This is a genomic window from Corallococcus sp. bb12-1 (genome assembly GCF_026626765.1).
GTDB lineage: Bacteria > Myxococcota > Myxococcia > Myxococcales > Myxococcaceae > Corallococcus > Corallococcus terminator.
The window spans coordinates 287,197-402,539 of sequence record NZ_JAPNJZ010000018.1; the positions used below are offsets into that span (position 1 = coordinate 287,197).

The 115,343-nt window shown below is 70.1% G+C and carries 91 protein-coding genes (2 of these 91 only partly in view); 36 read left to right on the forward strand and 55 right to left on the reverse strand.

All coding sequences use genetic code 11. The annotated features are described in order from the left end of the window. Positions 1 to 1,100 carry the 5' portion of an NAD(P)/FAD-dependent oxidoreductase gene (locus OV208_RS21930; RefSeq protein ID WP_267575824.1) on the reverse strand. The gene continues 292 nt to the left of window position 1, outside the view, so 1,100 of the gene's 1,392 nt are visible here — the first part of the coding sequence; it begins with the start codon at positions 1,098 to 1,100; the stop codon falls past the left edge of the window. 266 nt (positions 1,101 to 1,366) lie between these two features. On the opposite strand from OV208_RS21930, the gene recA (OV208_RS21935) reads away from it, so the two are divergent. Then, on the forward strand, positions 1,367 to 2,392 hold the full coding sequence (recA, locus tag OV208_RS21935; RefSeq protein ID WP_267575825.1) for a recombinase RecA: 1,026 nt from the start codon (positions 1,367 to 1,369) through the stop codon (positions 2,390 to 2,392). On the opposite strand, the gene OV208_RS21940 is transcribed toward recA (OV208_RS21935), so the two are convergent. The 4 genes from OV208_RS21940 to pssA all read right to left on the reverse strand — a co-directional run bounded on the left by OV208_RS21940 (position 2,393) and on the right by pssA (position 6,657). Then, entirely contained in the window at positions 2,393 to 2,902 is a 510-nt protein-coding gene (locus OV208_RS21940; RefSeq protein WP_267575826.1) for a DUF1285 domain-containing protein, read from the reverse strand. A gap of 57 nt (positions 2,903 to 2,959) precedes the next feature. Beyond that, on the reverse strand, positions 2,960 to 4,465 hold the full coding sequence (locus OV208_RS21945) for a hypothetical protein (RefSeq protein ID WP_267575827.1): 1,506 nt from the start codon (positions 4,463 to 4,465) through the stop codon (positions 2,960 to 2,962). Further along, positions 4,462 to 5,727 (reverse strand): CinA family nicotinamide mononucleotide deamidase-related protein, encoded by a 1,266-nt coding sequence (locus OV208_RS21950; protein ID WP_267575828.1) that lies wholly within the window; start codon positions 5,725 to 5,727, stop codon positions 4,462 to 4,464. Before OV208_RS21950 ends, OV208_RS21945 begins: the two co-directional genes overlap by 4 nt. A 69-nt stretch (positions 5,728 to 5,796) precedes the next feature. Further along, the gene (pssA, locus tag OV208_RS21955; RefSeq protein WP_267575829.1) at positions 5,797 to 6,657 is read right to left on the reverse strand and encodes a CDP-diacylglycerol--serine O-phosphatidyltransferase; all 861 of its coding nucleotides are present in this window, start codon (positions 6,655 to 6,657) and stop codon (positions 5,797 to 5,799) included. A 115-nt stretch (positions 6,658 to 6,772) separates the two neighbouring features. On the opposite strand from pssA, the gene OV208_RS21960 reads away from it, so the two are divergent. Then, a complete protein-coding gene (locus OV208_RS21960) occupies positions 6,773 to 7,891 on the forward strand; it encodes an alpha/beta fold hydrolase (RefSeq protein ID WP_267575830.1) in 1,119 nt (372 codons plus the stop codon). Between the two features lie 9 nt (positions 7,892 to 7,900). Here OV208_RS21960 and OV208_RS21965 read toward each other — a convergent pair whose 3' ends face one another. Further along, positions 7,901 to 9,463: a hypothetical protein gene (locus OV208_RS21965; protein ID WP_267575831.1), complete on the reverse strand. Its 1,563-nt coding sequence runs from the start codon at positions 9,461 to 9,463 to the stop codon at positions 7,901 to 7,903. A gap of 324 nt (positions 9,464 to 9,787) precedes the next feature. Between OV208_RS21965 and OV208_RS21970 the strand changes: the two genes are divergently transcribed. Next, entirely contained in the window at positions 9,788 to 10,057 is a 270-nt protein-coding gene (locus OV208_RS21970) for an HU family DNA-binding protein (RefSeq protein ID WP_120535979.1), read from the forward strand. 28 nt (positions 10,058 to 10,085) lie between these two features. On the opposite strand, the gene OV208_RS21975 is transcribed toward OV208_RS21970, so the two are convergent. Both OV208_RS21975 and ltaE read right to left on the reverse strand, forming a co-directional pair. Further along, positions 10,086 to 11,111 carry a M23 family metallopeptidase gene (locus tag OV208_RS21975; RefSeq protein ID WP_267575832.1) on the reverse strand — a complete coding sequence of 342 codons (1,026 nt, stop codon included), beginning with the start codon at positions 11,109 to 11,111 and terminating at the stop codon, positions 10,086 to 10,088. Positions 11,112 to 11,335: 224 nt separating this feature from the next. Continuing rightward, positions 11,336 to 12,361 (reverse strand): low-specificity L-threonine aldolase, encoded by a 1,026-nt coding sequence (ltaE, locus tag OV208_RS21980; RefSeq protein WP_267575833.1) that lies wholly within the window; start codon positions 12,359 to 12,361, stop codon positions 11,336 to 11,338. On the opposite strand from ltaE, the gene nth reads away from it, so the two are divergent. After that, positions 12,360 to 13,106, forward strand: coding sequence for an endonuclease III (gene nth / locus OV208_RS21985; protein WP_267575834.1), 747 nt, complete (start codon positions 12,360 to 12,362; stop codon positions 13,104 to 13,106). The two genes, ltaE and nth, sit on opposite strands and share 2 nt — an antisense overlap. Here nth and def read toward each other — a convergent pair. From def to galU, 6 genes are all read right to left on the reverse strand, one after another. After that, a complete protein-coding gene (gene def, locus OV208_RS21990) occupies positions 13,103 to 13,630 on the reverse strand; it encodes a peptide deformylase (RefSeq protein WP_120543475.1) in 528 nt (175 codons plus the stop codon). The two genes, nth and def, sit on opposite strands and share 4 nt — an antisense overlap. 52 nt (positions 13,631 to 13,682) lie before the next feature. Continuing rightward, the gene (locus OV208_RS21995; RefSeq protein ID WP_267575835.1) at positions 13,683 to 19,343 is read right to left on the reverse strand and encodes a response regulator receiver protein; all 5,661 of its coding nucleotides are present in this window, start codon (positions 19,341 to 19,343) and stop codon (positions 13,683 to 13,685) included. A gap of 15 nt (positions 19,344 to 19,358) precedes the next feature. After that, a complete protein-coding gene (priA, locus tag OV208_RS22000) occupies positions 19,359 to 21,752 on the reverse strand; it encodes a replication restart helicase PriA (RefSeq protein ID WP_267575836.1) in 2,394 nt (797 codons plus the stop codon). A gap of 191 nt (positions 21,753 to 21,943) precedes the next feature. Further along, positions 21,944 to 22,552, reverse strand: a complete 609-nt coding sequence (locus OV208_RS22005; protein WP_267575837.1) for a glutathione S-transferase family protein — start codon at positions 22,550 to 22,552, stop codon at positions 21,944 to 21,946. A 103-nt stretch (positions 22,553 to 22,655) separates the two neighbouring features. After that, positions 22,656 to 23,411, reverse strand: a complete 756-nt coding sequence (locus OV208_RS22010; protein WP_267575838.1) for a hypothetical protein — start codon at positions 23,409 to 23,411, stop codon at positions 22,656 to 22,658. Next, the gene (galU, locus tag OV208_RS22015; protein ID WP_267575839.1) at positions 23,408 to 24,310 is read right to left on the reverse strand and encodes a UTP--glucose-1-phosphate uridylyltransferase GalU; all 903 of its coding nucleotides are present in this window, start codon (positions 24,308 to 24,310) and stop codon (positions 23,408 to 23,410) included. Before galU ends, OV208_RS22010 begins: the two co-directional genes overlap by 4 nt. 60 nt (positions 24,311 to 24,370) lie before the next feature. Between galU and OV208_RS22020 the strand changes: the two genes are divergently transcribed. Further along, positions 24,371 to 25,234, forward strand: a complete 864-nt coding sequence (locus OV208_RS22020; protein ID WP_267575840.1) for a hypothetical protein — start codon at positions 24,371 to 24,373, stop codon at positions 25,232 to 25,234. A 15-nt stretch (positions 25,235 to 25,249) separates the two neighbouring features. Here OV208_RS22020 and OV208_RS22025 read toward each other — a convergent pair whose 3' ends face one another. Beyond that, positions 25,250 to 32,041: a hypothetical protein gene (locus OV208_RS22025; protein ID WP_267575841.1), complete on the reverse strand. Its 6,792-nt coding sequence runs from the start codon at positions 32,039 to 32,041 to the stop codon at positions 25,250 to 25,252. A gap of 173 nt (positions 32,042 to 32,214) precedes the next feature. Beyond that, positions 32,215 to 33,153, reverse strand: a complete 939-nt coding sequence (locus OV208_RS22030) for an RluA family pseudouridine synthase (protein ID WP_267575842.1) — start codon at positions 33,151 to 33,153, stop codon at positions 32,215 to 32,217. Between the two features lie 204 nt (positions 33,154 to 33,357). Between OV208_RS22030 and OV208_RS22035 the strand changes: the two genes are divergently transcribed. Continuing rightward, a complete protein-coding gene (locus OV208_RS22035; protein ID WP_267575843.1) occupies positions 33,358 to 34,878 on the forward strand; it encodes a peptidase M3 in 1,521 nt (506 codons plus the stop codon). 36 nt (positions 34,879 to 34,914) lie between these two features. Here OV208_RS22035 and OV208_RS22040 read toward each other — a convergent pair whose 3' ends face one another. The 3 genes from OV208_RS22040 to OV208_RS22050 form a co-directional block, all read right to left on the reverse strand. After that, entirely contained in the window at positions 34,915 to 35,265 is a 351-nt protein-coding gene (locus OV208_RS22040) for a hypothetical protein (protein WP_120545770.1), read from the reverse strand. A 154-nt stretch (positions 35,266 to 35,419) separates the two neighbouring features. After that, a complete protein-coding gene (locus tag OV208_RS22045; protein WP_267575844.1) occupies positions 35,420 to 35,962 on the reverse strand; it encodes a hypothetical protein in 543 nt (180 codons plus the stop codon). 187 nt (positions 35,963 to 36,149) lie between these two features. Further along, the gene (locus OV208_RS22050; protein WP_267575845.1) at positions 36,150 to 37,193 is read right to left on the reverse strand and encodes a hypothetical protein; all 1,044 of its coding nucleotides are present in this window, start codon (positions 37,191 to 37,193) and stop codon (positions 36,150 to 36,152) included. A gap of 519 nt (positions 37,194 to 37,712) precedes the next feature. Between OV208_RS22050 and OV208_RS22055 the strand changes: the two genes are divergently transcribed. Further along, on the forward strand, positions 37,713 to 38,249 hold the full coding sequence (locus OV208_RS22055; RefSeq protein WP_267575846.1) for a DUF2058 family protein: 537 nt from the start codon (positions 37,713 to 37,715) through the stop codon (positions 38,247 to 38,249). A 76-nt stretch (positions 38,250 to 38,325) separates the two neighbouring features. Here the strand turns inward: OV208_RS22055 and OV208_RS22060 are convergent, their stop codons facing one another. Together OV208_RS22060 and OV208_RS22065 are read right to left on the reverse strand one after the other, a co-directional pair. Next, a complete protein-coding gene (locus tag OV208_RS22060; protein ID WP_267575847.1) occupies positions 38,326 to 39,507 on the reverse strand; it encodes an acyl-CoA dehydrogenase family protein in 1,182 nt (393 codons plus the stop codon). A gap of 53 nt (positions 39,508 to 39,560) precedes the next feature. Then, complete coding sequence (locus tag OV208_RS22065; RefSeq protein ID WP_267575848.1) at positions 39,561 to 40,565, reverse strand: DUF1028 domain-containing protein; 1,005 nt, start codon at positions 40,563 to 40,565, stop codon at positions 39,561 to 39,563. Positions 40,566 to 40,840: 275 nt separating this feature from the next. On the opposite strand from OV208_RS22065, the gene OV208_RS22070 reads away from it, so the two are divergent. After that, on the forward strand, positions 40,841 to 41,605 hold the full coding sequence (locus OV208_RS22070) for an SDR family NAD(P)-dependent oxidoreductase (protein WP_267575849.1): 765 nt from the start codon (positions 40,841 to 40,843) through the stop codon (positions 41,603 to 41,605). Between the two features lie 56 nt (positions 41,606 to 41,661). Here OV208_RS22070 and OV208_RS22075 read toward each other — a convergent pair whose 3' ends face one another. Together OV208_RS22075 and OV208_RS22080 are read right to left on the reverse strand one after the other, a co-directional pair. Continuing rightward, on the reverse strand, positions 41,662 to 43,491 hold the full coding sequence (locus OV208_RS22075; protein WP_267575850.1) for a methyl-accepting chemotaxis protein: 1,830 nt from the start codon (positions 43,489 to 43,491) through the stop codon (positions 41,662 to 41,664). 204 nt (positions 43,492 to 43,695) lie between these two features. Next, the gene (locus tag OV208_RS22080) at positions 43,696 to 44,439 is read right to left on the reverse strand and encodes a PP2C family protein-serine/threonine phosphatase (RefSeq protein WP_267575851.1); all 744 of its coding nucleotides are present in this window, start codon (positions 44,437 to 44,439) and stop codon (positions 43,696 to 43,698) included. A 442-nt stretch (positions 44,440 to 44,881) separates the two neighbouring features. Between OV208_RS22080 and OV208_RS22085 the strand changes: the two genes are divergently transcribed. Next, positions 44,882 to 45,937, forward strand: a complete 1,056-nt coding sequence (locus tag OV208_RS22085; RefSeq protein WP_267575852.1) for a hypothetical protein — start codon at positions 44,882 to 44,884, stop codon at positions 45,935 to 45,937. 31 nt (positions 45,938 to 45,968) lie between these two features. Here OV208_RS22085 and OV208_RS22090 read toward each other — a convergent pair whose 3' ends face one another. The 3 genes from OV208_RS22090 to OV208_RS22100 all read right to left on the reverse strand — a co-directional run bounded on the left by OV208_RS22090 (position 45,969) and on the right by OV208_RS22100 (position 49,482). Beyond that, positions 45,969 to 47,258: a hypothetical protein gene (locus tag OV208_RS22090; protein ID WP_267575853.1), complete on the reverse strand. Its 1,290-nt coding sequence runs from the start codon at positions 47,256 to 47,258 to the stop codon at positions 45,969 to 45,971. Positions 47,259 to 47,297: 39 nt separating this feature from the next. Continuing rightward, the gene (locus tag OV208_RS22095; protein WP_267575854.1) at positions 47,298 to 48,182 is read right to left on the reverse strand and encodes a hypothetical protein; all 885 of its coding nucleotides are present in this window, start codon (positions 48,180 to 48,182) and stop codon (positions 47,298 to 47,300) included. Between the two features lie 166 nt (positions 48,183 to 48,348). Next, on the reverse strand, positions 48,349 to 49,482 hold the full coding sequence (locus OV208_RS22100) for an aminotransferase class I/II-fold pyridoxal phosphate-dependent enzyme (RefSeq protein ID WP_267575855.1): 1,134 nt from the start codon (positions 49,480 to 49,482) through the stop codon (positions 48,349 to 48,351). A 175-nt stretch (positions 49,483 to 49,657) separates the two neighbouring features. On the opposite strand from OV208_RS22100, the gene OV208_RS22105 reads away from it, so the two are divergent. Together OV208_RS22105 and OV208_RS22110 are read left to right on the forward strand one after the other, a co-directional pair. Then, positions 49,658 to 50,161 (forward strand): peroxiredoxin family protein, encoded by a 504-nt coding sequence (locus OV208_RS22105; protein ID WP_267575856.1) that lies wholly within the window; start codon positions 49,658 to 49,660, stop codon positions 50,159 to 50,161. Positions 50,162 to 50,211: 50 nt separating this feature from the next. Continuing rightward, complete coding sequence (locus OV208_RS22110) at positions 50,212 to 51,252, forward strand: SDR family NAD(P)-dependent oxidoreductase (protein WP_267575857.1); 1,041 nt, start codon at positions 50,212 to 50,214, stop codon at positions 51,250 to 51,252. A gap of 25 nt (positions 51,253 to 51,277) precedes the next feature. Here the strand turns inward: OV208_RS22110 and OV208_RS22115 are convergent, their stop codons facing one another. After that, positions 51,278 to 52,387: an MJ1255/VC2487 family glycosyltransferase gene (locus OV208_RS22115; RefSeq protein WP_267575858.1), complete on the reverse strand. Its 1,110-nt coding sequence runs from the start codon at positions 52,385 to 52,387 to the stop codon at positions 51,278 to 51,280. Between the two features lie 71 nt (positions 52,388 to 52,458). Here OV208_RS22115 and OV208_RS22120 point away from each other — a divergent pair, with 71 nt between their 5' ends. Both OV208_RS22120 and OV208_RS22125 read left to right on the forward strand, forming a co-directional pair. After that, entirely contained in the window at positions 52,459 to 52,779 is a 321-nt protein-coding gene (locus OV208_RS22120; RefSeq protein WP_267575859.1) for a hypothetical protein, read from the forward strand. Between the two features lie 145 nt (positions 52,780 to 52,924). Beyond that, positions 52,925 to 53,824, forward strand: a complete 900-nt coding sequence (locus tag OV208_RS22125; RefSeq protein WP_267575860.1) for a LysR family transcriptional regulator — start codon at positions 52,925 to 52,927, stop codon at positions 53,822 to 53,824. A 34-nt stretch (positions 53,825 to 53,858) separates the two neighbouring features. On the opposite strand, the gene rsmB is transcribed toward OV208_RS22125, so the two are convergent. Genes rsmB through OV208_RS22145 form a run of 4 tightly spaced genes read right to left on the reverse strand, consistent with a single transcriptional unit; the run spans position 53,859 to position 57,746 of the window. Further along, positions 53,859 to 55,175, reverse strand: coding sequence for a 16S rRNA (cytosine(967)-C(5))-methyltransferase RsmB (gene rsmB / locus OV208_RS22130; RefSeq protein WP_267575861.1), 1,317 nt, complete (start codon positions 55,173 to 55,175; stop codon positions 53,859 to 53,861). Continuing rightward, a complete protein-coding gene (locus OV208_RS22135; protein ID WP_267575862.1) occupies positions 55,172 to 56,131 on the reverse strand; it encodes a type II 3-dehydroquinate dehydratase in 960 nt (319 codons plus the stop codon). Before OV208_RS22135 ends, rsmB begins: the two co-directional genes overlap by 4 nt. A gap of 51 nt (positions 56,132 to 56,182) precedes the next feature. Then, on the reverse strand, positions 56,183 to 57,118 hold the full coding sequence (gene fmt / locus OV208_RS22140; protein WP_267575863.1) for a methionyl-tRNA formyltransferase: 936 nt from the start codon (positions 57,116 to 57,118) through the stop codon (positions 56,183 to 56,185). Positions 57,119 to 57,155: 37 nt separating this feature from the next. Beyond that, on the reverse strand, positions 57,156 to 57,746 hold the full coding sequence (locus tag OV208_RS22145) for a signal protein (protein WP_267575864.1): 591 nt from the start codon (positions 57,744 to 57,746) through the stop codon (positions 57,156 to 57,158). Positions 57,747 to 57,855: 109 nt separating this feature from the next. Between OV208_RS22145 and OV208_RS22150 the strand changes: the two genes are divergently transcribed. Further along, a complete protein-coding gene (locus OV208_RS22150; protein WP_267575865.1) occupies positions 57,856 to 59,451 on the forward strand; it encodes a HEAT repeat domain-containing protein in 1,596 nt (531 codons plus the stop codon). On the opposite strand, the gene OV208_RS22155 is transcribed toward OV208_RS22150, so the two are convergent. Together OV208_RS22155 and rpsD are read right to left on the reverse strand one after the other, a co-directional pair. After that, on the reverse strand, positions 59,432 to 61,627 hold the full coding sequence (locus OV208_RS22155) for an FUSC family protein (protein ID WP_267575866.1): 2,196 nt from the start codon (positions 61,625 to 61,627) through the stop codon (positions 59,432 to 59,434). The genes OV208_RS22150 and OV208_RS22155 overlap by 20 nt on opposite strands. Before the next feature lie 113 nt (positions 61,628 to 61,740). Next, positions 61,741 to 62,373 (reverse strand): 30S ribosomal protein S4, encoded by a 633-nt coding sequence (rpsD, locus tag OV208_RS22160; RefSeq protein WP_267575867.1) that lies wholly within the window; start codon positions 62,371 to 62,373, stop codon positions 61,741 to 61,743. A 343-nt stretch (positions 62,374 to 62,716) separates the two neighbouring features. On the opposite strand from rpsD, the gene OV208_RS22165 reads away from it, so the two are divergent. Beyond that, the gene (locus OV208_RS22165) at positions 62,717 to 64,513 is read left to right on the forward strand and encodes a M4 family metallopeptidase (RefSeq protein ID WP_267575868.1); all 1,797 of its coding nucleotides are present in this window, start codon (positions 62,717 to 62,719) and stop codon (positions 64,511 to 64,513) included. A gap of 70 nt (positions 64,514 to 64,583) precedes the next feature. Here OV208_RS22165 and OV208_RS22170 read toward each other — a convergent pair whose 3' ends face one another. Continuing rightward, complete coding sequence (locus OV208_RS22170) at positions 64,584 to 66,938, reverse strand: arylsulfatase (RefSeq protein WP_267575869.1); 2,355 nt, start codon at positions 66,936 to 66,938, stop codon at positions 64,584 to 64,586. 202 nt (positions 66,939 to 67,140) lie between these two features. After that, complete coding sequence (locus OV208_RS22175; RefSeq protein ID WP_267575870.1) at positions 67,141 to 68,175, reverse strand: aldo/keto reductase; 1,035 nt, start codon at positions 68,173 to 68,175, stop codon at positions 67,141 to 67,143. Positions 68,176 to 68,349: 174 nt separating this feature from the next. Here OV208_RS22175 and OV208_RS22180 point away from each other — a divergent pair, with 174 nt between their 5' ends. The 4 genes from OV208_RS22180 (at position 68,350) to OV208_RS22195 (ending at position 74,104) form a co-directional block, all read left to right on the forward strand. After that, the gene (locus tag OV208_RS22180; RefSeq protein ID WP_267575871.1) at positions 68,350 to 70,143 is read left to right on the forward strand and encodes an ABC transporter ATP-binding protein; all 1,794 of its coding nucleotides are present in this window, start codon (positions 68,350 to 68,352) and stop codon (positions 70,141 to 70,143) included. Beyond that, positions 70,140 to 71,951 carry an ABC transporter ATP-binding protein gene (locus tag OV208_RS22185; RefSeq protein ID WP_267575872.1) on the forward strand — a complete coding sequence of 604 codons (1,812 nt, stop codon included), beginning with the start codon at positions 70,140 to 70,142 and terminating at the stop codon, positions 71,949 to 71,951. Before OV208_RS22180 ends, OV208_RS22185 begins: the two co-directional genes overlap by 4 nt. A 434-nt stretch (positions 71,952 to 72,385) precedes the next feature. After that, positions 72,386 to 73,174 (forward strand): SDR family NAD(P)-dependent oxidoreductase, encoded by a 789-nt coding sequence (locus tag OV208_RS22190; protein WP_267575873.1) that lies wholly within the window; start codon positions 72,386 to 72,388, stop codon positions 73,172 to 73,174. 51 nt (positions 73,175 to 73,225) lie between these two features. After that, positions 73,226 to 74,104, forward strand: coding sequence for an aldo/keto reductase (locus tag OV208_RS22195; RefSeq protein ID WP_267575874.1), 879 nt, complete (start codon positions 73,226 to 73,228; stop codon positions 74,102 to 74,104). Between the two features lie 61 nt (positions 74,105 to 74,165). Here OV208_RS22195 and OV208_RS22200 read toward each other — a convergent pair whose 3' ends face one another. The 4 genes from OV208_RS22200 to OV208_RS22215 form a co-directional block, all read right to left on the reverse strand. Then, a complete protein-coding gene (locus OV208_RS22200) occupies positions 74,166 to 74,570 on the reverse strand; it encodes a hypothetical protein (protein WP_267575875.1) in 405 nt (134 codons plus the stop codon). A 5-nt stretch (positions 74,571 to 74,575) separates the two neighbouring features. After that, on the reverse strand, positions 74,576 to 75,610 hold the full coding sequence (locus OV208_RS22205; RefSeq protein WP_267575876.1) for a GNAT family N-acetyltransferase: 1,035 nt from the start codon (positions 75,608 to 75,610) through the stop codon (positions 74,576 to 74,578). A 32-nt stretch (positions 75,611 to 75,642) separates the two neighbouring features. Then, positions 75,643 to 76,035 (reverse strand): hypothetical protein, encoded by a 393-nt coding sequence (locus OV208_RS22210; RefSeq protein ID WP_267575877.1) that lies wholly within the window; start codon positions 76,033 to 76,035, stop codon positions 75,643 to 75,645. 91 nt (positions 76,036 to 76,126) lie between these two features. Next, positions 76,127 to 76,723 carry a TetR/AcrR family transcriptional regulator gene (locus OV208_RS22215; protein ID WP_267575878.1) on the reverse strand — a complete coding sequence of 199 codons (597 nt, stop codon included), beginning with the start codon at positions 76,721 to 76,723 and terminating at the stop codon, positions 76,127 to 76,129. 106 nt (positions 76,724 to 76,829) lie between these two features. On the opposite strand from OV208_RS22215, the gene OV208_RS22220 reads away from it, so the two are divergent. Beyond that, entirely contained in the window at positions 76,830 to 78,446 is a 1,617-nt protein-coding gene (locus tag OV208_RS22220; protein WP_267575879.1) for an FAD-dependent oxidoreductase, read from the forward strand. A gap of 68 nt (positions 78,447 to 78,514) precedes the next feature. Here the strand turns inward: OV208_RS22220 and OV208_RS22225 are convergent, their stop codons facing one another. Continuing rightward, a complete protein-coding gene (locus OV208_RS22225; protein WP_267575880.1) occupies positions 78,515 to 79,915 on the reverse strand; it encodes an LETM1 domain-containing protein in 1,401 nt (466 codons plus the stop codon). A gap of 197 nt (positions 79,916 to 80,112) precedes the next feature. Then, entirely contained in the window at positions 80,113 to 80,961 is an 849-nt protein-coding gene (locus OV208_RS22230; RefSeq protein ID WP_267576447.1) for a metal-dependent hydrolase, read from the reverse strand. A gap of 190 nt (positions 80,962 to 81,151) precedes the next feature. Here OV208_RS22230 and OV208_RS22235 point away from each other — a divergent pair, with 190 nt between their 5' ends. The 4 genes from OV208_RS22235 to OV208_RS22245 all read left to right on the forward strand — a co-directional run bounded on the left by OV208_RS22235 (position 81,152) and on the right by OV208_RS22245 (position 84,999). Then, the gene (locus OV208_RS22235) at positions 81,152 to 82,996 is read left to right on the forward strand and encodes an HSP90 family protein (protein ID WP_267575881.1); all 1,845 of its coding nucleotides are present in this window, start codon (positions 81,152 to 81,154) and stop codon (positions 82,994 to 82,996) included. After that, positions 82,993 to 84,105, forward strand: a complete 1,113-nt coding sequence (locus OV208_RS22240; RefSeq protein ID WP_267576448.1) for a hypothetical protein — start codon at positions 82,993 to 82,995, stop codon at positions 84,103 to 84,105. The genes OV208_RS22235 and OV208_RS22240 overlap by 4 nt, the downstream gene beginning before the upstream one ends. Positions 84,106 to 84,179: 74 nt before the next feature. After that, positions 84,180 to 84,512, forward strand: coding sequence for a hypothetical protein (locus OV208_RS41385; protein WP_420715044.1), 333 nt, complete (start codon positions 84,180 to 84,182; stop codon positions 84,510 to 84,512). Between the two features lie 16 nt (positions 84,513 to 84,528). Beyond that, positions 84,529 to 84,999: a DUF6714 family protein gene (locus tag OV208_RS22245; RefSeq protein ID WP_267575882.1), complete on the forward strand. Its 471-nt coding sequence runs from the start codon at positions 84,529 to 84,531 to the stop codon at positions 84,997 to 84,999. Between the two features lie 2 nt (positions 85,000 to 85,001). On the opposite strand, the gene OV208_RS22250 is transcribed toward OV208_RS22245, so the two are convergent. The 10 genes from OV208_RS22250 to OV208_RS22295 form a co-directional block, all read right to left on the reverse strand. Continuing rightward, the gene (locus tag OV208_RS22250; protein ID WP_267575883.1) at positions 85,002 to 85,475 is read right to left on the reverse strand and encodes a hypothetical protein; all 474 of its coding nucleotides are present in this window, start codon (positions 85,473 to 85,475) and stop codon (positions 85,002 to 85,004) included. 32 nt (positions 85,476 to 85,507) lie between these two features. Beyond that, positions 85,508 to 87,850: a Tex family protein gene (locus tag OV208_RS22255; protein WP_267575884.1), complete on the reverse strand. Its 2,343-nt coding sequence runs from the start codon at positions 87,848 to 87,850 to the stop codon at positions 85,508 to 85,510. 51 nt (positions 87,851 to 87,901) lie between these two features. Further along, positions 87,902 to 89,974: a glycosyl hydrolase family 28-related protein gene (locus OV208_RS22260; protein WP_267575885.1), complete on the reverse strand. Its 2,073-nt coding sequence runs from the start codon at positions 89,972 to 89,974 to the stop codon at positions 87,902 to 87,904. 158 nt (positions 89,975 to 90,132) lie between these two features. Next, positions 90,133 to 92,793, reverse strand: coding sequence for a carboxypeptidase-like regulatory domain-containing protein (locus tag OV208_RS22265; protein ID WP_267575886.1), 2,661 nt, complete (start codon positions 92,791 to 92,793; stop codon positions 90,133 to 90,135). 98 nt (positions 92,794 to 92,891) lie between these two features. Next, entirely contained in the window at positions 92,892 to 93,128 is a 237-nt protein-coding gene (locus OV208_RS22270) for a hypothetical protein (RefSeq protein WP_267575887.1), read from the reverse strand. 85 nt (positions 93,129 to 93,213) lie between these two features. Further along, on the reverse strand, positions 93,214 to 94,281 hold the full coding sequence (locus tag OV208_RS22275) for a hypothetical protein (RefSeq protein ID WP_267575888.1): 1,068 nt from the start codon (positions 94,279 to 94,281) through the stop codon (positions 93,214 to 93,216). Continuing rightward, positions 94,278 to 94,961 carry a DUF5819 family protein gene (locus tag OV208_RS22280; protein ID WP_267575889.1) on the reverse strand — a complete coding sequence of 228 codons (684 nt, stop codon included), beginning with the start codon at positions 94,959 to 94,961 and terminating at the stop codon, positions 94,278 to 94,280. The genes OV208_RS22275 and OV208_RS22280 overlap by 4 nt, the downstream gene beginning before the upstream one ends. A 248-nt stretch (positions 94,962 to 95,209) precedes the next feature. After that, a complete protein-coding gene (locus OV208_RS22285; protein WP_267575890.1) occupies positions 95,210 to 97,351 on the reverse strand; it encodes an alkaline phosphatase D family protein in 2,142 nt (713 codons plus the stop codon). 268 nt (positions 97,352 to 97,619) lie between these two features. Next, positions 97,620 to 98,705, reverse strand: a complete 1,086-nt coding sequence (gene recA, locus OV208_RS22290; RefSeq protein ID WP_120543144.1) for a recombinase RecA — start codon at positions 98,703 to 98,705, stop codon at positions 97,620 to 97,622. A gap of 112 nt (positions 98,706 to 98,817) precedes the next feature. Continuing rightward, a complete protein-coding gene (locus OV208_RS22295) occupies positions 98,818 to 99,435 on the reverse strand; it encodes a hypothetical protein (RefSeq protein WP_267575891.1) in 618 nt (205 codons plus the stop codon). Positions 99,436 to 99,666: 231 nt separating this feature from the next. Between OV208_RS22295 and OV208_RS22300 the strand changes: the two genes are divergently transcribed. Genes OV208_RS22300 through OV208_RS22315 form a run of 4 tightly spaced genes read left to right on the forward strand, consistent with a single transcriptional unit; the run spans position 99,667 to position 101,520 of the window. Then, positions 99,667 to 100,269 carry an RNA polymerase sigma factor gene (locus tag OV208_RS22300; RefSeq protein ID WP_267575892.1) on the forward strand — a complete coding sequence of 201 codons (603 nt, stop codon included), beginning with the start codon at positions 99,667 to 99,669 and terminating at the stop codon, positions 100,267 to 100,269. Then, on the forward strand, positions 100,266 to 100,745 hold the full coding sequence (locus tag OV208_RS22305; RefSeq protein WP_267575893.1) for an anti-sigma factor family protein: 480 nt from the start codon (positions 100,266 to 100,268) through the stop codon (positions 100,743 to 100,745). The genes OV208_RS22300 and OV208_RS22305 overlap by 4 nt, the downstream gene beginning before the upstream one ends. Next, on the forward strand, positions 100,745 to 101,248 hold the full coding sequence (locus tag OV208_RS22310) for a DUF3106 domain-containing protein (RefSeq protein ID WP_267575894.1): 504 nt from the start codon (positions 100,745 to 100,747) through the stop codon (positions 101,246 to 101,248). The genes OV208_RS22305 and OV208_RS22310 overlap by 1 nt, the downstream gene beginning before the upstream one ends. Next, positions 101,245 to 101,520 (forward strand): hypothetical protein, encoded by a 276-nt coding sequence (locus OV208_RS22315; RefSeq protein ID WP_267575895.1) that lies wholly within the window; start codon positions 101,245 to 101,247, stop codon positions 101,518 to 101,520. The genes OV208_RS22310 and OV208_RS22315 overlap by 4 nt, the downstream gene beginning before the upstream one ends. A gap of 95 nt (positions 101,521 to 101,615) precedes the next feature. Here OV208_RS22315 and glmS read toward each other — a convergent pair whose 3' ends face one another. Both glmS and glmU read right to left on the reverse strand, forming a co-directional pair. After that, complete coding sequence (gene glmS / locus OV208_RS22320; RefSeq protein WP_267575896.1) at positions 101,616 to 103,451, reverse strand: glutamine--fructose-6-phosphate transaminase (isomerizing); 1,836 nt, start codon at positions 103,449 to 103,451, stop codon at positions 101,616 to 101,618. A 103-nt stretch (positions 103,452 to 103,554) separates the two neighbouring features. Then, positions 103,555 to 104,955 (reverse strand): bifunctional UDP-N-acetylglucosamine diphosphorylase/glucosamine-1-phosphate N-acetyltransferase GlmU, encoded by a 1,401-nt coding sequence (gene glmU, locus OV208_RS22325; protein WP_267575897.1) that lies wholly within the window; start codon positions 104,953 to 104,955, stop codon positions 103,555 to 103,557. A 415-nt stretch (positions 104,956 to 105,370) separates the two neighbouring features. Here glmU and ggt point away from each other — a divergent pair, with 415 nt between their 5' ends. After that, on the forward strand, positions 105,371 to 107,101 hold the full coding sequence (ggt, locus tag OV208_RS22330) for a gamma-glutamyltransferase (protein WP_420715045.1): 1,731 nt from the start codon (positions 105,371 to 105,373) through the stop codon (positions 107,099 to 107,101). 20 nt (positions 107,102 to 107,121) lie between these two features. After that, positions 107,122 to 107,904, forward strand: a complete 783-nt coding sequence (locus OV208_RS22335; RefSeq protein ID WP_267575899.1) for a TatD family hydrolase — start codon at positions 107,122 to 107,124, stop codon at positions 107,902 to 107,904. Between the two features lie 158 nt (positions 107,905 to 108,062). On the opposite strand, the gene OV208_RS22340 is transcribed toward OV208_RS22335, so the two are convergent. Beyond that, positions 108,063 to 108,332 (reverse strand): hypothetical protein, encoded by a 270-nt coding sequence (locus OV208_RS22340; protein WP_267575900.1) that lies wholly within the window; start codon positions 108,330 to 108,332, stop codon positions 108,063 to 108,065. Between the two features lie 324 nt (positions 108,333 to 108,656). Here OV208_RS22340 and OV208_RS22345 point away from each other — a divergent pair, with 324 nt between their 5' ends. The 5 genes from OV208_RS22345 (at position 108,657) to OV208_RS22365 (ending at position 112,947) form a co-directional block, all read left to right on the forward strand. Beyond that, positions 108,657 to 108,911, forward strand: coding sequence for a hypothetical protein (locus tag OV208_RS22345; RefSeq protein ID WP_267575901.1), 255 nt, complete (start codon positions 108,657 to 108,659; stop codon positions 108,909 to 108,911). Then, the gene (locus OV208_RS22350; protein WP_267575902.1) at positions 108,908 to 109,882 is read left to right on the forward strand and encodes an amidohydrolase family protein; all 975 of its coding nucleotides are present in this window, start codon (positions 108,908 to 108,910) and stop codon (positions 109,880 to 109,882) included. Before OV208_RS22345 ends, OV208_RS22350 begins: the two co-directional genes overlap by 4 nt. A gap of 102 nt (positions 109,883 to 109,984) precedes the next feature. After that, a complete protein-coding gene (locus OV208_RS22355) occupies positions 109,985 to 110,362 on the forward strand; it encodes a response regulator (protein WP_120535258.1) in 378 nt (125 codons plus the stop codon). An 84-nt stretch (positions 110,363 to 110,446) separates the two neighbouring features. Next, positions 110,447 to 111,292 (forward strand): ABC transporter ATP-binding protein, encoded by an 846-nt coding sequence (locus tag OV208_RS22360; protein WP_267575903.1) that lies wholly within the window; start codon positions 110,447 to 110,449, stop codon positions 111,290 to 111,292. Next, positions 111,289 to 112,947 (forward strand): hypothetical protein, encoded by a 1,659-nt coding sequence (locus OV208_RS22365; protein ID WP_267575904.1) that lies wholly within the window; start codon positions 111,289 to 111,291, stop codon positions 112,945 to 112,947. Before OV208_RS22360 ends, OV208_RS22365 begins: the two co-directional genes overlap by 4 nt. A 44-nt stretch (positions 112,948 to 112,991) precedes the next feature. Here the strand turns inward: OV208_RS22365 and OV208_RS22370 are convergent, their stop codons facing one another. Beyond that, positions 112,992 to 114,467, reverse strand: coding sequence for a vWA domain-containing protein (locus OV208_RS22370; RefSeq protein WP_267575905.1), 1,476 nt, complete (start codon positions 114,465 to 114,467; stop codon positions 112,992 to 112,994). 187 nt (positions 114,468 to 114,654) lie between these two features. On the opposite strand from OV208_RS22370, the gene OV208_RS22375 reads away from it, so the two are divergent. After that, positions 114,655 to 115,343, forward strand: partial view of a histone deacetylase gene (locus OV208_RS22375; RefSeq protein WP_267575906.1) — the 5' portion only. The gene runs 151 nt beyond the window's last position; the window shows 689 of its 840 coding nt (coding positions 1–689); the start codon lies at positions 114,655 to 114,657; the stop codon falls past the right edge of the window.

Below are 115,343 nucleotides of genomic sequence, written 5' to 3' on the forward strand. Positions count from 1 at the left end.
CCCACGGCATGGCCCCTGCCGATGACGGCGTAGCTGCCGCGGTCCCAATAGTGGAAGGGCTGCATCGGCTGGCCTGCGAGCTGCCGGCGGAGGTTGAGCACAGCGTGCTTGCCCTCCTGCATCGCTGCGGGCGCCAGGCCCGGGACGGTGCTTCCGTCGTCCTGTTTGACGAGCGCCAGGTCCCCCACGACGAAGATGTCCGGGTGGCCGGGCACGGTCAGCTCGGGCGTCACCGGGACGCGCCCTGCCCGGTCCAGTTCCACGCCGAGCGAACGGGCCACCGGAGAGGCCTCCACGCCCGCAGCCCAGAGCACCGTGCGGGCCGACAGATGCTCGGGCCCCATGTCCACGCCCGTGGCGTCGATGTTCGTCACCCGGGTGCCTGTGCGGATCTCCACGCCAAGCTTCTCCAGCACCCGGCGGGCGTCGCCCGAGAGGTTCTCCGAATAGGTGGGAAGCACCCGGTCCATCCCCTCGATGAGGATGACGCGCGCATCCCGGGAATCGATGTTCTGGAAGTCGCCCGACAAGGAATTGCGGCTGATCTCCGCCAGGGCTCCCGCCAGTTCCACGCCCGTGGGGCCTGCTCCGATGATGGCAAAGGTCAGCAGCGCCCGGCGGCGCTCGGGATCCGGCTCGCGCTCGGCCTGCTCGAAGGCGAGCAGCACGCGGCGGCGAATCTCCAGGGCGTCCTCGATCGTCTTCAAGCCCATCGAGTGCCGCGACCACGCGTCGTTGCCGAAGTACGAATGCGTCGCCCCGGTGGCGACGATGAGGAAGTCATACGCCAGCTCGCCATCCGCCAGGAGGACCCGCTTGTTCGCGGTGTCCACCCCGGTCACCTCCGCGAGCAGTACCTGGACCTGGTTTCGTCCGAGCATCGCCCGCAGCGGCGCGGCGATGTCGCTCGGGCTGAGCGTGGCCGTGGCCACCTGGTAGAGCAGCGGCTGGAAGAGGTGGTGGTTGTGACGATCCACCATCGTGACGCGCACCCCTGCCTTTCGCAGGTACCGGGCCGCGTAGAGGCCGCCGAAGCCGCCTCCCAGGATGACCACATGGGGAAGGTTCTCACGGGTCGTTTTCACAATGGGAAACGTCATGCCGCCGCCCCTGGGATTCAACGAAAGCCACGGTGTCTGACATAGATGGACTGTCACGAGCCCCCCGTGCCTGCTTATGCGGACACCCGCGTCCGGAAGCCTTCTCAACGGCCAGGAGACAGCCGTGCCGCTCCGCCGCTTGGGACGACTTTCACCAACCTGGACGCTCCTGGGCAGCCATCGCCTGGGAGGCGACGCGGCATGTCCGTTGCTGTCCCACCCGCCCGAGGCATCCAGCCCACGGGGCGGCGAGGGAGTCGGACGAGATGAGCAAGCTGACGGAGAAGTTGAAGGCAGTGGCGGCGGCGGTGGCATCCATCGAGAAGCAGTTCGGCCGGGGCGCGGTGATGACGCTCGGCGCGGATGCTCCGGAGCAGAAGGTCGCGGTGATTCCCACGGGCTCGGTGGGACTGGACCGGGCGCTCGGTGTGGGCGGCTATCCGCGAGGCCGCGTGGTGGAGGTGTTCGGCAATGAGTCCTCCGGGAAGACGACGCTGACCCTGCATGCCATCGCACAGGTGCAGGCCGTGGGCGGAGTGGCGGCCTTCATCGACGCGGAGCACGCGCTGGACCTGTCCTACGCGCGCAAGCTGGGGGTGCGCACGGCGGAGTTGCTGGTGGCCCAACCCGATACCGGGGAGCAGGCGCTGGAAATCACCGAGCAGCTCGTACGCTCGGGGGCCGTGGACCTCATCGTGGTGGACTCGGTGGCGGCGCTGGTGCCTCGCGCGGAAATCGAAGGGGAGATGGGCGACGCGCACATGGGCGTCCAGGCGCGGTTGATGAGTCAGGCCTTACGCAAGCTCACCGGCGCGGTGAGCCGCTCTGGCACGTGCATCATCTTCATCAACCAGATCCGCATGAAGATTGGCGTGATGTTCGGCAACCCGGAGACGACGACGGGCGGCAACGCGCTGAAGTTCTATTCGTCCGTGCGGATGGAGATCCGCCGCACGGGCAACCTCAAGGAGGGCGATGCGGTGGTGGGCTCACGGGCCCGCGTGAAGGTGGTGAAGAACAAGATGGCACCTCCGTTCCAGGAGGCGGAGTTCGACGTGCTCTATGGCACGGGCATCCATCGCACCGCCGAGGTGCTGGACCTGGCCGTGAGCGCAGGCCTCGTGGAGAAGTCCGGCAGCCACTTCAGCCTGCGTGGCGAGCGCATCGGCCAGGGGCGCGAGCGGGCCTCCGAATGGCTGCGCGAACATCCGGAGGTCCTGGAGTCCCTGGCTCGCGAGCTGGCGGGCTCTGCCGCGCCTCCTGTGACGCAGGCATCTGTCGAGGCGGCCTAACTAGGAAGCCGGTTGGAACGCATCCAGCGAGAGAGGGACCTCCAGTTGCCGCTGACCCGCCCGCAGCATCAGGTGCCCTTCCGGGCCTTCTTCAAGCAGCTCGCCGAACTGGTACTGCGCATCGCGCGAGAAGCGCGCCTTCGCCCTGCCCTGCTTCACACGACAGGTCAGGACACCCTCGGGCGAAAGCTGGAGCGAGGTCGGGTCCAGGGCCTCCGCCGTCCGGTCGCTCAAGCGGAGGGACACGCGCTCGTCGGGCGTGATGTCCACGGTGCGAACCTCGTAGGCCGCGTCCTCCACCTGGACGTAGCACCAGTCCGGGGCGATGCGGAGCTGGTAGCGCCCGTCATCATCCAGCACCAGGGAGGCGTTGAAGAGTTCGACGATCTTCGGGTGCTCGATGGGTTCGTCGTCGTGCCACCAGCGCAACGTGGCATCCAGGCGGATGCCGCTGTCCTCACGGGTGTGCCAACGCTTGCCAGGAGGGGGCTGACCGGAGGGAGGTTGCATGTCTCCTCTTATCTGCGCGCGGAGCCCGGCGAAGGCAAGCCACCGGGCCCCGAACACCTACCAGTTCCGGACGTACTCCGTGTAGCCACGGAAGGCGACGGCGCCCCAGAAGTTCACCAACACGCCAAGCGCCAGCACGGCCAGCACCGCGCGGTTGCGCAGGGACCAGCCTCCCACGGCGAAGAGCAACAACAGGTACGGGGTGTAGTCCAGGCTGAACCGGAAGCCGAACTGCATGTAACCGGTGTTCTGGTAGAAGAGGCCGGGCAGCGCGCACACCGCCACGGTCAGCCACAAGGGCCAGTGCAGCCGGGGACGCGTGCGGGGCACCAGCAGGAACACCAGCAGGGGCAGCGTGAGCAGCAGCGACAGCCCATGCGGGTCGTACGACAACCGGGGTGGAGACAGCGACACCTGGGGCAGCTTGAAGAAGGCGGCCTGGAGGTTGCGCGACAGGTATTCGATGTTGAAGAGCCCGAAGCGGTCGATGTCTACGTTCACCCGGTTGTTGAACAGGTACGAGTGGCCGAACTCGCCCAACTTGCCGAAGCGGTAGACGTTGTACGCGGCGGCGAGCACGGCCAGGGGCGCGGCCCCCAGACCGAAGAACACGAGCTTGCGGAGCGCGGGCTTCCACGTGGTGGGCAGCGCCTTGAGTTGGGCCAGCCGGTCCGGTCCCGGGCAGAGCGCCTCCAGGACGAAGAAGAGGCCCGCGAAGAAGAGCGGCGTGCGGGTGAGCACCGCCATGGAGAAGAAGAGGCCGGCGAGCAGGGGGCGTCGGGCCCGCACCGCATTGCGTACGTACAGGCACGTGAGCGCCACGCCCATCACCTGCGCGCTGAACCAGACCTCGCCCCGGATGGCGCAGTAGAAGAACAGCGTGCCGAAGGCGAGCACGAGCGACAGCAGCACATTGTCATCGCGGTTGCGCTCCGTCTCCCCTTCCTGCGCGAGGAAGCGCAGCAGCGAATAGAAGAGGGCCACCGCGAGCGCCCCCACGAAGACACCGAAGGACGTGTCGTTGAACTGGTAGCCGTGCAGCGCGACGAAGGGGAGCATCACCACCGCGGGGAACGACGGGAAGCTGACGAACCAGCGATCGTCCCGGAGCGGGCGGCCCTCGCACCGCACCTTCTGCCCATCCACCAGCCGCACGCAGGCCCAGTCCTCCAGGTTGGGCAACACCTGCGGATCCACGTCCAGCCGCCCGTCCAGCCAGGACTGGGCCTGGTAGATGAAGTGCGGCGCGGCGCTCTGCCGGAGGAAGCGTTGCGAGCTGAAGCTGGACAGCACCGCGAACGCCACCAGGAACAGCACCACCTCCACCCGGTAGGCCGACAGCCACAGGCGCACCGCGCTCCGCACCGGATGCCCCCCCTTCGCGGCCGGGGCCGGGGTGGCGTCAGCGGTCCGCTCTGGCGTGACCGGGGAGGGCTGCTCGGGAGGAGCGGAGGCCACGGGAGACTCCAGGTCCAACGCGGATCCAGCGGGAGGGGTCTGGGGGGCCGGAGACGGCGCCTCCGGAGCGGAAGGACGGGGACGCTTTGATTTGGAACGACTCATGGCGACACGGGGGAGGCGAGCAGGTGCAACCTCAACATTTCCAGCAAGTGGGATGCGGCGAACAGACGCACCCGGTCCCGGTCACCCGCGAGCGACACGCGCTCGCAGCGGGACTCGAAGCCGGGCCCGGCCAGTGCGCAGTAGACGGTGCCCACCGGATCCTCGGGCGTCCCGCCTCCAGGACCGGCGTAGCCCGTCACCGACAGGCCGAAGGTCGCGCCGCAGGCGGTGCGAACCCCCTCGGCCATCGCGAGGGCCGTCTGCCGGGACACCGCGCTGTGCTGTCGCAGGACTTCGGGTGGAACGCCCACCCAGGCGGACTTCATCTTCTCCGTGTAGACGACCGCGCCCCCCACGAACACCTGGCTGGCGCCCGGAACGGCCGTGAGGTCCTGCGCGATGAGGCCGCCCGTGCAGCTCTCCGCCACCGCCAGCGTGTGGCCCGCGCGCGAAAGCAGTTCCAGGAGGACCGGGGCGTACTCGCTGGTGTCCGCGCCGTACACGTGCGTGCCCAGCACCACGCGACATGCGGCTTCCGCGGCGGCGAGCGCGGCGTCCGCCTCCGCCTGGGTGGGCGCTTCGGCCATCAGCTTCAGGTGGTTCTCGGGCGCGTGCGTGCGGAAGCCGAACACCACCCGGGGATGGCTCGGGGCCAGGGGCATCACCTGCTGGTTCAACACCGATTCGGGCAGGCGCACCGTGCGCAGCAGGCGGAAGGCCCGGAAGGTGCGGTGGGCTTCGGTGGCGAGCTGGCTCCGGACGCGCGGCAGCACCTCTCCGTCCACCAGCGCTCGGTATTCACGCGGGACGCCCGGCAGGAAGAACAGCTGCGCGCGGCCGAGCTTCTGGATGACCAGCGGCGCCGAGCCCTGGGGGTTTCGCACCGGTTCGGCGCCCGCGGGGATCCGCGCCATGCGCAGGGCTCCCGGGTTGATGGCCATGCCTCGCGCGGCGTACCGCTCCTGAAGCCAGCCCAGCACCCTCGCGTCTTCTTCCAGGGGCACGCCGGCCGCCGCGGCGGCGCACTCCAGCGTGAAGTCGTCCGCCGTGGGACCCAGCCCCCCGGAGACGATGACCACGTCCGCGCGTGCCGAGGCCTCCAGCAGCGCGCCCGTGATGTCCGGGCGCACGTCACCGACCACCGTCACCCGTTCGACCTTCACGCCCAGGTCGAAGAGGCGGCCTTCCAGATAGGTGCTGTTGGTGTCCGTGATGAGGCCGGTGACGAGCTCGTCACCGGTGCACAGCAGCTCGACGCGCATGGGCCGGGCATCCTAGCGGTCCGGGGCCGGGAGGGCACGGTCCACGTCCGCCTTCCCCTGCTCGGACGCTCAGAGGAACGCGGGGCCGTCGTCGGTGGCGTTCGGCTCGGAGTCCTCGTCGTCGTCCTCGTCGAGCCCGGTCGCCACGGCCACCGCCGCGACGGAACCCGCGCCGACCTTGCGCGACGCCAGCCGGCTGCGCACCGAGACCGCGGACTCCACCAGCCCCATCACCAGGTACGCGAAGAAGTACGTCACCAGCACCCAGGCCGGATGGAACTGACGGGCAATGAACCCACCCGTGAGCGCCAGCACCAGGAAGACGAGCCCCGTCTTCAGACCGGGCCGCGCGTCCTTGAACGTGCGGTAGCGCACCGTGGACACCATCAGCAGCGACAAGGCGCCCACCGCCACCGCCACCGGCATGCGGGCCCCGTCACCGAGCGCCTCGCCCTCCGAGGCCACGTGGTGGGAGATGATGAGGGAGACGAGCACGCCCGCGGCCAGCGGGATGGGCAGGCCCACGAAGAAGCCTCCACCACCGCCGTGCGGGTTGCGCATGGCGAGCACGTTGAAGCGCGCCAGCCGCATGGCGCCGCACGCCATGAACGCGAAGGAGATGAACAGGCCCCAGAAGCCCATGGGCGCCAACGCCCACTTGTAGACGAGCAGCGCCGGCGCGACCCCGAAGGACATGACGTCCGCCAGGCTGTCGAGCTGCATGCCGAAGTCGCTCTGCGTCTTCGTCAGCCGGGCCACCCGTCCGTCGAACCCGTCGAAGAACATGGCGAAGAGGATGGCCAGGGCCGCCTGGTACAGCTGCACCGGCTCCGCTTCCCCCGAACACAGGGTGATGGCGTAAAAGCCACAGAAGATGGAGGTGACGGTGAAGAGGTTCGGGAGCACGAACATCAGTTTCCGTAGCTTCATCGTTCCCTCGACTTCCCCTGGTGGTCGGCTGCCCATGCGGCAGAAACGGCGAGGGAACGGACCTTAGCAGGGTTTTATTCGCGCCGGAGTCGGTCCCCGGTCGCATGGAGGAGAAATGCCGTACGGGCAGTGGGCCCTGTGGGCGTTGGAGGCAGCGGTCGTCCTGCTGCTCGTGAACATCCTGTGGGTCCTGTTGGTCCGGCGCTGGTACCGCCTGCGAGGCCCCCTGCCAGAGATGCTGCGGGTGCGCTGCGCCGACGGATGGGAGCTGGCCGTGCACGCCCGGCGGGCGCCCGTCCGCCGCTTCGCCGAGCCGGTGCTGCTGTGCCACGGGCTGGCGGCCAACCGCTACACCTTCGACTTCGAGCCCCCCTACTCCGTGGCCCACTACCTCACCGAAGCCGGCTTCGACTGCTTCAGCGTGGAGTGGCGCGGCACCGGGCACTCGCGCCGTCCGCCCCGGGGCCGGCGGCCCACGGACTTCACCATCGACGACCACATCACCCAGGACGGGCCCGCCCTCCTGGAGCTGGCGCTGAAGGAGACGGACGCGAAGCAGGCCTTCTGGCTCGGCCATTCGCTGGGCGGACTGGTGGGCTACGGCGTGGCCCAGGGCGCCGAGGGGAAGAAGATCGCGGGCCTGCTGGAGCTGGGGGCGCCGGTGCATCTCAAGTCAGCGCCCTTCCTGCGCGCGCTCATCTCGCTCGGCGTGCGCGCTGCGTGGCCGGGGAGCATCCGGCAGGCGTGGATGAGCGCCAGCGTCGCGCCCTTCCTGGGCTACCTCGCCCTGCCCCTGTCGGACATCGTGGTGAACCCCCGGCACATCTCGCCGCGCGTCCTGCGGCAGTTGTCCGTCAACATGATGGCGGCGATGAGCCGCAAGGTGCTGCTCCAGTTCCAGGACTGGATTGCCCACGACGTGTTCCGCTCCTACGACCGCAAGACGGACTGGCGCGCGGGCATCGCGAAGCTCCAGCAGCCCGTGCTCGTGATGGGAGGCAGCGCGGACCGGCTGGCCACCACAGCCAACGTGGAGGCGCAGTACGCCCTGCTCACGTCGCCCGACCGCACCCTGCACGTCTTCGGGCGGGACCGCGGCGACAAGATGGACTACGGCCACGGCGACCTCATCTTCGGCACCGGCGCGCCAACGGAGGTCTATCCCGTCATCCGCGAGTGGCTGGAGAAGCGCGCCACGCCCCTGTCCCCCGAACCCGCGCCACCCCAGGGGTGAGGCAGGGACTCAGGGAGGCCGGGTTCCCGCTTCCACCTGGACACAGGACGCGTCCAGGCCGCGCGTGGAGCTTGCGTCAATCCGCGTGAGCCGGACGCGCGTCTGGCCCTCGCAGTCGGCGGACACCAGCGGGCTCCGGGCGTCCTTCACGGTGAGGCCTTCCACCCGAAGCTGTCCCTCTTCGATTGCCAGCAGCACGGACTCTCCGGCGCCGTGGGATTCGATGTCCCGGGCCTCCACGGTGGCCTTCGCGTCCACCGACAATGCCGCGAGTCCGCACGACAGGAGCCGAGCGCCGCGAAGCGACACCCGGGCCCGCTGCGCCGCCAGTACGCAGGTGCCCTTCGCGCCCTGGACGGTGACGGCTTCCACGTCCGCCTCCACCTGGCGCAGGTGGAGCCCGTCCCCCGCGATGCCGTCCGCCGTGCTCACACCGAGGATGCGTCCGTCGCGCAGGCGCAAGCGCCCCTGCACCGCCACCACGCCGTACTCCCGCGAGCCCTCCAGCCGGAAGCGCCGGACCTCCAGGTCCGAGTTCGTGAACTGCAGTGCGCCGTAGGTGCCCGCGTCCTTCACGACCACGTCCTCCAGCAGGCCGGTCGTCGTCGTGAGCCCCAGGCCGGCTCGCGTGGCGTGCTCCGAGGTGAAACCCCGCACCGACACCCGGGCCCCGTTCGTCGTCAGGCCGTACTCGTGTCCCTGGACCCGCACGTCCACCAGCTTCAGCGTGCCGTCCACCGACAGGAACGCCGGCCCCGCGCCTTCCGACACCCCTGCCCGCTCCACCTCCGCCACGCCGCCTTCCTGGCTCAGCGCCATCCGGGGTCCCTGGAAGCACACGCCCTCCAACCGGACCGTGGCCCCACCCCGAAGTCGCACCCCCCGGTCGTAGGGCCCCATGAACACGCTGTCCCGGAGGACCAGGGTGGGCGCGGGGATATCCCCGCTCCGGGCCTCCACGAGCACGCCCACCGCGACCGGGGGAATGGGCGGGGTGGCGGGCTGAACGGAGGGACCCGGACGTGGGTGTTGGACCGACATGGCGGAGGGGCCCAGGGGGGAGCACGCGGTGCCCTCCTGTTCCCGGGTGGCCCCCTCGGCTTCGAACCGCAGGCCCCGTCCTTCGAGGCGCCCGGCGCGCACCCGGACCGCACCCTGCGACTGTCCCCGGAACACGACGTTCACGCCGCTCACCGCTCCCGCGACCTCCAGGCCCCAGCCGCCCCCTTCCACCGCCAGGGACTCCAGGGAGGCCTCGGCTCCGGTCTCCACCACGCCCGGACCCGGGTGCGGCGGGGCCGTCAGCACCGTGGAGGGACCCTCGCCCACGAGCCGGGTGCCCCCCGGGAGCCGGAAGGGGCCTTCGTGGCGGCCGGCGGCCAGGTGCACGTGGAGGGGGCCGGGACGGGTCAGGGCCTCGGCGAGGGAGCGCAGGGGGCGCTCCCGGGTGCCGTCGCCTCCCGCCGCCACGGACGCGTCCACCCAGAGCTCGCCCGGGGCCATCGGCTTCAGCGCCGGCTTCGAGCAGGCACACACCAGGACCAGGAACCAGGGCAGGAGTCGGGATGGCACGCGGGCAGGCACTCTAGCCCCTCGACGGCGCCCTGCTGGAACTGGATCAGGACCCGTTGCCAAGTGATCGATTTTCCAAAGACTTTCATCCGCAATCGATCATCACGCGATCATTCCCCCTTTCTGACGAAGAGGGGGTGTGAGGATGTATCAAAAGATGCGATCCTCCCTCTCTCTACCGGGTGTGTTTTCCGAAGCCCAGTTTTCATCCGGAGGCCGGATTTCCGGCCTCGGAGCGGGTGGCGCATTGACAGTCGAAACCTCGATTTGTTACCTCCGCCATCCGCTCGTTCAACGCCAGACAACGCAAGAGGGAGGGGTGTCATGACCAAGGCAGAGCTCGTGGAGGTGGTGGCTGCGCAGTCGAGGCTCACGAAGAAGTCCGCCGCCCAGATCCTCGACATCGTCTTCAACAACATCGGCAAGGCGGTGAAGAAGGACACGCGCTTCAGCTACCCGGGGTTCGGCACCTGGTCGCTGCGCTCGCGCAAGGCGCGGAAGATCCGCAACCCGCAGACCAACGAGATGATGAAGCTCAAGGCGTCGAAGACGGTCGGCTTCCGGCCCGCCAAGGAGCTGAAGAACTCGCTGTAGTCGGGCAGCAAAAGCAGGACCGTCCCCCTCAGGGGCGCGAACCCGTCGCACTCGGGTGACGCCCCTGGGACGTGAGGGCGGGAGCTTCCGGCAGTTGCCGGGCCACGGGCCGCTCCTCCTGGGGAGCTTCCGGGGAGCTTTCGGGCGTGACGAGCGCCTCCAGCGGGTCCAGGGAGCTGCCGTCGTGCCAGAGCTCGAAGTGGACGTGGACACCGGTCGCCAGGCCCGTGTCCCCCGCGAGCCCGACCGCATCCCCGCTCGCCAGCACCTCACCGGTCGTCACCAGCACCTGGGACAGGTGGCTGTAGCGGGTGACCCACTGGCCGTCGTGCTGCACCTCCACCTGCTGGCCATGGTCGCCGTTCCAGCCGGCCCGGAGGACGACGCCCCTTTGCGCGACGCTGACGACCTGGCCCCGGCGGGCCGCGAGGTCCACGCCCAGGTGGCGGCGGAGCTGGCCGGTGATGGGGTGCCAGCGCTCGCCGTAGAGGCTGGTGATGGTGACCGGCTCCACGGGCCAGGCGAGGCGCGGGGGGCCGGAGGGTTCGGGCGGGTGCTCCCAGCGGCGCAGCGTGGACGCGCGCACGATGAGGCGGCCCACGCGCAGCACCACGGCTTCCGCGAGCGGACCGGGCATGTCGCCGTAGAGGCGCGCGTCCTGCTCCAGTTCGGCCTCCATGACGCCCCGGGCGCGCGTCAGGTCGCGGCTGTCCGTGTGCTCCACGGGGCGGGACAGGAAGGCGTCCAGGGCCGCGTTCATCTCCGCCCAGTTCCGCGCCTGTTCTGAGGGCATCACGGCGCCGCGCTGGACCTTCTCGCGGTAGGCGCGGGCCTTGTCCGTGAAGGACGTGAGCGCGGCGTCGAGTTCGGCGGAACGTTCGGGGGCCAGCGGGCCCCGGGCGTGTTCCGGCTCGTGCGGGAGGAAGGGCGAGGATTCGCTGAAGGAGGCACCGTTGCCCGAGGTCGCGTACAGCTCCTCAAAGCTCATCTTCTCCGCTCGCGGCGTCGCGCAAGCAGAGAGGGCCAGCAGGGCGAGGACGGCGGGTCGGCGCACGGCTCGGCGAGCCTACCATGCACCGGCCACGGCACCTGTTTCAGGCAGGCGGATCATCCGCGTGGGTGGGGACCGGTGCGTGCGGTCCGCACCCGGTACGGGGCGGTCGAGGTCCACCCGGGGACTGACGGGAGAGGACCTCACGGGTCGCGTGGCCCCGCGAGGGGGTCCTGAAGTCCCAGGCGAGTGTCCGCTGGCGCGCTTCAAGCTCCCCTGCCCCGCTGTCAGCTGGCGAAGGCGTTCCGGATTCGCGCCAGGGCGTCGTCGATGTCCGCCGTGGACACGTCCAGGTGGCACACGAGGCGGATGGAGTGGGGGCCCGTGGGGTTGGCCAGGACGCCCTGCTTCAGGAGCAGCGCGGACGCCTCCGCCGCGGGCCTCACGAGGTCCGCGAACACCATGTTCGTCTCCACCCTCGACAGGTCCACTGTCACTCCCGGGACCTGGGAGAGCCCCTGCGCCAGCCGACGCGCATTGGCGTGGTCCTCGGCCAGTCGCTCCACGTGGTGCTCCAGCGCGTACAGCGCCGCCGCCGCGAGGATGCCTGCCTGCCGCATGCCTCCGCCCAGCCGCTTGCGCAGCCGCCGCGCCTCGCGGATGACGTCCGCCCTTCCCGCCAGCGCCGAGCCCACCGGCGCCCCCAGCCCCTTCGAGAAACACACCGACGTGGAGTCCGTCAGCGACGCCCACGCGGACGCGGGCTTCCCCGCCGCCACCTCCGCGTTGAACAGCCGCGCTCCGTCCAGGTGCACCGCGAGCCCCGCCTTGCGCCCCGCCTCCACCACCGCCCGGAAGCGCTCCACCGGCCACACCGTGCCGCCGCCCCGGTTGTGCGTGTTCTCCAGCGACAAGAGGCGCGTGCGCGGGTTGTGGATGTTGTCCTCGCGCACCGCCGCCGTCACCGTCTGTGGCGTCAGCAGGCCCCGCTCTCCCGGCAGCGCCGCCGGCTGCACGCCCCAGAGCGCCGGCACTGCGCCGCCCTCGTAGTGCAGGATGTGGCTGCCCTCTTCCGTGAGCACCTCGTCGCCCGTGCGGCAGTGCGCGCCGATGGCGATCTGATTCGCCTGCGTGCCCGTGGGGACGAAGACGGCGGCCTCCAACCCGAGCCGCTCGGCCACCCGCTCCTCCAGCCGGCGCACCGTGGGGTCCTCGCCGTATACGTCGTCCCCCACCTCCGCGTCGGCGATGAGGCGCCGCATGGCGGGCGTGGGCTTCGTCACGGTGTCGGAGCGGAAGTCGATGGGCTTCATGGTTCTCCTCGCTTCAAGAAAAGGGGGGCCGTCCTGCGCGCTTGGGCCGGGCCTTCCCCTGACATACAACGCCCGCGTGGCCCGGCGAGAGACAGTGGCGGAGAAGCGGCAGCGCGCGGTGGCGATCCTGGACGGTCTGGAGGCGGCCATGCCGGACGCCCGCATCGAGCTGGACTACCGCACCCCGCTGGAATTGCTGGTCGCCGTCATCCTGTCCGCCCAGTGCACCGACAAGCGCGTCAACCTGGTGACCCCTGCCCTGTTCGCCCGCTTCCCCGACGCGGCCGCGTACGCTGGCGTGGAGGCCACCGACGTGGAGCCCTTCATCCGCACCTGCGGGCTCTACCGCGCGAAGGCCAGGAACATCGTCGCCACGGCGCGCACGCTCGTCGCCGAGCACTCAGGACAGGTGCCCCTGGTGCGCGACACGTTGGCGCAATTGCCGGGCGTGGGCCTCAAGACCGCGGGCGTGGTGTGCATCCACCTGGGCGGCGACGCGGCCTTCCCCGTGGACACGCACGTGAAGCGGCTGGCGTACCGGATGGGCCTCACGACCCACGAGGATCCCGACAAAGTTGAGAAGGACCTGCAAGCACTGCTGCCCCGGGAGCGGTGGACCCTGGGGCATCAGCTGCTCGTGTGGCATGGGCGGCGCACGTGCTTCGCGCGCTCGCCGGATTGCGGCTCCTGCACGGTGGCGGCGCGCTGCCCGAAGAAGGGCGTGGCCGCCTCCGCGAAGGCCTAAGCGGACGCCGGGGCGCCCTGGTCGCGCGACGCCTTGTGCTTCAGCATCCGCTTGCGGATGAGCCCGCGCTTGAGCGAGGAGACGTGGTCCACGAAGACGGTGCCGTCCAGGTGGTCCGCCTCGTGCTGCACGGCGATGGCCAGCAGACCGTCACAGCGCAGCGTCTGCTCCTGGCCGTCCTCGTCCAGGTAGCGCACCGTGGCGACGGCGGCGCGGTCCACGTCCTCGGCCTCGCCGGGGATGGACAGGCAGCCTTCCGTGTAGGTCGTCTCCCCTTCGAGCGAGACGAACTCCGGGTTGATCATCGCCAGGGGCTTCATGTCCGGCTGCTGCGGCCGGGTGTCCAGGACGATGATGCGCTGGAGCACGCCCACCTGCGGGGCGGCGAGGCCCACGCCTTCGGCGGCGTACATCGTCTCGAACATGTCCTTCACCAACGCGCGGACCTTGTCGTCCACCTTCACCACGGGCCGGGCCTTCTGCTTCAGGATGGGGTCGGGCCAGATGAGAATCTCGCGAACCATGGGGGACTCTTAACCCCACCGGACCGCGCCGGGCAACCGTCCCCAGGGGGCGTCAGTCGAGCAGATTACGTGCGTACTCGCCCCGCAGCCGGTCATCCCCGAGCGCCCGGGCGGCCTCCGTCAGCACCGCGCGAATCTGCTGGGCGCGGTGTTGGAGCGCGGGGTCCGGGTGGCCCGCGAAACGCAGGGGGTGGAACTCGGCCGCCAGGAGGGCATACGCCCGCTTGACCTCCTCGCTGCCGGCCGAACGCGCGAGCCCCAGCACCGTGAAGTAGTCCGCCTCCTGGATCTCCTCGAACTTGGCCTCCAGGCGGTGCACATCCAGCTCCGGGGGCAGGTCCCCCATGGCGTCGTCCGTCGGAGGGTGCAGCACGATGAGGCCCAGCGTCCTGGCCACGGCGAGCGTCTTGAGCGCCCCGTCCTGGGGCAGCCCCGCGCTCAGGAGCAGCATCTCCAGCGTGCGCTCTCCGTCCACGCCCTGGAGGAGCTGGAGTTCGCGCCCGGAGAGCCCGAAGTCCGCCGGGGCCATGTGCGCATCGCCCCGCGACACGTGGGCGCGCAGCGAGCCCGCCGCGTCCAGCAGCGACTCCGCGGTGAGGGTGTTGCGCAGGCCTTCGACCAGCAGGTGCAGCGGTGGGCGGGTGGCGGCGGCGAGCGCGACCTCGTGGGGCGCGGGCTCCTGCACCAGCCGGTACAACGTGGAGGGTTCCGCGAGCGCGTCCAGGAAGACCTGTTCGGTGTAGCGCTGCACCAGCGGGACGGATTCGGCTTCGCGCACGTAGCCGCGACCGCGCAGGGCCTCCAGGAGCGTGCCCGTGGTGGCGCTGCGCACCAACCGCAGCTCGGCTTCCTGGCGCGCGTCGATGAGCCCATCCGCGCGGGCCCGGTCGATGAGGGATTCGCCCTGCGCCGAGGACGCGGCGCCCACCAGCGTGCCGTCGCGCAGCCACAGCACGCGAAGGGCGTTCATCACCTTGAGTTCCAGGCGCACTTCCATGCGCGCGTCGCACAGGCGCAGCACGAGGCGCGCGAGCCCCTCCTGCGTGAGGCTGCCACTGCGCGCCACCGCCATCTCCGGGCGGCCCGGCGATTCAAGCGGGATGAGCGCGGCACGGGCCTGCGCCACGGCGTCCTCCGCGTCCCGCTGCGCGCGGGCCTCCAACTGTTCGCGCTCGCGGTCGGTCTGGAGGCGCTGTTCGACGGCGTCCGCTTCCAGCTTCACGCGGGCTTCGCGCTCGCGGGTGAGCTCCTCGCGGAGTTGTTCGAGCTGGGCCTTGAGGGTGTCGCGGGCCTGGGTGAGCGCGGCGGACTCCGACTGGAGGCGGGCTTCCGCTTCGGCGCGCGTCTGGGTTTCGGTGGCGAGGCGGGATTCCGCGACGGTGCGGGCCTGGGACTCGCTCTCGATGCGCGTCTCGATGTCCTTGCGCGTCCGGGCCTCGGATTCGAGGCGGACCTCCAACACGGTGCGGTGACGGCCTTCGGCCGTGGCCTTCGCGGTGGCTTCGGTGGCCTTCTGTTCGGCCTGGAGGGCCCGGGCCTCCATGTCCTTCAGGGCCTGTTCGGCCTGGGCCACGCGGGCCTGCGCTTCAGCCTGGGCCCGCGCGAGTTCCTCCGCGCGGCTGGTCGCATCGGTCTGGGCGTGGGTGGACTGCTCGGCGCGGGACTCCGCCTGGACCAGTGACTGCGTGAGCTGATCCGCTCGGGCCTGCGCTTCGGCCTGGGCCTTCGTGAGCTGCTCGATGCGGGCCTCGGCTTCGGACCTTGCACTCGTGAGCTGCTCGATGCGGGTCTCGGCTTCGGTCCCTGCCTTCGTCAGTTGCTCGATGCGGGTCTCGGCTTCGGCCCTTGCCTGCTGATGCTGAGCGGATTGGGATTCCGCCTGGGCCTTCGCCCGCGCGAGTTGTTCGGCGCCGGCTTGCTCGACTTCGAGGGCCCGCGCTTCGGCGCGCTTCACGGTCTCCGACAGCTCGTTCACTCGCGCTTCGGACTGGAGCAGTGCTTCGGCGGAACGCTCCGCCTTCGCTTCGGCCTGTTTCAGGGCGCGCGTCTGTTGCTCCGCGCGGGCTTCCGCCTGGACCAGGGCCTCGGCGGGTTGGGCGGCCTTCGCCTCGGCCCGCTGTCGCGCCTGCTTGAGCTGCTCCATCCGGGCGTTGGCCTGGCCCAGGGTCTCCGCGAACTGCGCTTCGGTCCGCTTGTGGAGCTCCTCGGACTGTTCCGCCCGGGCGTGGGCCTGGGTCAGCGCTTCCTCGGCCTGCGCGGCCCGCGCTTCCGCGTCCGCCAGGGCCTCTCCCGACTTCGCGACGGTGGCTTCGAGTTGCTGCCGGGCCGCTTCGGCCAGTTCCGCCCGGGCTTCGGCACTGGCTCGGGACTCCTCGGCCTGCGTGGCCCGGCCTTCCGCCTGCGCCAGCGCCTGGGCGGACTGCCGGGTCTTCGCTTCGCCCTGCAACAGCACCTGCGCCAGTTGCTGGGCCCGCGCTTCCAACTGCGCCTGCGTCTGGGCGGACTGCTTCGCTTTCGCTTCGGCCTGCGCCAGGGCCTGCTCGGCCTGCTGGATGCGGCCTTCCGCCTGGGCCAGCGCCTGGGCGGTCTGCTTCGCCTTCGCTTCGGACTGGGACAGTGACTGGCCCAGTTGGTGCGCTCGCACCTCCACCAGCGACAGCGCCTGCACGGAGTGCTTCACCTTCGCTTCAGCGGCGACCCTCGCCTTCGCTTCCGTGTCGGCCCGGGCTTCGGCCTCGGAACGCCGGGCCTCCAGGTCCGCTCGGAGCGCGGCGTCCTTGCCGTCACGGGTCTCAATTTCGTGACGGGCGTCGGCTTCGGTCTCCGCTCGCCGACGGGCTTCCTCGCGGGCCGTGGCTTCGGCCTCCGCCCGGGCTTCCGCGACGAGGCGCGCTTCGGCCTCGGCTTCGGCACGGGCTTCCGCGGCGATTCGCGCTTCGGTCTCGGCTTCCGCTCGGGCTTCCGCGTCGGTGCGGGCCGCCTGTTCCAGTTCGGCGTGGGCTTCGGCCTCCGCGCGGGCCTGGGTCTCCTGGAGTGCGAGGCGTTCGGCCTCCTCGCGCGCCTGGACCTCCGTGGCGATGCGCTTCTCGAGCTCGGCGAGTTCGAGCCGCGCCATCTCCGCGAGCGCCTCGGCTTCGCGGCGGGCACGCTCTTCCGCATCCGCTCGCGATTCGGCGTCCACCCGACCACCGGCTTCGGACGCGAGCCGGGCTTCCACCTCCGCCAGGGCCTGCGTCGCGGACACCGCTCGGACTTCTGAATCCGCGTGGGCCGCCGAGGCCTGCTTCAGCAGGGACTCAGCGCGAGCACGGGCGTGGACCTCCGCTTCGGCGCGCACCTCCACGGAGCTGCGGGCCTCGACCTCCGCGTCCGCTTCGAGCCGGGCGTCCTCGCGCGCCCGCGCTTCGCTCTCGACGCGCTCCTCCAACTCGATGCGAAGCGTCTGCTCCGCTTCGGCCAGGGACTCCGCGTCCGCCGCACGGGCCTCCGCCTCCTGGATGAGGGCGTACGCCTGCGCGAGTTCTTCGCGCAGCGATTCGAGTTCGACTTCCAACTCCGAGTCCGACTGGGACTCATCCTTCGAACCGGCAGCCTGCTTCGCGCTGGCTTGCGATTTCGAATCAGGCTCGGCCCCAGCGCCCTGATTCAGCGCGGCCTGCGACTTCGAGCCCGCATCGCCCTGCTTCGACCCGGACGCATCCTTCGGACCCGCATCCGCATCGGAGTCCGGATTCAGCCGGGACTGCGACTTCGAATCGGACTCCGCGGCCTTCGCTGCGGGAACGACAGGCTCCTGGCTCGCAGGACGCGCCCTGTTCGACCAGAGGAGCCCTCCCTGCTTCGGGGTCGATGAAACCGGGACCGTGCGACTCGCATCCCATCCACCCGCACGGGACGCGGTGCCGCTCTCCGGCGCCGCAACGTCCGACACCGCTTCGGAGGTCGCCTTGCCCGACTTCGTTTCGCCGCCCGGGCGCGCGACGTCACCACTCGCCGCTTCGCGCGTCCCTGCCTTGTCATCCGAAGGTGACTTCGCGGCGTCCCGCGACTCCGGCTCCGACCACGAGAGGGGCCTGGCACCCTCCCCGGTCTTCGCGTCCTCATCCACCGTCTCTGAATCGAACCAGTCCGCGCCCACCGGATTCACCGGCGCGGCGGTCGCCCGGGACTCCTCCGCGACTTCGTCGTCGGCCTCCCCACCCGCCCCCTGCTCCCGAGCCTCCGCGGACGCCTTGAGTTCCGCCTCCAGCACGTCCCAGTTCGACAGGCCCGCGGCGGCCAGCTCCTCCTCCGTCGGATCCGCTGCCGCATCGTCGCCGTCAGCCTCCCCGCTCGGATCCGCTGCCGCGTCGTCGTCGCCCGACGCATTGGATGCCCCGGCCGCGGCGGCCCGTTCTTCCTTCGCCACGTCGTCCGCGACACCGCCGAAGTCCGTCTCGTCGAACGCATCCGCCGAAGAAGACCCACCGGCCGAAGCCGTGCGGCGCGCTTCCAGTTCGGGATCCGGTGCCAGCTCCGTCCAGGCCAGCGGCGCCGCGCCCTCTCGCGCGGAGCGCTTCCCCTCCGTCGCCGCATCCGGGGCGTCGTCCGAATCGACGTTGAAGAAGTCCTCGTCCCCCAGCCTTGGCGCGGGCTTCACCGGCCGCAGCCCCGGCGGAGTGAGATGCTCCTCACGGAACGCGAGCTTCCCCGCCGGAAGCCCTTCCTCCGACTCCTGCTCCCGGGACAAGCGCTCCGCGTCCGCCCGCAGCTCCGCGTCGAAATCCTCCGTGACCGCCAGCGGATCCGCCTCCACCGACTTCACGTCCGCGCGCGGCACCACCTCGTTCGGGAACGGGAAGCGCAGCGTTGAACGCTCCTGCAGGGTCCGTCCTTCGGGCGCCGGAGGAAACGCCGCCGTCGCATCCGCTCGCGGGGCATCCCATGCCTGTCCGGAGTCCGCGTCCGACTCACCCTCGCCCTCGCCCCACGCCTCCCCGGTGTCCGCCCCCGACGACCCGTCCTCCCAGGCCGACGACGCGCCAGACGACGACGTCCCCACCGAGAGCGCCGAGTCGATGGACGCCATCGCCTCCGCTTCCACCTCCAGGTGCGCCTGCTCCAGCGCGGCGTTCATCGCCAGGTGCGTGCTGTGCTCGCGCTGCTTGTGGACGACGTGCGCGCTGCGCTCCTCGCGCGTCATCGCCGCCACTTCCCAGTCCGTCTGGTTCAGCGGCGCCAGGTCCCCGAACAGCGCGTTGGCCAGCGCCGGGTCTCCGCCCACCGCGTGCGCCGTCGTCGCATGCCACTTCTCGTCCGAACCGGGCCCGCTTCCGCGCGCGGGCTCCGCCAGCGTCCGGTTCTCCACCACGCGCCAGCCATCCGCCTCCGCCGGAGCGCGGATCAACGTGTCCACCAACGTCACGAAGCTGGGGCCGTCCAGGGGCAGCGGCGCCACCGGAGCGCTGAAGCCTTCGATGGCTTCACTCAAGAGCAGCACCCGCGCCTTGTGGCCCTCCGGATGTTGGACCAGTTCCTCCAGCACCACGCGCCCGCGCCCGCTCTCCACTCCGGGGGCGAGCACGATGAGTTCCGGCAGGTGGTGCCCGAAGGCGATGAGCGCGTCCGCGGCGGAAGTGGCGAGGATGACCTCGTGGCCTTCGCGGGACAGCAATCGCCGTACGGCGGCGATGGTGGCGATGTCGTCGTGTACGAGGAGGACCGAGGCGCCCATGGGGGGGCGGACACTCTACATCATGGCCCCGGGATCCACGTCGATGACGACCCTCACGCCAGACGGCACATCCGCCAGGGCCGCTTCCAACCGGGCGAGCAATGGGGCAAGCGCCGCATGCGTCGGCGCCTTCAGGAGGAGCTGCCAGCGCGTCTTGCCCCGGATTCGGGCGATGGGCGCCAGGGCCGGCCCCAGCAGGCGCACCCCCGCCGAGGCCGGCGGCATGTGCCGACCCACCAGGTTTCCCAGGAAGCGGGCCACGCCCGCCGTCTGCTCGGGGTGCTCCCCTTCCAGCCGGACGGCCGCCATGCGCGCGAAGGGCGGGTAGGCCAGCGCCTTGCGCCACTCCAGCTCCTGCTTCGCGAACCCGTCGAAGTCGTGCGCCAGCATCCGCTTCACCGGCTCCGCGTCCGGGTTGTAGGTCTGCACCAACACCCTGCCCGGGTCCTTGCCGCGCCCCGCCCGCCCCGCCACCTGGGTCAACAGGTGGAAGGTGCGCTCGGAGGCGCGGAAGTCGGGAATCGCCAGCGACGTGTCCGCCATCACCACGCACACCAGCGTCACGCCCGGGAAGTCGTGCCCCTTGGCCACCATCTGCGTGCCCACCAGCACGTCGATTTCCCGCCGGGCGAACGACGCCAACAGCTCCGTCAGCCGCTCCGCGCTCGTGGCCGAGTCCCGGTCCAACCGCGCCACGCGCGCACCCGGGAGTCTTTCGGAGACCTCCGCTTCCACGCGCTCGGTGCCAATGCCCAGCTTGAGCAGCGGGCCCGTGCACTCCCGGCAACTGTTGGGCACCGGGAACGCCACGCCGCAGTAGTGGCACACCACCCGGTTCTGGGACTGGTGGTGCGTCATGCACACGTCGCAGTCGTGGCACTTGAGTGACAGGCCGCACACCTCGCACAAAAGGATGGTGCTGTGGCCCCGGCGGTTGAGGAACAGGATGACCTGTTGCCCCTTGGCCACCGTCTCCTCCATCGCCTGGAGCATCTGCGGGCTCAGGATGGGCGCCTCTTCCGTCACCTGCCCCTCGCGCGGACGCTCCACGCGCAGGTCCACCAGGCTGATGGTGGGCATGGGCCGGTCATCCACGCGGCTCTTCAGCTCCAGCAACTTGTAGCGACCCGCGCGCGCGTTCTGGAGCGTCTCCAGCGCGGGCGTGGCCGAACCCAGCACCACCACCGCGCCGGCCTGCTTGCCGCGCACCACCGCGAGGTCGCGCGCCTGATAGCGCAGCTTCTCGTCCTGCTTGAAGGACGGGTCGTGCTCCTCGTCCACGACGATGAGCCCCAGGTCCTCCACCGGCGCGAACACCGCCGAGCGAACACCGACAGCGATCTTCACCGTGCCCTTGCGCAGGGCCTGCCAGTGGAACAGCCGCTCCCGGTCCTTCAACCCCGAGTGCAGCACCGCCACGTCCCCACCGAAGCGGCTGCGGAAGCGCCCCACGAGCTGCGGCGTCAACGCAATCTCCGGCACCAGCACGAGGCTGCCCTTGCCCTGCGACAGCGCGTGCTCCACCGCGCGCAGGTACACCTCCGTCTTGCCGCTGCCGGTGACGCCGTGCAGGAGGTACGGCTGGAAGCCCCCGGTGTCCACCGCGCCCTGGAGCTCGCGCACCGCCACGTCCTGCTCCGGGGTGAGCCGGTCCGGACGGCCCTGGACAAGGCCCTCGCGCACGCCGGGCTCCAGCACCACCTCCACCAGCCTCACCATCCCGCGCGCCGCCAGCTTCTTGAGCGTCTCGCGCGCACCGGGGATGGCGTGCGCCACCTCCTCCAGTTGCGCGCGTCCGCCCACCGCCAGCAGGTACTGGAGCGCGGCGGCCTGCGCGGGGGCCCGGTTGAGCTGCGGCGGGACCTCCGTGACGACCGCCTCCGCGAAGTGCTGCACGTCCGCCTTCGCCGCCTTCTCATCCACCGCGGTGGAGAGGCCCGGCGGCAGCGCGCCCCGGATGACCTCGCCCAGCGGGTGGCGGTAGTGCTCGGCCGCGAAGCGCAGGAGCGCGATGAGGTCCTTGGGCAGGGACGGCGAATCCTCCAGCACGCGCTGGATGGGCTTGAGCCGGACGCCGCCCTCCACGGGCGCGTTCGCGGGCCCCAGGTAGAAGCCCAGCGCCATGCCGCGTCCGAAGGGCACGAGCACGCGCTGACCCGGGGCCAGGTTGCCGGCGAGCGCTTCGGGGACCAGGTAGGTGAACTCCCCGCGCACGGGGCGGCCGACGGCGACGGACGCAAGGAGGGCGGGGGTGGCGCTCACGACGGGGCGCACTGTAGCGGCGCGCTCCCCCAACGACAGTTCCCTTCCCACATCCGTACGGCGCGTCCGCAGCGGGATGGAACCGCGAGAGGAAACCTCCCCGTCCGTCCCCGGAACACCGCCCAGCGCGAAGTTCTCCTGTTCCATGTGCCGCCCTCTTGCCGCCCGACTCCCCCACCCCGCCCGTCCTGCACCCGGGATCCACTGTGCCCGGGGCGTCTGACATGCCCCTTGATTTCGTCCGGAAAGCGAAGGGCCCCTTCCACACCCCGGAGGCGTGCGGAAGAGGCCCTGTCACTGCTTTCAAACGACGCGGAGGAAGGGGACGTGCGTGCGGACTAGCGGCCGGTGGCCTTCTTGAATGACGGGCGGCTGCTCACGCGCTCCCACCAGGCCATCACGTTCTTGTACTCGCCGAGGACCGCCTGCTCGCCCACGGCGATGACGTAGTCCACGTACGGGGCCCAGGTGACCTCCGCGAGCGTGAAGTCGTTGCCCGCGAGGAAGGGCTGCTTCGCCAGCACCGCGTTGATGACCTCCAGGGGCTTCTTCATGCCCTCGCGGCCCTTGGCGATGTTGGCCTCGTCGTTGGTGCCCCGGAAGCGCTCCATCACGACCTTCATCGCCGCGGGGGAGAAGTAGGAGCTCTCCACGCTCATGTACTGCTCCATGAGCGCGTAGGCCTTGGCATCCGTCGGGGTCAGCGACGTGCCCGGCAGGGTGCGGTCCAGGTAGCGGATGATGGCGCGCGACTCGTACATCTGGAAGCCGTCGTCCGTCTCCAGCACGGGCACCACACCAAAGGGCTGACGCGCGATGTGCTCGGGCGTCTTCTGCTCGCCCTTCGTCAGCTCGATGTTGGTGAACTCGACCTCGCGGTTCTTCTCCGCCAGGACCATCATGACCTTGCGGCTACACGTGCTCATCAGGTTGCCGTAGACCTTCATGTGAATCGCCTCCGCGCCAGGAGCCGGGTTCATCCCGGCCTTGGAATGGGCGGGACTCTCACCGCGAGCCCCGCCCACCGCAAGCGATTCAGAAGGTGACGCGCTACGGCGTGAAGAGCTTGTCCGACACCGCGGAGCGGTTGTCCGCCTTGAGCGCCGTGAAGCGCACCACGCGCTGGCCGGCGCGCCAGACCTCCACCGTGCGCGGCATCCAGTCCCCCGTGGCCGGCGCCGTGTAGTCCACGAAGCGCACGTCCCATGCGGTGCCGGCGGTGTCGGTGTAGCGCACGCGCGCGGCCCGGAAGGCGTCCTTGTAGACCCAGAACTGGGGCTTGCCCTCGGCGGGGTCTCCCAGCACGTACGCCACATCCCCGCCGAAGCGCGCCAGCGAGGTGCGCTTCGTGTCGATGCCCAGCCCCTGGAGGTACGCCTCCAGGGCCAGCTTGGTGTCCTGCACGCTGCCCGCGTCCTGCGCGAGGATGGCGCACACCTGCGCGACGAGCACGGAGACGGCGGGCAGTTCCTTGCCCTCCACGCGCTTCCTGCCGGAGACCTGCACCGTCGCGGCCTTGTTGCTGCTTTCGGGTGAGCTGACGTCGAAGCGGCAGCGGCCCGGAATCTTCACCGACAGCACGCCGTCGCCCTGGAGATCCGGGCGTTCGGTGGGGACGTTGAGGACGGCGCCCGCCTCCGGCACCGCGGTGGAGGAGAAGATGACGGAGCCTTCCACGCGGAAGGCGGACAGCCGCTTCTCCTCACGCGCATTGGCCATGCGCCGGAGGATGGAGCCGCCGGGCAGCACATAGGCACCGGCGGTGAGGGAGGCGAGGACCACGGACACTGCGATGAAACGCTTCACGGCTTCTCCGTCTTGACGACCTCGCGCATGTACTCCAGGAGTCCTCCGCGCAGGTCGGGGCGCTTGAGCGCATAGGCGATGTTCGCCTTCAGGTAACCCACCTTGTCGCCGGCGTCGTAGCGCTGCCCCTGGAACTTGTAGCCCAGCAGACCTTCGGTCTTCTGGAGGGTGGCCAGGCCGTCCGTGAGCTGGATCTCCCCGCCCACGCCGGTGGTCTGCTTCTCCAGGATGGGGAAGATGGACGGCGGCAGCACGTAGCGGCCAATCACGGCCAGGTTCGACGGCGCGGTGCCCTTCTTGGGCTTCTCCACCACGTGGTCGATTTGAATGACGCCGTTGCCCAGGTCCTTGCCCGCGGCGATGCCGTACATGTGCGTCTCGCTGTCGGGCACCTCCATGAGCGCGATGACGGCCTTCTGGTGCTGCTGGTAGACGCGCGCGAGCTGCCCGATGCCGGGCTCCTCCGCGTCGATGATGTCGTCGCCCAGCAGGACGCCGAAGGGCTCGTTGCCGATGACGCTCTTGGCGCACAGCACCGCGTGGCCCAGGCCCAGCGGCTCCTTCTGGCGGACGCTGATGATGCGCACAAGGTTCGCGATGGCGCGCAGCTTGTCGGCCTCCGCCGTCTTGCCGCGCGCGCGCATGGTGGTTTCCAGCTCGAAGCCGATGTCGAAGTGATCCTCGATGGAGGACTTGCCCCGGCCGTTGATGACGACGACATCCTCGATGCCGGCGGCGACAGCCTCCTCCACGATGTACTGGAGGGTGGGCGTGTCGACGATGGGCAACATCTCCTTGGGCACGGCTTTCGTCGCCGGCAGGAAACGGGTGCCCAGGCCAGCGGCGGGGATGACGCACTTGCGGATGAGCTTCGCTGCCTTCGTGTCGGAAGAGGACATGGGGCGGGGAATCTATTGGTGGCCCAGAACCCCAGCAAGCCGGATAGATTCCCGGGCGCCATGCCGCTCCGTGCCATCGTTGTCGCCCTGTCGTTGACGCTGTCCGTGATTCCCGCCGTCGTCCGGGCCGCTGAACCGGCGGAGGAGCTGCGCAACCTGGCCAACGCCCGGGCCCTGGGCATGGGCAGCGCCTTCCGGGCCACGGGGCTGGGTGCGGATGCACTCCAGGGCAATCCAGCGGCGATGGCGCTGTACCCGGCCTACCGCATCGAGGGGACGGGGGCGTACGACCCGCGCAACAAGCAGGGTTTCCTGGGCATCAGCATGGCGGACTCCAGCAGTGGCCGGCTGGCGCTGGGGGTGGACTACCACTGGCTGAGCCTGGGGCGCGGGGGCAGCCGCACGTCGGCGAACCTGAGCACGCTGGGCGGCGCGATTCCCCTCAGCCAGTCGCTGCTCATCGGCATGTCGGGGCGCTACCTGCGGCTCAATGGTCAGTCGCGCTTCGCGAACTCCATCACGCTGGACGCGGGCCTGTTGGTGCGGCTGGGCGAACAGGTGACGGTGGGCGTGTCGGGGCACAACCTCATCGACACGGAGAACGTGGAGCTGACGCGCTACTACTCCGCGCACCTGGCCTACGTAGGGCAGGCGCTGGTGCTGGCGGCGGACATCCGCGGCGACTTCGAGACGCGCGACTCCACGGTGCTCACGTACAACGGCGGCGCGGAGTACATCCTGAACCAGGTGCTGCCGGTGCGCGTGGGCTACACGTACGACGGCTTCCAGAAGATTTCGCGGCTGACCGCGGGCCTGGGCTTCCTGTCGCCCGGTGGCGGTGGCGTGGACGTCGCGTACCAGCACGACCTGGGCGGTGTGAACGGGCGCCTGGTGGTGATGACCCTGCGGGTCTCGGTGAACTGAGGGCGAAGCGCTGCTTCAGCGGCCGGCGCGGCCCGCGTCATTCGGGTCGCGCAGGGCGAGGTAGCGCTCGGAGGCGGCGAAGCGGACCAGTTCCTCCAGCTCCGAATCGTGGGGCCGGCGGGCGCGCAGCGCGGTGAGCGCGGGTCCGGGGCCACCGCAGGCGACGAGGCCCGCGCGGTTGGCGGAGTCCCGGGCGGCGGCGGACAGCAGGCTCGCGTCGAAGTCGCGGGTGCCGGGCTCCATCAGGGCGGAGGCGCGCTCCAGGGCCTTGGGGGACAGGGCTTCGCGCACCACGCGGGCATCGTCGCCGGCGCCCTTGGGGTCCTTGAGGACGGAGGACAGCAGCGCGAGCGCGCGCAGCAGGTGGTCCTTGCGCAGGGCGCGCAGGGCGAGCAGGTCCGGCGACATGGAGAACAGGGCGCGTCCGGCGTGGAAGCGCAGCTCCGCGACGGACGGGGGCTGCTGGACGAGCTGCCGGCCCACGACGAGGCGCGGGACGGTGATGTGCACCGGGGTGATGTTCGACGTGTCGTCGTCGCCCGCGATGAGCTCCGGCAGGGGCACGCCGAGCAGCCGCGCGACGGTGTGCAGCGCGTCCAGGACGGCGGGGGCTCCGGGACCGGCGTTGGCGCGCAGGGGCTCCGATGCGCTGGCGATGCGCGTCGGGGACGGGAACAGGCGGCACAGCGCGATGCCCACGCAGGCGAGCAGCTCACCGGCCGGGGTGCGCAGGCCCGGGTGGCGCAGGCCGGCGCGCTCCTGGCTGGAGAGCGGTCCGCGCTGGACGCGGGGGGCGGAGATGTCGCGGCCTTCGAGCGCATCCGCGAGTTCGCGCATCAGCGCGGCGCGGGTGACGTCCTTGCGCTGGTCGAAGTGTTCGACGAGGCCCCGGTACGGCTTCGGGTCGAGCGGACGCTCGCGCACGAGCTTGAAGACGAGCGGTTCGGCGGAGGTGGATTCGGTGGGAGGCGCTGGCTCCGGGACGAGCGGCGTTTCGCGGGTCTCCGCGCCGCCGACGCCCGGACGTGACGGGCCCGTGGCGCGCACGGGGGCCGGGCCGGACATGGTGCCTTCGGGACGGCCGGCGCGGTGGATGCGGCGCACCGGGTCCATGCGGCCGGGAGGGGCTTCCCACGCGATGACGCTCGTGGCCTCCACGGGCCCGCCACCCAGTTCCTCCGAGTCCTCGTCCTCGTCGGGAATCTGGTCGAGCGAGGGCCCATCAAAGACACCGCGCGGGCGCACAGGGGGCGGCGGTGGAGCGGGACGGGAGGGAGCGGCCGGCGCACGGGGCGAGGAGGGCGGCTCCACGCCGCTGCCGGACAGCGGGGCCCGGGCAGCCGCGGCGGGGGGCTCCACGCCACTGGCGGACAGAGGGGCCCGGGGGGCGTGACCGGCCCGGGGGGCGCGCTCCGGACGGCCGGAGGAGACGGCTTCGCGGACCTGGGTGCCACCGGCTTCGGGGCTCGGGGGCCGGGTGGAGCGGGCGCTGGTCGCGCCTTCGGGGGCCGCGCTCCGGGCGTTCGCTTCGGCGTTGGCGCTCCGGCTGGCCACGGGCGGCGGGGCGGCGGGAGCAAGGTCCTCCTCTACTTCGTCATCCCAGGGATGTGAGGGAGGCGCGGCAGGCGGTTGGCGAGTGCTGTCGGCTCGGGAGGATGCGCGGGCCTTGGGCGTCGCGGGGAACGGGTCTCGTGAGGCGGGGGCGGACGCGGCGGCCTTGCGCGAGACAGCGGAAGGCGTGGGAGCTGCACCCAGGGCCTGCGGGGGCACGGGCTCGGAATCGAGCGAGAGGGGGGCACCGAAGGCCGTCGTCCGCTCCTTGGGTGGGGACGCGGGAGCGCGCGGATTGGGACCGGTCGCGGGACCCGGAGCTTCATCGTCCCTCATCGACGCGGAGCCGCGGACGGGCAGGCCCGTGTCGGAAGCTTGCCCCGAGGTCTTCGCGCTTCCGCGCGCGGACTTCGAGGAGGGGGATGAAGTGCTCGGTCCCGGTGCGGCCTCCGCGAGCGAGGGTGGGCCTTCCGACGAGGCCTTGCCCGCGCCGGACCTGCGCGCCGCCGTGGCTGACTCCACCGGTACGTGGCTTCCCGACGGGGCCTTCACGCCTCCGGCCTTGCGCGCTCCTGGAGAAGCTTCAACCGGTGCGTGGCTTGCTGACGGAGCCTTCACCGCCTCGGGCTTGCGCGCGCCTGCCGCAGCTTCAACCGGTGCGGGACTTCCCGACGGAGCCTTCACCGCGCCAGCCTTGCGCCCCTTTGTCCCTGCATCCGCGACCGGCGCGTGGCTTCCCGACGGAGCTTCCTCCTCCACGACCGGTGTTCCGCGTCCCGACTTCGGGGAGGGTGAGTTCGCGCCAGCCGACGCGGACTTCCGGGCGGCACCGTCCTTCGCCTGGACCGGGCGCTTCTCGGCGGCAGGCGGGGACGCCTCGGCGGCGCCCAGCGACCCGATGTCGGTGTTGGACGTCACCTCGTCGGACAGGTCCTTGCCCTTGACGGGGACGCGTCCCGTGGGAACCGGAGGAGCCACGAGCACCGAGGGCGGCGGTACACCGGGAACTGGCGCGGGACGCGGGGGTTCCGGCGGAGGCGGACGGACACGCGCATCGCGGGACTTGCGCAGGCTTTCGGCGCGGCGTGCGTAGGTGCGGGCCCGCTCGGTGTTGTGCAGCACTTCGCGGCAGAAGAGCGCGAGCCGCTCCCACATGCGCTGGCGCTCTTCGTCGTCCTCTGTCGCGGTGGCCGCGTTCTCCAGCGCCCAGGCGGCCTCGCCCATCTGCTCGCGTTCGGTGCAGCGGTCCGCGAGCAACAGCCACGCGTCCTTGTGTCCTGGCTCGAAGCGCACCGCCTGGCGGAGTTCGGCCAGCGCCGCGCCCGCGTCACCCATGGCCTCCAGCGTGGCCACGCGCTCCAGGTGCGCCTTGCGAGCAGCGGACCCCCGAGGTTCGCGCGCGAGCTGCGCGTGCAGCAACTGACTGAGCGCGGGCAGATCCCCCAGCCGACGCGCGAGCGCTAGCAGTTGCTCCCGGGGTTGTTCGCTGTCCGGGCTCTCCACGAGCACTTCGGCCCAGGCCCACTGCGCGATGCGCAGATCTCCCAGCGACTCCTCCGCCGTCTGCGCGAGCACCCTCAGCGCATCCAGGCGATCCGGAGCACGGCGGGGCGCGGCGGCACATGCGGCGCGCAGGCGCTCGGTATGGGCGGGGCGCTCTTCGTCGGAGACGCAGCGCACGAGCCCGGCGAGCACCGGCAGCAGGCCCGGCACGAGCGCCTCCGCCGCCTCCAGATCCTCGCGCGCCTTCGCGGGAGCGCCCATGTTCAACTGCCGCTCGCCTCGCGTCAGCAGGGCGATGGCGCGGGCCCGGGACGTCCGCGCCCGCTTGATCGCGTCATCGAGTGCACGGCGCACGAGCGACGCATCCTCGCGCAGGGACAACAGCCGAACCTGTTCACGCAGGGCGGTGCGCTCACCGGTCAGCTCGACGATCTCCCGGTACATGCGCGCGGCGCCCGCGGAGTCCTGGAGTTCGTTCTCCATCACCTCCGCGAGCCGCGTCAGGGCTTCGGCGCGCGCGGGGGCGTCCTTCGCGCGGTCGGCACGCTTGAGGTAGAGCTGGGCCAGTTCACGCCATGCACGGCGCGCGATGAGCTGGGATTCCTCCCGTTGCGAGCGAGCCAGCTCCGCGCCCTCTTCCGACGAGGACACGGCGGAAGAGCCGCCCGGATCCACGTCGGCGCCACTCCCAGCGGACTTCACGGGAGGAAGGCGGCCGGCGTCGCGCGTAGACGCTGGCGTCGGCGCCGCATCTCCTGGAGGAGGAATCACTTCCGAGGTCGATTCCTCCTCGTCGAAAGCGGGATTCGAAGCGGCGGGCACCAGCACGGTGGTCCGCCGAGGTGCGGAAGCTGACGGCTGTGCACGGGATTTCTCGTCGCGCGCCTGGGGCGACGGGGCCGCGTCCTTCTCCGCATCAGCCTTCGCGGGAGGAATGACCTCCGAGGTCGACTCCTCCTCGTCGAACGCCATCGCCGGAGCGCCGGGCACCAGTACCGCGCTGAGCGGACGCGGCTTCGACTTGTCCGCATCCACCGCCTTCGAGGGCTCACCGGTCACGACCGGTTCGGGCGGACGCGGAGGGATCATCTCCGACGTCGACTCGTCCTCATCGAAGGCGTGCGAGGGAGCGCCCTGAACCAGCACGGAGTCGATCACCCGCGCAGGCTTGCGTCCCGCGGAAGCATCCTTGGCAGGAACCTCCGCATCCGACTGCGGAGTGCTTGTGTGCACCGGGCGCGATGGCGCCATCGCGTGCTCCTCCGCTCCCTGAAGCGACACACCCGGAGCCAACGCCACCTGGCCATCGGGAGCCTGCGTGGCCGCGAAGGACGATGCACTCGGCGGCGCGGGCTTTTCAGCGGGGGCTTGCGCCACATCGACCCGCGATGACACGCCCGACGCCTCGGCCTTTTCGCCTGGCGCCTGGGCTGTCACCTCGACAGTCGATGCCGCTGTGGGCTTCTCATCCTGCGCCTGCGTCACATCGATGGGCGAAGGCGCGCTCGATGTCGCCGCTTCCGCAGTGAGTGGATGCACCCTGTCGACTGGCGATGCCACGCCCGGGCCTGCGGACTTGTCACCGGACGCCGAAGCCACGTCCAGCGGTGGCGACTCGCCCGCTGCTTCCGCGGACTTCTCTCCTGGCGATTGCGCCACGTTCCGTGGAGACGACTCAACCGATGCTGCGGAGGACTTCTCGGCAGACGACTGCGCCACCTCCAGCGAGGACGACTCGCTCGATGCGACCGCAGACTCCTCGCCGCGCGATGGAGTCATCTCCACCAGGGACGACTCGCTCGATGCGGCTACGGACTGCGGCTCGCCGGACGCCTGCGGCACCTCAACAGGTGACGACACGCCCAGTGCCGCAGCGAGTTCTTCATCGGACGTCTGCCGCGCATCCTCCGATGACGACGCGCCCGACGCGGCAGCGGAGCTTTCATCGGACGCCTGCTTCACCTCCAGCGGCGGCGACATGTCCGGCGCTACCGCAGTCTTCTTGTCGGACGCTTGCGCCACGTCCATCGACGGCAAATCGCTCAATGAGGCCGCAGCCTTCGTATCGGGCGCCTGCGGTATCTCCACCGGGGACGACACGCCCAGTGCCGCAGCAAGTTCCTCATCGGACGCCGGCTGCGCATCCACCGATGACGATGCGTCCAGCACCACAACGGCCTTCTCATCGGTCGCCTGCGGCGCATCCACCGATGACGACGCGCCCAGAGACACAGCGGCCTTCGCATCAGACGCCTGCGGTATCTCCACCGGGGACGACAGTGAAGACGCGCCTGGTGCAACAGCGGCCTTCGCATCGGACGCCTGCGGCGCATCTACAGGTGAGGACACGCCCAGCGCCGCAGCAAGCGCCTCATCCGACGCGTGCACCGGCTCTACCGGCGACGACACGCTCAGCGACACCGACTTCTCTCCGGACGCCTGGGAGACAGGCTCCACCGGGAGCTTTGCATCGAACTGGGAAGACGGCGCCTGCTCCAGTGTCGACGTCCCTGTGTCAGCCGCAATCGGCATAGAGCCAACCGCGGGTGGTGCTGGCGACTCCGACAACAGAGCCGTGTCTGCATCAAGGGAACGAAGAGCGCCCGGCGTCAGCGCATCTCCAGTTCCCGCCTTCGCATCAACAACCGCTGGCGGCACGTCATGGGAATCCTTTGACGCCACCGACTGGACCGTTGCCGGAACACCCGAAGCAGGCTGGTCGGTCGCGGGCGCTCCAGCCACCGACGCACCGACCACCACCGGAGACGCCAGCTCCCGCTCCGCCTTGGCTTCGCTCACGCGTCGGTCGGTGTCCGCCATCACGAACGGCAGATCCGTCGAACGGAACGACATCGCTGCGTCCTCGCGTTCGAACTCCTGCGGATCCGAGGCCGCACCCCCAAGCCTCTCGACCACGGAGGCAAACGGTCCTCCAACCGGAGCCGTGGACGCCGCGCGCGCCTTCTCGGAATCGCTCCCAGCGACAGGCTGCCCCCCGGTCGAAGACACCGCCGTCGACTTCGAGCGCGCCCTCTCCGCATCGCCTCCAGCAACAGGCTGGCTCCCGGCCGAGGACACCGCCGTCGGCGGCATCCGAGCCCCTTGCGGAGGCGTCACCACGCGCGCCTTGCCCGGCCCCTCATCCTCCCAGGGGAAGTCCGGCCCTCGCACCGTCACCCGTCCCAGCCCCGCCCATTCGCCCAGAGGGACCTGCACCGTGTCCGCTCGCGCGGCCCTCGCCGACGCGCCCTGCGCTTCGACGGGCACCGTTGGCATTTCCACCACGGTGTTCCCACGCTCTGGATCCGACAGGGCCAGGGCGGACACCTCCACGGTCTTCGTCCGGGACTCTTCGTCCTCCTCCGCCGTCGGCTGTGACGTCGCGCCCTTCGCCTTCGCCTGCCGTTCGCGCAGCACGTCCAGCACGTACCGGGCCCGTGCGTCGTCAGGCGCATCCATCAGCAGCCCGTTGAGCACGGCTGCGGCGCGCGCCTCCTGGCCCGTACGACGCAGCACCCTCGACAGTTGCCGGCGGACCTCGCGGCGCACCGCGCCCCGCTCGGTCACCATCGCCGCGTCCAGCAGGGTGATGACGGCGCGCTCCGTGCCCGCCTTCAGCGCGCACCGCACCAACGCGGCCGCCAGTCTGGGCGTCATCGGCAGCGAGCGGCTGGCAGCAACCAGCCCGGAGTACGCCCGGGCAGCCTGTCCCTCACGAAGCAGGCGGGCGGCGTCCCGGCAGACCGCGTCCACCGCGCCGTGCACGTCCTCTGCGCGCTGAGCCGATCCCGGTCCGCGAAGAGAAGGCTCCGGCGCTCCAGGACCCTTGCCGTTTGTCCCGCCACCCATGAGGTCCCCAGTCTACACACGATGCGCGACGCGGTGGGGCCCTGTCCGCCCTGCGCCGGGCAATCCGGGACTCAGAGTCAAACCGTGTCGCCGTCCCGGAAGGGACCCTCGGGAATCGGGACCCCCGCCGAGACGAAGAAGGCCCGCAGGTCCTCCGGGACCACCGCCTCCACCCGCAGTGGCTGGCCCGTGCGCGGATGCCCCAGCTCCAACGCCTGCGCATGCAACAGGCACCGTGGCGCCACGAGCCCCCCCGCACTCCCCGCCCCGCCATAGCGCGCATCCCCGAGGATGGGCGTGCCCAGCGCCGTCAGGTGCGCCCGGAGCTGGTGCGTGCGGCCCGTCCGGGGCAGCAGCTCCACCAGGCAGAACGCCTCGCTCGCGAACAGCCTGCGGTAGTCCGTCCACGCGGGCACCCCATTGGCCGCGCGGGTCGCCCGCCAGCGCCCGGGACGCGACGGGTCCTTCGACAGGGGCAGGTCCACCGTGCCGCCCTCCGGAAGCCCCGGCCCGGTCGCCGCGAGGTAGCGCTTGCGCGCGGTGCCCTCCCGGAACGCCTCCGCCAGCGCGGACGTCGCCTGCGCGGACTTGCCAAACACCGTCACCCCGGACGTCTCCCGGTCCAGCCGGTGCACCAGCCCCGCCGGCCATCCCAGGTACGCGCCCACCACATCCACGAGGCTCGCGCCCACGCGCCCCTCGGTGGGCTGCGCGTTCAGACCCGCGGGCTTGTCCACCGCGAGCACGTCCTCATCCTCGAACAGCACGCGCAGGGGCGCTGGCGGCCCCGAGGCCTCCAGCGGACTCTGGCCCGCCTCCTCCAGCACCACCGTCACCACCTGGGCCGCCTGGAGCCTCGCGGCCCCGTCCCGGGCCCGGCGACCCGCCACGTACACCGCGCCCACCTCCACCAGCCGCCGAGCGTCCGCCACCGGCAGCCCCAGCTCCGCCGCCACCGCGTCCGCCAGCGCACGGCCCACGTGCGCCCCTTCGCTCCGGAACGTCCGACGCTTCATCTCAAGCCCCTTCCCGCCACCAGCACACGGCCCACGGGCGCACCCTCGCTCCGGAACGTCCGGCGCTTCATCGCGTCCCCTTCCCTGCCACCACGGGCGTGAGGAGGGCATGCGGGCAGGCAGCGGGCGCGGAGGACATGGACGGGCACTCTATGCGCGCGGTCCCTGCCGTGACGCAGGCTTCCTGTTACCTTCCGCGCCGCCATGGACCGTCCCCTGCATACCGTCCGGTCGCGGCTCGAGGATTTCCTCGCCGAGCTGGCCACCCTCCAATATCGCTACGGCGCCGGGCTCGCCCCGGACCTCCCCGTCGCGCGCCTCCACGCCTCGTTCCCGGAGCTGTCCTCGCCGGAGACCTTCGTCGCCGCCAACGAGGCGCTCGCCAAGGCCCGCCTCCGGGACGACGCCCTGGCCGTGCGCCGCATCACGCTGGTGCGGGAGCTCATCGCCACCCAGGTGGAGGAGTCCCTCGCCGCCCGGGCCGGGGATGCCGTCATCGCGGCGGAAGCGACTTCGCACATCCCCGCCGACGACCAGACGCTGTCGCTGTCCCAGGCCCTGGCCCAGATTCCCCGCGAACAGCACCGCGCCCGCCGAGCCCTCCTGGAGAGCGGCGCCGGCAACTTCCTGTGGGAGCACCGAGGCGCCTATGGCGACCGGCGCGACGCCGCCCTCCAGGCCGCGGAGCTGCTGGGCTTCCCGAACTACCCCGCCCTGCGCCAGGACGTCACCGGCATCGACGCCGGCAAGCTCGCCGAGGCCGCCGAGGAGACCCTCCGGCGCACCGAGGACGCCTACCGCGACGTGCTGGGCTACGTGCTGCGCAAGCTGGAGCCGAACCTCCTGGCCCTGCCCGGCGGCGAGGCCCGACGCCACGACGTGCAGGCCGCCCTGCGCGCCCCGTGGATGGACGCGCACTTCCACCGCGAGGACACCGTCCCCGCCGTGATGCGCTGGCTGTCCGACTGGGGCCTGCGCCCCGACGCCGGCGGGCGCATCCGCCTGGACGACGAAGCCCGCCCGGGCAAGGCCTCCCGCCCCTTCGTCGCCGCCGTGCGAGTGCCCGACGAAATCCGGCTCGTCCTCCAACCCCGGGGCGGCATGGACGCGCTGGGCGACCTGCTCCACGAACTGGGCCACGCCTGGCACCTGGCCCACGTGGACGAGGACGCGCCCACGGAGCTGCGCCGCCTGGGCGACGCCTCCGTCACGGAGGCCTACGCGGCCACCTTCGAACGGCTGCTGCTGTCCCCGCCCTGGCTCAAGCGCTACCTGCACCTGCCGTCCGGGACCGTGAAGGACGTCATCCGGCTGGCCGCCTTCCAGGCCCTGGCCGTGCTGCGCCGCCACTGCGCGAAGCTGTCCTACGAGCTGTCCCTGTCCACCCGGGGAGCCTCCGCCGACCGCGCGGACGAATACGCCGACGGTCAGCGCCGCGCCCTCTTCGCGCAGCCGCACCCGGGCTTCTTCCTGCACGACGTGGATTCGCAGCTCTACGTCACCCGCTACCTGCGGGCCTGGGCCCTGGAGACCCGGCTCACCGCGCACCTGCTGGAGCGGTTCAACGAGGACTTCTGGCGCAACCCCGCGGCCTTCGCCTGGCTCAAGGCGCAGTTCGCGCGGGGCGGCGCCGTGGACGCGGAGGGACTGGCCACGGAGGTATCGGGCACGCCGTTGGCGTTGCCCGAGGCGGGAGCGCGCCTCGTGGCCATCCTCAACCAGTAGGGGCGTCACGCCCCCTGTCGCACTACAGCCGCGCGCCTACTTCTTCTTGGTGCGCAGCGCGCGGACGATCTTGTCCTTCGTCGCGTTGGCCGGAGCCTCACGCGTGAGGACCGCGGCGGGCGCCTTGGCGGCGGTGGCCGCCGTGCGCGTCTGTCCGGTGCGCGCGCGCATCGCCTTCATGAGCTGCATCTCGATGACGAGCAGCTCGTCGGCCAACTCCGCGTTGGCACCCGCGGCACGAGGCAACGGCGCGCTCGGGCTGGCAGCACCCGCGCCATGCCGCATGCGCAGGGCCTTCTCCTCCTCGGCCGTCAGCGTGGTGGACTTCTCCAGCGCCGCCTTGACCTCTTTCGCGGTCAACGTGCTACTTCCGACCTTGCGCTCCATCTCCGCTCCCTTCGTTGTGCACGCCTGAACACCCGAGCATGTCAGATGCGTCTGGGCCGCAACCGACGAGGATTGTAGGGGACGCAAGTGGCCCGTCAAAATTTCTTCCAACAGGTCGCCGCCAATCTGTAGCGACCCACCCCACCTGCTACAGCTACAGGCGCATCCCCATCCCCAGGAACAGGGACGTCAGGGTCTGCCGGTCGCCGGAGAAGGGGTCGCCGTCCGCCGCGAAGTTCTGGTAGCGCGCCTCGGCGGAGAGGAAGAGCTCGTGCCCCAGCTCCAGCCCCACCCCGCCGGAGAACTCCAGCCCCACCTGGAGCACCCGGCTGCCCAGCGCGTCCGGGGCCACCGGCTGGGGCCGCGTATGGGCCATGAGCAGGCTGGCCCCCAGGCCCAGGAAGGGCCGCACCCGGGTGTCCCCCAGCGGCACGAAGCGCACCGACATGGGCGTCACCTCCGTCAGCAGCCGGCTGGACGCCAGGTGCCCGCCCACCTCCAGCACCGCCCCCGCCTTGCGGTACGCCCAGCCCAGGCCCGCGCTGTAGCCCATGGTGCGTCCCACCTCCTCGCCCTTGAGCACGTAGGCGCCCAGCGGCGCCACGGTGATGCCCAGGCTGCGGGGCGGTTCGGCGAAGGCCGGGGCCGCGAACAGCACGGCCGCGCAGCACGCCAGGAGGGGGGCGGAGCGGAACATGGCCCACCCCCAGAGCAAGGCCAGGGCCAGGGGCAACCCCAGCGGCATCAGGCACTTGCGGGAAGGGCTGCTCCCCGGGGACGGCCCGCCAGGACATGGCCGTCACAGCCGGGATGGCGCGATGCGTCCAGGCCGGAAACCGTGGGGCTTCCAACGGCCTGGGGCACCGGGGCGCTTCAGGGGAACTTCAGTTGCCTTCGCCCTCGTCCTCGGGCTCGGGGGCGGCCGCGGGGGTAGAGCCAGGGGTGGCGGGCGAATCGCCGGCCTTGCCGCGCGGGATGCCGAAGTGGTCCAGCGCGTCCGCGATGCCCTGGGGCTTGTCCGCGTCCGGCAGGAAGTCCTGGGGCGGCGCGAGCTTCGGGTCCTTGCCAATCTCCGTCAGGCTGGACTCCAGCGTCATGCGCAGCTCGGCCGCCTCCGGGGTCTTCTCCTGGGGCACGCCGATGCGGCCGTCCAGCCGGGCCTTGAGGACCACGGACGTGTCCGCGTCCACCAGCACCTCGCCCTCCAGCGAGCGCGGCATGCGGTGGGTGAAGAAGCTGGCGCGGCGCTTCGTGGTCTCATCCGCGTTCTTCGGCACGAAGGCGGCGGGCATCTTCCGCGGGGCGACGCCTTCCAGCTCAGGCCCCAGGGACACGGCGTACTTCCACGCGGTGCGGCCCTCGTGGGTGACGGTGCCGGCGGGGGTCAGCTTGATGCGGCCCTGGAAGAGGCTGTCGAAGTCGCGGATGGCGCCGGTGAGCTCCGTGCGGGTGCGCTCGGCCATGCCCCGGTCGCGCAGGCGCTGGCGGTAGGGGCCATAGCGGTTGCGGGCGAACACCTGGCCCTGCACGCGCATGACCTCCAGGCCCTGGTCGCGGGAGTTCTCCAGGATGCCGTGGAAGTCGCCGTTGACGCCCCCGGGGCCGGCGCGGAAGGAGCGCGTCTCCGTGAGCTTCACGGGGGTGTTGCCGTTGGGGCCGGCCCACTCGTAGCCCAGGGAGGACTGGAAGTAGTGCGGGCCCAGTCGCTCGGTGACCTCCGCGGCGTCCATGCCCAGGATGCGGCGCGACACCTGGGGGTTGTCCGCGACGTCCTCCGGCGGCAGCTTCTGCTTCGCGGAGGCGACGACCTTCGGCGGGTCCTCCGGAGAGAAGATGCGGGCCTTGGCCGCCTTGTCCACGGGGTCCGAGCAGCCGGTGGCGGCCAGGACCAGGGCGAGGGCGGCGGCGCACTTCGTCAGACTTCTCACGGAACCTCCACAACAGGACGGCGGGGGCGGCAAGTTACGTGGGCCCCACAAGAGCGGCAAGCGGTGGCTTGCGTGCAGCCGTGCAAGGGATAGAACGCCCAACCCATGCAGAACCTGCGAGACAAGTTGTTGAAAGCGGGCCTCGTCTCCGAGGAGCAGGCCAAGAAGACCGAGTCTTCTCCGCCTCCGCGACGCCCGGCCTCTTCCCCCGAAGACAGTCAGGGGAGCGCTTCACGCGCGCCCGCTCACCGGGGACGTGATGAGAATCGGACATCGGGAGGCCCGCCGCGTCGAGACGAGCGCGGAGGCCCGCCGCGCCGTGAGGGCGGTGGAGGCGCCGGAGGCCCGCCGCGCCGTGAGGGCGGGGGCGCCGGAGGTCCGCCGCGCCGTGAGGGCGGTGGAGGTGCTGGAGGCCCGCCGCGCCGTGAAGGCGGAGGCTTCCGGGGACCGCAGGGCGGGTTCGCCGCGTCCAGCCGTCCGGGCGCGACCACCGACAAGCCCATCCCCAAGCTGCCGCCCATGCCGGGCTCCAAGGCCTACCAGCGCGCCGAGTCCAAGAAGCAGGTGGAGCTGGACCGGGCCCTGCGCGAGCTGGTCCTGGGCTCCCAGGTGCCTCAGGAGCCGGGCGAGACGACGTTCTACTTCATGACGCGCAAGGGGAAGCTGCGCCGCATGGAGCTGTCCCCCGTCCAGGCCAAGCAGTTGGAGGACGGCGAGCTGGGCGTGGTGGAGCGTCCGGAGCCGGCGCAGATCGAACACTCGCTCGTGCCGGCCGTCGCGGCCGAGCAGATGTTCCAGCTGTCCGCCAAGGCCGTGCGCTTCTTCAACCGCAAGGAGAGCCCCGTCGGCTTCATGGACGACGAGCAGCTCAAGGCGCAGCAGGCCGCCGAGGCCGCTGGCACCGCGCCGGAGATCGCCGACGAGCCGGAGGCCGCCGAGGCCACCGACGCGTCCGACGACGCCGAGGCGGCTTCCGAGTCCGACGCCGCGGCTTCCGAGCCCGAAGCCGCGCCTTCCGAGCCGGAGTCCGGCACCGAAGGCGGCACGCAGTCCTGATTCCCTTCCCGTGCCCTCCCCTCCTCCCACCCGGGAGCGAGGGGAGCGGCGCGGCCCTTCCACCGCCGACCTTCGCTCAGCCGAACGCGTCGATGCCGGTGATGGCCTTGCCCAGCACCAGCGTGTGCACCTCGTGGGTGCCCTCGTAGGTGAAGACACTCTCCAGATTCAGCATGTGGCGCACCGGCGGGTAGTCGTCCGTGATGCCGTTGGCGCCGTAGATGCTCCGGGCCACGCGGGCGATCTCCAGCGCGCTCTTCACGTTGTTGCGCTTGGCCAGGCTCACCATCACGGGGTTGCTCTTGCCTTCGTCCTTGAGGCGCGCGAGCCGCAGGCTCAACAGCTGCGCCTTCACGATCTCCTGGAGCATGTCCGCCAGCTTCTCCTGCGTGAGCTGGTAGCCGGCGATGGACTTGCCGTCGAACTGCGCGCGGGACAGCGCGTACTCACGCGCTCCCTCGAAGCAGGCGATGGCCGCGCCCGTCACCGCGAACGCAATGCCGGCCCGCGCGTTGTTGAGACACGACAGCGGCCCCTTGAGGCCCACGACGCCGGGCAGCACGTTGCGCTCGGGCACGCGCACGTCCTGGAACGACAGCTCGCTGGTGAGGGACGCGCGCAGGGAGAACTTGCCGGGAATCTCCCGGGCGCTGAAGCCCGGCATGCCCTTCTCCACCAGGAAGCCGCGCACGGACTCCGCGCCGCCGTCCTCCGTCTTCGCCCACACCACCGCGACGTCCGCGATGCTGCCATTCGTAATCCACGCCTTGGTGCCGTTGAGCACCCAGTGGTCGCCGTCCTTCCGGGCACGGGCGCGCATGCCGCCGGGGTTGGAGCCGAAGTCGGGCTCCGTGAGGCCGAAGCAGCCGATGAGCGTCCCCCTTGCCATGCCCGGCAGGAAGCGCGCCTTCTGCTCCTCGCTGCCGAAGGTGTGGATGGGGAACATGCACAGCGAGCCCTGCACGGACGCGAAGCTGCGCAGGCCGGAGTCCCCCCGCTCCAGCTCCTGGAGGATGAGCCCGTAGCTGACGGTGCTCATCCCCGCGCAGCCGTACCCCTGGAGGTTCGCGCCAAGCACGCCCAGCTCCGCGAGCCCCGGGACGAGGTGCGCGGGGAAGGTGCCGTCCCGGAAGTGCCGCCCGATGATGGGCAGCACCTCCGAGTCCACGAAGCGGGCCACGGAGTCGCGGGCGGCCTTCTCCTCGGCGGACAGCAGGTCGTCGATGCGGAACAGGTCGGTGATGTCGGCGCGGGGCATGCCGGGGTGCTTAACGTCGCACTCCCGGAGCCGTCAAACCCGCGCTCGGTGCGTCACTCCCCTCCGGGGATGAGCGCCTTCGGGTCCGCGTCCCGCAGGAAGTTGACCAGCGGACCATCGATCTTCCGCTGGCCGTCCACCACCACCGTGGGCTTGAGGAAGAAGAGGTTGCTCCAGCAGAAGTCAGACAGCGCCTGCTCGGCGGCGTCGTTCCAGGTCCCGTCCACGACACCGGTGTAGTGCCCGGTCTTGCTCAGCGCGGTCTTCACGGTCTTCGCGATCGCCGCGTTGAGCACGACGAGGTCCGACGCGTACGGCGCGGCGATGCCCGCCTGGTAGCGGTTCATCTCCACGTCCAGGTCCTTCAGCGCGGTCCTGCTGTTGTGCACGACGGCGTCCGCCAGCACCTTCGTGTAGAAGGTCGATTCGTTCTCCGAGGTCCAGACGCGGACGACACCGGAGCGCTCGCCGTTGACGTCCCGCCCCACGCGGGCCCCCGCCCAGAGCGACGCGAGCAGCCGCTGCGGCAGGCTTCCCTTGGCGTTCTGGAAGCCCATGGCCATCGCGGTGCAGACGAGCGGGGTGGTCTGATTGTTGGCCTGCACCACGAAGCTGGCGCCCTTCACGGCGCAGCGCTGCGGGGCGTTCTCCGCGCCGGTCCGCTGGCCCACCGTGATGGTGCCGTTGGGGTTGAGCTTCACCGCGGCGAGCTGGCGGTAGTCCGCGTACGGATCCACGGTGAACACGTAGTCGACGGCCGTCTGGGCCGTGTCGCCCGCGTCCGTGCGGGCGATGACCGCCTCGGCGTCATCCACCGAGGGGTAGAACATGGTGGCCACCGCCACGTCCGGGCGGCCGTAGGGCACCAGGCCGCTGATGCCCGCGGGGAAGGAGATGCTGGCCACGCCGCACGACTTCTCCACGGCGTCGCACGCGACGATGGCGCGCGTGCCCAGGACTCGCGGGTTGACGGTGGCACCAGCGGGCGGCGCCGCGAAGGACTGGGTGGACGCCAGCAGGGATGCGACAACCAACAGGCCGCGCTCAAGGGAGTTCATGCTCATGGTGCCTCGGGGCAAGGCGCTCCCGTCGTCATGCGCCAGGCGCATGGAAGCGGGAGCCCTTTCGTCAGGGGAGAGTGACTGAGGAAACCGCCAGGGCCCGCGACTCCTGGCCCGGCGGTGCTGCGCCATGAAACGCGCGGAATTTCCGCGCATATCGCGGGCAGAAAAAGAATCCGGGCGGAGGCAAGAACGCAGGGAAGGGAGCGGTGTCCCCGGCCAGCGCGAACACGCGTCAACGCGAGGCGGGCGCGGGGCTATGCTTCCGGCCCATGGCAAGCGAGACGACGAAGACGGTGGTGGTGACGGGCGCCAGCCGGGGCATTGGCCGCGCGGTGTCCCTGGCGTTCGCGCGCGAGGGCTATGACGTGTGGGCGCTGGCGCGGTCCGCGGAGTCGCTGGAGGCCCTGCGCAAGGAAGGCGGCGAGCGCATCCGCACGCACGCGGTGGACGTGGGGGACGAGTCCGCGCTGCTCGCCGCGTGCAAGGTCATCCTGGCGGGCGGGGCGCCCCGGGTGCTGGTGAACAACGCGGGCATCACGGTGTCCGCGCCGCTGACGAAGACGAGCACGGCGGACCTGGCGAAGGTGATGGCGGTGAACGTGACGGCGCCGTTCATCCTGTGCCGTGAGCTGATGCCGGCGATGGTGGCGGCGGGTGGCGGGCGGGTCATCAACATCGGGTCCATCACCTCCACGCGCGGGGCGAAGTACACGTCCGCGTACTGCGCCTCCAAGCACGCGCTGCTGGGCCTGACGCGCGCGCTGGCGGTGGAGTACGCGCGCAAGAACGTCACGGTGAACAACGTGAACCCGGGCTGGGTGGAGACGGACATGTTCGCGGGCGCCACCGCCGCCGTCTCCAAGACGACGGGCCGCACGCAGGAGCAGGCGCGCGAGGCCCTGGCGTCGATGAACGCGATGGGCCGCATCATCCAGCCGGAGGAGGTCGCGGCGGTGTGCCTCTTCCTCGCGTCGGAGGCGGCGGGCGCCATCACCGGCGCGGCCTACGCCATCGACGGCGGCGAGGCGGGGTAGCGGGCCTCACGGACGCGGAGGGCGGTGCTTCCAGCCCTCCGCGTGACGACGGGCCGTCACAGCCGGTACTGGCTCACGATGGTGCTCACGTCGTGGGACGCGATGGTGAGGCGCGCGGCGGCGACGGCGCTCGTGGCCACGCGCTCCACCGTCTCATCCGCCAACCGGGTCAGGTCGCTCAGCGCGGCGAACAGCTCCGCGATGCCCGCGTCCTGCTGGCTGACCATGTCCGCGATGCTCTTCACCGACTCACTGTTGTTCTGGATGACCGTGGCCAGCGCGCGCAGGCTCTCACCCGCCGCCCTCGCCTGGTCCAGGCCGCCCTCCACCTCGCGCGAGCCGCCTTCGCTCGTCTTCACCGCTTCGGAGATGGCCCGGCCGATGTCGCCGAGGATGGACTGCACGCGCGAGGTCGCCGTCGCGGACTGGTCCGCCAGCGAACGCATCTGCCGCGCCACCACCGCGAACGCCCGCCCCGACTCGCCGCTGCGCGCCGCCTCGATGGCCGCGTTGAGCGCCAGCACGTTGGACTGGTCCGCCAGGTCCTTCACCGTGCCGGTGATGTCACCCACCTGCCGCGTGCGCTGCCGCAGCTCCGACACCGTGCTGGAGATGCGCTCCACCTGCGAACGGATGTGGGTCAGGCCCCCGACGCTGCCCGCCACCGCGGACTCGCCCGCCTGCCCCACCGCGCCCGCCTTCTCCGCCTCGCGCAGCACGCCCGTCGCCCGCTGCGCCGCCGCCCGGGAGCTCTCCTGGAGCTGCCGCGCGGCGATCTGCGTCTGGTGCAGCGCCGCCGCCTGCCGCGTCACCGCCAGATTCTGATCCGACGCGGACGTGGCCAGCTCCAGCGCCGTCGCCTCCAGCTCCTGCGCCGACCCCTTGAGCGCCACCAGCACCGCGCGCAGCCGCGCCATCATGTCCCCGAAGGACGTGGCCAGCTGTCCAATCTCATCCTTCGAATGGACCTCCAGCGTGCCGCTGAAGTCCCCTTCCGCCACCACCCGCGCCGCCGCCGCCGTCAGCGCGTTCAGGGGCGCCATCATCCGCCGCACCAGCAGGAAGACGCCCGCGCCCGCCAAGAGCGCCACCAGCAGCCCGATGCCCAACACGCCCACCAGCGTGGAGCGCATCCGCGCCCACTCCGCCGACGCGCCGCGCGCGAGCACCAGCTCCACCCCGTCCCCCACGTCCACCCGCGACAGGTGCAGCGCCGCGTCGCCCACGTCCACCGCGCCGCCGTTCGCCACGCCCGAGGCCGCCGCCGACAACAGCGCGGGCACCGTCACGGTGCGCACCGACTGCGCCACCACCCGCGCCCCCACGTGCAGCAGCGACTCCAACTGCTCACTGCCCGCGCCCAGGCGCCCCAGGTCGTCCGCGCCCAGCTCCGCCCCCACCACGAGATAGCCCACCGTGGCGCCGTTGGACTGGACCGGCTGCGCCGCCGCCAACAGGGGCGCGCCCGTCGCCGGCGACAACACGTGCCCCTGCTGCCGCACCACCTTCTCCAGCCCCGGAAGACTCCCCTCCCGCGTGGACGCAATCAGCGTTCCATCCGGACGCACGAGCGCCAGCAGGTCCACGCCCAGGAGCGCGCGCTGATCCGCCAACAGCCCCGCCTGCGCACCCCCGGCGGCCCCGCGCTGCAGCTCGCTGGCGAACACCGGGCCCGTCACCGCCACGCGGGACAGCTCCGTGAGGACCCGCACCTCCTGGTCCTTCAGCGCCTGCCAGCGGGTCGCATCCCGCCCCAGCGCGGAGACCATCTCGGCCTCCACCCGCGAGCGCAGCGACAGGCCCATCAGCGACACGGTGCCAAGGGTGAGGGCGATAACCACGGCGGTGAGCGCCGCGGTCAAGCGCGCGGCAAGGCTAAGCGTCATACGCAACGGGCACTCGGTCGAGGGAGAGGGGGGGCGATGCGGGGGGCCCCAGAATATCCCGGAAATGGCGAAGGATTGAAGTCCCTGTGTCTGGCGACTCCCCTCCGTCGAGCTGGACCCTCCTCGACGGGTCGGAAGGACCCGCCGACCCGGAGGGTCCACTTCCCTGACTTCCCTGGCCTCAGCCGTCCTGACGCAGGCGGATCAGGCCGCGGCGACGCGCAGCACGACGGCGGTGATGTTGTCGCGGCCCCCGGCCTCGTAGGCGGCGGAGACGAGCGCATCACACGCGGCCTGGGCGGAGGTGGCCTGCAACAGCTCCGTCATGGCCTCCGGACCCAGCGGCTCATACAGGCCGTCCGAGCACAGCAGGAACACATCCCCGGGCTGCGCCTCCAGCCGCCGCACGGTGGGCTCCGCGTTCTCGGTGCCCAGCGCGCGCGTGATGAGGTGGCGCAGGTTGGCCGGGTTGCCCGGCGGTTCGCGGCCGGCGGCCCGCAGCTCCTCGATGAGCGAGTGGTCACGCGTGAGCGACTCCAGGTGTCCGTCGCGCAGGCGGTACAGGCGGCTGTCGCCCACGTGGGCCACCGCCGCGTCCCGCTCCCCCACCGCGAGTGCCACCACCGTGGAGGCCATCTCCTTGAGCTTGCCCACGCGGCGCACACGCAGGGTGCGCTGGGCCAGCGCGGTGCAGGCGGCCAGGTAGTTCTCCTCCCGGCTCCTGGCGGGATCCACCGCGTCCGGCCACGTGCCGTCCCGGTCCCGATCCAACCGGTCGCTGAAGCCCGCGAAGGTGTCCACCACGCACTGACTGGCCACCTCGCCGCCCTCCTGCCCCCCCAACCCGTCCGCCACCACGAACAACCCACGCTCGGGCAGGACGCAGTACGCATCTTCGTTGTGCGGTCGGCGCCCGATATGGGTCTGCCCCGCGCTCTCGAATCTCATGACTGCCGCCTCCTGGCTGGGCTCCCGTACAGCAAGCGGGAGGCCAACGGCCATGTCTCTTCGCGCCCGGGATGCCCGCGCCGGGTTTTCTCCTGAGAAAGACGCTCGGAGGCCCGTTCCCTGTGCTCCATGGCACTTCCTTGTCCGACGACCGACGTTGCGCCCGTCCTGCCCCCGCCCGTCCATGCTGAACGGATATCCAGTCCTGGACGAAGGGTGGGGACCACGGAAATCGACGACCTGACGGCGAACGGGATGATGTCGCACCTGACTTACGTCACGGGAGGCAGCAGAAGATATCGGGCATCGTCGGTGGATTGTTGTTCGCGATGCACGCATGCCCTCCTGAAGCCGATTCCGTGGGCCCCCCTAGCAACTCCCCCCGGGCCCGGCGGACAATCCAGAAGCTGCCCGACGTGCGGGCCATCACCCGAGGAGAACCATGACCTCCATCCGCCGCGTGGGTTCTGGCATCTCGACATCGCGGGCCTACTCCATCTCCTCGCAGTTGGAGGTCACCGCCCCGGTGCGCAAGGAGCCCCTGGCGCCGGTGGATCCGGTGCGGCGGGGCTTCTCCGACGACAGCGACTTCCAGGCCGACGCCGAGGGCGACCTGAACGGCGCGCTGTTCGCGGACCTCGGGCCCGACGAAGCCGCCCCGAACGCGGCGCGTGGACGCGCGGGCCAGGAGGCCCCGGAGCCCCGGGCCGCCCTGATGGAGAACTCGCAGCTGCGCGCCTTCGCGGGCGTGAGCGAGTTCGAAGCGACCGCCCCCTCGTACGCGCAGCGGTTGGGCACGCCCATGTCGACGCCGCTCATGCAGGCGCGGCTGGCCAACCCCCAGCGGCGCACCGAGGAGGTGGAGACAGACCCCTCCATGGACCCGTCCGACATCCTGTCGCCTGACGCGGCGGCCTGGGAGCTCCAGAACCTGGACACCATGCCCCGCACCGTCTCCGCGCAGGAGGCCGAGGACCTGCTGTTCCTCCTGGAGTCGGGAGACCTGTCCGGCCTGAGCGACGAGGAGCTGCGCGCCCTGGGCGAGGAAGCCGGCGCCGAAGACGCCGACCTGGAGTTGGACTCCTCCGGAGCCACGGAAGGTCAGGACGACTTCATGGCCACGATGGACGACAGCGTGCCGGACCTCGAGTACGCCGAAGGGTCGATGAACGTCCCGCCGCCGGATGACTTCCTGGCGGACGTGAACGACTTCACGCTGGAGGCCCCCGAAGCCCACGGAGCGGCCCCGGCGGAAGTTCCCGTGGAGACCCGGGCCGAAGCCCCGCCGGCCTTCACGCACGAGGACAGCGTCGTGGTGGCGCCGGAGCTGACCCAGGCCGCCGTGACGGACGCCCCCGCGAACGCCGAATCCCCGGTGGACGCCGCCGTGCTCGCCAGCGCGGGGACGGACATCGAGGACGTGCAGGACGCCGACTTCGTGGAAGCGGAAGCGGAGGCCCACACCGCGCCTCCGGCGTTCCACCCGCCCGAGTCCTGAGGCGGGGCCGCCGTCCCTCGCGCCCTGTCGCTCAGGGCGCGGGCGTGTCCGCGAGCGCGGCATCCAGTTGCTTCTGCGCCTCCACCACGTCCTTCTGGAGTTCGTTCGTGTAGCGCTCGCGCTCCGGACTCCTCCACTCGGCGGAGGAGAACTGGTGGAGCGTGTACTCGCGCGTGGTGTGCACCGGACCGCGCAGCGTGACCATCAGCTCGCGGTCCGGGTCGCCCATCTCCTTGAGCAGGAAACCCTCCACGTCGCGCAGGGTCAGCGGGAACGTGGGGGACTCGTCGCGGATGAGCTTGCCGAAGACGTTGAGCCGCACCTCCTGCACGCCCTCGGGCAGCTCCTCGTTGAAGGACACCGCGGAGAACGGCACGCCCCCTTCGTCATCCAGGCGCGCGGACACCACGTACCGGCCCGCCTTGCGCACCTGGACCGTCAGGTACAAATCCAATGAACCCGCCTCCAGCACCTCGCGCACCCGGCGGGTGAACGTGGCCGGCGGCGCGGGCGTGTAGAGCACGTCGAAGAACGTCGCGTCCTCCTGCGAGCCGGAGCGCACGCGCACGTCCACGCGCAGCGTGCCGGAGAACATCGCGAAGCCCTGCCTCGACGGCTGGAAGCGGCCGGTGAGCACCCCATCCCCGGCCACCGCGTCACCGTCCTGGCCCCGGTCACCGAAGGCGAGCGGCACGCCGGCCGCGCCTCCCGCGCCCGCCATGTGCTCCGCCTCGTGCGCCACCGCGGACACCACCTCGCACGGGCGCGGCTCCCGGCGCGAGTCCTCGCACGCCACGGTGAAGAACACGGACTCCTCACCGACGACGAACACCTTGTCCTGCTTGAGCCGCAGCTGCACGTCGGAGGTGCCGTCCTGCGCGGCCTTCGGGCTCAACGGCCGCGTGCGCTCCGGCTCCGCCAGCTCCATTTGATCCGGATGCTCGCGGCTGGGTCGGGACTCGGGCGGATAGCGCGTGGCCGCCACGTAGGACTCCAGCGAAGCGCGCGCGCGCTCCAGGCGCTTCTGCCACAGCTCGCGCCGGGCCTCGCGCTCGCGGGCCTCCGGGCTGAGCAGCGACGGCGCCGCTGCTTCGACAGCCCCGGGCGGACCCGCGCGCCCCGCCGGGGCCCGGGCCAGCGCTCCGGGCTCGGGCTCTGGAAGGGGGGAGGCCTCCGGCAGGCCTTCCTGCGCTTCGGCCCCCTCGCTTGCCTGCCACCAGAACAACACCCCGACCCCGAGCACCAATGGCACGAGGGCAAGGAACCACCGGCCGCGTCGCAGCCAGGAAGAAGATGAGGCGGGGCCGTCGTCGGGGGTCATGTGGGGACTTCGCCGGAGGGGGCGGGGGAAGCCGTCAGTCTAGTACGCGTACTTGACGACGTCCTCGCGCACCTTGGAGACGATGCCGCCCCAGTTGCCGTTGGCGTGGTGGTTGAACGACTCGCCGTCATCGCGCAGGGACACGGAGTGGAAGCCCCACTTCGCGCGGCCGTCGCTGCACGCCCCCGTGCCCGTGTTGAGCGTGCCGCCGCAGAACCAGTCGCCCGGGTTGCAGTAGGAGCCGTTCCCACTGCCGGACACACCGCCGGTGGAGTGGTAGGCCACGGCCTCGTCGTCCTGGCCCGGGAGGATGCCGGAGTACAGCGTGCCCTTGGAACCGGCGAACATGTAGAACCACACGTTGCGCGTGGTGTTGTGGTTGAACATGGCGCGCGCCGTCGTGGTGACCAGGTCGCTCACCAGCGGGTCGCTCACCGCCCAGTCGCCGTGGTCCGCCAGCTCACTGCCGCCGCCCGCGCCGGACGCGATGTCCACCCACTTGATGTTCCAGCCCGTCTGCGTGGAACCGTCCGTGTTGCCACACTCGCCGTTGGCGTTGGGCGCCGCGTTCTTCTTGCTGCGCGCGCTGCCGCCGTACAGCGACAGGGCGTAGCCAATCTGCAGGTCACCCGCGCTGTGCGCGGCGACGTAGCACCAGTTCGTGCCCGTGCAGAAGCAGTCCAGCGCGTTGCGGATCCGGTAGTTCTCCGTGCCGATGCGCTGCGTGCCGTTCCAGTTGACCGCCTTCTTGTTCACCCCCGCCGCCGTGCCCGCCGGGCCCCAGTAGCTGAAGTCCGCGTAGTTGCCCGCCTTGGTGCTGTTGCCGTTCTTGCCGTGGATCCACAGCGTGTAGTTGGTCGCGGCGGCTTCGGTGCTCACCAGCAGCGTCGCGGCGGCCACGGCCGCGCCAATCAGCGTCTTCATCGGGGTGTGTCTCCTGGGGACTCTCTCAGAGGGATGAGAGGGCTTGCCGCACGGCCGCAAGCCGGGCGAGGGGACAACCACTCTAGGGGTTGTTTTCAATGAAGGCGATAAGCCGAAAGCCCAGGTGATACGGAAAAAAGCTAACGCATTGCGCCGGCCGGAAATGTCACACCGGGGTATCAAGGACCCCGCTGTTCACGAAGCGCTCCAGTCGCATCAATGCTTCCGGCAGGTTGGCTCGACCCAGGCCCAGACGGAAGTGATTGCCTTCAAAGGCATACACGTTTCCGGGTAACAACAGCACGCCCTCGCGGGCGATGAGCGCTTCGGTGAAACGACCCACCGGGATGTTTCGCGTCAAACGGGGGAAGGCCACGCTGCCGGCGCGCGGACGCACCCAGTGGAAGGTGTCCGGGTGGCGGGCGAAGAAGGCATCCAGCAACGCGAGGTTCCGGGTGAGCAGGCTCCGGCTGCGCGCGAGCACCTGCTCCCGGGCCTTGAGGGCGATGAGGGACAGCACCTCTCCAGGCGCGCTGTTGCAGAGCGAGGTGTAGTCCTTGAAGGCCCGGCACCGCGCCAGCAGCTCCGCGTCCCGGCACGCGAGCCAGCCCACGCGCAGCCCCGCCAGGCCGAAGGCCTTGGACATCACGCCCAGGCTCACGCCCTTCGGGAAGCATGACGCCGCGGGCGGCAGCGTGTCCGCCGGGTCGTACTCCAGCAGCCGGTACACCTCGTCGGAGAAGAGGTGGATGCCGCGCGCTTCGCACAGCTCGCACAGGGCCTGGAAGGTGGCGCGGTCCGGCAGCGAGCCCGTGGGGTTGTGGGGGAAGTTCACGACCACCATGCGCGTATCGGGGCGCAGCGCGGCCTTCAGCGCGTCCAGGTCCAGCGCCCAGCCGTCGGCCTCGCGCAGGGGCAGCAGCGTCACCTCCGCGCCGGTGGCGCGCGCCACCTCGTAGAGGGACTGGTAGCCCGGCCACGTGACGACGGCGTGCGTGCCCGGGCCCAGGTGGACGTTCATCGTCACGAACAGGGCCTCCTGCGCGCCCGCGAAGGTGAGGATGTCGTCGGGCCCAAGGCCCGGGTACATCCCGGAGATGGCCTCGCGCAGCACGGGCAGGCCGGGCGTCTCGGTGTAGCCGAGCGTCAGGTCCTCCCAGCGCATCCGGTCCTCCGGGGACGCGAGCGCCAGCAGGTCCGCCATGCGCCAGCCCTCCACGTCGGAGGCGCACAGCAGGTAGGGCGCGGAGAACTCCCAGCGCGCGAAGTACCGCTCCAGTTCGAAGTCGGGGATGTGCATGACGTCCTCGCGTAGCGCTCGCCTGCCCGCCCGGTGGTGGAGCGGGCCCGTGGGCCTTGCCGGACAGGCGGGCGGACGGGCGTGCCGCCGGGAGCAGCCGGCGGCCCATGCATAGCTTGAGTCGCGACCCGTTGAAGCGCTTTCCCACCCCGCGGTGAGTCCCAAGGGAGTTCGCATGGCCTCGACGAAGATCCCCCTCACGCTCCTGGACCCGGATGGCGGCTGGGTGAATGCCCCCGTCCACGTGTCGGAGCTCGATGGGCTGCCTGTCCTCCTGCACTTCTGGACCCTGGACTGCGAGGACTGCTCCGCGCAGTTCGAGGCCGTGAACCACTGGGTGGTGGAATACGGGCCGCGCGGGCTGAAGGTGATTGGCGTGGACGTCACCCACTCCGAGACGGAGCTGCGCGACACCAACAAGGTGGAGGGCTTCGCGCGCGAGCACGGCCTGCGCTACCCCATCGCGATGGACGACGGCTCCATGGCGAAGTCATACGGCGTGGACAAGCACCCGGCCTTCCTCCTGTTCGGCCCGGATGGACGGCTGAAGAACCGCATTGGCGGCAAGGACGCCGTGCGCCGCGTCCGCGCGCTGCTCAAGAACCTGCCCGAGGGAGAGCACGAGCTGACGGGCCAGGTGTCCGACGCCGAAGAGGCCCAGGTACCGGCCAGTCCCTAGCGGGCACCCGCGCGCATCGCCTTCCTCCCCTTCCCTTCTGGAGTCGCACCATGGCTGAACGACGTCACCGCGAGCGAAAGGGCCTCTCCCTCGGAGCACTGGCCGCCGGAGTCGGCGCGGCCGTGGGCCTGGGCCAGATGCTCCGTCCGCGCTACAGCTTCAAGGACCGCACGGTGATCATCACCGGAGGCTCGCGGGGCCTGGGGCTGGTGATGGCGCGCCTGCTGCTGAAGGAGGGCGCGCGCGTGGCCATCTGCGGCCGGGACAACGAAACGCTCCAGCGGGCCCGCGCGGAGCTGGAGCGCGAGGGCGGCGACGTGCTGGCCATCCGGTGCGACGTGCGCGTCCAGGTGCAGGTGGACGCGATGGTGGGCGCGGTCCACGAGCGCTGGGGCGCGGTGGACGTGCTCATCAACAACGCGGGCATCATCATGGTGGGCCCGCTGGAGTCCATGGCCCTGGAGGACTTCGAGGAGGCCATCGCCGTCCACCTGTGGGGGCCCCTGTACACGACGCTCGCGGTGACGCCGGACATGAAGCGGCGCGGCGAGGGCCGCATCGTCAACATCTCCTCCATCGGCGGGAAGGTCAGCGTGCCGCACCTGGTGCCGTACTCCGCGAGCAAGTTCGCGCTGGTGGGACTGTCGGACGGCCTGCGCACGGAGCTGGCCCAGGACGGCATCAAGGTGACGACGGCGTGCCCCGGCCTGATGCGCACGGGCAGCCCGCGCAACGCATCCTTCAAGGGCGACCACGAGAAGGAGTACGCGTGGTTCCACATCAGTGATTCGACGATGGGCGTGTCGATGGGCGCCGAGCGCGCTGCGCGCAAGATTCTTGAAGCCTGCCGCCGCGGGGACGCGGAGGCCCTGGTGGGCATGCCGGCGAAGCTCGCCGCGGCGGGCCGCGCCCTGGCCCCCAACCTCACCGCGCGCGTGCTGGACGCCGTCAACCGCCTGCTGCCCCAGGACAGCAACCCGGACCGCTACCGGGGCAGCGACAGCGAGACGCCCATCACCCGCTCCTGGCTCACGGAGATGAGCCGCCGCGCGGCGGAGCGCAACAACGAGAACGAGGCGTCCCTGCACTGAAGGCCGGGACACCCCGGGCGAAGGCTCAGGCCTTGCCGTCCATCTCCGCCAGCTCCATGCGCCAGTGGCCCCGGTGCTCGTACGCCTGGGCCAACTGGTCGTTGAGCGCGGCGAGCATCTTCACGTTGCCGTCCTGCTCGTAGCCCTTGAGGGACTCCTCGCAGGCGGGCACGCGGGTGAGGAACGTCTTCAGCGCGTCCAGGCTCAATTCCTTCACATACATCCCGTACCCCAGCTTCTCCAGGTACAGGGCATTGAGCACCTGTTCGAACTGGCCTCCCACCGGGATGCTCAACAGAGGCTTGTGCAGGTAGACGGCTTCGCTCATCAGCGTGTAGCCGCCGCCCGCGACCACCGCGCGCGCCGTGCGCAGGTCGTCGATGAAGCCCGCCTCACTGAAGGGCCGGTACGTGAGGTTTCCGTCCACCAGGTCCTCCTTCAGGTCGCGGCGCAGGCCGTACACGCGGCACGGGACGCCGGACTGCTTGAGGATTTCGGGCAGGTGCGTGTTCGTCGTCGCCGTCTGGTACACGAGCAGGTGTTCGCCCCGCTCCGACTTCGCCGAAAGGATTTCCGGCCGGAGGATGGACGGCGCCAGCGTGGTGCGGCGCTTGCGCAGGGGCGGGTAGAAGAACGTCGTCGCCAGGTAGTGGAAGGCGCCGGGCAGCTTCGCCTTCACGATGGCGCGCGTGGCCTCGAAGCTCTCCTCATGGCCCGCGAGCAGCGACGGCTCATGCTGGCAGCGGTTGATGACCTGCATGTTGTCCACGCTGATGACGGGCAGCCGGTGGTTCTTCGCGAACAGGTAGCTGAACGTCTCGAAGTCGCTCACCACCACGTCCGGCTTGAAGCCCTCCACCAGGTCGAAGTACTGGCGCACGTTCTGCGGCCAGCCCTTCACGGCGCCCTGCAGGTTCTGCAGCACCGTCTGCCACTTCTTCACCGAGTTCCCCTCGTAGGCGATGGTCAGGCCCCAGATGCCGTGCACGTTCTGGAAGCGCTGGGACAGGTAGCTCTGCGCCCGCCCCGACACCACGATGTGGACCTCGTGTTCCTTCGTCAGCGCTTCGAGCAGCACGCGCGAGCGCGTCGCATGGCCCATCCCTTCGCCGACGACCCCGTACAGGATTCGCATGGTCCGGAAGCATACGCGCCAGCGGCCTTCATCGCCCCGTCCCACCCGCGTCGGTGCTAGGCCTCGCGTCCATGACCGCCCTGCCCTCCTCCCGGGGTACCGCCCTCCTGCGCGCCGCGTCGCTCGGGTTGGTCGCCGGCCTGCTCCTGGGCGGGCTGCTCCTGCTCGCCCGGGGCGCGAAGGGCGTCTTCTTCCCGGCGGACTGCACGGGCCTGACCGACCCCGAGTGCCAGTTCACCCGGGAGACCGACCGCGACCTGGGCCGCGTGCAGACGCTCTCCGGCGGCGCGCTCGTCGCGCTGGGCGCCGCGCTCTTCGCCCTCACCCGCCCCCGACCTCCCGCTTCGGGCGGTGACGCGCCACCTCCGGGGTCCGATGACACCAGCGCTTGAGACGTTGAGAGCCTTCATCGGGAAGGCTTTGCCGCGACGCACAAGCAGGCAGGCACCTTTCGCCTTCAGATCATTTTCGCTCAGTGGGTAGACCTACTAATTACTACTGGCCCGACCATTAGGTTTGGGGGTAGGAGACCGCCTTATGCAGCTCGAATCGTTGAAGATGTTCTGTGACGTGGTCGAGACGGGCTCGTTCTCGCGCGCGGCGCAGCTCAATCACGTGACGCAGTCAGCGGTGAGCCAGCAGATTCGCGCGCTGGAGAACCGGTACGAACAGAAGCTGCTCTCGCGCAGTGCGCGTCAGGTGACGCCCACGCCGGCGGGCGAGCGCCTGTTCCGGGGCTGCAAGGAGATCCTCGCGCGCTTCGCGGAGGTGGAGCAGGAGATCCGCGAGCAGGCCACGGAGGTCGCGGGCGCCACCACGGTGTCCACCATCTACTCGGTGGGCCTGCACGAATTGAACGTGGTGCAGAAGCAGCTGTTGAAGACGCACCCCAAGGTCAACATGCGCCTGAACTACCGGCGCAATGATCAGGTCTACGACGACGTGATTCTGGGCGCGGCGGAGATTGGCATCGTGGCCTATCCGCAGCCGCGCGCGGGCGTGGACATCCTGCCGTTCCGCGACGACAAGCTGGCGGTGGTGTGCGCGCCCAACCACACGTTCGCCACGAAGACGAAGGTGAGCGTCACGGCGCTGTCGGGCGTGCCCTTCATCGCCTTCGACCGTGAAGCGCCCACGCGCAAGGCGTTGGATCGCCTGTTCCGCGAGAAGAACATCGACATCAATCCGGTGATGGAGATGGACAACGTGGAGACCATCAAGCGCGCGGTGGAGATGGGCCTGGGTGTGGCCATCCTCCCGCTCGCCACGGCCCACGCGGAGATCAAGGCGGGCACGCTGGTCGCGAAGCCCTTCGCCGAGGGGCCGGTGTCGCGCCCCATCGGCCTGCTCATCCGCAAGGGCAAGTACCTGGACCGCGCGTCCGCCGCCGTGCTGGAGGCCTTCAAGCAGGCCTCCCTGCTCCCGCAGGACGACTGACTTTACGCTTCGAAGGCCCTCGCCCGGCGGGCGCTCAGTACATCTTGCGCAGCCGGGCGGCGAAGAAGCCGTCGTAGCCCTCGGGGCCCGGCAGCGTGCGCAACCACGCCTGGGCCAGGGGCAGCTTGAGACCGGGCAGCACGGGCGGCTCCGCCGTCCACTCCGGGTGGCTGCGCAGGAACATGTCCACCTGGTCCTGCCCCTCCTGCGGCTCGGGCGTGCACACCGCGTACACCAGCAGGCCCCCGGGCGGCACCGCTTCCTGGCAGTTCTCCAGGATGCGCCGCTGGAGCGTGGCCAGCCGGGGCACGTCCTCCTCCTTGCGGCGGTAGCGCAACTCCGGGTGCCGGCGCAGCGTGCCCAGGCCCGAACAGGGCGCGTCCACCACCACCGCGTGGAATTCGCCCCAGGCCTCCGGGAACGGCTCCGCGGCGTCGTGCGCGAAGGCCTTCAGCCGGCCGGACAGCCCCAGCCGCTGGGCCTCCGCGTCGATCTTGCGCAGCTTGTTCGCGTGCAGGTCCACCGCCACCACGTCGTGCGTCTCCGCCTGGTGACAGGCCTTGCCGCCCGGCGCGGCGCACGCATCCAGCACCCGCGCGGACTCCGGAATCTGGCCGTAGACGCCCACGAGCTGCGCGGCTTCGTCCTGCACCTGCCACAGCCCTTCCGAATAGCCGTACAGGTCCTCCACCTTCCCCACGGGCGGCAGGGTGATGCCCACAGGCGAGAACTCCGTGGGGCGCGCGTCCACGCCCACTTCCTTGAGCTGGGCGAGCAGCGCGTCGCGCGTCACCTTGGACGTGTTGGCGCGCACCACCACCGCGGGCGGCAGGTTGTTGGCCACCAGCATCGCTTCGGCGCGCTCGCGGCCGAACTGGCGGATCCACCGCTCCACCAGCCAGCGCGGATGGCTTTCGCGCACGGACAGGTACTCCACCGCGTCCTTCTGGGACGGCAGCGGCGCGGAGGGCAGCTCCGACAGCTTGCGCAGGATGGCGTTGGTGAAGCCCGCCGCGCGCGCGAGGCCCACGTCCTTGAGGGCCTGCACGGTCTCCGCCACGGCGGCCCGCGCGGGCACGCGAGTGTGGAAGAGCTGGTAGGCGCCGACGCGCAGCGCGGCCAGCACCTTGTCCTCCAGCGCGTCCAGCTTGCGGTCCGCGAAGCGGGTGATGGCGTAGTCCAGCGCCATCTGCCGGCGGGTGGCGCCGTAGGTCAGCTCCGTGACGAGCGACGCGTCGCGGGGGTCCTTGGGCGGGTGTTCCGACAGCGCCGTGTCCAGCACGACGTTGAGGTAGGCGTCCGTGGCGCGCACGCGCGCGAGGATGTTGATGGCGAGGGTACGGGCGTTCATCCTTCTTCCAGCCGGGTCATCAAATCCACCAGTTGCTCGTCCGACATCCGCGTCGCGGGCAGATGGGACAGGGTGAGGCTCTGGAGACTGTCCTCCAGGAGGTCGCGGTGGCCACTCTCCGCGGGTTCGCCACGCTGGACCTGCTGATACTTCGCGCGTGCCCAGGTGGCCAGCTCCGCATCGCTGAGTCTTCCGGCCAGCCGGTCCGCGATCTTCTGGCGCACCAGCGCCCGGGTGAGCAGGTCCGACGCGGGCGTGGCCCCCGCCTTCGCCGCGCGGCCCAGCGTCTTGCCCGCCTTGCCTTCCGTCTTCGCATCCGAGGACGTCGTGGACTTGCGGCCCAGCGTCTTCAGGTGCCCCCCCGCCTCCACCGTGCGCGCCAGCGAGCGCGTGGGCGAGGCCAGCGGCGTGGGGTCCGACGCGCCGCCCTTGAGCGGGTGCACCCGGCCCACCAGCTTGGGCGTCGGGCGGGCCGTGCCCTCCGTCGGCGCGCCCTTGCCCTTGCGCCGGCCCAGCGTCTTCACGGGGCCCGGGATGGCGGGGTTGAAGATGCCGCTCGCGAAGGTCTCCAGCGCCTGGAGGTAGGGGTCGAAGCCGTGCAGTCCCAGCACCTGCATCGCGCACGCCTCCGCGACGATGGACTCGCGCGCGGGCGGCTTGAGCAGCACTTCGATGGCGGGCAGGCCCACCGCCTCCAGCGCTTCCTTCAGCGCGTAGGACGTGAAGTAGCCCGCCGGGTTGATGACGATGCCCTCCACGTGCTTGCGCTCGGCGTGCAGCGTGTCGATGAGGACGCCCTCATGGTTGGACTGGACGATTTTCAGCTCCAGGCCCAACGCCTTCGCCTTCTCGCGCAGGGCCGCGTCGAGGTCCGACAGGCGGCCCCCCGCGATGTCCTCGAGCTCGCCCAGGAGGTTGAGGTTCGGTCCGTGCAACACCAGCAGCTTCATGCCCATCGATGGAGACTCCCTAGGCTTCGATGATTCCATGGGGCGCTCGGGGCGCGCTCATGACGAAAACGGCTGACTGCCCGGCTGCAGTTTGTGGCCGGAGAGGAAATCCGACGCGCGCATCACGCGCTTGCCCTCTGGCTGGACATCCAGGAAGACGAGCGAGCCCTCGCCACACGCCACCTCGATGCCCTCCGGCCCCGCGGACAACACCGTGCCGGGCTCGCCTTTTCCCGACGCGGGCCGCATGTGGTGCACCTTGAAGACCTTGCCTGACAGCAGCGTGTACGCGCCGGGCCACGGCGTGAAGGCCCGCAGGCGCCGATCCAACTCCACCGCGGACTTCGTGAAGTCCAGCTTCGCGTTCTCCTTGTCGATGATGGGCGCCAGCACCATGCCCTCGGACGGCTGGGGCGTGGGGGTCAGCTCCCCGCTCAGGTAACGTGGAAGGGATTCGCGGAGCAGCTCTCCGCCCAGCGCGGCCAGCTTCGGGTACAGCGTGGCGCTCGTGTCGTCCGGGGCGATGGGCAGCCGCTTCGTCGCCAGCATGGGGCCCGTGTCCAGGCCTTCGTCCATCACCATCAGCGTCACGCCCGTCTCCGTGTCGCCGTGCGCGATGGCCCACTGGATGGGCGCGGCGCCCCGGAAGCGCGGCAAGAGCGACCCATGCACGTTGACGCAGCCCTTCACCGGCAGGGCCAGCAGGTCCTTGGGCAGTATCTTCCCGTAGGCCGTCACCACGCAGACGTCGGGCGCGTACTGGCGCAATTCGTCCACGAAGGGCGGCGTGCGCAGCTTCTGCGGCTGGAGCACCGGGAGGCCTTTCTCCAGCGCGCGCTCCTTCACGGGCGACGCGATGGGGGCGCCGCTGCGGCCCTTGGGCTTGTCCGGCTGGGTGACGACGGCCACGACGTCGCCCACGTCGAAGCAGGCCTCCAGCGAGGCCACGGCGAACTCGGGCGTGCCCATGAAGACGATGCGGGGTCGGCTCATTGTGAGGGGAGTCCCTTGGGAAGAGGGGGAGTGGTTTTCAGGCCACGGACTTGAAGGTGGCGGGCGGCGCGGACGTGTCCACCGCCTGCCGCTTGCGGGCGCGCAGGGACTCCAGCGTGGCCAGGGCCTCGCGGGCCTCGGGCGTGGCGCCCAGGTCCTTGAGCACCGACAGCGCCTGCTCCAGCGCCAGGGCCTCGTCGGCCTCGCGCTGACGGATGCGGTCCACCGCCTCGCTGAAGCGCCCGAAGAAGGCTCGCAGTTCATCCTTGCGCCGCAGGGGGCGCAGGCGCGGATAGCGGCCGGCCGCGAGCGCCGCGACGTAGAGGCTCATCACGTGAACGGGTCCCGCCACACGGTGCGTGAAGAGCAGGCCGAACAGGCCCAGCGCGATGCCCATGCCCACGGTGCCCACGCCGGTGAGCCACCAGAGCGTCTCCTCGCCTGACAGCCCGCCTTCGGCGGACATCCGCAGCACCTGGTTCGCGAGCACGCCGAACAGCAGCATGCTCCCCGCCCCCATCCCCGTGAGCAGCAGGATGTATTTGAGCTGGAACTCCCGGTCGAGCAGGTACGTCCGACGGAGGATGTTCGGACGCGACGCGTTACGACTGTCTTCAGCAAGGGCCATGTCGTTGACCAGCGTACCCCAGGAGTCGTTGGAGGTTTGCGTCCTTCGACACGTCGGGTCTACACCCGACGGCAGCGCAGACTTTTGGACGCAAAGGAGCCCCATGCCCATGTCCCGCTCAGTCGTCGCCCTGTCCCTCATGGTGTCCTGCCTCACCTTTGGAGGCTGCACGAAGCAGGACCCGAAGACGCCGGAGTACTGGCAGTCGAGTCTGGAGGGGGCGAAACGCCCGGATGACCGCGTGCGAGTCATTGAGTCGATGCGCACGTCGGGCAACGTGAACGAAGCGTTCCTGCCCTTCCTCCACGCGCGCCTGGCGTCCGAGCGCAAGCCGGAGGTGAAGGCGGCGGTGGCGCGGACGCTGGGCGACCTGCACCACGCCTCCTCGCTGGAGCCGCTGACGGCGGCCATTGATCCATCCGCCAGCGATTCGTCCGAGCAGCAGGTGAACAAGGCGATCGTCGGCGCGCTGGGCAAGATTGGAGATGCGCGCGCGGTGCCGTCGCTGGTGCCGCTGCTGCGCAACAAGGACAACTACACGCGCATCGAGGCCGTGCAGGTGCTGGGCGCGCTGAAGGCGAAGCCGGCGGTGGATTCGCTCATCGCGATGGCGACGGACGAGGCCGCGGAGCCCTTCCTCAACAAGAAGGCCATCGAGGCGCTGGGCCAGATTGGCGACCCACGCGCCATCCCCGCGCTGCTGCGCACGCTGACGAAGGAGCGCCGGGGCGTGTCCTTCTACGTGGAGAGCAGCTTCGCGCTGTACCAGATGGGCGCGCCCGCGGCGGATGCGCTCCTGCCAGCGCTGGAGGGCAAGGACCCGGAGCTGCTCACGTGGGCGAAGGCCCAGGGCGTCAACCCGGCCAGCTACCCGATGAAGGTCGCGCAGGTGCTGGGGGACCTGAGGGAGAAGCGCGCGGTGGCGCCGCTGGTGAAGCAGTTGTCGTTCTCGCATTCGGATCCGCAGATCCAGGCGCTGGTGCGGATGCAGGCGGCGGATTCGCTCGGGCGGATGAGGGCGCCGGAGGCGGTGAAGCCGCTCTCGGCGCTCGTGTCGGAGCCGGACCCCACGGTGCGGGATGTCTATGTGCGAGCGCTCTCGCTGGTGGGCAGCCGCGACGCGCTCCCCGCGCTGGAGAAGGCGGCGGGCAGCCCGGACTGGTACGCGCGGGAGGTGGCCTTGAAGGGCATCGCGCTGCTGGGGGATGCGCGTGAGCAGCCGATGCTCGCGAAGCTGGCCGCGGCGGAGCCCGCGCGGACGGCGGCCGACTGCCAGGTGACGGGAGAGGAAGGCTGCGAGGACGCGGCGGCGCTGGGCAAGAAGCGCGCGGACCTGATCCTGGGCCATGGCGCGGTGCTGGAAGCGGCGCAGGCCTGTACCGGCAACGCGGGCTGCTGGTCGCAGCGGCTGCCCAAGGCGGACGCGGTGCTGCTGGAGCGCGCGGCGCTGGAGCTGGGACGTTCAGGCGCGGCGGACCAGGGCCCGACGCTGGCCACGCGGCTCACCGAGAAGAACACCGAGGCGCGCGCCACGGTCATCCAGGCGGTGGACTGGCTGACGGATGAGCCCGCCGCGGCGAAGAAGCTGCGCGAGGCGTCGCTGCCCGCGATGCGCAAGCAGTTGGAGGATGAGAAGGGCAACACGAACTTCGTGCGCGTCAACGAGGACCTGCGCCGGCTGTTGATCAAGCTGGAACGGGCCTGACGTCGGCCTCCGCCGCACGCAGGGCCGGTGGCATGCGCTCCACCGCGTGGTGGAGCACGCCCAATTGGCGCACCAGCCGCGACACCTGCGTGCGCTCCAGCGCGTCCACGCCTTCCACCGGAGGCGCCTCACGCTTGAGCCCACCCGGCACGCGGCGCGCCACCAGCGCCGAGGACAGTTCCTCCAGCGCGTCCGACGCGTAGCGCACCACCGGCCCCAGGTCTGACTCCGCATGCCAGGCCCGGCTCGCGGCCAGCGCCGTCACCGCCGCCGTGAAGCGCCGCGCGAAGGTGATGAGCGCCATGCCCGGCTCCAGCTCCTTCGCCGGGCCCTTCCACTCGCTGAGCAGCCGCTGGAAGGACGCCTCCGCCGACAACAGCGCCACGCCCACCTTGCGCCGCGCCTCGCGCAGGGCCGGCTCCGTGGGCACCGGCGTCCGCGCCACCTCCCGCAGGTAGTCCCGGTCCGCCCGAAGCACGGAGGCCACCTCCTCCGGGAAGCGCGCGTGTTCGGGACTCGGCCACAACAACCGCATGCCCGCCAGCGCCAGCGCTCCGCCCAGCAGCGTGTTGAAGATGCGCACGCCCGCGAGCTGCCAGTCCCCCGTCTGGATTTCCGCGAGCAGCACCAGCGCGGGCGCCAGCAGCACCTGGAAGACGGTGAAGTTCAACGGCCGCACGCTCACCGACACGCAGATGAGCACCACGATGGCCGCGAGCATCAGCCACCGCGCGGGCAGCATGTGCACGAGCCCCATCGCCAGCACGCTGCCCACCAGCGTGCCCGCCACGCGTTGCAGCCCCTTCTCCATCGTGAGGCCCGCGTACGGTTGCAGCACGACGATGACGGTGATGGTCACCCAGTACCAGTGGTCGAGCCCCAGCCCCTCCGCCACCGCCGTCGCCACCGTGGCGGTGAGGCCCAGTCGCAGCGCATGCCGGAAGACCACGGACTTCGGCGTCAGGTGGTCGCCCAGCACCGCCCACCAGGAGCGCTCCTGGCCCGGCTCCGCGGCGAAGGGCTTCGTGTCGCGCTCGGGCAGGGGCCTGCCGCGCTCCAGCCGGGAGGCCACGTCCAACGCCACCGCACTGTGCTCGCGCAGCCGCCCCAGCAGCCCCGCGACGTGCGCGTACTGAGAACGCGCTGGCTCCGGCGGACTGCCCGCCTGGACCACCCGGGTCACCCCTTCCGCGTCCCAGGCGGCCGGCACCGGCACCGTGCCCCGCACCAGCGCACCCACCACGCCCCGCAGGTCCACCGCCAGCGACCGCAGCGCGCGCTGCGCCTCCAGGCGGGCTTCGCGGCAGGCCCCGTCGCGCGGCGCCTCGTCCAGCGACTCCGACATCGCGGTGAGCAGCAGCGACAGCGCGTCCGCATCCTCCAGCAACACCAGCAGGTGCTCGCCGCGTCCGCTCTCCTCCTGCCGCCCCTGCCGCGTGGCCCCCAGCGTGGCGCGCGCCGTCTCCAGCGACTGCCGCATGCGAGCCGCCCGCTGCACGGACTCCCACGTCCCCACCCGGGACGGCCCCTCCAGTGGCCAGTCCGCCACCGCCTCCGCGCCGCTCGCCAGTTCCTCGTAGCAGGTGGCGATGGCGAGCCGCGCCGGGCGGTAGGGCCTCAGCGGCCACAACACCAGCGACAGGAACATGGACCACAGGCCGCCCGCCACGAAGAACGCCGCCTGCATCAGCACGGCTTCCGGGCCGCGCGCGGGCAGGGCCAGCGACACCACGAACAGGTTCGCCAGCAGCATGCCCAGGATGCCCGGCGTGTCCCCGAAGCTGCGCGCGAAGCCGCACGCCGTCACCCACAGGAACGTCAGCGCCACGTCCACCCACAAGGGACTCGGTAGCGCGATGATGAAGCCCACCAGCGCGCCCAGCACCGTCATCGCACCCATCGCCCGGGCCCGGGTGCGGTACGGCCCGCCCTTGTCCACCAGCGCCACGAACAGGCCCGCCATGCCCGCCCACGACGCCTGCGGCATCTGCAAGAGGACGGAGACCAGCAGCGGGACACCCAACGCCAGCCCCGTGCGCAAACCCGCCGCCACCGCGGGCCGGCCCGGCTGGAAACGGAAGAGGCCGGCGACGTGGCGCGGCAGGTGCCCCCGGGCTGAACGCCCACGAGGCGCCACCCACCCTTGCTGCGCCGGCTCGCCCTCCTCCCCGCGCATCCTCGCCGCTCCTCCCCTGGTCAGAGTCCTTGGGGAAGATGGGATGCGCGGGCACTTCGGGCCGCCCCCGCCTGCCCGCATGCTTCACGGGCGAGCGGGGGCCAGCCGGTGCTTCAGCTGCGCTGCGCGTAGTACTCGACGATGAACGGCTCGTTCACGTCCACGGGGATCTCCTCGCGCTCCGGCAGACGCACGAACTTCATGCCTTCGCCCGCGCCCAGCACCTGCACGTAGGCGGGCACCTGCCGGGACTTCATCCGGCCAAAGGCGTCCTGCACCGCCGTCAGCTTCAGGTGCGCGGGATGGAAGCGCACCTCGTTGCCCGGCTTGAGGCGGATGCTGGGGATGTCCGCGTTGCGGCCGTCCACCTGGAAGTAGCCGTGGCGCACGAACTGCCGCGCCTGACGGATGCTCGTCGCCAGGCCCGCGCGCAGCACCAGCGCGTCCAGCCGGCTCTCCAGCAGCTGCATCAGCACCTTGCCGGTGTTGCCCGGCGACCGGCGCGCTTCCAGGAAGGCGCTGCGGCACTGCTTCTCCAGCAGGCCGTAGTACAGCTTCAGCTTCTGCTTCTCCCGCAGCCGCTGCGCGAAGTCGCTCACCGACGTGCGCGCCGTCGCGCCGTGTTGACCGGGCGGATACGGCCGCCGCAACACGGGGTCCTTGTCGGGGTCCTTCGCGCTGATGCGCGAAAGGGGAATGCCCAACCGCCGACACATCTTCCCTCGCGGTCCCAGTTCACGTGCCACGGCGTGTCCTCCGTCCTACCTGTTGGCTCGAGCCAAGTTGAAGTTGATAATCACTATCAATTTCAATACCCGCAAAGGAAGCGGGCGGTCAAGCTTCCAGCCACTGGGGGTGGGTGGACGGCGGGCCTGGAAGCGCTTGAAAATGAACCGAAATACATCCCCGCAAGGTCGCCTCCCTACCGGTCGGAAGGTTCATTTGCGCGAAATGTAGGACGAATACTTCATCAATAAAATCATGGCCTTGAGCCACAAAACCCCCTGTCAGGATTCAGCCCACACGCAACCTTCTGGCGCCTGACACGAGAATCAATTTGTAAGTCTCCTTCCCCCCGAGAAAACCACCATGGCTCTTCGCACCGACCTCTCGAAGCCCGCCGTCATCCCGGCCACCCGCACCGACACCAAGGCGACGAACACCGTCGCGAAGCCCGCGGGCCCGGTGGGCATGAGCTCCCAGTCCAGCTTCAGCACCGGCGCGCCCAGCAAGGCGAAGGCGACGGTCGCGCTGAACGGCGTGGGCACGAAGGTGACGCCGGGTCCGGTGGACCTGAGCAGCCCCCAGGCGCAGCAGGCCGTGCAGCAGACCGTGTCGTACGTGAACCAGAAGAACCCGCAGCTGTCCGGCGTCACGGGCGGCGCGGCGTTCTCCCCCCGTTCGGTGGAGCGCGACCAGCTGGGCATGACGCACGTTCGCCTGGACCGCATGCACGAGGGCGTGAAGGTCTCCGGTGAGCAGGTCATCGGCCACCTGGACGCGAAGGGCCAGTTCGACAGCCTCACGGGCGACGTGTCCGACATCCCGGTGGGCCTGGGCAAGGCGCCCACGAAGCTGACCGCGAAGGACGCGCTGGCCACGGCGCAGAAGGACTTCAACGGCGGCACGACGCGCGCGCCCACCGTGGAGCGTGAAATCGTGAAGGGCAAGGACGGCCAGTACCGCGCGGCCTTCCACGTGACGCTGACGGACACGTCGGTGGGCAACGGCAAGGAGCCCCGCTCGATGAACTACTTCATCGACGCGAACACCGGCGAGTCCATCAAGCAGTTCAACACCATCAGCCACTACGACCGCCCGGGTGCCAACCGCCCGGCGGGCGGCGCGACGACGCCGTCGAAGACGCCCACCACGCCCGCGCCCACCACGGGTGAGAAGCCCCGCGCCACGGGCGTCGCGGACGACACGACGATGTACAGCGGCAAGGTGGACCTCTCCACGACGAAGAACGCGGACGGCACGTACTCGCTGGAGGACAAGACGCGCGGCAAGGGCATCGTGACGTACGACGCGAAGAACCAGGAGACCGCGTCGGGCACCACGGCCTTCAAGGACGCCAACGACGTCTGGGGTGAGAAGGGCGACCCCGCCCGCGCCGCCACCGCGGTGGACGCGCACTACGGCGCGGAGATGACGTACGACTTCTACAAGGAGATCCTCGGCCGCGACTCCATCGACGGCAAGGGTGAGAAGCTCGTCTCCTACGTGCACACCGACGTGAACCTGGTGAACGCGTTCTGGGACGGCGAGAAGATGAGCTACGGCGACGGCGACGGGAAGGACTCCGGCCCGCTCACCACGCTGGACATCGCCGGCCACGAAATCAGCCACGGCCTCACCGAGCGCACCGCGGGCCTGGAGTACGAGGGCGAGTCCGGTGGCCTCAACGAATCCTTCAGCGACATCATGGGGACGGGCGTGGAGTGGTTCGCCAGCCAGAAGAACGGCGCGGTGAAGTTCGACTGGGCCGTGGGCGAGGACGCGTGGACGCCCAAGAACGGCGACAACACGGATGCCCTCCGCTACATGAACGACCCGACGGCGGACGGGTACTCCATCGACAACTACAAGAACTTCCCGAAGATGACGGAAGTGCACGGCTCCAGCGGCATCGCCAACAACGCCTTCTACCTGCTCACCGAGGGCGGCAAGAACAAGACGTCCGGCCTGGAAGTGAAGGACGGCATCGGCATGGAGAAGAGCCTCAAGATTTTCGGCCGCGCCCTCACCACGTACATGACGCCGCAGACGAACTTCACCCAGGCCCGCGCGGCCACGGTGAAGGCCGCCACGGACCTGTACGGCAAGGACTCCGTCGAAGTGAAGAAGGTCCAGGACGCCTGGACCGCCGTCGGCGTGAAGTAGTCACTCCCGCTTCGAGGCCCGGACGGGCTTCCCCCTCCCGTCCGGGCCTGTCGTTGCCTGCTTCAACGCCTCACTGCTTCGCCAGCGCCGCTTTCTGTTCCGACTTCGCGTCGCGGATGTGCCTGCCGGAGACGTCCACCGTCACCTGGAAGAGCGTGCCGGTGAATTCGAAGGGCGCGGCGTAGAGCTTGCTCACGGCTGAGCTCTCATCCCGGCCACACGTCAGCCCCTCCCCCAGGCTGAGGATGAGCGGCATGGTCGCGGTAATGTCGCTCTGGGCCACCAGGTCCTCGTTGATGTAGAGCCGGCCCCGTCCGGGCGCGCCCCGCCCCGCCTTCAGGTCGGGCTTGCCGGTGGGCTCGAAGGAGAACTTCAACTCCGAGCGCCCCTGCGGCACCTCCACCGCGGACTCGATGTGGAACTCCTGTTCGCCGACGAAGTTGTAGACGTAGTGCAGCTTCCCGTCCTGGACGAAGAAGGTGTAGCCGCCGGTGAGGCCGCCATGGCACAGCAGCACCCCTTCCGCCTCGCCGCTCAGGTCCACCTCGGCGGTGATGGTATGGGGGCGGTTGAGCACGTGGACGGCCGCGTTCTCTGGCGTGGGTGAGGTGCGCGGGCGGTACACGTAGCGCTTGCGGTCCTGGGTGATCTGCGGTCGCTCCTGCGCGAACACGGCGCGCGTTGGCGACGCGAGTGGCAGCACCTGGTAGCGCCCCGCCTCGGTGTACCAGAGGGCGATCATCTCGATGAGCTTGCCCCGGTGCTCCTCCGCCACGTTCTTCGTCTCGGAGGCGTCCTCGGAGACGCGGTACAGCTCCCAGCCCTGCGCATCCAGCTCGCGCAGCCGGTCCTCGGTCAGCGTCGATTCGCCGAAGCCCTCCCCCGCCTCCGTGAAGGACGGCCCGGGGAACGGGCACACCGCGCGCCAGCCGTCGTGGTAGAGCGCGCGGTTGCTGAACATCTCGAAGTACTGGGTGTGGTGCCTGCTCTCCGCGTTCGCGTCGTTGAACGTGTGCTTGAAGCTGACGCCTTCGATGGGGGATTGGGTGACGCCCCGGATCTCCGCCAGCGGCTCCAGCCCCAGGCAGTCCAGCACCGTGGGCACCATGTCGATGGCGTGCGCGTACTGCGAGCGCACCTCGCCCTTCGCCTGGATGCCCTTGGGCCAGTGGACGAGGAACGGGTCGGTGGTGCCGCCCCGGTACACCTCCCGCTTCCAGCGGCGGAACGGCGTGTCCCCCGCCCAGGCCCAGCCCCACGGGTAGTGGTTGAAGTACTTCGGCCCACCCAGCTCGTCGATGGCCGCCATGTTCTGCGCCATCGACTCCGGCGTGTTGTTGAAGAACTTCAGCTCGTTGACCGAGCCGTGCGGCCCGCCCTCGGCGCTGGCGCCATTGTCGGACAGCACCATGATGAGCGTGTTGTCCAACTGTCCCGTGTCCTCCAGGAACTTCAGCAGCCTGCCGATGTGGTGGTCCGTGTGCTCCAGGTAGCCCGCGAACACCTCCATCATGCGGGCGTAGAGGCGCTTCTCCTCCGGGGGCAGCGCTTCCCAGTCCTGCACGTCGGGGTCATGGCGGGACAACTGCGTGCCTTTGGGCAGCACCCCCAGCTTCAACTGCTTCTGGAACACCTTCTGCCGGTACGCGTCCCAGCCGTCGTCGAACTGCCCTTTGTAGCGGTCCGCCCACTCCTTCGGCACGTGATGGGGGGCGTGCATGGCGCCCGTGGCGAAGTAGAGGAAGAAGGGCTTGTCGGGCGCGACCTGCTTGGTGTCCGCGATGCAATCGATGGCCTTGTCCACGAGGTCCGGCGTGAGGTGGTAGCCCTCCTCCGGCGTCGCGGGCGCGCGGATGGCGTGGTTGTCGTGGACGAGGTCCGGGTAGTACTGATTCGTGTCCCCACCCAGGAAGCCGTAGAAGCGCTCGAAGCCGCGACCCAACGGCCAGCGCGAGTACGGCCCGGCGGCGCTCGTCTGCTCCGCGGGGGCCAGGTGCCACTTGCCAATGGCATACGTGTTGTAGCCGGCCTCCATGAGCATCTCGGAGAGGAGGCCGTTCTCGAAGGGGATGGTGCCGTTGTAGCCGGGGTAGCCGAGCGACGTCTCGGTGATGGTGGCCATCCCGTTGGAGTGGTGGTTGCGGCCGGTGAGGATGCACGAACGAGTGGGCGAACACAGCGCGGTGGTGTGCATGCTGTTGTAGAGCAGCCCGCCTTTCGCCAGTCGGTCCAGGTTCGGCGTGCGGATGGGCGAGCCGTAGCAGCCCAGGTGCCCGAAGCCCGTGTCATCCAGGATGATGAACAGGACGTTGGGGGCGCCGGGCTTCGAGCGCAACGGCGAGGGCCATGCGGGAGAAGACTGCTCCCAGGTGCGGCCGATGACGCCGGGAAAGGGTCTGCCGGGTTTGTATTCCTTGAGGGACATGAGCGGGCGCGCCTCCACGCGAAGCGAAGCCCCGCCTGGCGGCCCGGGACTTACGGGCACGCCGACGGTGACCTCGTGAACGTGAAGTGCTCAGTCCCGGGGGAGAAGGGACCTGCCCTCCAGTCGGAGCCGCGCGGCCCCGGCCCCGTCCGCTTCCTTCCGTCACGACGGGCGCAGGATGCCCATCGTGGCGGGGACCGGCTCAGGTCACCGGGAAGGGATTGCGCTCGCTGAATTGACGCTGGTGGAAGTACGGGTACGGCCAGGGCGTGGAGCTGGCGGCATCCAGCGTGGCCACCTGCGCGGGCGTGAGGTTCCAGCCGATGGCGCCCAGGTTCTGCCGGAGCTGCTCCTCCGTGCGCGCGCCGATGATGACGTTGGCCACGGTGGGCCGCTGGAGCACCCAGTTGAGCGCCACCTGCGGCACCGTCTTGCCCGTCTCCTTCGCGACGACGTCGAGCGCGTCCACGACCTTGAACAGGTACTCCTCCGGCACCTGCGGGCCGCCGCTCGCGGTGGCGGGGTTGTTCAGGCGGCTGGTCTCCGGACGCGGCTGGCCCCGGCGCAGCTTGCCCGTCAGCCGGCCCCAGCCCAGCGGGCTCCACACCACCGCGCCCACCTTCTGGTCCTGCGCGAGCGGCATCAACTCCCACTCGTAGTCGCGGCCGACGAGCGAGTAGTACGCTTGGTGCGCCACGTAGCGGGCCAGGTTGTAGCGCTCCGACACCGCGAGCGACTTCATCAGATGCCAGCCGGAGAAGTTGGAGCAGCCGATGTAGCGGATCTTCCCCGCGCGCACGAGGTCATCCAGCGTGTTGAGCACCTCCTCCACCGGCGTCATCGCGTCGAAGGCGTGGAGCTGGAACAGGTCGATGTAGTCCGTCTTCAGCCGGCGCAGGGCGGCCTCCACCGCGCGGGTGATGTGGAAGCGCGAGGAGCCCACGTCGTTGGGGCCGGTGCCCGCGCGGAACGTCGCCTTGGTGGAGATGATGGCCTGGTCGCGCCGCCCCTCCAGCGCCTTGCCGAGAATCTCTTCCGCGAGCCCGGCGGAGTAGCCGTCCGCGGAGTCGAACATGTTCACGCCCGCCTCCAGCGCGATGTCCACCAGCCGCGTGGCCTCCTTCACATCGCTGGAGCCGAAGCCCTTGAAGAACTCGCCCGAGCCACCGAACGTGCCCGTGCCCAGGCTGAGGACGGGGACCTTGAAACCAGAACCACCCAGCTGCCGATGCTCCATGACGTTCACCTCGCAACGAACCGGAATCCCGCGGCCGACGTAACGGGACATGGCGCGGCGCGCAACCCTGTTCGCCCGCCTTCATGTCCCGTGCGTCGTGCTTGAAGCAACCCGGGCGCGCGCCCATCATGCGCGCGCCTCCGCGCTCCAAGCGAAGGGGCAGGGATCCGCCACGTGAGCACGTCCGCACCCGCCTCCGGCCGCCCCGCCGGAGGCTTCGCCGCCATCCTCCGGGCCCTGCGCTACCTGCGCCGCTACCGCCTGGAGTCCCTGGGGGCCCTGCTGTCGCTGCTGCTGGTGTCGGTGGCGAACCTGGGCGCCCCGCAGATGATCCGCATCGCCATCGACCAGGGGCTCGCGCGCGGGGAGCGGCGGCCGGTGTGGCTGGCGGTGGGGGGACTGGTCGCCATCGCGCTGGGGCGGGGCCTGTTCAACTTCCTCCAGGGATATCTGGCCGAGCGTGCTTCACAGGGCGTGGCGTTCGACCTGCGCGACGCGCTCTTCGCGCGCATCCAGCGGCTCTCCTTCAGCTACTACGACCAGGCGCAGACGGGGCAGTTGCTCACGCGGCTCACCAGCGACGTGGAGGCGGTGCGCACCTTCGTGGGCAGCGGCGTGGTGCAGTTCGCGGCGTCGGCGGCGATGCTCGTGGGCTGCGCGGGACTGCTCCTGTGGTTGGATCCGGTGCTGGCGCTGGCGGCGCTCGGGTCCGTGGCGCCCATCCTCTTCGTGCTGCGCTCGTTCGTGACGAAGATGCGGCCCCTGTTCGGCCAACTCCAGGCGCTGCTGGGCACGCTCAACACCACGCTCCAGGAGGACCTGCGCGGGCTGCGCGTGGTGCGGGCCTTCTCCGCCGAGGCGCGGGAGATGGCGCGCTACGAGGAGACGAACGCGAAGCTCCAGGCCCAGAACCTCAAGCTGGTGGATGCACTGGCCAACAACTTCCCCTTCGTCACCTTCTTCTCCAACCTGGGGACGCTGATGGTGGTGGGCGTGGGTGGCTGGCGCATCTTCCACCAGCGGCTCACGCTGGGAGAGCTGGTGGCCTTCAACAGCTACCTGGCCTTCCTGTTGATGCCCCTGATGACGCTGGGCTTTCTCGCGTCCAGCCTGTCGCGGGCCAGCGCCTCCGCGCTGCGCGTCTTCGAACTGCTCGACACGGCGGTGGAGGTGACGGACCGTCCAGGCGCGGTGCCGCTGCCGCCGCTCCAGGGCCGCATCGAATTGCGCGACGTGCGCTTCCGCTATGCGGGCAGCGAGCGGGAGATCCTCCGCGGGCTGAGCGTGACGCTGGAGCCCGGACAGTTCGTGGCGGTGCTGGGGACGACGGGCTCCGGCAAGAGCACGCTCATCAACCTGCTGCCCCGCTTCTACGACGTCACCGGGGGCGCGGTGCTGCTGGACGGGCACGACGTGCGGGACGTGACGCTCGCGAGCCTGCGCTCGCAGATCGGCGTCGTGTTGCAGGACGCGCTGCTGTTCTCCGGCACGGTGCGCGACAACATCGCCTACGGCCACCTGGACGCGACCCGGGAGCAGGTGGAGGCAGCGGCGGAAGCGGCGCAGGCGGCGGAGTTCATCCGCGCGCTGCCCCAGGGCTACGACACGGTGGTGGGCGAGCGGGGCGTGGGGCTTTCCGGTGGGCAGCGGCAGCGGCTGGCCATCGCGCGGGCGCTGCTCACCGACCCGCGCCTGCTCATCCTGGACGACAGCACGTCGGCGGTGGACGCGCAGACGGAAGAGGCCATCCAGGGCGCGCTGGACGCGCTGATGCGGGACAGGCGCAGGACGGCGGTGGTCATCGCCCAGCGCATCAGCACCGTGCGGGACGCGGACGTCATCCTCGTGCTGGACGAGGGGCGCATCGTCGCGAAGGGACGGCATGACGAGTTGAGGGCCTCGAGCGAGCTGTACAACGACATCCTCGGGTCGCAGCTCCAGCCGGTGCGCCAGGAAGGTGCGGCATGAGGCGGCCGGGTGGCATCGAGTCGCTGGCGGAGCTGGAGTCCGACCGGGCCCAGCGGCGCGGGAAGGTGTTGCGTCGGCTGATGGGCGAGCTGCGTCCGCATGGGCGCGTGATGGGCGTGGCGCTCGTCTTCATCCTGGTGGGCGCCCTGTGTCAGGCGGCGGGGCCGTATCTGGTGAGCCGGGCCATAGACCACGACATCGGCTCGGGGGACGGACGCGGGCTGCTCCAGACGCTGGCGGTGCTGTTCGTCGTCTACGCGGTGGGCGCGCTGGCGCAGCGGGCGCAGACGTGGCGGGTGGGCCACACCGGGCAGAAGGTGCTGGCGGAGCTGAGGCGGCGCCTCTTCGAGCGGCTCCAGCAGCTTCCGCTCGCGTGGTTCGACCGCCGACCACTGGGCGACCTGATGAGCCGGCTCTTGAGCGACGTGGACACGCTCAATCAGCTCTTCGCGCAGGGGCTGACGCAGTTGTTGGGGTCGGTGCTGGGGCTCGTCGGCGTGCTCATCGCGATGCTGGCGCTCAATGCCCGGCTGGCGCTGGCGTGCTTCTCCCTCATCCCCGTCATCATGCTCACCACGTGGTTCTTCGCGTCGCGGGCGCGCAGTGCCTACCGCAAGACGCGCCAGACGGTGGGCGACGTGACGGCCAACCTCCAGGAGGAGATTGGCGGCGTGCGGCAGGCGCAGGCGTTCAACCGCACGGAGAAGAACATCGAGCGCTTCCGCGACCGCAACGCGGCCAACCGCGACGCGAACGTGGCGGCGGTGGGCATCACGTCCGCGTTCTCGCCGGCCATTGATTTGCTGTCCACGCTGTCCATCGCGCTGGTCATCGGCTACGGCGGCGTGCTGGTGCTGGGCGGACGGCTCACCGTGGGAGGCATGGCCGCGTTCCTCATCTACGTGGCGCAGTTCTTCCGGCCGGTGCAGCTGGCCGCGTCGGTGGCCACGCTGATGCAGTCCGCGCTGGCGGGGGCGGAGCGCATCTACGGCATCCTCGATGAAACGCCGGAGCCGCCGGACGCACCGACGGCGGTGGAGCTGGGGCCGCTGAAGGGCCAGGTGGTGTTCGACCGGGTGTCCTTCGGCTACGACGCGGAGCGGCCGGTGCTGCACGGCGTGTCCTTCCACCTGGAGCCCGGCCAGACGCTGGCGCTGGTGGGACGCACGGGCGCGGGCAAGACGACGGTGGCCAGCCTGGTGCCGCGCTTCTACGACGTGACAGAGGGGTCGGTGCGCATCGACGGGGAGGACGTGCGGCAGGTGACGCGCGCGAGCTTGCGCCAGCAGATGGCGATGGTGCTCCAGGAGCCGTTCCTCTTCAGCGGCAAGGTGGCGGACAACATCGCCTACGGGAAGCCCGGCGCCACCCGCGAGGACGTGGAGGCCGCGGCGAAGGCGGTGCATGCGCACGACTTCATCACCCGGCTGCCGCAGGGCTACGACAGCGTGCTGGGGGAAGGCGGCGCGACGCTCAGCCAGGGACAGCGGCAACTGCTCGCGTTCGCGCGAGCGGTCATCGCCGATCCCCGGGTGCTCATCCTCGACGAGGCGACGGCGAACATCGACACGCGCACCGAGGCGCTCATCCAGCTCGCGCTGGGGCGGCTCTTGTCGGGCAGGACAAGCATCGTCATCGCGCACCGGCTCAACACCATCCGGAACGCGGACCTCATCCTCGTGATGGATCAGGGGGCTGTCGTCGAGCGAGGCACCCACGATGAGCTGCTCGCCAAGGGGGGCCTGTACGCGGACCTCTACCACCAGCAGTTCCGCGACAGGCCCGGGGCGACCCAGGCGTTGGGCTGAAGCCGCGTCCAGAGAGCCCGTGTCCCACACAACGGGCGCGCGGAGGGGCACGCCGGTTTGTCCGCGAAAACCGGTGAGGGCTCAGGCTGGAAGCCCCCTCCGCGGACGAAGCGTCCCAACCTGTCCGACAGTCGGACAGGTTGCCCAAGGAGGAGCCCGGCACGTCCTCCGGCGCTCTTCTCACCGGGCTCACCGATGAGGCGCGCCGACGTGCTGCACCGCCCTTCGTCGGTTCCGCCACGTGGTGAAGCCGACCCATGTGCTCCGTGGAGGCACGAGCGGGTTGCGCGCACGCCCTGCCCCCGTTACCCAGCGGGCAAGGGTGCGGCCCTGGCGGTCTCGCCATGGCCCGTACGCTTCGCGGGGGCGGTCGCCGTCTCCAGCATTCATCTCGGCGGGGCACGGCCCCGCATCCATCTTCCCAGGGAGCAGGCATGGCAGGCAGTCGAGGGACCGCGTTGGTGACGGGCACGTCCGCGGGAATTGGAGAGGTGTACGCGCGGCGGCTGGCGGCGCTCGGGCATGACCTGGTCCTCATCGCCCGTCGGGAAGAGCGGCTTCATGCGCTCGCGGAGAAACTGGCGGCGGCGCACGGCATCCGAGCGGAAGTCATGCGAGCGGACCTCACGACGGACGTGGACATCCACCGGGTGGCCGAGCGCGCGGCCGGGGAAGACATCACCCTGGTCATCAACAACGCGGGCGTGGGTGGCTACGGCCCCTTCGCGCAAATGGATCCCGCGGTGCTGGAGGGCCTCACGCACCTGCACATCCTGGCGCCCATGCTGGCCACCCGGGCAGCGCTGCCGGGCATGCTGGCGCGCGGCAGGGGCGCGGTCATCAACGTCGCATCCCTGCTCGCCTTCTCCGGCGCCCTGCCCCCGGTTCCCCTGCCCCACCGGGCCACGTACGCGGGCGCGAAGGCGTTCCTCGTCCACTTCACCCGCACGCTCGCGGGCGAGCTGCGCGACACGCCAGTGCGCGCACAGGTCGTCTGCCCGGGCATGACCTCCACCGAGTTCAACGGCGGCTATGTCGGAGCGATGCCCCCGGAGGACGTCGTCACCGCGTCGCTCATCGCGCTGGAGCGCAACGAGACGGTCTGCGTGCCCGGGCTGGAGGCCGAGGAAGCCCTCGCGGCCCTGGCGCAGGCCGAAGCGGGAATGTTCCGAGGCAACAAGAGCACCCTCGCCCGGCGCTACCAGACGAACACCCCGTCCTGACGCGCCCCATCTTCAGTTCACGAGCAGCTTCCATTTCCAGGAGGAAGAACCATGAGCGGCACTTCAACGCGTCCCGTGGAGAAGAGCGGCACCTTCAAGCTGGGCGGAGACCTGCCCATCCACCGTCTGGGCTACGGCGCCATGCAGCTCACCGGCCCCGGCATCTGGGGCCCGCCCAAGGACCGGGCGGAGGCGGTGCGCGTGCTGCGGCGCGCGCTGGAATTGGGCGTGGACTTCATCGACACGGCGGACTCCTACGGGCCCTACGTCAGCGAGGAGATCATCGCGGAGGCCCTGCACCCCTACGCGAAGGGCGTGGTGGTGGCGACCAAGGCGGGCCTGGTGCGCACGGGCCCCAATGAGTGGCACCCGGTGGGCGCGCCCAAGTACCTGCGCCAGGAGTTGGAGCTGTCGCTGCGCCGGCTGAAGCTGGAGCGCATCGACCTGTACCAGTTGCACCGCATCGACCCGAAGGTGCCGGTGGAGGAGTCGCTGGGCGAGCTGAAGGCGCTCCAGCAGGAAGGGAAGATCCGCCACATCGGCCTGTCGGAGGTGTCGGTGGAGGAGATCCAGCGGGCGCGCAAGGTCGTGGACATCGTGTCGGTGCAGAACCGCTACAACCTGACCGACCGCGTGCACGAGAAGGTGCTGGACTACTGCGAGAAGGAGAAGCTGGGCTTCATCCCCTGGTTCCCCCTGGCGACAGGTGGGCTGGCGAAGCCGGGCGGGACGCTCGACTCGGTGGCGAAGAAGCACAACGCGACGCCGTCGCAGATTGCCCTCGCGTGGCTGCTGGAGCGCTCGCCCGTGATGCTGCCCATCCCGGGCACGTCCTCCGTGAAGCACCTGGAGGAGAACGTCCAGGGCGCGGAGCTGAAGCTCGGCAAGGAAGAGCTGGCCGCGGTGGACGCGCAGGCGTCGGGCCGCTGAGCCACGTCATTGGCACCCCACCAGCACACAGCTCGGTGGGGCGCTCGCGGGAGACCGGGGCTCAGGTGACGAGCGCCCTCCGGCCTCGAATCTTCGAGAAGGCATCCGCGCTCAGATAGGAATAGCTCTGGGGAGCGCGCAGCTCAGGCTCGATGTCTCCCAGGGGGAAGGGCTTCTGGAAGACATGGACCTTCCCCACGCGGATCGCGACCCCCTCGTCGGACTGCGAGAAGTATCGGTCGTAGTCCTCTTTCAAGATGGCCCCCTCCCGTGAGTAGCGGCGCCAGAGCTGCGCGGGAGGGGCCTCGTCGATGCCGAGAATCTCGAAGAATCCGACGACCTGCTTCACCGGGCTCGAGGAGTAGACCACGACGTGCGAGACCTCCCGGCGGAAGGCCCGCTTGCGGAACTCGACGCGTTTGAGCCCATCCAGGATGGGCGTCGCGTAGCGGGGCTGGATAGGCAACAGGACTACAGCCCGAGTCGCTGTCGGAGCCATTCACGACCTCCCTGCTGCACCGTGGTGATGGACTGCGGAGGGCCGTTGAGCACTCCGTTGCGACACAGGTCATTCAGGAGAAGGGGCTCCTTCAGGATGACCGCTTGTCGGAAGTGGATGGCGAGCACCTCTCCATTCGAGCACAGCGCTTCGATCTCGCGAAGGGGGAACACGGTCCTCTTCCCCACGGAAGCGGCGATCTGATTGGCATCGGAAGAAGCGAGCGTCTGCTCCGCGACGCCCACGACCGTCACGGCCTTCCTGGAGTGGCTCAAGTAGAAGAGCAGCGGAGCCCCAGGCTCGATCTGCCGGATCTGCGCCCGGCACAGGTACACCTTCCGCAGCCCATTGCCGAAGGAGTGGACTCCTGGGTCGAGCGACAGTTGGGGGTCCGCATCCGGGAAGAGCAGGTGATGGAACCGGGGCTCGATGGGAATGATGAAGGCCGAAGTGTCGAACCGCATCGCGGGAGGGCCGTAGCGCACATGGAACTCAAGCGGGCCCAGGCCTTCGGCGCTCCCCGAGGTCCTCACTGGCTTCACGAGAATGAGTTCACTGTTTTCCTGCTTCCCCTCCACCCGGAAGCCAAAGTCCTCCAACATGGCGATGAGCGGCCCCTGGCGTTCGTAGGCCGTCACATAGACGAATGCATGTCCGTTCTTCGCGACGTGCTCGAAGACGCTCTTGAGAAGAAGCTCTCCCAGCCGACGGCCTTGATGCAGGGGCGAGACCTTGAAGGTGCAGAGCTTCAGCGTTCGCCCCTTGAACCCCAGAACGCTCTCTTCGTCCTTGATCAAGCAGAGTGCGGCCAGGTGCCGCCCCTCCCCTCGCACCACCCAACAGCGGCGGTGTTCCTGCTGACATTTGCGGAACCATGCTTCGAAGGGAGGGTAGTCCCCTCTCAGGCTCTCGAAGAAAGGATCCTCCGCCTCGACCGCATGCACGAACGTGAACTCGACCGCGGGCGGAGGCTGCGCGAACGTGTCGCGCAAGCCCTGCACCAGCACCAGGGCCTCACTTACCGTCGCGACGCGTTCCTTCAGTCCGACGCGCTTCGCAGCCCGGTGAAGGCGAAGATCCTCGGTGACGAGGATCCCCCCCCGTTGGACCGTACGGCCGCGAGCAGATGCTGTTCCACCCAATCGCGAGAATGGGCCTCCGGATTTCCCAGGCTCTCGACCCAGGCTTCAGGAATGGGCGGCGGAGCCGGAAGCGGTAGGTATTTCTTGAGCAGCAACTCACGAAGTTGGCGTCGTGCCTCATCGCGGTCCCGTTCAATGTCCACCGGCATGAACGGATGGATGAAGAGCTGGTAACCCGCCTCTTCGAGGGTCCGCACCAGGGTGGTCGCGGGCTTCGTCAGCGCCTCGATCTGCGCGGGTGACGTGGGCTCCAGCGGAATGAGTACATTCGTGTCGATCAAGATCTTCATGGCATCCCCCCTCATTTGTCATGAGTCGCCAAGCCTACCCAATCGGCTGACATCCGCACCTGCCCGGCGTCGGGCCGCTGAGCCACACGCGTCACTTCCGCTTCACGTAGCGCAGGAGGAGCGTCACCAGCTCCTCCTGGAGCAGCCCCTGGGACAAGGCCTCGGGGCGCTCCACCACCGCGCGGTGGATGGCCGCATGGGCCACGGTGTCGATGAGCCAGTGGGCCAATTCCGGGTCCGGGACGTCGGTCGCGTACTCGCGGAACGCCTCCATCAGCGGCGCATCCTCTGGCCCCATGGTCCGGGCTCGTCGCGCGGGCAGCTCCTCCGTCAGCGCATGGTGCAGCTTCGGGTTCACCGCGTGGGCGGCGAAGCCCATGCACACCAGCGTGCGGATGAGGTCCTCCAGGCCCTGGAACTTCCGCGTCGCCAGCACCTCGCGCACCGCCTTGCGCTGCTCCTTCACGTGCCGGCGCGACACCTCCGCCACCAGCGCCTCCTTGCCGGGAAAGAACTGGTACAGCGAGGCCACGTTGACGCCCGCGCGCTCCGCGATGCGGTTGGTCGTCAGCTTCGCGTACCCGTCACGCACCAGAATGTCAGCAGTCGCCTGCACCAGCGCGTCCACCGTCGCGCGCGAGCGCTCCTGCAAGGGCGTCTTCCGAGGGGAAAGCTTCGCGCGCGGCATGCCGGACTCCTGGGACGGGAACGCAAGCTGACAACATAAGCTCTTCCTTACATTCTCCTCTCCATCGCGTCCGGGGCGCCAGCGCCCTTGGCGACAGGAGATGGCCATGCCTCACGCAAACCCCCAGGTGCTGATTGTCGGCGCCGGCCCAACGGGCCTCACGCTCGCCTGTGACCTTGCCCGTCGTGGCGGCGCCCTCCGCATCATTGACGCCGCTCCCGGCCCCTTCGTGGGCTCACGGGGCAAGGGGCTCCAGCCGCGCACGCTGGAGGTGCTGGACGACCTGGGCGTGCTGGAGGCCGTGCTCGCGGCCGGCTGTGCCTATCCCCGCCTGCGCCTCCACTGGCGGCGCTTCGTCGTGGGCCGCTGGACGATGATCCCCCGTCATCCGGTGACGCCTGACGTGCCCCATCCCGACCCGTGGCTCGTGCCGCAGGCCCGCACCGAAGGCATCCTGCGCGAGCGGCTGGGCGTGCTCGGCCATGAGGTGGAGTTCGGCACCGCGCTCACCGACTTCACCCAGGACGACTCCGGCATCAGCGCCACGCTCACCCACGACGGCGCTTCGAAGGTCGTGCGCGTGGAGTACCTGGTGGGCGCGGATGGCGGCCACAGCCGCGTGCGCAAGACCCTGGGCGTGGGCTTCCACGGAGAGACACACGAAGCCGAGCGCATGGTCGTGGGCGACGTGCGCGTTGATGGACTGGGCCGCGACCACTGGCACGTGTGGCCCTTCGCTACGGGCGGCATGGTGGCGCTGTGTCCCCTGCCCGGCACGGACCGCTTCCAGCTCACCCTCCAGGTGAAGCCCGGCGGCACCGTGCCGGAGCTGACCGAAGCCGCGCTGAACCAGCGCCTCCAGGAAGCGGCCCGCCCCGGCGAAGGACTCCGCCTGCACGACGCGAGCTGGCTGTCCGTATACCGCCCCAACGTGCGCATGGTGGACCGCTACCGCGTGGGCCGCGTCCTGCTCGCGGGCGACGCCGCGCACGTGCACCCGCCCGCCGGGGGCCAGGGTCTCAACACCGGGGTGCAGGACGCCTACAACCTGGGCTGGAAGCTGGGGCACGTCCTCGCCGGTGCGTCCCCAGCGCTGCTCGACACCTACGAGGCGGAGCGGCTGCCCATCGCCGCGCACGTGCTCGGCCTGTCCTCGAAGCTCTACCAGGGCCTGCGCCAGAACAGCCTGCGCTCACAGCAGCGGGGCGCGGAGACCCGACAACTGGGATTGCACTATCGCGGCGGTCCGCTCGCGCCCCAGACGGACGGCGACACGTCCCGCCTGCGCGCGGGGGACCGGGCCCCGGATGCACCGTGCGTGGATGCGACGGGCAATCCCTCTCACCTGTTCGACGCCTTTCGTGGGCCTCACTGGACGCTGCTCGCCTTCGGACCGGAGCACGCGGATGCGCCCGCGTGGGCTCGGGCGCGCTTCGGAGACACCGTGCGCGCCTTCCACGTCCGCGCGAAGGGAACCTCCAGCGACGCCGACGCCCTGCTTGACGCCAGCGGCCACGCGCACCGGGCCTACGACGTGGGCTCGGACGCGCTCGTGCTGGTGCGCCCGGACGGGTACGTGGGACATGTCTCCCGCCCGGGTGCACGCGCGGCGCTGGAGCAATTCCTGGCCCCCTTCATCCACCGCACGCGCTCATTGGAGGCTGACCCAGCCTTGCACTCCCCACCGCCGACAAGCTGTACGCCCATGCTGCGAGTCCCTTGATGTGTGGGTGCCCTGCTCCTTCGGCGCCAGCTCCAGCACGGTCGACTCCGAAAGCCACGAAGGGCGGACTACCCCACCTCGCGCTCCACGCTGTCCTCCGCGTCCAGGTCCAGGTCCATGACGGCGGGCCCGTCCTGGAAGGAGCTGGGCAGCAGGCTGAAGGGCAGCACCTTCGCCAGGGCCGCCAGCAGCAGGATGCCCCCGGGCGCGGCGAAGATGGCGAGCGCGGGGATGGCCTTGGCCACGTCGATGAGCTGGGCGCGCATGCGCTGGCGCTCGTCGGCGGTGAGCTTCTGGCGCCGCGCCGCCTTGGTGAGCAGCACCGCCAGGTCGCCCGTCTCGCGCGCCTCCTGCATGAGCCGGTGGAAGTTCTTCTCCAGCGTCTCCTGCATGCCGGTGATGAGGTCCTCACCCATGGCGCCCGCCGCGTCCGACACGGTGAAGACATCCACCAGCGAGCGGTGCCGCGCGTAGAACTCCGCCATCTCCAATTCCAGACGTCGCAGCTCCGCCTGCGGCACATGCAGCGCGCCCGCCAGCGTGTCGATGAAGGCCCGCTCCCGCCGCGTCCGACGGCCGTCCACCAGCGCCGCCAGCAGCGTCTGCTCCAGGAGCAGGTGGCGCATGTCCACGCTGCGCACCTGGCGCACCACGTCCCGCACGTCGCGCTTGCGCTCGAAGGACTGGCGCACCGCGGCCTTCACCTCGCCCTCCAGCGCGTGCGGCAGGCGCAGGCCCTCCACCTGTCGGAGGATGGCGCGGCGCGCGGGCAGTCCTGGCTCCCGGTCCACGCACGAAAGCGCGGTGAGCACATCCACCAGCAGCGCCTTCTGCCGCGCCGCGAAGTCCAGCCGCCGCTCCGCCACCACCCGCGACAGCCGTCCGCGCGAGAACAGGTCGATGGCCTGCCGGCAGAACAACTGCGCGTCCGCGTACTGCGCGCCGTTGTGCAGCACCAGTCCGTACACCGGGTCCCCGGCCAGCGACGGCGCCCGCTTGTCGAGCGCGTCCTCCACCCGCCCCACCATCCGCCGGGGCACCGGCAGCCCGGCCGCCAGCCGCGCGTCCAGGGCCAGCGCCAGCTCCAGTTCGCCCGCGAGCACCGCGAAGAGCACCAGCAGCTGCTCCACCCGAGGGCCCTCCGGCGCGTCCATCACCCGCGCCAGGTCCAACGCCAGACGCGCCAGCGTGCGCACCACCGCGTGGAACAGCTCGTCCTCCACCGCGCGCGCCGGGACGTCAAAGGGCTCCCCGCCATCCACCGGCGAGGGCAGCGGCACGGGCGTGCCGTAGACCAGCCCCGAGGCCCGCAGCGTGCGACGCAGGAAGGCACGTCCCCGGGCAGGGCCAGAGGCCAGCCGGGACTCGGCGGGGGACGCGTCCGAAAAGGGGGCTCGCGCATGCGCGGCGACTACGTCCGCCAGGAGCGTGGCCAGCCAGGTCCCCCTTCCGAAAACCAGCACCGCCACCGGAACACCCCACGAGACGCACGGCCGGACCCCTCCGGTGCGCGATGAAGCGGGAAATAACCCAGTCGCATTCGGGATGCCACCCGGCCCCGGTCGGCGGTGCACGTCGTCCAGCGGAAGCTGTGAATGGTGGAAAAAGCACGCGCCCGGCCACCGGTGTGGGTGGGCGGGCGCGGGGGAATTCCTTCAGAGGCGGACTACAGCGCGGTGGCCTTGCCGGGCTCCAGGGGGAGCACCTTGGTGGTGCCCCGGGCCTTCTTCACGGCGGCGGTGAGCGCGTCCGGGGTGCCGGTGAGGGCGGGGAAGGTGCCGTAGTGCATGGGCACCACGGTCTTCACCTTGAGCAGCTTCGCGGCAACAGCCGCCTGGGCGGGGTCCATGGTGAAGTGACCACCAATGGGGAGCAGGGCCACGGTGGGCTTGAACTGCTCGGCGATGAGGGCCATGGACTGGAAGGCCCCGGTGTCACCCGCGTGGTACAGCGTAGGGCCGTTGGCGATTTCGATGACGAAGCCCAGGGGCGCGCCCGCGTACTGCGCCGGGGCCTTGGGGTCCGCCTGGTAGCTGCTGGAGTGCACCGCCTCCACGAAGTGGATGGTGGCGTCCTTCACCTGGAAGGTGCCGCCGGCGTTGCCGCCCATGAACTGCGCGTCCGGCAGGGCCATCAGCGTCACCAGTTCGAAGGAGCCGAACACCTTGGCCTGGGTCTTCTGGGCCAGGGCCTTGGCCTCGCCCACGTGGTCGAAGTGACCGTGGGAGACGAGGATGGCGTCCACCGCCTCCGGCCACGTCGCGCCCTGGGGCGCCTTGGGGTTGGTGAACCACGGGTCGATGGCGATGACCGCGCCGCCCGGCGTCTTCACCACGAACGCGGCGTGACCCCACCACGTCACCTCCGTCTTGCCCGCGGTCGCCGTGGCAGCGGCCTTGCCCGCCTTGGGGGCTGCCTTGGGGGCCGCCGGGGTCGTCGGCGTGCCCTGCGCGAACGCCGCGCCCGTGACACCCAGCACCGCGCCCACCACCACTGCCATCAGCTTGGTCCGCATCGTTGTCTGCTCCAGGAGGGAGGAAAGGGACGACATGTCGCCGTGCCGCCTTGAAGGCGCCGCACGGCCGGGGCGCCACATAGCACCCTCCAGGGAAGCAGGAAGGGGCTGGGATGTCCGGCCGCCCAGAATGCGCGCCGGGGGATTGCGGCCCCCGTGGCGGGAGCAGCGCGCTACGCTCGATTCCAGCGTGGACCATCGATTCCAAGTCAGCCTCCGCGGGGTCATCGACCTCCTGTCCCACCATCTGTACAGCTCGCCCGGGGTGTACGTGCGGGAGCTGCTCCAGAACGCCACGGACGCGCTGCGCGCCCGGCAGCAGTTGGAGCCCGGGGCCTCCGGTTCCGTGGGGCTGGAGCTGCGGGAGAAACAGGACGGCGGGCCGCCCACCCTGCTCTTCACCGATGAAGGCGTGGGGCTGACGGAGGAGGAGATCCACCGCTTCCTCGCGACCATCGGCGAGTCCTCCAAGCGCGAGGTGCTGGAGGCGCGCCGCAACGACTTCATCGGCCAGTTCGGCATCGGCCTGCTGTCGTGCTTCATGGTGTGCGACGAACTGCTGGTGGTGACGCGCTCGGCGAGGGGCGACGGCCGCACGCTGGAGTGGCGGGGCCGGCACGACGGCACCTATGACGTGCGCGTCTCCGAACACCCGCTGGACGCGCCCGGCACGCACGTCTACCTGGTCGCTCGCGAGGACATGGCGGAGTGGTTCACGCCGGAGCGGGTGCGGCAGCTCGCCCGCCACTACGGGGGCCTGTTGCCGTTTCCCGTGCGGCTCACCGTGAACGGCGCGACGGAGCAGCTCAACCCGGACGGTCCGCCCTGGCGCCGCCTGTACGAGACGGCGGGAGAGAAGCGGCGGGCGCTGCTCGCCTACGGGCGAGAGGTGTTCGGCACGGACTTCCTGGATGTGATTCCGCTGCGTTCGGCGGCGGGGGACGTGGACGGGGTGGCGTTCGTGCTGCCGGCGTCGCCGCACTTCAACGCCAAACAGAAGCACCGCGTGTACCTGAAGCACATGCTCCTGTCGGAGAGCGCGGAGAACCTGCTGCCGGAGTGGGCCTTCTTCGTGAAGTGCGTGGTGAACGGGAACGGCCTCAGGCCCACCGCGAGCCGCGAGTCCTTCTACGAGGACACGGTGCTGGCGCAGGCGCGCGAGGCACTGGGACAGTCGCTGCGCCAGTACCTGATGGACCTGGCGCGCGAGGAGCCCCGGGCGTTGCAGCGGCTGATTGCCCTGCACGGGTTGTCGGTGAAGGGGCTGGCGCTGGATGACGACGACTTCTACCGGCTGGTCATCGACTGGCTGCCCTTCGAGACGTCGCTGGGGATGATGACGTTGGCGGACTACCGGCGTTCGTGGCCGGTGGTGCGCTACACGCCGACGATGGATGGATTCCGGCAGGTGGCGCGGGTGGCGGCGGCACAGGGCCTGTGCGTGCTGAACGCGGCGTACACGCATGACACGGCGTTGCTGGAGAAGCTGCCGCACGTGGTGTCGGACGCGCAGGTGTCGGCCTTCTCGTCCGCGGACCTGCCGCAGACGTTCGAGGAGCTGACGCTGGACGAGCGCGAGGCCCTCTATCCGTTGCTGCGATTGGCCGAAGGGGTGCTGGCGCCGTTCCGCTGCGGGGTGGAGGTGAAGAAGTTCTTCCCGGCGGAGGTGCCCACGCTCTACAGCTCGGACGCGGAAGGGGCGTTCCGGCGGGACGCGGCGCGGGCGAAGGAGGAGTCGGACGACCTTTACGCGGGCGTGCTCGACGGGGTGATGGCGGGCGCGGGGGGCGGCGAGCAGGCGCAGTTGTGCCTCAACCTGCACAACCCGGTGGTGCGCAGGCTGGCGGCGGTGGAGAGCCGGGAGTTGCTGAAGCTGTCGGTGGAGATGCTCTACGTGCAGGCGCTGCTGTTGGGTCAGCACCCGCTGAACGCCCAGGAGATGGCGTTGTTGAACCACGGGCTCCTGGGGCTCATCGCGGCGCGGCTGGATGAAGGCGGGGGCTCATCGGGGCCGGGCTCGCGAGGGATGCACTGATGGGGGACTGGCGCCAGCAGGTGGAGGCGTTGCGCGAGCAAGCGGAAGGACTGCCCGAGGGTGACTCCAAGGTGCGCACGCTGGAGGAAGCGGTGCGGCTGGCGGACACGCACGGGGATGTGCCCCTGGGGTATGCGCTGCGTGATGCGCTCATCGACGCGGCGACCTTCGGAGGGTTCCCGGACAAGGCGCTGGTGGCGTTCGCATGGTGCCGGGGGCAGCAGAAGAAGGACCCGCAGCGGTTCGACCCGGAGGACATGCTCTGGAAGCAGAAGTGGGTGGTGGGCCGGCTGGACGAGTTCCCGCACATCAGCCGCAAGCAGATTTCGGACGCGCTGGATGACGTGGAGCAGAGCTTCGCGAAGCTGGACGCGGGGCAAAGGGCGGCGCTGAAGCTGCGCTACCAGATGGCGCGGGACATGGGCGACACGGCCGAGGCCGAGCGCCTGTGGGAAGCGTGGCTGGTGGCGCCCCGGGACCACCTGACGGACTGCCGTGTCTGTGAATTGGACGACGAGTTGGACCACCACGTGGACCGGGGTGAGTGGGAGCAGGCGGTCAAGAAGGCCAAGCCCATCCTGGACGGGCGTCAGTCCTGCGCGGAGATCCCGCACCTGACGCTGGGCACGCTGCTGTATCCGTTCTTCAAGTTGGAGCGGATGGAGGAAGCACGGGCCTGCCACGTGCGCGGTTACGCGATGGTGGCGAAGAACCGCGAGTTCCTGGCCACGGTGGGCGAACACCTGGAGTTCCTGGCGCTGACGGGCAACCTGTCACGCGGGCTGACGATGCTGGAGAAGCACCTGGGCTGGGCGCTGGAGCACTCCAGCCACCGCGACCGGTTCACCTTCTACGCGGCGGGGTCGTTCCTGCTGGGACAGGTGACGGCGGACGGTCGGGAAGAAGTGAGCCTGCGTCTGCCCAAGGCGTTCCCGCTGCACGCGGTGGACGGGGGCTATGCGACGCGGGCGCTGCGGGACTGGATGGAGACGCAGGCGCGAGACATCGCGGCACGGTTCGATGCGCGCAATGGGACGGCGCGGTTCACGGAGTTGCTGGCGCGCAATGAAGTGCTGGCGAAGGAAGCGCGGTTGTTTCCGTTGGATTGAGCTGAGTCCAGTAATGCGGAGGTGAGGACGCCGTGAAAGTGCCTTCCAGGCTGTTCCTTGCGACCTTGTGGCTCATGCTCTTCACGTCCTCCAGTCAGGCTGGAGAGGAGACCCTTCCACCTCCAGGTGACTGCACCAAGGACGTCTATCGGACCTTGAATCAAGCCACGGGTTTGGCTTGCAAGACTGAAGGAATGAGCTGCAATGAGGTCATGAATTGTCAGGAACTGACGGTCCGCTGGAACAGGTTCGCGAACTGCATCCAGGCTCGCAAGGTGCTGATGGACCGTTGTTTCCGTGGAGGCGACCTGGCACACAAGAGCGTCCTTGCGACCTATGAAAAGGGACAGGCCCGGTGCACGGAACTCATCGGCATCCGCTGTCGCCCCACCGAGCAATGCCGTTGAGAAGGCAGGCGGACCCATGAGCGAGCAAGAGACACCGCTCCGGCAGCAGATCGAGAATGCCTTTTCGAGTGTGCCCCGCCCCGATGACAACCACATCGCCTATGCGTCGGATGCATGGGAGACAACGGAACTCATCAGGGATTTCCGAGGCCTGCATTGGAAGGATGTTCCGGTGGAACAGATCCGCCAGCATGCGGCGCATCTGTCGCTGTTCAGTCCAGAAGCACTGCCCTATTACCTCCCGGCCTATCTCCTGGCCGCACTCACCGACCTCGACGTCCGCGACTTCCTTCTGTCCCAGTTGAGCATTCCGGCGGAATCACACCTGGACTTGCGGACCCACTTCCAGAATCGGTTTGGCACGCTTTCCCCCGAGCAGAGGAATGCGGTTCAAACCTTCTTGCGGAGGATGCGAGACGAAGCGTCAGGTCCGATTGAACAGCGGCATTGGGCCCAGGCTCTGGCCAACTATTGGGACATCTTCTGAGATCAGGGTGATTTGGGCCCTGCGCCAAAGGTCTCCTCACGCTTGAGCCCCTGTGCCCTGATGGCCTTGAGATAGGCCATGGACCTCATCTCCGGGCACCGCAGGACGGCCTCCTGGAACACCTGCGGCGGCGCGTATTCGTGGGCATCGATGTAGTGAGCGATCATCGTCGGGGCGACGAAGACGCGTTCCAGGGCTGGGACGAAGACGTTCGCCGCTCCAATGGAGACCGTCAGGCCCTGATACGTGACGGGCCCGGGCCCTCCCGTGAACCGACAAAGCGGGCACGGATGACGCCCCGCGAGGACGGCCGGCTGCCAGGGCTGCATGCACAGCCTGATGAGAGCCGCGAAGAAGTCCTCTCCGACAGCCCCCTTCGTGAAGACATGCTCGCTTTCGAGCCATCCGACCGCGAGCAGCGACGCCTCCCAGCGGCCAAAGTACGAGCACGGAGCGAGATCCTGGAAGTACGCCATGTCGAGCCCCACTCCGGCGGAACGGTGCTCCGTCAGCGCTTCAGCTTCGAGAACGGGTTGTTGAACGGCTCCGGCTTCTTCTGCGCCGGAGCCTGGTTCCCCTGTGCCGGAGGCCGCGGCCCACCGCCCTGCGGCCGTGAAGGCCCACCGCTCGGGCGCTCCGTCATCCGCCCCTGCCCCGTGGCCCCGCCCACCGCGGGCTTCCCGGACGCCTGCGGCGCCCCGCCCTCCTGCAACGCCTTCACGGACAACGCCAGACGCTTGCGCGCCAGGTCCACGGTCAGCACCTTCACCGTCAGCCGGTCGCCCACCTTCGCCGCCTCCGACGCGTCCTTGATGAAGCGCGTGGACAGCTGCGACACATGCACCAGTCCGTCCTGATGCACGCCCACGTCCACGAACGCGCCAAACGCCGTCACGTTCGTCACCGTGCCCTGCAACACCATCCCCTCCTTCACGTCCTCCAGCGAGCGCAGGTCATCCCGCGTCGCATGCGCCGTGAAGTCACCGCGCGGGTCGCGGCTCGGCTTCTCCAGCTCCGCCAGGATGTCCTTCAGCGTCAGCTCTCCCAGCTCCGGCCCCAGGTAGCGCTTCGCTTCAATCTTGCGCACCAGCGTCGCGTTGCCCACCAGCGAGGCCACGTCCACGCCCAGGTCCTTCGCCATCCGCTCCACCACGGAGTAGCGCTCCGGGTGCACCGCGCTCGAATCCAGCGGCTCCGGCCCGCGCACGCGCAGGAAGCCCGCCGCCTGCTCGAACGTCTTCGGTCCCAGGCCACTCACCTTCAGCAGCTCCCGCCGCGTGGTGAAGCGCCCCTTCGCCGACCGGTGCGCCACCAGCTTCTTCGCCAGCGACGGCCCCACGCCGGACACGTGCTCCAACAACTGCGGTGACGCGGTGTTCACATCCACGCCCACCGCGTTCACGCACGAGTCCACCACCTCGCCCAGCTTCTTCTTGAGCAGGCCCTGGTCCACGTCGTGCTGGTACTGCCCCACGCCAATGCTCTTCGGGTCGATCTTCACCAGCTCCGCCAGCGGATCCTGCAACCGCCGGCCAATCGACACCGCCCCGCGCAGCGTCACGTCCAGCTCCGGGAACTCCTCTCGCGCCACCTCCGACGCGGAGTAGATGGACGCGCCCTGCTCGCTCACCGACACCACCGGAATCTGGAGGCCCAGCGCCTTGAGCGTATCCCGCGTGAAGATTTCGGCCTCCCGGCTGCCCGTGCCGTTGCCCACGGCGATGAGTTCCGGCTTGTGCTTGCGCACCACCGCCTCCAACAACTTCGCCGCCCGCGCCCGCTCGTCCGCGCTGCGCTCCGAGTACAGCGTCGTCGTCTCCACCACCGTCCCCGTCACGTCCATCATCGCCAGCTTGATGCCCGTGCGAAGTCCCGGGTCCAACGCCAGCACCGCACGAGCCCCAGCAGGAGCCGTCAGCAGCAGGTGCCGCAGGTTCTCACCGAAGACACCGATGGCGCCCTTGTCCGCGCGCTCCTTCAACTCCGTGCGCAGCTCCGACTCCAGCGACGGCCCCATCAGCCGCTCCCACCCGTCCTCCACCGCCGCGCGCAGCTCCCCCGCGAACAGCGACTGCGGCCGGGTCACCACGCGCCCGGAGAAGAGCCCCTTCACCTCGTCGTCCGGCAGGCCGAGCTTCACCTTCAGCACGCCCTCCTCCTCCCCGCGCAACAACGCCAGCACGCGGTGGGACGGGGCCTGGGACAGTGGCTCCTCGTGGCCGTAGTAGTTCTCGAACTTGGTCGTCTCGCCCTTCTTCGCCGGCACCACGTCCGAGCGCAGCGAGCCCCGCCGGGTGCACAGGTCACGAGCCTCGCGGCGCAGCTTCGCGTCCTCCGCCACCCGCTCGGCGCAGATGTCGCGCGCGCCCGCCAGCGCGGCGGCCACGTCCGCGACGCCCTTCTCCGTGTCCACGTAGGGCTTCACGCGCGCGTCCACGTTCTCCCCGCGCTGCCCCTCCTGCTTCCACACGAGGTCCGCCAGCGGCTCCAGCCCCTTCTCCCGGGCGATGGCCGCGCGGGTGCGGCGCTTGGGCTTGTAGGGCAGGTACAGGTCCTCCAGCTCCGCGCGCGTGCGCGCCGCCTGGAGCGCCTTCGACAGCTCCGGCGTCAGCTTCCCCTGCTCCTCGATGCTGCGCAGGATGGTGTCGCGCCGCCCATCCAGCTCCGCGCGCTCCGAGGAGCGGTCGAGGATGGCCTGGATTTGAACCTCATCCAGGCCCCCCGTGACCTCCTTGCGGTAGCGCGCGATGAAGGGGACCGTGCCCCCCTCCTCGTGCAACGCGAGGGTCCGGTCCACCTGCTCCGGCTTGATGCCCAGTTCCTGGGCCAACGCGGCGGCATAGACGTGCATGGGCCCGTCTATACCCCGGTCCGCCCGCGCCTCCCAGTGGCGCGCCGCGCTCTACCGCCGGACGAGTCGGATGGCGTCCAATGCGACGTTGTAACCCGTACTCGCCGCGTTCTTCCCCACCACCGTGAAGGTGAACAGCTTGGGCTCCAGGTCGGTGAACGTCACCGTCCCCAGCTCCACCTCCGCGTACGCCGTGCCGCTGGAGTACTCGTCCCGCGTCCCGCCCACCGCCACGCCCCCCACGTCCAGTTGGTACTGCCCGCGCCCGTTGTTGCGCTTGGTGAGCACCCGCACCGCGAACGTCCCCACCGTGCGCGGCATGAGCGTGTACGTCACCTTCGCGCCCACGCCGTTCGTGTTGTGGTAGCGGATGCCACCCATCTCCGCGCCCGTCTCCACGTTCGTGGATGACGTGTCCGGAGTGCTCGTCGGCTTCAGGTTCTCCGCCTGGTACACCAGCGCCCGAGCGTCGTGCTCCACCGCGCGCCCCAGGCGCTTCTGCGTCTGGTCCACGTAGAGCGACTGCGGCACCAGTTCATTCCCGGACGTCGCCACCTCCGCCAGGTCCGCGGGCGCCGTCTTCGTCGTCACCGCTACATCCACGGTCGTCGCGCTGCCGCGCATGCCAATCACGTAGCCCTGCCCGTACTGATGCGAGCGCACAATGCTGGAGCCCCCGTAGGCCGGAGGCTTCGCCCCATTGGTGTTCCAGAACACGCTCTGGGTCGTGGTGACGCCGTGGCTGACGGTGCCGTAGGGCGTCCGGTCCGCGGCCTCGAAGCGCTCCAGGTAGAGCGTCGTGTTGTCCACCAGGTTCGCCGCGCTCAGGTGCATGTGGAAGTCAGACACCTTGTCCCCGTTGGACGCGCGGTTGTTGAACAGCACGTTGCCGGTGGTGTGCATGGAGCGGAAGTCGAAGTTGTGCCGCCCGCCGTACGCCACGCTGTCCTTGAAGAGGCTGTCACTGCTCCGAATCGAGTACAGGTACCCGTTTCCGCCACCGCCCATGTACTGGGGCTTCTCCATCTGGCTCGAATCCACGGTGATGTTGCGCGAGTAATCCAGGTCGATGCCGTTGGACAGCAGGTGCACGTCCCGCGTGTTGGACGGCGGCCGGTAGGAACTGACGCCGCGGATCCACCCGTCCATCACGTGGTTCATCCGCACCACCACCGCGTCGTGCATCGCGTATGCGCCCGTGCCCGGCACGCTGTAGTCCTCCTCGCCCGTGCCCGGCGTGGGGTTCTCCCGCATGCCGATGGACAGGTGTTCGATGCCCACCTCCGTCAGGTGCGCGGCAATGCCATACACGCGCGCCGCGTCGCGCATCAGCAGGCCCTGGCGCAACGGGATGTCCAGCGTCAGCGTCCGCGTGGCCGCGTCCACCGCCACCACCCGCCGGTAGAAGGACGGCCCCGGCAGCGACGTCCACGTGGTGCCCATGTTGAGCTCCGCGCTGCGCTCCGCCGTCAGGTCCGCCCGCACCACCACCCACGTGCCCACGGGATAGTTGGCCACGCTCGCCACCTGGATGCGCGTCGCCAGATTGGCCGCGTCCTGCGTGAGCGCCACCGACGCCGTCGCCGCGGACGTCCAGGACACCGACGACTCGCGCGGGCCCACCATGATGACCTTCTTGAGGCGCATGTCCGTCGCCGCGTTGTAGAGGAACGTCGCCGTCGCGCCCTGCCCGCGCAGCACCACGTTGCTCTTGCCGATGTACAGCGCGTACGCCTTGCCCGCCGGAGGCGCCACCTGGTACGTGCCCCGGGGCAGGTACACCACCCCGCCGCCCGCCACCGCCCCCGCGTCGTTGAGCGCCTGTTGCAACACCGCCGTCACGTCCGACGCGCCCGTGTTGTCCGCGAAGTACGGCGCCTGCGTCACGTCCAGCACCCGGTCCATCCGCACCGGAGGCTCCGCCTGTCGCTGCCGGTAGCCCGCGTAGGAGAAGTCATGCAGGAACTGCGACGCGTTGCCCGGCCGCGTGTACCCCGGCTGCCACGTCTCCGGATACAGCACGCTGCGCCACGGCGCCGCCTCCGCTCCTCCCGGCGTCCCCACCGCCAGCATCCACCCCAGCCCCGCCCCCAGAAGCCCCTGCAATCCCTTGCGTGCGCCCACGATGCGTTCCTTCCCGGCCCTGTTCCATCCCAGGGAGTCGTTTCCACGCAAAACAGCACAAAGCTGTAAAAACGAAAAGCCCAACTGAAACACAAAGGGGCCGCGCGGGGAGTGTCCCCACGCGGCCCCGGACAGGCCTCGGGTGTTTCACGCGCGCGTCAGAGCAGCGGCAGCGCCATCACCAGTTCCTGCTGCACGGGCTGCTGCGCGACGTTGACGGGGCGGCAATCCGAGCGGGGCGCCGACGTCCCCCCATCCGTCTGGGTGGGCAGCGCCATCGCGGACACGCAGAGCTGGTATTCGCCCGGGTTCACGCCTTCGAAGCGCGCGGGCTGCGCCATGGACAGGGCCTGGACCTGCGCGGGCTGGCTTGCGCCCTGGAGCTTCTCGATGAGGAGCACGCGGGCCTCCTGGGCGCGCGTACCCTCCGCGGCCTGGGCGCGCACCAGCACCGTCACGCCGCCCTCGGGAATCGTCAGGTCCACGCGCGCCGTCTGCTTCGCCTGGATGTTCGCCGTCGTGCGCTGCACCTGCTGGCCGCCACCCGACTCCGTCACCGCCAGCACCGAGTACGTCGCTGGCGCCAGGTTGTCGAAGTGGAAGGTGCCATCCGTGCCCGTCGTCCCGCTGACGCCGCCCGCGGGGGCCGCCGGGTTGGTGACGATGACGAGCGCGCCGCTCACCGGCTGGTTGCCCTTGAGCACCGTGCCGTCCAACTGCCCCGTCGCGGACAGCCGCAGGTCCATCTTCTGATCCGCCACGCCAGCCAGGAGCTGCGTGAACTCCGACCGCCCCTCCTGGAAGTGCTCCGCCGACAACTGGAGCGGTGAGATGGGGAGCCCCTCGAACACGTAGCCGCCATCCGGCCCCGTCCGCGCCTGCTGGAGTCCGTACTCCAGCGCCGCCGCCGAGCCCACCACCACCCCCACGCCCTTCACAGGCTGCGACACGGTGACCGTCGCGTCGGCCACCGGCGCGCCCGATGCGTTCACGACGCGGCCCTGGAGCTGCCTTCCTCGCTGCACGACCACATCCCCCAGCGACGTCTCCTGCCCTTCCTGGATGCGGACACCCGGCACCGTCTTGTTCATGAAGCCCTTGCCGGTGATGTACAGCGTGTGTTCGCCCGCCGGGACGCCTCGCAGGTGGAAGCGCCCGTCCCCGCCACCGTTGGGCGCCGCGCCCGCGCCGCGCACCACCACGGAGAAGTCCGTGGGCGGCACCTGGTCCTCCCGGACGACCCGACCCGTGAGCGTGCCTCCCAGGCTCATCTTCAACACCGGCTCCATGCCGCCCGTCTCCGCCTGCACCGGCGGCGTCAGCCATGGCAATCGCTGCTGGAGCGTGGTGCCCGGCGGCGCGGCGCGAAGCAGGTAGGTGCCGGGCAAGAGGCCCCGGAACTCGAAGCGTCCGCCTGGATCCGCAGTGGTGATGAGCTGCCCGCGCAGCGTCTGCTCCGACCGGCCGCGCATCCGAGCCCCCGTCAGCTCCGCCGACACCACGGCCTCGCCCACCGGCTGACCGATGGAGGACTCCACGCGCCCCCGCAGCACCTCCGCCGCGGACAGCACCAGCACCACGGGCGCCTCACGCACCGCCTCCTGGGACAGGTCCACGAACTGCGTGCCGGACGTGGCGCGCTCGTGCTTCGCCACCACCGCCACGCGGCGCTGCGGCAGGCCCTCCATCTCGAACGCGCCGCGCGCATCCGCCGTGGTCTGCCGGGCCAGCGTCCGCCGCGCGCCCTCATCCAGCGCCACCCGCACCACCGCGTAGGGCACCGGCGCCCCGCGCGCATCCTCCACACGGCCACCGAAGCGCGCCGCGTCCGGCACGGTGATGGTGATGCCAGACTGCTCACTCATGCCATCCAGGCGCACGGTCGCGGACGTGCCCGGCGCGACGCGCGGCCCGGAGGCCGTGAACTGGTAGGGCCCCGCGCCCAGGTGCTCGAAGCGCCACGCGCCCCGGGCATCCGTCTCCACGCCATCCCCGCGTGCGTCCGTCAGCGACAGCAGCGTGTTCGTCGTCTCCGGCACCGGCATCACGACGACGCCCGACACCGGCTTGCCCCTCGCATCCACCACCGTGCCGGAGGCCGCCGCGCCACCCCGCAGCGTCACCGTCACCTTCTGGGCCACTTCCACCGCGTCCACCACCTGCGTGACCTGCCACGACGGCGCGAAGCCCCGGGCGGACACCTTGAGGACGTGGCGTCCCACCGGCAGGCCCTGCAACAACGCGCGGCCCTGCGCATCCGTGGTGCCCAGGACGGTCTGCTGCGAGCGCAGCTCCACGGCCGCGCCCGGCACGCCCCGGGCCTCCGCGCCCTCCACCACCGTCACCTCCAGCGACGCCGCGGGCCGCAGGTGCAGCACCAGGGGCTGCGTCTCGTCGTTCAGCCACAGGCCCACCGGGCCCGCCAGCAGCGAGCCGTGCCGGGCGACGACCTGATACGCGCGGGGCGACAGGCCCGTGATGTCGAACGTGCCGTCCTTCCCGGTGCGCACCGAGTGCGGCGGGCTCGTGTCCAGCACCACCGTGGCCCCCTCCACCGGGAGCTCCTCCGGGTCCAACACCAGGCCCTGCACGTGGAAGCCGCCCGGACGGTCCTCGTCCGGCACCAGGGGCAGCGCCGACAACTCAGTGAGGCCCGCGCCCCGAGCGGAGACATTCGAGGAACGGACCGCGAGCGGCGTGGCCGAGGCTTCCTCACGCGCGGCGACGACCGTCGGGCCCGCGTTCGGCTCGCGCAGCGCGAACCAGAGGAGGAGGCCCGACACCAGCGCTCCCAGCACCCACGGAACCCAACGCCTCATGGCCCTGTCCTCAAGGAAATGGAAAAGGAGGGGCCGCGGTCAAAGGCACCGCGGCCCCGGTTGTCACATGACGACCCAGCAGACGAACGTCGCCGCGACTAGCGGTCGAACGTCGCGTCGCTCAGCACGGGGCCCGCGCTCGCCGAAGCGTTCGCGGCCGCGCCGTAGATCTCCACCCAGTAGAACTCGTCGTCGCCGATGACGATGATGATGACGTCCGTGGCGTTGGTCGTCGGGCCGTTGTAGTCCGTGCCCTTGGCGGCGGAGGCCGGCACGGAGTACGAGGAGGCAGCCAGACCCGCGACGAGACCGAACAGCGCAAGCAGCTTCTTCATGGGGGCAATCCTAGCGTTGGGGGTTTGAACAGCCCTGACGCTCGGCTCCGGGGCCCCAGAGCTTCACGCCAGTATCCACCCTGCCCTATGCGACGGGAGGGTGAGATCCTGTGGACGGCTCCGCCAGGGCTTCGACAGCCACCGGGGCGGAGGGGGACGACGAACGGGGAAGGAAACGCTGGCGCAGACGCGTCAGGAAACGGCCGATGGCGCGGTACTCGTCATCGCCCATCAGCGCCAGGTCCACGGACGTCATGAACAGCGAGAAGGTGACCAGCCCGAGCACCAGCGCGATGCCCACGTGGAACGTGAAGCCCATCACCACCGCCAGCCGGCGGCTGTAGGGATTGAGGAAGAGCAGGAACGGGAACGCGACCTGGAAGGCCACCGTGCAGTACGACAACGCCGTCACCACGAAGGCGTCGCGGTAGATCCACTCCGTCACGCCCGGAATCACGAACTGCCCGCTGCGAAACGCGTAGTACAGGGCCGTGCCGTCCTGCCACACGCCGCCCTGCACCTTGTAGAGCCCCGCAAGCCCATACACGAGGCTGATCTGCACCGCGAACGCCACCATCGCGGTGTTGTGGAACATCGCGCCCACCTTCGCCCAAGGCCCCGGCTCCACGCCCTCCGGCGCGGCAGGCCCCTTCGCGCGCCGCTCCGCGTCCAGGGAGAAGTGCGCGCTGACGTCCGCGAAGCACGCGTACACCAGGATGAGGTGGATGATGTTGTCCCCGCCGTCCCAGATGCCCGGGAAGCGCTGGTGCAGCGACCACAGGAACACCCACTGGAAGGGCGTCAGCCAGCGCGCCCGCCAACCCACCATCCACAGCACCGCCACCAGGATGCCCAGGTGGTAGCAGACCTCGAAGAAGAGCGGTGACGCGCTCCAGGCGTAGACGGAGAAGTTGCGCGTGTGCGCCATCTCCGCGACGAACGTCTCATATGGCCACAGCCCGGACGGCCCGAACAGGTAGCGCCGCTGGGAGTAGTTGATGAGGTACTCGATGAGCACCGCCGCGCCCGCGACCAGGCGGAAGAGGCTCGCGCCCATCAGGTAGCGCGGCTGGGATTGCCAGGCGGTGAAGGCCGCCCAGGCGCCCGCCAGGGTGGACGGAGGCCCCGACGAAGCAGCAGTAGCGTCGCTCATCGCGCCTCCACGGCTTCAACGGGCTGCCAGGACAACTCCATCCACGTGGTGTCACCCGGCGCGTCGGCGTTCATGCGCTGGGAGAAGGGAGGCGCCTTGATGGTCGCCAACCGCACCCGCACCTCCCGGGTGCGCAGTTGGGGATACAACGACAGGCACGCCGAGGACGCCACGCGCCCCAACAGCCGCCGCCCCTGCTGCTTGCGCTGCTGGCGCTTGCCCTCCGCCGCCGCCACCGCCTGACGGTAGGCGTCCGTGTCCTCGGGCTTCTCCAACAGCCGGGTGGTGATTTCGTCGTCGCTCGCCGTGAGCTGGCTCAACCCCGCCACCTGCGCGCGCTCCAGCCGGTCCGCGGGCGTCAGGCGATAGCGCTGTTTCAAATCCAGCAGCGGCGATGTGAGGTTCACCCAGGGCTCCTCTCTTGAAACACCCGCCGCGTCCTCGCCCCGGCACGCCACGAACACATGCCGCGTCTTGGCTTCCACGTTGGGCGCGAACAGCGTCCAGCGCTGATGGAAGAAAGGCTGCATGTAGCGGTCCACCACGCCAAGGACAGACACCTTCACCGGGTTGATGGGCGTCAGGAACGCCAGCGTGAAGGCGAAGTGGATTCCCAGACCGAACAACAGCACTGCGGGCAGCACCTTCTGGAGTGCCTGACCTAATTGCTGGAATTTCATGATTGCCCGGAGACCACGGGAGGTCTTACAGAACGAATCAAGCGGGAGCGTCGTGAATCTCAGTAACACGCACTAAAACTTTGCGTCAATATGGCCGCCCCATTTCACCTTGATTGAAACGGATTGCCCCCCGCTGGCGTCTGGCTGGACCCGCTTGTGACATCAAGGGTTACAAAAGCAGCGGGGCCGCGTGGGGGAGTGTCCCCACGCGGCCCCGAAAGGCCCTACGGTGCTTCAGCCGGCCCGTCTCAGGCGGGCTGGATGTCGTTGTTCTTCACGCGGAAGGTGTGTGAGGCGAACTTCGCCTCCAGCTCGCTGCCGTCGCGCTTGGAGTAGTCCTTGGCCACTTCCGTCGCGGGGATGAGGTGGAAGGTGGCGAGCGTCTCATCCGCCTTCACCTCCACCACCACGAAGCCGTGCGAGTCCGCGTCCGCGAAGCGCAGGCCGGCATTGGAGTCCTTGAGCGTCTTCTCCATGTTGGTGACGGCGTACCCGTACACGGGCGCGCCCGGGGCGTAGCCCGCGCCCAGCAGGGCCAGGCCCGCCAGCTCCTTGATGGAGCCGGAGGTGATGCCCGGCGCCGTCAGCGTGGGCACGCCCTCCTCCACCGACGCGAACGACGCGTGGATGTCGCCGGAGAGGAACAGCGCGTTGGTCACGCCCTGGGCCTTGAGCGTGTTGAGCATGACCTTCTTCTTCGTGGGGAAGCCGTCCCACTGGTCCACGCTGAAGTAGAAGCGCTGGCGCAGCGTCGGGTCGTAGATGTCCGACTTGGCGCGCAAGTCCCAGATGAGCGCCGACAGCGACGTGGAGCTCACCACCATCTTCCAGGTGTTGGTCGCCTTGGAGAGCGTCTCGTTGAACCACGCCTGCTGGTCCGGCCCGAACACGTCCTCGCTCGCGCCCGCGGACAACTGGTACTTCACCGCCGCGAACAGGTCGAAGGTGTCCTTCACCACCACGTAGCGCGAGCCCTGGATGTTGAAGAGCGCGCTCTTGCCCATGTGCGCGTACGCCAGGCCCCGGGGCTTGTCCGCCGCGGCGATTTGCAGCGCGGCGAAGCCCGCCGCCTTGAACACCTGGTTCACGTAGAAGAGCGCCACCGGGCCCTTCACCCAGAGGCCCGCCTTCTGCGCGGCCTCCGCGTCCGTCAGGCCCGCCGCCTTCGCCTGGCTCAGGTACGCGCCCTGGAGCACCTGCTTGTGCTGCGCATAGGCCGCGTCGTCGATGTTCACGTACGCGAACGTGTCCGCCTGGAAGACCTGCTTCACCGCGTCCGGCTGGCCCGCCAGCGCCGCGCCCAGGAGCGTCGCGTCCAGCGCCACCGCGCCGGGGTACGCGTCCTCCGGGATGAGGTGGTCCGGACGGTAGCTGCGGTAGTCCGTCACCAGCAGCTTCAGGTGCCGGCCGTATTCGAAGTCACGGTAGATGCGCGTGTTGGGGAAGCGCGGCTCGTTGTCCACGTTGACGGCGCCCTCGGCCGTCTGCGCGGTGTCCAGCGGGATGAACTCCAGGAACGCCTGCTCGGCGTTGTGCTTGCGGTCCAGCTGCGTCTCGTCCCGCTTGCCGTCCTCGTACGTCGCCACGTCCCTCCAGCAGTCGTCGGAGAACTCGTGGTCGTCCCAGGTGATGATGAACGGGTAGCGCTCGTGCACCGCCTGCAGCTGCCGGTCCGTGCGCACCGTCTTGTACAGGTCCCGGTAGTTGGACAGCGAGTTGGCCGCCAGGAACGCGGTGACGCCCGTGCCCTGCGCCAGCGCGGCCTGGGGCTCGCTGAAGCGCACGGTGCGGCCGCCGCCAGAGGACTGGAAGGACGTGTCGCCCGTGGTCTCGTAGACGTAGTCCCCGAGGAACACGATGAAGTCCAGGTCCTGATCCAACTGCAACAGTCGCTGCCACGCGTTGTAGTAGCGGCCAATGAAGTCCTGGCAGCTGGCGAAGGCGAACTTCACCGGCACGTCGTCACCCGCCGCGGGCGCGGTGCGCGTGCGCCCGACGCGCGTGGTGTTCTTCTGGCCGTCCTGCTCGTAGGAGAAGCGGTAGTAGTACGTCGTGCGCGACGACAGGCCCGTCACCTTCACCTTCACCGCGTGGTCGTGCGCCGCCAGCGCCGTCAGGTCCTTCTTGTCCAGCACCAGCGAGGAGAAGTCCTCCGTCGTGGAGACCTCCAGCCGCAGGGTCAGGTCCTGAGCGGCGCGCGCGGTGTCCTCCACGCGCACCCACAACACCACGCTGTCCGGACGCGGATCTCCCGACGCCAGCGATTGCGGGAAGTAGGGCGAGCCATCCGACGTGGCCGTCGTCTCATCGTCGGAGCATCCAAAGGTCGTCGTCGCCGCGACGGCAACCACGGCTTGCAGGAACGTGCGGCGTTTGAAGGGGTTGAACAAGGCGGTGGACTCCAGCGGGAATCGGGTGAAGGGGTGTTTCCCGGCCGACGAAGTCTAGAGGCGCTTCCCCCTCCACACGAAACATCCCCGCGACACACCCGCATGACCTTCCGCGTCACGCGGCCGTCACCCGCCTGCCCGTCCCCCCACACTCCCTGAAAGGGAAAGGGGCCGACCGCCATCGCTGGCGGTCGACCCCTTCCTTCCCTTCAGGCCCGCGCGCGCCGCTCCCCCCGGAGGAACGCGCACGGACTGTCTTTGGACGCGGCTACTTCACGGCCTTCACGCGGGGACGCTTCTCCCCTTCCGCGGGCTCCGCGGGGGCTTCCGCCGCGGGGGCGCCAGCGGCCGCCTTGCCGATGCCGTACTTCTCCAGCACCAGGGCTTCAATCTCCTTCTGGGTTTCCGGGTGCTCGCGCAGGTACTCCTTCGCGTTCTCCCGGCCCTGGCCGATGCGCTCTCCCTTGAAGGAGAACCAACTGCCGCTCTTCTCCACGATGTTGTCGTTGGAGGCGAGGTCGATGAGGTCGCCCTCACGGGAGATGCCCGTGCCGTACATGATGTCGAACTCGACTTCCTTGAACGGGGGCGCGACCTTGTTCTTCACGACCTTCACGCGGGTGCGGCTGCCCACCACGTTGTCGCCGTTCTTGATGGCGCCCACGCGGCGGATGTCCATGCGCTGCGACGCGTAGAACTTCAGCGCGTTGCCGCCCGTCGTCGTCTCCGGGTTGCCGAACATCACGCCAATCTTCATGCGGATCTGGTTGATGAAGATGACGCACGTCTGGCTCTTGGAGATGGTGCCCGTGAGCTTGCGCAGCGCCTGGCTCATGAGGCGCGCCTGCACGCCCATGTGCGCATCTCCCATCTCACCCTCGAGCTCCGCCTTGGGAACGAGCGCGGCCACCGAGTCCACCACCAGCACGTCGATGGCGCCCGAGCGCACCAGCATCTCCGCGATCTCCAGGCCCTGCTCGCCGGTGTCCGGCTGGGACAGGAGCAGGTCGTCGGTGCGCACGCCCAGCTTGCGCGCGTAGCCCACGTCCATCGCGTGCTCCGCGTCGATGTAGCCGCACACGCCGCCGCGCTTCTGCGCCTCCGCGACGATGTGGAGCGACAGCGTCGTCTTGCCGGAGGACTCCGGCCCGAAGATTTCGATGATGCGCCCGCGCGGCACGCCGCCCACGCCCAGCGCGATGTCGAGCGAGATGGACCCCGTCGAAATGGCCTGGATGTCCTTCATCATCGGCTCGTCGTTGCCGAGCCGCATGATGGAACCCTTGCCGAACTGACGCTCCACCGCCGCCAGCGCCAGCTCGATCGCCTTTTCCTTCTCCTGATTCACGGCCATTTCTCGTCGCTCCTTGGAAGAGTGGGCCACCCCGGCCCACCTGAACGCGCTTTTAGTACGCGATGGGTAGACCCTAGTCCACCCCTCTGACATCCGTTTTGGGTTCTGCCGGTCAGCTCTTGCGCAGGGCGGCCAGGAAGGCGGCCACCAGACCGCCCAGCCCCGCCACCCAACCGGCCGGGACGTCCGGCACCAGCAACATCCACAACCCCACCCCAGACACGACCGTCAGCAGCGCCAGGGCCCCGCGATACAGGGGAGAACCCACCGTGGCAACCGTCAGCAGCGTCAGGGACAGGAGGCTCAGGAGCCCCTGGAGGATGAGCAGCCCGCCAGGCTCGACCAGCCCCGTCACGGTGAGCAGCACCTGGGCCGCCAGCGCCCCCAGGCCCACCGCGAGCGCCGGGAACGGCCCGCCCCGGGGCGGCGACAGTTGGGTCCCCAGCACAGGGGTGGCCTTCAGGTGGTCCAGGTCCTCCGGGCGCACCTCCAGGGCGTAGGGGAAGCCCAGCGCCAGCAGCGACTCCACCGTCGCGGCGCGGCAGGTGCGCCCGTCCGCGTCCACCAGCCCCTCCAGATTGCCGCCCTCCAGCAGCCGGTGGAAGGCATCCGCCTCCGCCCGTCCCGCCCCCTCCGCGACCACGTCCGCCAGCAATCCGTTGAAATCCGATGCCAGCCGCAGCCGCTCCTCCCCCGAGGCCCGCCGGGCCTGCTGCGCCAGGAGGAGCATGGGCAGCGGAGAGTCCGAGGGCGGGGTGGGCGAGCCGGACTGCGCCGGGGGCTCCCAGGCCGCCAGGTCCGACGGAGCTCCGTCCTCGCCCTCGAAAGGGGCGTCGGATGTGCGCGGACGTGGGCGGGAAGCATCGGTCACGGTGGCGAAACTGTAACCGGGGCGCCCCTCGGGGTTCAAAGTGGGAGGTGCCCGCAACTTCCTCCGGGCAACGGGGTTGATGCCTCACGGATGGATTCGGACCCGGACACGCAGGCGATGCTGAAGGTGGCGGCGGGCGACAAACAGGCCTTCGCCTGGCTCTTCGACCGACACCACGCGAGCGTGGCGCGCTTCGCGTTCCGCTTCGTGGGGGACCCGGCGAGAGCGGAGGAGCTCACGCAGGACATCTTCGTGAAGCTCTACCGCCACGCGCGCTCCTACAAGCCGACGGCGAAGTTCAAGACGTTCCTCTTCCGGGTGGCCACCAACCACTGCCTCAACGAGATGCGGCGCGGGGAGTACCGGGTGGCGCGCCTTGCGTCGGAGGCCCCGGACGCGGAAGACGCGGGAGCGGTGGAGATGCCAGGGCCCGAAGGAGACCGGCCCGACCAGGCGTTGAGCGGCCGGGAGTTGGAAGCGGCGGTGGGCGTGGCCCTGGGTGATTTGAGCGACCGCGAGCGCGCGGCCTTCACCATGTGCCGCTTCGAGGGCATGGCGTACCGGGACATCGCTGAAGCGCTGGAGGCGAGCGAGGCCGCCGTGAAGAGTCTCATCCACCGCGCCACCCTGGCGGTGGCGCGCAGGATTGAAGCGTTGCAGGCGGGCACCGTGCCCGCGAGGAGTCGGGCATGAGCTGCACCCATGAAGAAGACCTGACGGCCTATATCGACGGGGAGCTGCCGCCCCCGCACCGCGCCCGGATGGAGGCCCACCTGGGCACCTGCGCGGAGTGCCAGCAGACGGAGCGGCTCCTGCGCGTCACCGTGGCGAGGATGGCGGAGCTGCCCGCCTTCACGCCGTCCCCCTCCTCGCGCCGCGAGGTGCTGGCGCGGCTGGACGCGCTGCCGCCCACGTGGCGGGAGCGGATGGCGTCGCTGTTGCGGCCGGGCGTGCTGGTGCCTTCCGCGGGCGTGGCCGCGACCGCGGTGCTGGCGCTGCTCGTCGCGGGACGCGCCAGCGTGGACGGCGCGGCGCTGGAAGAGCTGGACGCGGGCGCGCTGGAAGTGGCGACGAACCTGGAGCTGGTCGAGGACTACGAAGTGCTGGGACTCGACAGCTCCGACGACCTGGAGGTCGTCGAGAACCTCCACGAACTGGGGATGCCGTGATGCTGGGAAGAACGACCCTGACGGCCCTCGCCGTGGGACTGACGCTGGCCCTCCTGCCGGTCGCGTCCGCCCGCGCGGCGAACGCCCCCACGCCCACCGCGGCCGAGCGCTTCGAGAAGCTCCCTCCGGAGCAGAAGGAGGCGCTGCGCGCGAAGCTGCGCGAGTTCAAGGCGATGCCGCCCCAGGAGCAGGCGCGCGTGCGCGAGAACCTCCAGCGCTGGCGGCAGCTTCCTCCCGAGGAGCGGGAGCGGCTGCGCACCAACCTGCGCGACTTCCAGCGCTTGTCGCCCCAGGAGCGCAAGGCCGTGCGCGAGCAGGTGCGCGACCTCAAGGGCCTGTCCACGGAGCGCCGCGCGGAGCTGCGCCAGCGGATGCGCGCCTACCTGAAGGAACACCCCGAGCGCCGCGAGCAGATGATGGAGAACATGCGCCGCTGGCGGCAGATGTCCGCCGAGCAGCGTCAGGAGGCACGCGAGCGGCTGCGCGAAAGGCGGCGCAAGTGAGCCCCGCCCCGTCATGGCTGCTGCTGTTCACGCTCGCGTTCGCCCTGCCCGCCGCGGCCCAGCAGGCCCCTTCGCCGGGTGAAGCACCGGAGCGCCCCGCCCCCATCGCGCCGGTGCATCCGGAGGCGCGCCCCGTCCCCACCGACGTCCGCCGCCAGGAGTCCGCGCTCACCGACGAGGACCGCGAGGTGGTGGAGAACCTGGAGCTGCTCGAATCGCTGGACGCGGCGGCGGACCTGGAAGTGCTGCTGGAGCTGTCGGAAGACCCCTGAAGCCGCGCACCCCACCGTGAAGCAAACGAAGAAGCCCGGGCCCCTGTGGAAGGGAACCCGGGCTCTTTCGCGTCAGGCGTTGAAGCGCCGTGTCGCTATTCGACCGTCACGCTCTTGGCCAGGTTGCGGGGCTGGTCCACGTCGTTCCCGCGCATCTCCGCCACGTGGTAGGCGAGCAGCTGCAGCGGGATGGTGGCCACCACCGGAGCGAGCAGCGCGGAGGCGGCGGGGATGCGGATGACGTGGTCGGCCAGGGTGTCCGCCTGCGTGTCGTCCTCGTCGATGACGGCGATGACCTTGCCGCCGCGAGCGCGGACCTCCTCGATGTTGCCGATGATCTTCTCGTACGCGACGTGCGGATGCTTCGGCGCGATGACCACGACGGGCATCTTCTCGTCGATGAGCGCGATGGGGCCGTGCTTCATCTCACCGCCCGCGTAGCCCTCCGCGTGGATGTAGGAGATCTCCTTCAGCTTGAGCGCGCCCTCCAGCGCCACCGGGTGCATGGGGCCGCGGCCGAGGAACAGGAAGTCCTGCGCGTTCATGAACTCACGCGCGACGCGCTTCACCTGCGGCTCGCACTTGAGCACGTCCTCGATCATCTTCGGCACCTGCGCCAGCTGCGTCAGGTGCTCCTGCGCGCCTTCCACCGACAGCGTGCCACGCATGCGGCCCAGCTTCACCGCCAGCAGGTACAGCGTCACCAGCTGCGTGGTGAACGCCTTCGTGGACGCGACGCCGATCTCCGGACCCGCGTTGGTGAGGATGTGCAGGTCCGACTCGCGCGTCATCGCGCTGCCAATGACGTTGCAGATGGCCAGCGTGTGGGCGCCCAGCCGCTTGGCCTCCTTGAAGGCCCCCAGCGTGTCCGCCGTCTCACCCGACTGGCTGATGGCGACGACCAGGTGCGACTTCTCCACGATGGGGTCGCGGTAGCGGAACTCGCTGGCGAGCTCCACTTCCACCGGCAGCCGCGCCAGCGATTCAATCATGTGCTTGCCGGCCACGCCGGAGTGCCACGACGTGCCGCACGCCAGGATGGTGACCTTGGTGAAGGACTTCACCTGTTCAAGGCTGAGATTCCACGTGTCGAAGTGGACGTCGCCTTCGGACAGGAGCATCCGGCCGCGCAGCGTGTCCGCGATGGCGCGGGGCTGCTCGTGGATCTCCTTGTGCATGAAGTGCTTGTAGCCGCCCTTCTCCGCCATCATCGGCGTCCAGTCGATGCGGCGCGTGGGGCGGTTCACCAGCTGGCCCGCGCGGTTGAAGATGTCCACCTTCGCGGCGGTGATGACCGCCAGGTCACCCTCCTCCATGTAGACGAAGTCGCGCGTGTGCTCGAGCAGCGCGGGCACGTCGCTGGCCACGAAGTTCTGGCCCTCGCCCAGGCCCAGCACCATGGGCGACGCGTCCTTGGTGCACACGATGCGGCCCGGATCCTTGGAGCACACCACGACGAGGCCGTAGGTGCCCCTCACCTGCTTGATGGCCGCGCGCACCGCGTCCGGCAGGTCCACGCCGCGCTCGACCTCCTCGGCGATGAGGTGCGCGAACACTTCCGAGTCCGTCTCCGACGCGAAGACGTGGCCGCGCGCGCGCAGCTCCACCTTCAGCGCCAGGTGGTTCTCGATGATGCCGTTGTGCACCACCGCCACGTTCTTGTACGTGTGCGGGTGGGCGTTCTCGTCGGAGGGACGGCCGTGGGTCGCCCAACGCGTGTGGCCGATGCCCGTCGTGCCCTTGGGCAGATCCTGCACCACCCGGTTCTCCAGGTTGCGCAGCTTGCCCGTGGCGCGCACCACGTTGAGCTGGTTGCCACTCACCACCGCGACGCCCGCGGAGTCATAGCCCCGGTACTCGAGCTTCTTCAGACCCGACACCAGGATGGGAGCAGATTCCTTGTCACCGACGTAGCCAACAATCCCGCACATGTTCCTGCCTCTTTCTCGACCCGCGCCCGCCAGAGCAAACCACGGGAAACCTTGTCACGCCCAACCACGCCCCACCGTCCGACCACCAGGCAGGCGTCAGGAATCAGCCTGCCTTCACCTTCGTCTGCCGCGCCTTCTTGGCCGCCACCCAACCCTCCTTCACCACCTGCGGCGCACGGGACACAGCGAGGCTCCCCGGAGGCACATTTTTCGTCACCGTGGTGCCCGCGCCGACATACCCGCCATCTCCCACCTTCACCGGCGCCACCAGCTGCGAGTCGGAGCCGATGAAGACCCCGTCGCCCAGCTCCGTCAGGTGCTTGTTCACCCCGTCATAGTTACAGGTGATGGTGCCCGCGCCGATGTTGCAGCCCGCGCCGATGTTGGCGTCGCCCAGGTAAGTCAGGTGGTTGGCCTTGCTGCCCTTGCCAATGCGGGCCTTCTTCGTCTCCACGAAGTTCCCCAGATGCACGTCCTCTGCCAACTCGGTTCCGGGACGCAGCCGGGAGAACGGGCCGATGATGCACCGGTCGCCCACCCGCGCCTCCTCCAGCACCGAGTAGGGCTTGATGTGCGTGCCGTCCGCCACGTGGGAGGCCGTCAGCACGCTGCCCTGGCCGATGGTGACATTCTTTCCGACGACGGTGCCGGCCGCGAGCGTGACGCTCGGCCCAATCTCCGTGTCGGTGCCAATGGTGATGCCCTCTTCGATGTACGCCGTGGCGGGGTCCTGGATGGACACGCCCGCGCGCATGTGGGCTTCGTTGATGCGCTGCTGGAGCACGCGGGCCCGCGCCGCCAGCTCCACCTTGTCGTTCACGCCCGCGGTCTCCGTGGCGTCCGCGTCCACCGCGCCCACGGGGCCTTGGCGAGCGGCCATCTCCACGAGGTCGGTGAGGTAGTACTCGCCCTGCGCGTTGACGGGTTTGATCTCCGCGAGCGCCTTCCACAGGAAGGACGCCTCCACGGAGTAGATGCCCGCGTTGCATTCCTTCACCGCACGCTGCTCCGGGGTGCAGTCCTTGTGCTCCACGATGCGGGACACCTTGCCGCCCTCGCGGATGACGCGGCCGTAGCCCGTGGGGTCCTCCAGGGTGGTGGACACCATGGCCAGCGCGCCGCCCGCGGCGTCATGCGCGGCCAGGAGCGCCTGGAGCGTCTCCTTGCGCAAGAGCGGCACGTCTCCGTAGAGGATGAGCACGCGGCCCTCGTGGCCCGCGAGCGCGTCCTGGGCGGCCTTCACCGCGTCCGCCGTGCCGCGCTGCTCCTTCTGGAGCGCGAAGCGCAGGGGCGCGTCCGGGAAGTGCGCACGGATGGACTTCTCCACCTCGGCGGCCTGATGGCCCACCACCGGCACCACGGACGTGGCGCCCAGTTCCAGGGCCCGCTTCAAGGGATAGGCGCAGATGGGACGACCGAGGATGGGGTGAAGGACCTTCGCCTTCTCCGACTTCATCCGCGTGCCCTTCCCCGCGCACAGGACCACCGCTGCCAAAGCTGTCATATGCGGCGGAGAATTAGGGACCGCCGATCAACTCGTCAACCGCGAGCGGGCGTCAAAGCGGGCCGGGGACCTTCAGAAGAAGTCCGGACGCTGACTGCCACACACAACGTATTGCGCTGGATCGTGATGCCGTAGCGCGGCTTCAGGAACGTCGTCAGCCGCACCGGAACGGAGGCCGGCACCGGAGCCGGACCCTCACTGGGGTTTGGAGGACTCATGGACGCCACCAGTCGCTACACATGGCCTCAGAGTGCCTTGTCTGCTTTCACAATCCAAGGAAAAAAATGTTGTCCTGCTGAAATCCTGGTCCCAACGCGATGCATGGTGCATTAGGGAACGGCCGGTAATCACAAGGAAAGGCGTCCAGGTGGGAAATACACACATTGGATCCGTCGGGCATGGACTTGCCCGCTCGGTGGGACTCGCGGTGTTACTCGCGGCGGCGACGGCCTTCGCGGCGCGGCCCTACCGGGGAGGTGCGGTGGCCACCGCGTACCCCCCCGCGAGCGAGGCCGCGCTGAAGATGCTGGAGAAGGGCGGCAACGCGGTGGATGCGGCCGTGGCGGCGGCGTTCGTGGCGGCCGTGGTGGGTCCCTACCATTCCGGTGTGGGCGGTGGTGGGTTCGCGCTGGTGCACGACGCGAAGACGGGCGACACGCGGGTGCTGGACTTCCGCGAGGTGGCGCCGAAGGCCGCGTCCCGCGACATGTACCTGAAGGACGGCGCGCTGGTGCCGGGGCTGTCCACGGACGGCGCGCTGAGCGTGGCGGTGCCGGGCGCGGTGGCGGGCTACCTGGAGTTGCTCGCAACGCACGGCAAGCTCAAGCCCGCGGTGGTGCTGGCCCCGGCCATCCAGTTGGCGAAGCAGGGCTTCTGGGTGACGCCCAAGTACCAGCAGATGGCGACGGGCCGCGCGGAGTGCCTGCGCCAGGACGCGGAGGCCGCGCGCATCTTCCTGGTGAAGAACGCGCAGGGCACGCCGGACGTGCCCCCCGTGGGCCACCTGCTCAAGCAGCCGGACCTGGCGCGCACGCTGGGCCTCATCGCCAAGGGCGGCGCGAAGGCCTTCTATTCGGGCCCGGTGGCGCAGGCGCTGGTGAAGTCGGTGAAGGACGCGGGCGGCGTGCTCACCCAGGAGGACCTGACGGCGTACACGACGCGCAAGGCCACGCCCCTGGAGACCACCTACCGGGGCCACCGCATCCTCACCATGCCGCCGCCGAGCGCCGGGGGGCTGGCCGTCGTGCAGGTGCTGGGCATGCTCCAGCAATTGCGTCCCCAGGGCCTGCCCTACCGCGACCCGGACGCGCTGCACCTCTACGTGGAGGCGGTGCGCCGCGCGTACGTGGACCGCGCCAAGTACCTGGGCGACCCGGCCTTCGTGCAGGTGCCGCTGGAGCGGCTGTCCTCGCCCGGCCACATCGCGGACCTTGCGGGCAACATCGACCCGAAGAAGGCCACCGCGAGCGCGTCCCTGCTGGCGCCGGTGACGGGCGGCCCGGCCTCCACGCTGCGCCGCGACGCGGGGCCCCTCACGCCGGAGCCGGAGAAGAAGAACACCACGCACATCTCCGTCATCGACAAGGATGGCAACGCGGTGGCCATGACGACGACGGTCAACTACAGCTTCGGTTCGTGCCTCGTGGGCAAGGGCACCGGCGTGCTGCTCAACGATGAGATGGATGACTTCGCCGCGCAGCCGGGCGTGCCCAACGCGTATGGCCTCGTCACGGGCGAACCCAATGCCATCCAACCCGGCAAGGTGCCCCTGTCCTCCATGTCGCCCACGCTGGTGTTCGCCAAGGAAGACCCCAAGCGCGTGATGCTGGCGGTGGGCAGCCCTGGCGGCTCCACCATCCCCACCACCGTCATCCAGGCCATCAGCAACGTGGTGGACCACGGCATGGACGTGACGCGCGCGGTGGGCGCGGGCCGGCTGCATCACCAGTACCTCCCGGACGAATTGTGGGTGGACAAGTGGGGCCTGGAGCCCGCGACGCTGGCCAACCTGGAGGCCCGGGGCCATAAGATCCGCCGCGTGGACGGCTGGGGTGACGCGGAGGCCGTCTACAGCGACCCGCGCACGAACCTGCGCTTCTCGTCCAGCGACCCGCGCAACGAGGGCGCCGCGATGGGCCAGGACTAGAGAGAAGGAGAACCGAGCCCGTGCCCGAGCCGCTGCCGCTCTTCGATGCGCACCTCCACCCGGAGGCCCTCACCGACCAGGACCTGGAATCCATGCGCTTCTTCGGCGTGGAGCGGGCCCTGGTCGTGGCGCATCACTTTCCGGAAGCGACGGCCAAGGCGCTGCGCCAGCACTTCGACCACCTGGTCGAACGCCAGCTCCCCCGACTGGAGCGGCTGGGCATCCGCGCCTGGGCGGCCCTGGGCGTGCACCCGCGCTGCATCCCCCGCCGGGGCTTGTCGGAGGTCCTGAGCCACCTTCCGGACTACTTCGAGGGCGGCCGCGTGGTGGCCCTGGGAGAGACGGGGCTGCACGCGGGCGGCGAGGAGGAGGAAGAGGCGTTCCTCGAACAGCTGGCCCTGGCCCGCCAGCTCAAGCTGCGCGTGGTGGTGCACACGCCCCTGAAGGACAAGGAGCGCCACACGCGGCGCATCCTCACGCTGCTGCGCCAGTCCGGGCTCGCCCCGTCGCGCGCGCTGGTGGACCACGCCAACGCGCGCACCGTGCGCACCATCCTGGAGGTGGGCCACTGGGCGGGGCTGACGCTGCACCCGGAGGCCCTCCAGGCGGACCGGGCGGTGGCCCTGGTGCGGCGGCTGGGCAGCGAGCGGCTGGTGCTGGACTCGGACGCGGGCGACGGCGCGGGGGACATCCTGGGCCTCGCGCGCACCGCGAACCTGCTGGGCAAGGCGAAGCTGTCCGAGCGGCTCGTGCGGCGCGTCACCCGAGACAACGCCGCGACCTTCTTCCAGATCCACGACTGAGTGCGCCAGGGGCGTCCTGGTGCGGGCGGCACCGGTCGTGTGAAAAGGCGCCGGGCCCCACGGCTTGTAAATGCAACGGGCCCCGCGCAGTGAAAGCGCAGGGCCCGGAGATTTACAGTGCATGCGGCCAACCGGGCACCCGAAGGGTGCCGGGGGACCTAGTTCACCGACACGGCAGCAGACGCTTCGGGCTGCAGGGAGAGGCCCTGCGCGTCCGGCGCCAGCCGCACCTGCACGCCCTGGGAGCGGTACTCCGCGAGGGAATCCGCCGCGTCGTCGAGCAGCTGCTGGTAGCGCTCCTCCAGCTCCACGGCGATCAGCAGCATCGTCTCACCGGCGTCCGTGACGCCCGGCCGGTACACCTGGCACCGCTGGAACCGCGCCCAGCGACCGTTCTGCATCTTCACAAGCTCGCCGTCGTAAGCCATGCGCCGCTCCTCACGTGGGGTATCCGACGAACGCAATCTAAAGTCGAATCCATGCGCTGTCACCCCCCTGCTTGAAAATTCGTAAACCCAGCGTGATTCCAGGGGGTTGACGGCACTCGGCGGGGGACTGGGCACCATCGGCGGACCGGGCCGGCGTAAAATGTAAAGTTCGTGACTGTCAACGCAGTTAACCCCGTCCCGGGGGCGATGATGCGTTGCGCTGTCAACACTCCGGGGGATGGCGTGGTGCAGGGAGGCGAGCGGGGAATCCGGGGTGGGGCTGACGCGTGGCACGCGGGCGGGCCATCCCTTAGATTCCACCGGATGAAGTTGCCCCTCCTGTTCCGCCGCGACCGACCCACGATTCCTTCCGCCAACGCGCAAGATCACGCGGAGCGGGTGATCGCCGAGTCCCTGCGCGTGCTCGGCCAGGTGTGCACGAAGGTCGCGGACGCCATCGAGGCGCAGCGGCTGGAGCGCAACGGCTACGCGCACAACAGCTACCTGCGGCGCACGGATCAGGCCGACAAGGCGGACGACACCTCGAAGTCCGGCCCCTCGGGCACGGGCGGCGGATGACGGGGGTCCCGGACGCGGCCCCCGCGCCGGAGGACGATGTCCCGGTGCCGTGTCTGGCGTCGGCGCCCTCGTGGCGGGAGTTGGGCATCTCCATGCCCATGCCCGCGCTGGCGGACGAGGAAGGACCCCGCGTGGACCCCGGCCTGCCGCCCGTCGTGGACGCGCACGTGCACCTGTTCCCTGACCGCGTCTTCGAAGCGGTGTGGCGCTGGTTCGACCAGCACGGCTGGCCCATCCGCTACAAACTGCACACGCCTCACGTGCTTTCGTTCCTGCTGTCCCGGGGCGTCGAGCGCGTGGTCGCCCTGCACTACGCCCACAAGCCGGGCATGGCGCGCGCCCTCAACGCCTACGTGGCGCAGGTGGCGAAGGACGAGCCCCGCGTCATCGGGCTGGCCACCGTCTTCCCGGGTGAACCCGGCGCCGTGGACATCCTGGAGGAAGCGTTCGCCCTGGGACTGAAGGGCGTGAAGCTGCACTGTCATGTGCAGTGTTTCTCCCCGGACGCGCCCCAGTTGCATGAGCTCTACGAAGCCTGCGCCCGGGCGGGAAAGCCGCTCGTCATGCACGCGGGCCGAGAGCCGGCCAGCCCCAAGTACCCATGTGATCCGTACACGCTCTGCGCCGCGGAGCGGGTGGAGCGCGTGCTCACGGATCATCCGACGTTGAAGCTGTGCGTGCCCCACCTGGGCGCGGACGAATTCGACGCCTACGCGCGCCTGCTGGAGCGGCACGACACCCTCTGGCTGGACACCACGATGGCGGTGGGGGGCTACTTCCCCGTGCCCCTGCCCCGTCAGGTGCTGGAGGTGCGGCCGGAGCGCATCCTGTACGGGACGGACTTCCCGAACATCCCCTATGCGTGGGACCGGGAGCTCAAGGCGCTGGTGGACCTGAAGCCGTCCGAGGATGCGCTGGCCGGGGTGCTCGGGGGCAACGCGTTGACGCTCTACGGTGTGGACAGATGTTGAAAAGAAACGGAACCCCTTCCGCAATGGAAGAGGCATTCCCATCTTCGTGCCCATAGAATCGCGGTCCCCAAGCAGACGCCGCCATCCCAGAGGCTCATATCCATGTCGAACATCCTGGTCGTCGACGACGACGCGAGTCACCGCACGCTCATCTGCGATGCCCTCCAGGAGATGGGCTACGACACCATCGAGGCCGCCAACGGTCGCGAGGCGTTGGACCTGCTGGAGGAGGACATCCCGGGCGCCGTGCTGCTGGACCTCCGGATGCCGGTCATGAGCGGCTGGGGCCTGCTGGACGCGCTCAAGAAGATGCCCCGGGCGCGCAACCTGCCCATCATCATCATCTCGGGCTACGGGTTCGAATGGGAGGCGGAGCTCGTCGGCGCCGCCGGCTACATCTCCAAGCCCGTGGACCTGGACAAGGTGCGCACCACGGTGCAGCAGATCGTCGGGCCGCCCGAAGTCGCCATGGTGCACTGAGTCGCGAGCAGCAGGCAGGCAACGGCATCCGTCAACCCGAGGATTGTCGGTGGCCCCAGGGAACGTGGTGTGATGGCGTCCTTCATGACGCCCCCCTCTTCCGAACCGGCCAGCCCTGAGCTGGGCCCCGAACTGGCCATCGACGCACGCGGCCTCATCAAGCGCTTCGGTGCCTTCACCGCGCTGGACGGGCTGGACCTCCAGATTCCCAAGGGCGCCTTCTACGCGTTCCTCGGTCCCAACGGGGCCGGCAAGTCCACGTCCATCGCGCTGCTCACCGGCGTGTACGGACCGGACGCGGGCTCCATCCGCATGCTCGGCGTGGACGCGGTGGCCCGGCCGCTGGACGTCAAGCAGCGCGTGGGCGTGGTGCCGGAGGAGCTGAGCCTCTTCGAGCGGCTCACCGGCCGCCAATACCTCACGTTCTGCGCGCGCATGTATGGCTTGAGCGGCAGCGAGGCCGCGTCGCGCGCGGTGGAGCTGCTGGAGTTGACGGAGCTCACGTACAAGGCCGGCGCGCTGGTGGCGGAGTACTCCAAGGGCATGCGCCGCAGGCTCGCCATCGCCGCGGCGCTCATCCATGGGCCGGAGCTGGTGCTGCTGGATGAGCCCTTCGAGGGCATCGACGTGCTCGCGGCGGGCGTCATCCGCGAACTGCTTCGCGAGCTGAGCCGCCGGGGCGTGACGCTGCTGCTCACCACGCACGTGCTGGAGATCGCCGAACGGCTGGCCACGCACGCGGGCGTCATCCGGGGCGGGCGCATGTTGGACCAGGGCCCGGTGGACGCGCTGCGCCAGCGCCACGGCGCGTCCACGCTGGAGGCGGTGTTCGAGAAGCTGGTCGCCGTGCCGGCCGCGCGCAACGCGAAGCTGTCGTTCTACGCGGACCCCGCCGCGACGGTGCTGCCGCTGCGCCGGGAGTCCGCGTGAGTCCGCGTCCGCCCGTCCCCAGCTTCTTGCGCCACCTGCTGCTGCTCTGGGGCCTGCGCCTGCACCTGGGCCTCAACCAGGGGCCGGGCAAGAGCCGCCTGCTCGCGGTGGCCGCGTTCCTGGGCTCCAGCGCGCCGGGCGTGATTCTGGGCCTGTCCTTCTTCAAGCTGATGCGGCTGAGCACCATCGCGCACAGCAACGTGTGGCCCTACTTCATCCTCAACCTGCTGTGCTTCGTCACCGCCGCGACGTGGGTGACCTGGCCGCTCTTGTCCGCCGGCGTGGATGACCACTCCGAGCTGTCCCGCTACGCCGCGTTCCCCATCTCCCCGTTCCGGCTGCTCATCGGCTCCACGGTGGCCAGCCTCTTCGAACCCCGCGCGCTCGTGTTCTACGCGCCCCTGACTGGCGCGGCGGTGGGCTATGCGTCGCGCCACCGGCTGGCGGCGCCCTGGCTGGCGGCGGTGCTCTACGTGCTGTTCGCGCTGTTCTGCGCGGCGTGGAGCCGGGTGGGCCTCTACACGGTCATCAACGTCCTGAAGGCGAAGCACAGCGCGCGCATCATGGGCGGCGGCATGCTGACGTTCCTCGTGGCCGCGTCGTTCATCCCGCCCATCGACACGTCGTGGCTGACGAGCGTGGGCGAGGCGGGCGTGGGCGCGCTGGACATGAACCTCATCATCAACGCGGCGGTGGCGCTCAGTCAGGTGCCTCCGGGCTACTTCGGGGACGGGCTGGGGCAGCTGGCCCATGGGCGCGTGCGCATCGCGCTGATGGAGGCCGCGGGCCTGCTGTTCTTCACCGGCGTGGGCATGGCCGTCGCGTACTCGCTGCTGTTGCGCTTCCACCGGCAGTCGGGCCGTTCAGGCGGCGCTCGGGTGGACGGCGCGGACAGCGACCCGTTCGCCACCACGCGCACGCGCTTCGACACGCTGGTGCGGCGCGAGGTGCTGGACCTGTGGCGCAACCCCCGCGCCCGGCTGCTGGCGACGGTGCCCTTCATCCTGGCCATCCTGCTGAAGCTTTTGTCCGGCAGGGATTTGTTCGTGTACCTGCTGGGCAACAGCGCGGATGCGTGGGTGATGGGCGGCCTGAGCATCTATGGCGCCGTGGTGATTGCCTCCACGTTCTCCCAGAACACGTTCGCGTACGACGGGCACGGCTTCGCGGTGTTCCTGGCGGCGCCCCTGGACCTGTCGGACGTGCTGCGCGCGAAGAACCGCGTGCAGGGCGCGGCGGCGCTGGGGATGGCGGTGCTGGTGGGGCTCTTCTACCGGGTGTACTTCGGCGCGGGCACGCTGGTGGACTTCCTGTGCGCCATGGCCGCGGTGGCGGCGGTGGTGCCCATGCTGCTGGCCGCGGGCAACTTCCTGTCGCTGTACTTCCCGGTGAAGTTCCACGCGAGCCTCAAGCGGCGCGACAAGGTGCCCCTCACCGCGTCGATGCTGGGCATCCTCGCCGCCAGCGTGGGCTGCATGCCCTTTGGCCATGCGCTGAAGCTCGCGGGGAGGGACGGCCCGGGGTGGCAGTCCGTGGCCTTCATCGCCGGGTGCGCGGTGCTCAACTTCCTGGTGTACCGGGCGGTGCGTCCGCTGGCGATGCGCCTGTTGGACCAGCGCCGCGAAGTGGTGCTCCGGGCGGTGACGCGCGAGTAGGCCCGCGCGCGGGGAGCGGAAAATCCCCGCGCGGTGGGGTGACGTCAGTACTTCACGCCGAACTTCGCGGCCTGGGTCTTCACGCTCTTCATCACGTTGGCGTCGAAGGCGTCCTCCTTGGGGGGCGCGTTCTTCGTGAGCCACTGGTCGCGGTCGCTCGCCAGCTTCGCGACCTGCTGCTCCAGCGCCTTGCGCTCGCCAGCGAGCTGCTTCACCTTCGCGGACTGCTCCTCCTTCTTCAGGCCCTGGAGCTCCTCGGGCAGCTCGTCATCCTTGATGGAGGCGAGCGCGGCCGGCTTCTCCAACAGGTCCACCGCGCCACCAATCGCCGCGGGCGCGCTGCTCACCTCCGCCGCGGCGGCGCCCCCCTTGCCCGCGCTCCGGCTGGTCTTCATGTAGCTGATGCGGTCCGCGGCGGCCTCCGCGCTCATGCTCTTCATCACGTCCCCCCGCGCCCGGTTCATCGCCTGCGCCTCCTTGCGGCCCGCGTAGAGCGTCTTTGACGCCAGCTCCGCGTTGACGCGGGACAGCTCCTCGTCGAAGGGCGTGGCCACCGCCACCATGCCGCCCGCGGCGTCAATGGAGTCGAACGTGCCGTCCGTCAGCTTCGCCACGTAGCGCCAGGAGACCTCCGTGGAGTCGTCGCCACCGCAGCGCACCGTGTTCACCACGATGTGGCGCTCCTTCGCGCGCTTGGACCACAGCTTGAAGTCCCAGGCGGCCTCACGCTGGGCCGGGGGCGCGTCGCCCACCAGGAAGATGACCTTCATCACCTCGCGGTTCTGGTTCCACTTGAGCAGCGACACCGCCTCGCCCAGCCCGCGTCCCACGTGCTCGGGGGAGTCCCCGCCGCCGTCCGCCTGGAGCTTGCGCAGCTCCGCGAACACCGCGTCCAGGTCGTCGCTCAGGTCGAAGCGCTTCGTCACGTAGGCATCCCCCACGTCCCGGTACGCCACCAGCGCCACCTTCAGGTGCGGCGTGGGCTTGCCCTTCGCGATGCGCGACGCGATGGAGAAGATCTTCTGCTTCGCGCCCTCCAGCAGCCCGCCCATGGACCCGGTGGTGTCCAGCACGAAGGCCACTTCAATCTCCGGCTGGGCGCCCTGCGCCTGCACGGCCGGGTCCTGAGCCAGGAAGTCCGGAACCAGAGGGGCCTGCTCGGGCGCCTGCGGCACGGGCCCCGGGAGCCCCACGGACGTCACGACCTCCGGCGACTTCGGCTTCGGGGTGGCGGCGGGCGGCTTGGGCTTCGCGGTGGCGGCGGGCGGCGGCGCGGGCAACGGGTTGAGGCCCGGTTTCGTTGGGGGGGCGGGCGGCTCGGCGGGGGCGGCCTCGGGCTTCGTGGCCGCGGCGGCCTTCGCGTCGGAGGGAGGCGCGGGCACCGGGACGACCTTGCGCGGCGCGACCGGCGGCGACTCGTGGATGGGCGTGACGGGCGTCACGGCCAGGGCGGAGGTGGCGGACAGACCGGTGGCGAGCGCGGCCGTCAGGACGGCCCGCGAGAGGGGCTTCAGCTTCATGGTGGGCTCCAGAATGAGACGGCGGGGGCGGGCACCGCGCGCCGCCTGCTTCTGTAACGGACAGGTCCGCCGGAAGGTCTACGCCCCCGGTTGCACCCCTTCCGACGCGGCGTTACGCCCCTGCCCCGTGCGCGTCTTCCACTCCGACCGGTACGCCGTGCCCCTTCCCGAAGGGCATCGCTTTCCCATGGAGAAGTACCGCCTGCTGCGCGAGGCCCTGCTCGCGCGCGGCGTCCTGTCCCCCGCCTCCCTCTTCGAGGCGCCCCTCGTGGACCGGACCGACCTGGAGCGCGTACACACCGCGCGCTACCTGGACGCCTTCTTCGCCGGCACGCTCACCGACGCGGAGTCGCGCCGGCTGGGCTTTCCCTGGTCGCCCCTGCTCGTGGACAACGCGCGCGCCTCCGTGGGGGGCACGCTGGCCGCCGCTCGCGCCGCGCTGGAGGACGGCTTCGGCGCCAACCTCGCAGGCGGCACGCACCACGCGTACCCCGACCACGGGGAGGGCTTCTGTGTCTTCAACGACATCGCCGTGGCCATCCGCGTCCTCCAGGCCGAAGGCGCCATCCAGCGCGCGGTGGTGGTGGATCTGGACGTGCACCAGGGCAACGGCACGGCGGCCACCTTCGCGGGCGACGCCTCCGTCTTCACCTTCTCCATGCACGGCGAACACAACTTCCCCTTCCGCAAGCAGCCCTCGCACCTGGACCTGGGACTGGAGGATGGCGCGGGGGACGCGGAGTACCTGGCCCTGCTCGACACCCACCAGCCCCACGTACTGGAGTCCGCGCGCGCGGACCTGCTCTTCTTCCAGGCGGGCGTGGATCCGCTGGCGGAGGACACCCTCGGCCGACTGTCGCTCACCCACGCGGGCCT

Excerpts from the sequence above, each read along its gene's own strand:
- recA (WP_267575825.1), top strand. The coding sequence starts at position 1,367 with ATGAGCAAGCTGACGGAGAAGTTGAAGGCAGTGGCGGCGGCGGTGGCA.
- OV208_RS21940 (WP_267575826.1), bottom strand. The coding sequence starts at position 2,902 with ATGCAACCTCCCTCCGGTCAGCCCCCTCCTGGCAAGCGTTGGCACACC.
- OV208_RS21945 (WP_267575827.1), bottom strand. The coding sequence starts at position 4,465 with ATGAGTCGTTCCAAATCAAAGCGTCCCCGTCCTTCCGCTCCGGAGGCG.
- OV208_RS21950 (WP_267575828.1), bottom strand. The coding sequence starts at position 5,727 with ATGCGCGTCGAGCTGCTGTGCACCGGTGACGAGCTCGTCACCGGCCTC.
- pssA (WP_267575829.1), bottom strand. The coding sequence starts at position 6,657 with ATGAAGCTACGGAAACTGATGTTCGTGCTCCCGAACCTCTTCACCGTC.
- OV208_RS21960 (WP_267575830.1), top strand. The coding sequence starts at position 6,773 with ATGCCGTACGGGCAGTGGGCCCTGTGGGCGTTGGAGGCAGCGGTCGTC.
- OV208_RS21970 (WP_120535979.1), top strand. The coding sequence starts at position 9,788 with ATGACCAAGGCAGAGCTCGTGGAGGTGGTGGCTGCGCAGTCGAGGCTC.
- nth (WP_267575834.1), top strand. The coding sequence starts at position 12,360 with ATGGTTCTCCTCGCTTCAAGAAAAGGGGGGCCGTCCTGCGCGCTTGGG.
- ltaE (WP_267575833.1), bottom strand. The coding sequence starts at position 12,361 with ATGAAGCCCATCGACTTCCGCTCCGACACCGTGACGAAGCCCACGCCC.
- def (WP_120543475.1), bottom strand. The coding sequence starts at position 13,630 with ATGGTTCGCGAGATTCTCATCTGGCCCGACCCCATCCTGAAGCAGAAG.
- OV208_RS21995 (WP_267575835.1), bottom strand. The coding sequence starts at position 19,343 with ATGGGCGCCTCGGTCCTCCTCGTACACGACGACATCGCCACCATCGCC.
- priA (WP_267575836.1), bottom strand. The coding sequence starts at position 21,752 with ATGGAACAGGAGAACTTCGCGCTGGGCGGTGTTCCGGGGACGGACGGG.
- OV208_RS22005 (WP_267575837.1), bottom strand. The coding sequence starts at position 22,552 with ATGAAGGTCTACGGCAACCTGATGAGCACGTGTAGCCGCAAGGTCATG.
- galU (WP_267575839.1), bottom strand. The coding sequence starts at position 24,310 with ATGTCCTCTTCCGACACGAAGGCAGCGAAGCTCATCCGCAAGTGCGTC.
- OV208_RS22020 (WP_267575840.1), top strand. The coding sequence starts at position 24,371 with ATGCCGCTCCGTGCCATCGTTGTCGCCCTGTCGTTGACGCTGTCCGTG.
- OV208_RS22030 (WP_267575842.1), bottom strand. The coding sequence starts at position 33,153 with ATGAAGCGTCGGACGTTCCGGAGCGAAGGGGCGCACGTGGGCCGTGCG.
- OV208_RS22035 (WP_267575843.1), top strand. The coding sequence starts at position 33,358 with ATGGACCGTCCCCTGCATACCGTCCGGTCGCGGCTCGAGGATTTCCTC.
- OV208_RS22040 (WP_120545770.1), bottom strand. The coding sequence starts at position 35,265 with ATGGAGCGCAAGGTCGGAAGTAGCACGTTGACCGCGAAAGAGGTCAAG.
- OV208_RS22045 (WP_267575844.1), bottom strand. The coding sequence starts at position 35,962 with ATGTTCCGCTCCGCCCCCCTCCTGGCGTGCTGCGCGGCCGTGCTGTTC.
- OV208_RS22055 (WP_267575846.1), top strand. The coding sequence starts at position 37,713 with ATGCCGGGCTCCAAGGCCTACCAGCGCGCCGAGTCCAAGAAGCAGGTG.
- OV208_RS22060 (WP_267575847.1), bottom strand. The coding sequence starts at position 39,507 with ATGCCCCGCGCCGACATCACCGACCTGTTCCGCATCGACGACCTGCTG.
- OV208_RS22065 (WP_267575848.1), bottom strand. The coding sequence starts at position 40,565 with ATGAACTCCCTTGAGCGCGGCCTGTTGGTTGTCGCATCCCTGCTGGCG.
- OV208_RS22070 (WP_267575849.1), top strand. The coding sequence starts at position 40,841 with ATGGCAAGCGAGACGACGAAGACGGTGGTGGTGACGGGCGCCAGCCGG.
- OV208_RS22075 (WP_267575850.1), bottom strand. The coding sequence starts at position 43,491 with ATGACGCTTAGCCTTGCCGCGCGCTTGACCGCGGCGCTCACCGCCGTG.
- OV208_RS22080 (WP_267575851.1), bottom strand. The coding sequence starts at position 44,439 with ATGAGATTCGAGAGCGCGGGGCAGACCCATATCGGGCGCCGACCGCAC.
- OV208_RS22085 (WP_267575852.1), top strand. The coding sequence starts at position 44,882 with ATGACCTCCATCCGCCGCGTGGGTTCTGGCATCTCGACATCGCGGGCC.
- OV208_RS22090 (WP_267575853.1), bottom strand. The coding sequence starts at position 47,258 with ATGACCCCCGACGACGGCCCCGCCTCATCTTCTTCCTGGCTGCGACGC.
- OV208_RS22095 (WP_267575854.1), bottom strand. The coding sequence starts at position 48,182 with ATGAAGACGCTGATTGGCGCGGCCGTGGCCGCCGCGACGCTGCTGGTG.
- OV208_RS22100 (WP_267575855.1), bottom strand. The coding sequence starts at position 49,482 with ATGCACATCCCCGACTTCGAACTGGAGCGGTACTTCGCGCGCTGGGAG.
- OV208_RS22105 (WP_267575856.1), top strand. The coding sequence starts at position 49,658 with ATGGCCTCGACGAAGATCCCCCTCACGCTCCTGGACCCGGATGGCGGC.
- OV208_RS22110 (WP_267575857.1), top strand. The coding sequence starts at position 50,212 with ATGGCTGAACGACGTCACCGCGAGCGAAAGGGCCTCTCCCTCGGAGCA.
- OV208_RS22115 (WP_267575858.1), bottom strand. The coding sequence starts at position 52,387 with ATGCGAATCCTGTACGGGGTCGTCGGCGAAGGGATGGGCCATGCGACG.
- OV208_RS22120 (WP_267575859.1), top strand. The coding sequence starts at position 52,459 with ATGACCGCCCTGCCCTCCTCCCGGGGTACCGCCCTCCTGCGCGCCGCG.
- OV208_RS22125 (WP_267575860.1), top strand. The coding sequence starts at position 52,925 with ATGCAGCTCGAATCGTTGAAGATGTTCTGTGACGTGGTCGAGACGGGC.
- rsmB (WP_267575861.1), bottom strand. The coding sequence starts at position 55,175 with ATGAACGCCCGTACCCTCGCCATCAACATCCTCGCGCGCGTGCGCGCC.
- OV208_RS22135 (WP_267575862.1), bottom strand. The coding sequence starts at position 56,131 with ATGGGCATGAAGCTGCTGGTGTTGCACGGACCGAACCTCAACCTCCTG.
- fmt (WP_267575863.1), bottom strand. The coding sequence starts at position 57,118 with ATGAGCCGACCCCGCATCGTCTTCATGGGCACGCCCGAGTTCGCCGTG.
- OV208_RS22145 (WP_267575864.1), bottom strand. The coding sequence starts at position 57,746 with ATGGCCCTTGCTGAAGACAGTCGTAACGCGTCGCGTCCGAACATCCTC.
- OV208_RS22150 (WP_267575865.1), top strand. The coding sequence starts at position 57,856 with ATGTCCCGCTCAGTCGTCGCCCTGTCCCTCATGGTGTCCTGCCTCACC.
- OV208_RS22155 (WP_267575866.1), bottom strand. The coding sequence starts at position 61,627 with ATGCGCGGGGAGGAGGGCGAGCCGGCGCAGCAAGGGTGGGTGGCGCCT.
- OV208_RS22165 (WP_267575868.1), top strand. The coding sequence starts at position 62,717 with ATGGCTCTTCGCACCGACCTCTCGAAGCCCGCCGTCATCCCGGCCACC.
- OV208_RS22170 (WP_267575869.1), bottom strand. The coding sequence starts at position 66,938 with ATGTCCCTCAAGGAATACAAACCCGGCAGACCCTTTCCCGGCGTCATC.
- OV208_RS22175 (WP_267575870.1), bottom strand. The coding sequence starts at position 68,175 with ATGGAGCATCGGCAGCTGGGTGGTTCTGGTTTCAAGGTCCCCGTCCTC.
- OV208_RS22185 (WP_267575872.1), top strand. The coding sequence starts at position 70,140 with ATGAGGCGGCCGGGTGGCATCGAGTCGCTGGCGGAGCTGGAGTCCGAC.
- OV208_RS22190 (WP_267575873.1), top strand. The coding sequence starts at position 72,386 with ATGGCAGGCAGTCGAGGGACCGCGTTGGTGACGGGCACGTCCGCGGGA.
- OV208_RS22195 (WP_267575874.1), top strand. The coding sequence starts at position 73,226 with ATGAGCGGCACTTCAACGCGTCCCGTGGAGAAGAGCGGCACCTTCAAG.
- OV208_RS22210 (WP_267575877.1), bottom strand. The coding sequence starts at position 76,035 with ATGAAGATCTTGATCGACACGAATGTACTCATTCCGCTGGAGCCCACG.
- OV208_RS22215 (WP_267575878.1), bottom strand. The coding sequence starts at position 76,723 with ATGCCGCGCGCGAAGCTTTCCCCTCGGAAGACGCCCTTGCAGGAGCGC.
- OV208_RS22220 (WP_267575879.1), top strand. The coding sequence starts at position 76,830 with ATGCCTCACGCAAACCCCCAGGTGCTGATTGTCGGCGCCGGCCCAACG.
- OV208_RS22230 (WP_267576447.1), bottom strand. The coding sequence starts at position 80,961 with ATGCGGACCAAGCTGATGGCAGTGGTGGTGGGCGCGGTGCTGGGTGTC.
- OV208_RS41385 (WP_420715044.1), top strand. The coding sequence starts at position 84,180 with ATGCTCTTCACGTCCTCCAGTCAGGCTGGAGAGGAGACCCTTCCACCT.
- OV208_RS22245 (WP_267575882.1), top strand. The coding sequence starts at position 84,529 with ATGAGCGAGCAAGAGACACCGCTCCGGCAGCAGATCGAGAATGCCTTT.
- OV208_RS22250 (WP_267575883.1), bottom strand. The coding sequence starts at position 85,475 with ATGGCGTACTTCCAGGATCTCGCTCCGTGCTCGTACTTTGGCCGCTGG.
- OV208_RS22255 (WP_267575884.1), bottom strand. The coding sequence starts at position 87,850 with ATGCACGTCTATGCCGCCGCGTTGGCCCAGGAACTGGGCATCAAGCCG.
- OV208_RS22265 (WP_267575886.1), bottom strand. The coding sequence starts at position 92,793 with ATGAGGCGTTGGGTTCCGTGGGTGCTGGGAGCGCTGGTGTCGGGCCTC.
- OV208_RS22270 (WP_267575887.1), bottom strand. The coding sequence starts at position 93,128 with ATGAAGAAGCTGCTTGCGCTGTTCGGTCTCGTCGCGGGTCTGGCTGCC.
- OV208_RS22275 (WP_267575888.1), bottom strand. The coding sequence starts at position 94,281 with ATGAGCGACGCTACTGCTGCTTCGTCGGGGCCTCCGTCCACCCTGGCG.
- OV208_RS22280 (WP_267575889.1), bottom strand. The coding sequence starts at position 94,961 with ATGAAATTCCAGCAATTAGGTCAGGCACTCCAGAAGGTGCTGCCCGCA.
- recA (WP_120543144.1), bottom strand. The coding sequence starts at position 98,705 with ATGGCCGTGAATCAGGAGAAGGAAAAGGCGATCGAGCTGGCGCTGGCG.
- OV208_RS22295 (WP_267575891.1), bottom strand. The coding sequence starts at position 99,435 with ATGCTCCTCCTGGCGCAGCAGGCCCGGCGGGCCTCGGGGGAGGAGCGG.
- OV208_RS22300 (WP_267575892.1), top strand. The coding sequence starts at position 99,667 with ATGGATTCGGACCCGGACACGCAGGCGATGCTGAAGGTGGCGGCGGGC.
- OV208_RS22305 (WP_267575893.1), top strand. The coding sequence starts at position 100,266 with ATGAGCTGCACCCATGAAGAAGACCTGACGGCCTATATCGACGGGGAG.
- OV208_RS22310 (WP_267575894.1), top strand. The coding sequence starts at position 100,745 with ATGCTGGGAAGAACGACCCTGACGGCCCTCGCCGTGGGACTGACGCTG.
- glmS (WP_267575896.1), bottom strand. The coding sequence starts at position 103,451 with ATGTGCGGGATTGTTGGCTACGTCGGTGACAAGGAATCTGCTCCCATC.
- glmU (WP_267575897.1), bottom strand. The coding sequence starts at position 104,955 with ATGACAGCTTTGGCAGCGGTGGTCCTGTGCGCGGGGAAGGGCACGCGG.
- OV208_RS22340 (WP_267575900.1), bottom strand. The coding sequence starts at position 108,332 with ATGGCTTACGACGGCGAGCTTGTGAAGATGCAGAACGGTCGCTGGGCG.
- OV208_RS22345 (WP_267575901.1), top strand. The coding sequence starts at position 108,657 with ATGAAGTTGCCCCTCCTGTTCCGCCGCGACCGACCCACGATTCCTTCC.
- OV208_RS22350 (WP_267575902.1), top strand. The coding sequence starts at position 108,908 with ATGACGGGGGTCCCGGACGCGGCCCCCGCGCCGGAGGACGATGTCCCG.
- OV208_RS22355 (WP_120535258.1), top strand. The coding sequence starts at position 109,985 with ATGTCGAACATCCTGGTCGTCGACGACGACGCGAGTCACCGCACGCTC.
- OV208_RS22360 (WP_267575903.1), top strand. The coding sequence starts at position 110,447 with ATGACGCCCCCCTCTTCCGAACCGGCCAGCCCTGAGCTGGGCCCCGAA.
- OV208_RS22370 (WP_267575905.1), bottom strand. The coding sequence starts at position 114,467 with ATGAAGCTGAAGCCCCTCTCGCGGGCCGTCCTGACGGCCGCGCTCGCC.